Raw genomic sequence first — 94,558 nt, 5'->3', positions numbered from 1 at the left:
CATCAAGAACTACATCAAGGTCGTGGACAAGGCGCTCTCTGAGGTGACGAGCGCCGCCTCTGGCCTCGGTGCCGTCCAGAACCGGATCGAGATGCAGTCGGAGTTCGTCTCCAAGCTGATGGACACGGTCGACAAGGGTGTCGGTACGCTCGTCGATGCCGACATGACCGAAGAATCGACCCGTCTGAAGGCACTTCAGACCCAGCAGCAGCTTGGTGTTCAGGCGCTCTCGATCGCCAACAACTCCTCGCAGTCGCTGATGTCGCTCTTCCGTTAATCGGAACGGCTCTGACGCTATCCAGTCCGAAAAGGCCCGGCCCCGTGCCGGGCCTTTTCGCGTTCTGAAACGAGGTCCGGCTAGCGAGGCCGGACCGGGTGTCGCAGGCGCGCTCCTCGCGTACGCGCTCCCCGGAACACGAGGCGGCCCAATGCGTTATCCTCTCGAAGTTCATGTTTAACGACATCCGAGGAGACCCCCATGGTCGACAAGAACGAAATTAAAGGCGCAGCCAAGGAAGCCGGCGGCAAGATCAAGGAAGCGGTCGGCTCCGCGCTCGGCAATGAGAAGATGCAGGCCGAAGGCGAAGTGGATCAGGCCGAAGGCAAGACCCAGAAGAACTACGGCAAGGTCAAGGACGCCGTTAACGACCAAACCAGCCACTGAGCTTCAGGATAATTTGAAGTGAGAAAAAGCCGCCCTGCCTGGGCGGCTTTTTTTACATTTGGAACCATCTTTCGTCCTCAACGCCATCTCTTCCGGCTGTTTGCGGTCGTTTCCAATGAAGCTGCGAGCGGGTGCGCGACAGTCCGGACACCTGCCGGGACACTTGCGAAACGTTCTAAATCGCTTACCCTCAACGCACTTGAACGTTTGCGACCGCGCACCGCACATTCGAAGCGTTTACGAGGAGGGATCCTCGGTTTCTCGTTTGGCGGATTGAGCGCGGTCGGTTTCAATCAAAAAGGAGCGGCCGATGGTCTCTTTCACCCTTAACGGCGAACAGCGCCAGTTCGACGGCGATCCGGATACGCCTCTCCTTTGGGTCATTCGCGACGCTGAAAAGCTGACCGGAACCAAATATGGCTGCGGCATTGCCCAATGTGGCGCATGTACGGTGCATGTGGACGGCATGACGCGCCGCTCCTGCGTCACACCGATCTCCAGCCTCGACGGCTCGACGGTGACGACGATCGAAGGCATCGAAGGACCCGAGGCGAAGGCCGTTCAGGCGGCCTGGATCGAGATCGACGTGCCCCAATGCGGTTACTGCCAGTCCGGGCAGATCATGTCCGCCGTTTCGCTGCTACAGATGAACCCCAAGCCAAGCGACGAGGACATCGACGGCGCGATGGCGGGCAATATATGCCGCTGCGCCACCTACCAGCGCATCCGGCAGGCGATCCACAACGCCGCCGACTCGATGGAGGGCTAAAGACCATGGGCATTCACGACAGCAACAGCACGGGCGGTCTTCGCCCTACCCGCCGCGCATTCCTGACCGGTGCCGGTCTCGTCATCGGCATGACGCTCGTTCCGAAGGGCTTTGCGCAAGGCACGGACTATGCCGCCATCCAGGCGGGCGTCCAGAACGAGGCGACACGCGACTTCAACGCCTTCGTGCGCATCGGACCGGACTCGACGGTCACGGTTCTCTCCAAGCATATCGAATTCGGCCAGGGCCCCTATACCGGCCTTGCGACGCTGGTCGCCGAGGAACTCGACGCCGACTGGAGCCAGATGCGTGTCGAGGCCGCGCCGGCCAATGACGAGATCTACAAGAATCTCGCCTTCGGCCTTCAGGGCACAGGCGGCTCGACGGCCATCGCGAACTCCTACGAACAGATGCGCAAGGCCGGAGCGACCGCGAAGGCCATGCTGGTCGCGGCCGCTGCCGATGAATGGGGCGTTCCATCCGAGGAGATCGTCGTCTCCAAGGGCACGATCAGCCACAAGGCTTCGGGCAACAGCTCCGATTTCGGCTCGCTTGTCGACAAGGCCGCCGCAATGGAAGCGCCGTCGGATCCGACGCTGAAGAACCCGGACGACTTCGTCCTAATCGGCAAGGATCGTCACAAGGTCGACACGGTTTCGAAGACCAATGGCACCGCGATCTTTACCCTCGACATCGATTTCGACGACATGCTGATCGCGGTCGTCAAGCATCCCGATCACTTCGGCGCCAAGGTCAAGAGCTTCGACGATACGAAAGCCCTGAAGGTGGCTGGCGTCGTCGATGTGAAGCAGGTTCCCCAAGGCGTCGCGGTCTATGCGGATTCGACCTTCGCCGCCCTCAAGGGCCGCGCCGCGCTCGATGTCGAATGGGATCTTTCCGAGGCCGAAAGCCGCTCCAGCGAGGCGATCTTCGAGGACTATCTCGCCGAGATCGGCGGCAAGAACGAGATGGAAGCTGCCAATCAGGGCGATGTCGTGGCCAATCTCAACCAGGAAGGCCTCACCACGATCGAATCCACGATCCGCTTTCCGTTCCTGGCCCATGCGCCGATGGAACCCCTCGACGCGGTGCTGATCCGCCGCGAGGACGGTTCGATCGACTGCTATAACGGGGCGCAGTTTCCCGGTCAGGACAAGGCGGCGATTTCCGAGGTTTGCGAAGTCGACGCCGCGAATGTCCGGGTGAACACGCAGCTCGCCGGCGGATCCTTCGGGCGCCGGGCGCAGTTCGGCTCGCCCTACATGCGCGAGGCGGCGGCCGTCTTCAAAGCCTCAGGGATGGACCGTCCGGTCAAGCATGTCTGGACGAGAGAGGACGATATCCGCGGCGGGTTCTACCGGCCGATCTACGTCCACAAGCTGAAGGGCGCCGTCGACCGCGACGGCAATATCGTCGCCTGGGACCAGGCTATCGTCGGCCAGTCCATCATGAGCAAGGACGAGATCGACGAGACCAGCGTCGAGGGCGCGTCCGACAGCCCATACCAGATCCCGAACCGACGGGTGATGTCGGTCAACACGACCCTGCCGGTGCCAATCCTCTGGTGGCGGTCGGTGGGCCATACCCACACCGCCTTCGCGGTCGAGACCTTCCTCGACCAGCTTCTTCAGGAAGCCGGCAAGGACCCGGTGGAGGGGCGTCTTGCCCTTCTTCCTGAAGGCTCGCGCGAGCGCGGTGTCCTAACCCGGGTTGCGGAAATGGCCGGCTACAAGAATGGCTCGCCGCCGGAAGGCCGGGTCTGGGGCGTTGCCGTTCACAAGAGCTTTTCGACCTATGTCGCCGAAATCGCCGAGGTCTCGCTCGGCGAGGATGGCGGACCGAAGGTGCACAAGGTCTGGTGCGCGGTCGATTGCGGTGTCGCGGTCAATCCAAACATCATCAAGGCACAGATGGAGGGCGGTATCGGCTACGGGCTCGGCGCCATTCTCTACGACGAGATTACACTCGGAGACGGCGGCCGGATCGTCCAGTCGAACTTCAACGACTATCGCTCCCTGCGGATCTCCGAGATGCCGGAGGTCCAGGTCGCGGTCATCGAATCGAGCGAGGCGCCGACCGGGGTCGGGGAGCCGGGCACGCCGCCGATCGGTCCCGCCGTCGCCAATGCATGGCGGCGCCTGACCGGACAGGCGGTTCAGAGCCTTCCCATGGTACCATCGCGCGCAGCTGGCGCCTGAAGCCTCTATTTAAGAGAGACATGCGACAGGTCGGAGTCCGCATTCATCTCTAAGTCTTTGTTTTTACGCATGACGTGATCCGAAAGGTCCTGCAACCTTTCAAGCTTATGCTACAAGCCGACAAAGCCTTCGTCGGTCACGATAAACGTGGCCGGCGGTTCAATCGACTGACCTATTGTGACGCAAAGTGAGTGCCGCGCCTTGAAACTCGTCTTCCGCAACAGCCTCGCCGGCTTTGTCCTCTCCCTTGCCGCCGCTTCGCTTGCCCTCCCCTCCGCAGCGTCCGCGCAGGACCGCAATCCGGCGACCGGAGAGGCTTCCCAGCCGATTGCACTGGACGAACCGTCCGCTGGCCTGAAATCGGTCTCCGACTTCGATCAGATCTCGGACGAGCGGGAACGCTCGATCGCGATCTTCGAGGAAACCGGCAAGGTGCTGACCCATCCGCGCTGCGTGAACTGTCATCCGGCGGGAAACTCGCCGCTCCAGACAATGGCGATGACCCCGCACCAGCCGCCCGTGCAGCGCGGTGACGCGAATTTCGGCGTGCCCGGCATGATGTGCAACACGTGTCATGGACCCGAGAATGCCCTCGTCGTCGGGCAAAGCCCGGACATCAAGTCGATCCCGGGCAATCCGAACTGGCATCTGGCCCCGATCGAGATGGCCTGGGAGGGCAAGTCGCTCGCCGATATCTGCGTCCAGATCAAGGACCAGAACCGCAATGGCGGCCTCGACCTTGCAGCGCTCGTCGAGCACATGGCCGAAGACGATCTCGTCGGCTGGGGTTGGGAGCCGGGCGAAGGCCGCGAACCGGTGCCGGGCACGCAGCAGCAGTTCGGCGAGCTCTACAAAGCCTGGGCCGCGACCGGAGCCCATTGCCCGGAAAGCTGAGGTTCTCCCCGGTTGAGCCTATTGGTCAGAGCCGTGTCGTCCGTCTCCCGGGCGGACGATTACGGGCTCGTTCAGCGGCGCACGCGCTGAGCGAGCAAGACGGGGCGCAGTGCGGTCGTAGATAGGCTTGCCACCGGCATAGGTCGCGACGACCGCCCGTTCATCTCCAAGGGTCATGAGGGCGAAGAGTTCTTCTTCCAGTGTTTCGACACGCTCCATCCGCCGCGCAAGGGGCTCGGTGGAGCGACTGTCGAGAACTGTCAGATCGGCCTCATAGCCCGGCGCGATCCGACCGACCACCTCGCTGAGGCCCATGGCATCCGCATTGCCTGCGGTTGCCAACCGGAAGGCGTCGAAGGCCGGCAGCTTCTGGCCCTTCAGGGCAAGCACCTTATAGCCCTCGGCCATCGTGCGCAGCATGGAATAGCTCGTGCCGCCGCCGATATCGGTCGCAAGTCCGATGCGGATGCCCGCGCCCTTGACCGCCTCCCGGTCGAACAGACCTGACCCGAGGAAAAGGTTGGAGGTCGGACAAAAAATCGCCGACGCACCGCCTCCCGCGAGCGCCTGACGCTCTCGTTCGGTCAGATGGATGCAATGGCCGAACAGCGCGCGGCGGCGCACGAGGCCAAAGCGTTCGTAGACGGCGGTGTAATCCGCATCCTTCGGGAAGAGGCTCGCGACATAGGCGATCTCTTCGTGATTTTCCGACAGATGGGTCTGGATCGGCAGATCGGGAAACTCGGCGGCAAGCGCTCCGGCAGCCTCCAGCTGGGCCTCCGTCGAGGTTGGCGCGAAGCGGGGCGTGATGGCGACTTCCAGCCGGTTTGTCCCATGCCAGCGCGCAATGGCGGTTCTGGTGTCCTCATAGCCGCGCTCAGGCGTATCGAGCAGGGCCTCCGGCGCGCCGCGATCCATCATCACCTTGCCGGCGATCATGCGAAGACCGCGCCTGTCCGCCTCCCCCATGACAGCATCGAGGCTGACGGGATGGGACGTGCAGAACAGCGAAGCGCTCGTCGTGCCGTTCGCCGCCAGCGTATCGAGCAGCCAGCGCGCGGCATCGGAGGCAATGCGCGGGCTGGAATAACGCGCTTCTTCCGGAAATGTGTATTTCTGAAGCCATTCCATCAATTCCGCGCCGTAGGACGCGATCACCTGCGTCTGCGGCAGATGGAGATGCGGGTCGATGAAACCCGGCAGGATGAGATGGGGATGGTGGTTGATGACCGGAATGTCCGGTGAGAGGCTCTCGATGATCGGCTGGGCGTTGCCCACGCGCTCGATCTGCCCGTCGCGGATGAGAACCGCGCCATCGGAATGAAAAAGAATGGCCTCATCGCCGGTTTCGCTGGGATCGCCGGTAAAACTCAGGACACGGCCACGAAGGGCAATCGTCCGGCCGGGTGACGCGACAGGTTTCATCGTGCGGTGACCTCCGTCAGTGCTTGCTCTGTGGCAACGCGAGCGCCTGCATCCCCTTCAGGCTGATCGTGGCATTTCCTGACGCCAAGAGCGAGCGCGATGAAAGAGAAGAACGCGCCGATCCCGGGGATGGCCGAGACAGCATGCACCCAGCGCACCACGAACTGCAGCCATCGGAGACATAGGTCCAAATCGTGGGCTCCCCGAGCTCGGCTCGGCTGGCAGCAGCGCGTGAGGTAGCCCCCACGATATGGAGGTCGTCATCCTCGGAAACCGACCGGAGGATGAGGGACGATGGTTTAAGCCTATGAGGTCAGCCACACCGTTATGGGGCAGCCCTGCGAAATGACCCCGGCTCAAATGCCGGAGTCACGCTGGCTCGTGGTTCAAAGGCTTTAGACCGCCGGACAAACGAATTGACCCGTGGGGTCAATCCACGCCCGGCAAACGGCTCAAACGCCGCTCGGGCTGCCGACGGCCCATGAAACCGATGGTTTCAAAGGTCCGCCGGTATTAACTCTGAACGCCTTCCACGTACCAGTCCATCTTCAAAAGCTCGTCCTCGGTCATGGTCTCGCCTTCCGGTACGCGGATCTCGCCGGACTGGTCCTTGATCGGGCCGGTGAAGATCTCGTAATTGCCGGCCTTGGTCTCGTCATAGACCTTCTGGGCGGCCTTCTTCACTTCCTCGGGCATCTTGTCGTTGAACGGGGCCATGACGACCTCGCCCTCTTCCATGCCGAGCCACACATTGTGCGGCTTCCAGGTGCCGTCCATCACCTCCTGAACGCGCTTGGTGTAATAGGGGCACCATTCGTCGATGATCGCGGTCATATGGGCGTTTGGCGCGAAGCTCTCCATGTTCGACGCCTGGCCGAAGGCGATGGCACCGGCTTTTTCGGCGGCCTGCAGCGGGGCCGGCGAGTCCGTGTGCTGGGTGATGACGTCGACGCCCTGAGAGAGCAGTGCGTTGGCCGCGTCGGCTTCCTTCGCCGGGTCATACCAGGAGTTCACCCAGACGACCTGGGTCTTGAAATCCGGGTTCACCTTCTGGGCGGCGAGCTGGAAGGCGTTGATGCCCATCACGACTTCCGGAATCGGGAAGGAAGCGATGTAACCGGCCTTGCCGCTCTTGGACATTTCGCCGGCAATGGTGCCGAGAACCGCGCGTCCCTGATAGAACTTCGAGTTATAGAGCGCCATGTTCTCCGGTCCCGCCTGGAAGCCGGTTGCGTGCTCGAACTTCACGTCCGGAAACTGCTTGGCGACCTTGAGGGTCGGATTGCCGAATCCGAAAGAGGTCGTGAAGATGATGTCCGCACCGTCCTGGGCGAGCTGACGGATGACGCGCTCGGCGTCCGGGCCTTCGGCGACGTTTTCGACATAGGTCGTCTCGACCTTGTCGCCGAGGTTCTCGGCCATGCACTGGCGGCCCTGATCATGGGCGTAGGTCCAGCCGAAATCGCCGACAGGTCCGACATAGACGAAGCCGACCTTGGTTTTCTCTCCGTCCCCGGAATCCTGTGCGAACGCCACTGGCACGGCCAGCGAGGCTGCTGCGAAGGTGGCGGCCGCGAGAAGCCTGCGCTTGGTGATGCTGAACATTGAGGGAAACTCCTTTTGAACTGATTTCTCAGGCCGTGGCCCGGAAGGGTTTTCCGAGGCAGGCGGGCGCGTTCGCGCCGCCTTTCCTCGCGAACGAGATGACCGCGAGTACCGCAACCGTCGCGATATAGGGAAGCGCCGCGAGGAATTCGGGCGCGAACATGTTGAAGCCGGCGGCCTTGGCCTGCAGCTCCATGGTGATGACGAGGCCGAAGAGATAGGCCCCGAGCAGGACGCGCCCCGGCTTCCACGAAGCGAAGACGACGAGGGCGATGGCGATCCAGCCACGGCCCGCCGTCAGCCGCTCCGCCCACATGGGCGTGAGGACGAGGGAATAGTAGCAGCCCGCAAGTCCCGCCATCGCTCCGCCGAAGAGGATGGCGAGATAGCGGATCTTCAAGACAGGATAGCCGATGGCATGGGCCGCATCGTCGGATTCGCCCACCGCGCGCAGGATCAGGCCGCCGCGCGAATGCTTGAGGAACCACCAGACCGCGACGGTGAGCGCGATGGCGACATAGACGAGCGGCGAGTGGCCGAAGATCAGCCTCAGAACCGGATTGTCGAAGGTCAAAAGCGGCCCGAGCGTCGAGGTCGTGATGCCGACGAAGGGCGCGCCGATGAGCGCGGAGACGCCGGTGCCGAAGATCGTCAGCGCAAGCCCCGTCGCAACCTGATTGGCCATCAGCGAAAGCGTGAGAAAGGCAAAGATCAGCGAAACGAGCGCGCCGGCGAGAAGCGCGGCCATCGCGCCGAAGGTCGGCACGCCGGTTTGATAGGCGACGGCGAAGCCGGTGACGGCCCCGATCAGCATCATGCCCTCGACGCCGAGATTGAGGACGCCGGATTTTTCGACCACCAGCTCGCCGAGCGCGGCGATCAGGAGCGGGGTCGCGGCTCCCGCGATGGTCATGAGGATGGCGACGGTCAGATCGATGTTCATGCGTTTGCCGTCTCCGCGCTGGCCGGGGCCGGAGCCGAACGCGGTTCAGCCGCCGCCTTGGCCGGCGCCGACCGCTTCAGGCGATAGGAGGAAAGAATGTCGACGCCCAGCAGGAAGAACAGCATCAGCGCCTGGAAGACACCCGCCGCCGCATTCGGCAGGCCGATCGCCGTCTGGGCGTTTTCGCCGCCCACATAGGTGAGCGCCAGAACGAAGGCCGCGACCAGAATGCCGAGCGGGTTCAGCCGACCGAGAAAGGCGACGATAATCGCCGTATAGCCGTAGCCCGTCGGAAACTGCGGGACCATCTGGCCGAACGGGCCGGACGCTTCGAGTATGCCGGCAAGGCCCGCCAGCCCGCCACCGATGAGAAGCGAGAGCCAGACCGTGGAACTGGCCGAGAAGCCGGCAAAGCGGGCCGCCTTCGGGCTTGCCCCGACGCTTCGCACCTGAAAGCCGACAATGGTGCGGGTCATCACGCCCCAGGCTGTCAGCGCAATCGCGGCAGCGATCGGAACGCCGAGATGGATGAGCGTGCCGGATGCCACCATGGGCAGGGTCTGATCTGAGGTGAACATCGCCGTCTGCGGGAACCCGAACGCCATCGGGTCCTTCCACGGCGAGCGCATCAGATAGAACAGCAGCTGGATTGCCACATAGTTCAACATCAGGGAGGACAGGATCTCGTTGACGCCGAGCTTGGTCTTCAGGATCGCGGGCACCGCCGCATAGGCAGCGCCCCAGATCATCCCCATCAGGATCATGGCGGGCAGGATCCACGCGCCCGTCATGTCGAGGGTGTGAAGCGCCACCCATGTCCCGCCGAGACCGCCGAGAATGTATTGCCCCTCGGCTCCGATATTCCAGACATTGGCGCGAAAGCCGATGGCGAGCCCGGTCGCGATGATGGCGAGCGGCGCGGCCTTTACCAGAAGGTCCTGCCAGCGATAGGCATTGGTGAGCGGCGCGATGAAAATCTCGTAGACCGCCGAGACGCCGTTATGGCCGAGCAGCGTGAAAAGGATCGCGCCCGTGACGAGGGCACCGAGGACGGCGATCACTGGCGCTGCGAGATTGGCCGCGCGGCTCGCCTCGCGCCGAGGCTCAAGCTCCCAGCCCATCATGCGGCCTTCTCCCTGGCGAGCCCCGCGCCCCGGTCGGCATCGTCCTCGCCGTGGACCCCGCCCATCAGGAGGCCGATCTTCTCGATCGAAACCGTCTTCACATCCATCGCCTCCGACAGCGAGCCGCCGTTGATCACGGCAAGCCGGTCGCAAAGTTGCAGGAGTTCGTCGAGGTCCTGGCTGACCAGCAGGATCGCGGCGCCCCTGGCGACGAGATCGATCATCGCCTGTCGGATGAAGCCCGCCGCGCCCGCATCGACGCCCCAGGTCGGCTGGGAGACGATGAAGACCGCCGGATCGGTCATGATCTCGCGGCCGACCACGAATTTTTGCAGATTGCCACCCGAAAGACTGCCGGCCTTCGCCTTCGGCCCGGTCGCCTTGACGGAGAAGGCTTCGATCACGGCCTTGGCGTAGTCATTGATCCTGCCCGTTCGCAGAATGCCGCCTTCCGCAAGGGATTTCGGACCCCGCGCCGACAGAAGCGTGTTTTCCGCAAGGCTCATCGTACCGATCGCGGCATGGCCGTTGCGCTCCTCGGGCAGAGCCGCAAGCCCCTTCTTGCGCCGCGCGCCGACGCCGAGCCGCGAAAGCTCTTCGCCATCGAGCGTGATCGTGCCGGAAACACCGTCCGTCCGCTCGCCCGACAGCACCGAGAGAAGCTCGTTCTGGCCATTGCCGGCAACGCCCGCAATGCCGAGGATCTCCCCCGAGCGGATCGAGAAGGAGACATCCTTTAGGCTGACACCGAAGGGCGGTTCGCCGGGCGCAGAGAGCTTCGAGACCGCGAAACGCTCCTCGCCGAAGACGCAACCCTCCTTGGAGGAGAGATCCTTCAGGCTCCCGCCGATCATCATTTCGGCCATGGAGCGCGCGGTCTCCTCCGCCGGATCGCAGGTGCCGACAACCTTGCCCCCGCGCAGAACGGTCGCCGAATCGCACAGCGCCTTGATCTCGGACAGCTTGTGGGAGATGTAGAGGATCGAGCAGCCTTCGCTCTTCAGCTGGCGCAGGATATCGAACAGCCGGTCCACCTCCTGCGGCGTCAGCACCGAGGTCGGCTCGTCCATGATGAGCAGTTTCGGATTCTGGATGAGCGCCCGGACGATTTCGATGCGCTGACGCTCGCCGACCGACAGGGTGTGAACCTCACGGTGCGGATCGAGCGAGAGGCCGTAGGTCTTCAGCACCTGCCGAACCTTTTCCTCCAGCTCCCGGCTCGGCGGCGGATTGTCCATGCCGAGGGCGATATTCTCGAGAACGGTCATCGCCTCGAACAGCGAGAAGTGTTGGAACACCATCCCGATGCCGAGCGCCCGGGCCGCATGGGGCGATGCGATCTCCACACGGTCGCCATCGAAGGTGATCGTGCCCTCGTCGGCGCGCTGCACACCGTAGATGATCTTTACGAGGGTCGACTTTCCGGCCCCGTTCTCACCAAGAAGTGCGTGAATTTCACCCGGCGCGACGGCAAACGAGACATTCTCGTTGGCGGTCACTCCCGGAAAGCGCTTGGTAATGCCGTTCAGTTCAAGGCGCGCCGTCATGGATCGCGGGCTATCCCATTCAAATTCGTTCGCGACACTATGGCACTACGAAACCGCATCTGCCAAGCGAACGGGCACTGATTTCTGCTGACCGGAAAGAAGGCATCCACAGAGTTCAGCCGCCGTCATCGCAGCGATGACCTCCGGGCGCTTGTCGCGCAGCGCGGTGCCTCCCAAAGGCAGGGTGAGACGGTCGATATCGCCTTCGCGGCCGGCCTCCTTCAGATAGGTTCTGAACCGCGCGCGCTTCGTGGCCGAACCGATCATCCCGACATAACCCGCGTCATGCCGGCGAAGCGCCTCGGCGGCGATCAGGAAATCGAGGGCATGATCGTGGGTCATTACGACGAAACCGGTGCCAGACGGAGCCTCCGCGACCATGGACTCCGGCATGACGGCAACGACCTTACAGACCGGAACGGGCAGGTTTTCAAGCGTTTCGGCACGGGAATCCACGAGGGTGACGTTCAGCGGAAGGGGCGCGAGCGCCTGGGCAAGGGCGCGGCCCGTATGCCCGGCGCCGAAAAGAACGACTTGCGGCCGGTCTTTCGCCCGCTCAACCGCCGCCTCGCGGTTTCGCATCATGACCGCCTCATCGGCCCGCTCGAAGAGAAGATCCACACGCCCGCCGCAGCACTGGCCGATTTCGGGGCCGAGAGGCACGGATTGCTCCGTCCGTACCACGCCGGTTTCCAACATCTTCCGCGCGGTCGCTATGGCGTCAAATTCCAATCGCCCCCCGCCGATCGTGCCTTCCGCACGATCACCCGTCACCAGCATCGACGCACCCGCCTCCCGCGGGGTCGAGCCCAGGGCGCGCGTAATCGTGACGAGGATGGCGGGGATCAAGCGGTCGTCCCCTTAACCCCCTCGATCGCCTTCAGCACCCGCTCCGGCGTCGCCGGGGCATCGAGATCGGGGAAAGCCTTGCCGTTTCCTGCCGCGATCACCGCGTCGGTCAGGGCCGAGAACACTGAGATCGCCAGCATGAAGGGCGGCTCGCCAACGGCTTTCGACCGATAGATCGTGTCGGAGCGGTTCTCGCCCTTGTCCCAGATGGCAATGCGCAGATTATCCGGCCGGTCGTTGGCCGTCGGGATCTTGTAGGTGGAAGGCGCATGGGTCATCAGCCGACCCTTCTCGTTCCACCAGAGCTCTTCCGTGGTGAGCCAGCCCATGCCCTGAATGAAGCCGCCCTCGATCTGGCCCCGGTCGATCGCCGGGTTCAGGGACTTGCCGCAATCATGCAGGATGTCGGCGCGGGTCAGCCTGTATTCGCCGGTCAGGGTATCGACGACCACTTCAGAACAGGCCGCACCATAGGCAAAATAATAGAACGGCCGGCCGCTCGCGCTCTCGCGGTCGTAATGAATGTCGGGCGTCGCGTAGAAACCGGTGGAGGAGAGAGAAATCCGGGCGAGATAGGCTTCGCCCACGAGATCGGCGAAGCGCTTTTCCTCGTTGCCGATCAGCACGCGATTGGCCGCGAACACCACTTGTTCCTTCGGAACGTGATAGCGGGACGCGGCATAGTCGATCAGCCGGTTCTTGATCGTGCGCGCCGCTGCCTGGGCCGCCATGCCGTTGAGATCGGAACCCGAGGAGGCGGCCGTCGCCGAGGTATTCGGCACCTTGGCCGTCGTCGTCGCGGTGATCTTCACCTTCTCGATGTCGATCTGGAATTCCTCGGCCACCACCTGGGCGACCTTCACGAAGAGCCCCTGCCCCATCTCCGTGCCGCCATGGTTCAGGTGAACCGAACCGTCCTTGTAGACATGGACCAGCGCCCCGGCCTGATTGAGATGGCTCGTCGTGAAGGAGATGCCGAACTTCACCGGCGTCAGGGCGATGCCCTTTTTCAAGACCGGGCTTTTCGCGTTGAAGGCGCTGATCGCCTCGCGGCGCGCGCGGTAGTCGCAGGATGTCTCCAGTTCTTCGGTGATTTCGGCGATGACCGCGTCCGTCACCGGCATGTGATAGGGCGTCACGCCCGGCTCGGTGCCGGCATCGAAGGACGGGTAGAAATTCACCTTGCGCACGTCGAGCGGGTCCTTGCCCGTCTCGAATGCGATCCGGTCCATCACCCGCTCGATTCCCACCATGCCCTGCGGCCCGCCAAAGCCACGAAAGGCGGTGTTCGAGACGGTATTGGTCTTCAGACGGCGCGACAGGATGCGCGCTGCGGGAAGGCTGTAGGCATTGTCGGCGTGAAACATCGCCCGGTCGGCGATGGCGGCGGAGAGATCGCGGGAATAGCCACAGCGCACGAGCTGGGAAAAATCGCTCGCCGCGATGCGTCCGTTTTCTGAAAAGCCGACCGCGTAGTCGATCTCCACCTCGTGGCGCTTGCCGGTCATCTCCATGTCGTCATCTCGGTCCAGCCGGCATTTTACGGGCCGGCCGGTCTTGACCGCAGCAAGGGCCGTCACGGAGGCAAACAGCGCCGGCTGACTTTCCTTGCCGCCGAAGCCGCCGCCCATGCGCCGCACCTCGACGGTCACCGCATGATCCGGCACGCCAAGCATCTTTGCGACATTGTGCTGAACCTCGGACGGATGCTGGGTGGAGGAGCGCACCAGCACATCGCCGTCCTCCAGCGGGATCGATGTCGCGATCTGGCCTTCGAGATAGAAGTGGTCCTGTCCGCCCACAGCGACCCGGCCACTGACGCGTTTCGGGGCGGCTTCGAGCTCAGCATCCACGTCGCCGATGCGCATTTCGTGGGGATCGAGAAGATCGTGGCCTGTTTCCCGCGCCTGAAACAGCGCCGCCTCGATGGTAATCGCCGCCGGCAGGTCCTCGTATTCGAGGACCGCGCGCTTTGCCGCGCGCCGCGCAAGCGCGATCGTTTCGGCGGCGACCGCGAAGATCGGCTGGCCGACATACTGGACGATCGCCTCCGGTCCGCTCACCGGCGGGAAGATCGGATCGTCGCCGAAGACAGGGGAATAGTCGTTCTGGCCGGGGATATCGTCCGCCGTCAGCACACAGGCGATGCCGGGCGCTTCGCGAACCTTGGAGACATCGAGCGACAGGATACGCGCATGGGCCTTCTCGCTCATGGCGATATAGATCTGCAATGTGCCCGGCAGTTCCGGCTCGTCATCGATATAGCGCGCCGTGCCGAGGACATGCTTTTCGCCGCTGTCGTGGACGCGTTTGGTATGAACGCCGCCCCTGATGGCCATTTCGTGCGTCGGTGGCTGCTCGCCCAGCTCGGCGGAGGAAGGCTCGCCAGCGCCGGAGCGATCCTGAATGCGGGTCTCGTCCATCAAGCAGCTCCCCGTGCTTTGCCCGTCTCGAAGGCCGCAATCCGCAGAGGCTTGTCCGGGCCACGCTCCAGCCTGAAGCGCTCAAGCAAATTTTGCGCCGTCTTCAGCCGGTATTCGCTCGACGCGCGCATATCGCTCAGCGGCTGAAAATCCTCGGCAAGAGCGACTTGAGCATCGCGCACCGCATCAGCATCGAAGGGCCGGCCCAGAAGCGCCGCCTCCGCTTGCCCGGCCCGCTTCGGCACACCCGCCATACCGCCGAAAGCAAGGCGGGCCTCGCTCACGCTCTCCCCGTCGAAGGTCAGCCGGAAGGCGGCCATGACGGCGGAAATGTCGGAATCGAAGCGTTTGGAGATCTTGTGGGCGAAATAGAGCTGGTTCTCCTCCAGCCGCGGCACTTCCAGCGCGACCACGAATTCGCCCGGCGCGCGGTCCTGTTTGCCGTATTCGATGAAGAAGCGCTCCAGATCGATAACGCGCATGTCATCGCCCTTGCGCAGATAGACCCGGCCCCCGAGCGCGATCAGGCAGGGTGGAAGATCGCCGATGGGCGAGCCGTTGGCGATGTTGCCACCCACGGTGCCGGCATTGCGGATCTGTGAGCCGGCAAAGCGGCGCATCATCTCACCGAGATCGGGATGAAGATCGGCCAGCGTTGCGAACGCCTCGGCATGGGTGACGCCGGCCCCGAAATAAAGAACGTCGAGCCGCTCCTCGATCATCTGAAGGTCGCGGACCTTGGAGACATCGATCAGAACGGAAAGATCGCGGTGCTGCTTGGTGACCCAAAGCCCCACATCGGTCGCCCCCGCAACGAGGGTCGCATCGGGATGGGCGGCATAGGTGTCGGCAAGATCGTCGACGTTTTCGGGCGCGAACCAGAGCTGGTGCCCGCCCGGACCTTCCCCCTCGTAGCGGAAGTTCGCACCGTTCTGGATGTCGCCGAGGCGCTTGGCGAGCGCCAGATCCTCGCCCAGCGTATCGGGTTTGGGAAGCTTCGCCAGCGTCTCGCCGGCATCGATGATCGGGCCGTAGCCGGTGCAGCGGCAAAGATTGCCGGAAATCTGGTCCTTCACCGTCTGGCGATCGGTCAGCTTGCCGCTATCCCAAGCGGAAAAGAGCTGGACGACGAAGCCTGGCGTGCAGAAACCGCACTGGCTGGCATGACCCTCCACCATCGCCTCGCGCAGGGCCTTCGCCCCGTCCGCGCCGCGATGGAGCCCAAGCTTTTCCACGGTCTCGATCGCCCGGCCGTTCATGGCAGGCAGGAACTGGATGCAGGCATTCACCGGCCGGCGCTTCAGCCCGCCGTGTCCGTCGTTTTCCGAGATCAGCACCGTGCAGGCCCCGCAATCGCCCTCGGCGCAGCCTTCCTTGGTGCCGGTCAGGCGCTCGGTTTCGCGCAAATATCGCAACAGCGTCGTCGTTGCGGCGACGCCGGAGACAGAACGCTTCTCGCCATTGAGGAGGAAGCGGATCGGTTGGGCGGTATCGGATGTCATTCAGCTCCCCCGATATGTGGAGTAGCCGAAGGGCGAGATCAGCAGCGGCACATGGTAATGGGTATGTTCGCTCATCCCGAAGCGGATGACGACGTCGTCGAGGAATTTCGGATCGGGCAGATCGAGGTCGAGACCATCGAAATAGGCGCCCGCCGCGAAAACCAGTTCGTAAAGGCCGATCTGAAACCCATCAGAACCAAGAATCGGGCCGTCGCAACGCCCGTCGCTATTGGTCGTGACATCGGCGATCTTTTCGCGTGCCCCGCTGGAGCCCACCCGATAGAGCTTGATGGAAAGCCCCGCTGCCGGCCGGCCGGTCGCCGTATCCAGCACATGGGTCGTCAGTGTGCCGCCGTTTTCGCCCGCCATGATGCGCCTCGATTCGATGTCTTGGAGATCGATGATGCACCGCGAGGCGGCCAGCCTGCAAGGGCGCAGGAGACGACCCCGTCATCTGCCGTGAGACCCATGGAACGGCGCATCAAGCGAAAGGGGGGACAAACGAAAACGGGCGCCCAGAAGGACGCCCGTTCCACCGTATCGAATGAGATTACTGGCGGTTAGCGAAGGATGTAGACGATCTGACGGGTGTTTGGATCGACGAGAACTTCCTGACCGTTCACGTTGGCATATTCGTACTCATACTCAGGAACCGGGTTGAGCTGAACGTTCTCGGGGATGCCGGCACCGATGACCGTCTCGCCTTCGAGATAGACCGGATCGACCGGGTTGGAGCGGACATATTCGACCCGAGCGTCTGGCGGATTGATCGCCGCACCGGCCACGAGGCCGACACCGCCGCCGACGGCCGCACCGACCGGACCACCAACGAGCGCGCCGATCGTCGCGCCTGCCGCAGCACCCGCGACTTCGCCGGCACCGCCTTCGTCTTCATAGGTCACGGTCGGAACCGCTTCAGGTGAAGCCTGACGGCGCTCGACGACAACGACCTGCTGCCCCTCCACATCCGTGGTCAGATAATTGGCGAAGGCCCAGCCCTGGGTGCCGTTGACGGTGACGCGGCACCATTCCCCGCCTTCCGTACAACCATCGAGGGTCGCGGCGTCGCCGTTCGGAATGACACCAACGATCCCGTAGTTGGAGCCTGGTCCGGCGCGAACGTTGAGATCCGTCGTCGAGGATACTGCGGTCTGCGCCATCGACGGGGTCGCGGCGAAGGCCGCGATCGAAAGGGCACCGGCAGCAAGAGCGGTCGTGCGAAGAAGTTTCATGAGATATACTCCGAAATTGTTACCGCCACCATCATCTCGCGGCGGGTCGACAGGAAAAGAGCGAAGCATCGCGTTCGGTTCCCAAGTTTTTGATGAACAACGACTATTGGCTTTGTTCATCCTTCATTCATCTTCGCGAACCCCCTTCGCAGCAGGGGATTGGGTCGGTGAACGGGGGTCACCGACGTGTTCGCTTCAAGAATTCGCCATAATATTTCCTTGAGAAAGACCGTTTTGTTGATCGCCGAAACTGCATCCCATGCGATCTTGCCGGTCTTATCTTGCGCGCAGGCCCCTCGGTCCCTATCGCAACAGCGCCTTCGGCACCCTTGCGGTGCCCCACGGCCGTGGCAGGAGGTTCCGGAGTCGCGGCCGATGCCCTCCCCGCCGGCATCTCACGATTGATCTCCCTTGAGCCGCCGGCGTCCGGTCCGTATCCTCACTGCGATAACGCCGCGGCGCGACCTGCCTTGTCCGGCTCATTGGAAAGACGTTTTGATAAATCTGCGGACCACCCCACTCGACGCCGATGCCTTTCGCCCGTTCGGCGAGGTCATCGAGACGGACAACGCATCCGAAATCCGCCTCATCAACAAAGGGACTACGACGCGCTTCCATGATATCGCGCCGGTCGACGTCGCCGCCGGAGGCGGGCACCCGCTGATCTCGATCTTTCGCGGTAAACCCTTCGATTTTCCGGTGACGATCGAGATGATGGAGCGTCATCCCCTCGGCAGCCAGGCTTTCATGCCCCTGTCGGCGCGGCCCTATCTCGTCGTGGTCGCACCTGACGAGGGCGGAAAGCCGGGCGAGCCGGTGGTTTTCCTCGCCGCACCGGATCAGGGTGTCTCCTACCATCCGAACGTCTGGCACCATCCGCTGCTGTCGCTCGAGGACGTGTCCGATTTTCTGGTCGTCGATCGCGGCGGCGAGGGCCGAAATCTCGAAGAGGCCGATTACGAGACGCCCTTCGCTGTGACGGATTGAAACGTCATCCGGGCTCGTCAGCAGGGCTCGCTGCGCGAAGGCCGCGCGCCGCGGATTTTGTCCCTGAAATCCGTGAATTCGAAGCGATCGAACGCCTTTCGTGCAGCACCCGGCGCGTGAGCCTTCGACGCCTGGTTGCAGAAGCGGCGCCTAAGGCTCACGAGGGGAACGTCAAGGCTTTGACCTTCGCTGCGGAACCTTGTTAGATCACCCAAAATTGACGATTCGAACTTTGGGAGGAGTAGCGATTGTCGAGCGCCGATTACGCCATTGAGACGCGTAATTTGACCAAATCGTTCAAAGGCTTCACGGCGGTTAACGACGTTTCCCTGAAAGTCGGACAAGGCACGATCCACGCCTTGATCGGACCGAATGGCGCCGGCAAGTCGACGATGTTCAACCTCATCACGAAGTTTCTCGAGCCGACGACCGGCAAGATCTTCTTGAACGGCAAGGACATCACCTCGGAAAAACCAGCGCAGATCGCCCGGAAAGGTGCCGTGCGCTCCTTCCAGATCTCCTCGGTCTTCCCGCATCTGACGCTTCTGGAGAACATCCGCGTCGCCCTGCAGCGGCGGATGCGGAATTCTTATCATTTCTGGAAGTCCGAATCCCGCCTCGACGTCCTCAACGAGGATGCCCGAAAAATTCTCGCCCAGGTGGGCCTCGAAGATTCCCAGAATGTGCTCGCTGCCGAACTGCCCTATGGCCGCAAACGCCTGCTCGAACTTGCAACCACCTTGGCGCTCGAACCCAAGGTGATGCTGCTCGACGAGCCGATGGCCGGCATGGGGACGGGCGACGTCCAGCGCGTCGCCGATATCATCCGCCAGGTCGCCAAGGGACGAACGGTGCTGATGGTCGAGCACAATCTTCACGTCGTCGCCGATCTCTCAGACAAGATCACGGTGTTGCAGCTCGGCGCAGTACTCGCCGAAGGCAGCTATGACGAGGTGAGCCAGAACCGGGAGGTCCGTTCGGCCTATATGGGCGAATCCGATGACTGATACGATTCTTCAGACCAAGAACCTGCAGGCCTGGTATGGCGAGAGCCATATCCTGCACGGCATCGATTTTGCCGTGCCGAAGGGCCAGATCGTCACGCTCCTCGGCCGCAATGGTGCGGGCAAGACGACGACGCTCCGCTCCATCATGGGGCTGGTCAAGAACCGCACCGGCTCGGTGGTCCACGAGGGCACCGACATCATCAAGATGTCGCCCAACCAGATCGCGCGCAAGGGCATCGCCTATTGCCCGGAAGAGCGCGGCATCTTTTCCTCGCTCAACGTCAAGGAGAACCTGCAATTGCCGCCGGTGATCGCCGATGGCGGCATGAGCGAGGAGCGGGTCTACGAGCTGTTTCCGATCCTCAAGACGCGCGGCAACAGCCAGGGCACCAAGCTTTCGGGCGGCGAGCAGCAAATGCTCGCCATCGCCCGGATCCTGCGCACCGGTGCCCAGCTTCTTCTTCTCGACGAGCCGACGGAAGGCCTTGCCCCGGTGATCGTCAACCAGATCGGCGACATCATCAAGCGCCTGAAGGAGGAGGGCTTCACCATCCTCCTCGTCGAACAGAACTTCCGCTTTGCCGAACGCATGGGCGACATCCACTACGTCATCGAGCATGGCGAGGTCGTCGACCGGTTCGAGCGCGCGGAGATCGAAAGCAACAGGGAAAAGATCACGGGCTATCTCGGCGTCTGAGGCGCCGAATGCCGAACGGTCTGTGGGAGGACAAGCAAATGAGAGCGAATGAGCTGACGAGACCGGCGGACGGCCAGCGCGAATGTGACGAAACGAGCCGGTAAGACGCTCGAACCCCCGTGAAGCGCGGCCCTTTTGGCCAGCGCTTCATCCCTTCCTGACACGCAGCCTCACGGTCCGACCAACGCTCCTTTGTCGTGACCGACTGCATTTCGAGGATCTCTCAATCCATGGACTTTCTCGGAGTCCCCTTTCCGGTTTTCGCAGGCCAGCTCCTGATCGGGCTGATCAACGGCGCGTTCTATGCCGTTCTCAGCCTTGGCCTCGCGCTCATCTTCGGCCTGTTGAACATCGTCAACTTCGCCCATGGCGCGCTCTACATGGTGGGCGCGTTCGTCGCCTTCCTGCTGCTCGATATCCTCGGGATCGGTTACTGGCCGGCACTCATCCTCTCGCCGATCATCGTCGGTGCCTTCGGCATGGTGATCGAGCGCTTCCTTTTGCGGCCCATCGCCGACCTCGACCACCTCTATGGCCTCCTCCTCACCTTCGGCCTCGCTCTGCTCATTGAAGGCTTCTTCCGGCAGATGTACGGCGTTTCGGGCGAGACCTACGCCATTCCGAGCGCGCTCCAGGGCGGCTTCAATCTCGGCTTCATGTTCCTGCCCACCTATCGCGCCTGGGTGATCGTCGCCGCGGTCATCGTCTGCGGCGCGACCTGGTTCCTCATCGAGCAGACGCGGCTTGGGGCGACCATGCGCGCGGCGGTGGAAAATGCCGATCTCGTACGGGCCTTCGGCGTCAACGTGCCGCTCCTCGTCACCCTCACCTATGGTCTCGGCGTCGCGCTCGCGGCCTTTGCCGGCGTGCTTGCCGCGCCGATCTATTCGGTGAACCCGCTGATGGGCTCCAACATCATCATCGTCGTCTTCGCGATCGTCGTCATCGGCGGCCTCGGTTCGATCAAGGGCGCGATCATTTCCGGTTTCCTGCTCGGTGTCTTCGAAGGCCTGACGCGCGTCTATTATCCGGAAGCCTCCAACATCGTCATCTTCGTCGTCATGGCGGTCGTCCTCGTCGTCAGGCCCGCCGGACTGTTCGGGAAAACAGCATGACCGATACGAGCAAATCCGATTTGAAGACGACGAACGACACAAGAGGCGGCGGCGTATCATCCGCAGGCGGATCGTCGTCGATCCTCACCGATGTCCGGCTCTGGTCCGTCATCGGCCTCGTTTTCCTTCTGGTCATCCCGCATTTCGTCTATCCGGTCATGGTCGCGAAGATCTTGTGCTTCGCGCTCTTCGCCGCGGCCTTCAACCTGCTTCTCGGCTTTGCGGGACTGCTCTCTTTCGGCCATGCCGCGTTTTTCGGCATGTCGGCCTATGTCACCGGCTATTGCCTGCAAACGCTGGGATTTTCCGCCGGCCTCGGCATTCTCGCGGGCACGGCCGCGGGGGCGATCCTCGGGCTCCTGATGGGTCTTCTCGCGATCCGTCGTCAGGGCATTTATTTTGCGATGATCACCCTGGCGCTTGCCCAGATGGTCTATTTCGTCGCCCTCCAGGCCCCGTTCACGGGCGGTGAAGACGGCTTGCAGGGCGTGCCCCGGCGCGATCTCTTCGGCTTCATCGACATGTCGAGCAACATGAACGTCTACTATCTCGTTCTCGGCATCTTCTGCATCGGCCTTTTCATCATCTATCGTACAGTTCACTCGCCCTTCGGGCAGGTGCTGAAGTCGATCCGCGAGAATGAGCCGCGTGCGATCTCGCTCGGCTACGACGCCGACCGCTACAAGCTGGTGGCCTTCGTCATTTCCGCTGCGCTCTCCGGCCTCGCGGGCTCGACCAAAGTGATGATTTTCCAGCTCGCCTCGCTGACCGATGTTCAGTGGCAGATGAGCGGCGAGGTGGTGCTGATGGCGGTGCTCGGCGGCATCGGAACCATGCTCGGGCCCATCGTCGGGGCGACGATCATCATTTCGCTGCAGAACGAACTCGCCCAGATCGGATCAGTCTCGACCATCGTCCAAGGCGCGGTCTTCGTGTTCTGTGTGCTGGCCTTCAGGCGCGGCATCGTCGGCGAGATCTCTCACCGCTGGAAGATCTGGCGCGGTCGTTCGTGATACTCAGACAAAATCCGTTTGGTCGCTTCGCGATAACGGATCTTCAAACGTATCTTTGCCGCTTGGGCCTTTGAAAGCACCGCCTTCGAAGGCCTGAGTGCAGTCCAGGCTGTCATGTCAGGCGAGTGCTCTGGTCCTTGAGGAAGCGGCTGCGCTACATCCGGCTGATCCAGAAGGACTCTGCATGGAAAACTGCCGAGTGGCAGGACCGTCCTGCCACGCCGTGGTGGCGGCGCGAGCGAACAGGCTTCGCAAACAGCGGCGGAACGTCCAGAACGGCGAAAGTCCGCTCGACTGTTCAGCCGTGTGTTCGAGCCCCCAATCTCAGTGCGGCTCCAACGATCATTCTTTTCGACCCCAAAACACGAAAGGCCGCTCCCTTTCGGAAGCGGCCCCGTGATTTCAGGCCGGTCGGATCATCGGCAGGCGATGACGCCGGTCCGTAAATCCTCAGACGAAGCGGAAAGGCTGCTCCCCGCGCACCATCAGATTCAAAGACCCAACCGGCATCAGATAATCACTCGACATTGGATCACCTCCTTTCGCTTCGTTAAACACAAGGCAGAGTATGGGGCGGGCAATCGCGCTGCGCAAGCGCTAACGTCTGAGATGGTTGGTCTTTTTCGTCGCAGATTGCTCTTTTGTTCGGCAGAAGACGATCAGCGAACGGGATCGGAGCAGATCAAATCCGGGCGAGGTCGGCGATGATGTCGCGCACCTGAAGGCGCGCCGCATCCAGTCCCTTCGACGTATCGATCAGGAAATCGGCCCGTTTCCGCTTGTCCGCGTCGGGCATCTGCGCGGCGAGGATGCCCTCGAATTTCGCCTCGCTCATGCCCGCACGGGCCAGCACGCGGTTGCGCTGGACCTCGGCCGGAGCCGTAACCACGACGACCTTGTCGCAGCGCGTTTCGCCGCCGGTCTCAAAGAGAAGCGGAATATCGAGAACGGCGAGTGCCGCGCCCTTTTCGCGGGCACCATCCAGAAACTCCGTCTCTTCCTCACGCACCAGCGGATGGACGATCGCTTCCAGCCGCTTCATCGCGTCCGGCTTTCCGACGACCGCTTCTCCAAGCTTTTGCCGGTCGACCGATCCATCGACCACCGTTCCGGCAAAAGCCTCTTCGATCAGCGGCGCGGCACGGCCCGCGTAAAGCCGGTGGACCGCTGCGTCCGCCGAATAGACCGGCACGCCTTCGACCTCGAACATGTCGGCGGTCGTCGACTTGCCCATGCCGATCGAGCCGGTGAGACCGAGGACGATCATGGCGTGTCCAGCCTCATGGGTCAGCCTTCGATCCCGAGATCGCGCAACACCATCCTGCGCAGATCCTCCGTCACCTCCGGACGGGTGCCGAACCAGCGCTCGAAGCCCGGCACGGCCTGATGGAGCAGCATGCCGAGGCCGTCGCAATGCTTCAGCCCTTCCTTTTCGGCCGCACGGAGGATCGGCGTCATCAGCGGCGAATAGACGATGTCGGTCACCATTGCATCGCGCTTCATCATGGAGAGATCGGGGAGTTTCTCCGGAAACCATGCGGGGAGTTCCGGATCGCGTTCAGGCGTCGGCGCGGTGTTCACGACGAGATCAGCGATGGTCAGAAGCTCGTCCCGCTCATCTTCGCCATGGGCAGAGAGCTTGGGGCCGAAATCGCGCACGAGATTTTCGGCCCGCGAGACCGTGCGGTTGACGACGAAGATATGGGTCACGCCACGCTCGATCAGCGCATGGATCACCGCCCGGGCCGCGCCCCCTGCCCCGATGACGAGGGCATATTCGGCACTGTCCCAGCCTATGAGCCGCTCGTCCAGATTGGCCGCGAACCCGTAAGCATCGGTGTTGCCGCCGATCAGCCGGTCGCCCTCGAACCAGAGCGTGTTCACGGCCCCGATTGCCTCGGCTGCACCATCGCGCCCATCGACATGGCGAAAGGCGGCTTCCTTGTGCGGGATCGTGACATTGCCGCCGGCAAAGCCCTTTTCACGCAGGCTCTTCAGGAAAACCGAAAACTCTTCCGGCGGCACACCCTGCCGGCCGTAGGAGCCAGCGATACCAAGGGTCTTCAGCCAGTGGCCGTGGATCAGGGGCGAGCGCGAATGCCAGACCGGCCAGCCGGTGATGAAGGCGGACGGCCCGTCGATCTTCGGCTTGTTGAAGTCCGGGTCGAAGATCGAGTTCTCGCCTCTCGCCCGGCTCTCCCCGCTCACATAGGGCTTGGGCTCCCAGGCAGCGTCCCGCTCGGCGATCGTCTGCTGGCTTTGCTCAAGTTCAGCCGGCTGTTCGTCGGTCTTCTCAGCCATCGAGTTCTCCGCGCGCCCTCAACTCCTTCAAAAGCGGCAGGAGGGGCAGGCCGATGATGGTGAAGTAATCGCCCTCGATCGCCTCCATCAGCTGGATGCCCTCCTTCTCGATCTGATAGCCGCCGACGCTGGTGAGCGACTTTTGCCCGCACTGGGCGAGATAGCGACCGACGAAAGCCGGATCGAGCTCGCGCATGGTCAGGGCCGCGATGGAGGTGTGACGCCAGACGACCTCGCCGTTCTCGACCAGAACGACGGCGCTGTTGAGATGATGGGTCTTGCCGGACAGCGTCAGCAGCGCCCGGCGCGCCTCTTCCATATTGGCCGGTTTGTGGAACACCTGATCGCCGAGCGAAAGCGTCTGGTCCGCGCCGATGACGAGGCTCTTGGGGTGGCGCTCCGACACATCGACCGCTTTGGATTCGGCGAGAATCTGGGCGATCTCGTCTGGGGAAACGCCTGAGTCCTTCAGCGGGGCCTCGACGGCGCGCTCGTCGATCTCGGCCGATTCGGTGATGAAATCGACCCCGGCATTCTTCAGAAGCTCGCGGCGATGGACGCTCGACGATGCGAGCACGATGCCTTGCGACATGGGCGGTTTCCTCCAGGAAATCTCGAATGCCAGCGTTGATCCACGATGCGCCGGTCGTTTGTCTCGATTGCTTGTCGTGATTTTCGCTTTTTGGCGCAAGAGGGCTTCACCCGATCATGTCCATCTGGTCTCCTGCGCCATATCACCGTGGGTGAGACCGTCATCATGCGGTCGCCTTCAGGAACGGGTCAAGGATTGCCGGCAATGACGAGCGAAACGACAAGGGCGGGCGCCTATGATTTCTGGATCGACCGGGGTGGTACCTTCACCGATGTCATCGCGAAGGGGCCGGACGGCTCGCTCTCGCCCCTGAAGCTCCTTTCGGAAAATCCCGGCGTCTACGAGGATGCCGCGCTCGAAGGCATTCGGCGCACCCTCGGCATCGAAACCGGCGGGCCGATTCCTCCCGCGCGCATCGGCACGGTGCGCATGGGAACGACGGTTGCGACCAATGCGCTTCTGGAGAGAAAGGGCGACCGGACGCTGCTTCTCATCACGCGCGGCTTTCGCGACGCGCTGAAGATTGCCTATCAGGCGCGACCGGACATCTTTGCCAAACAGATCATCCTTCCCGAACAGCTTTACGAGCGGGTCGTCGAGATCCCCGAGCGCGTTCTCGCCGACGGCACGGTCGAGACCGAATTCGACGCGGCGGCGGCACGCGAGGCTCTCAAGGCGACAAAGGCGGACGGCATCGACGCCTGCGCCATCTGCTTCATGCATTCCTGGCGCTATCCCGATCACGAGAAGCAGGCCAAGGCCCTCGCGGAAGAGGCCGGCTTTTCTCAGGTCTCGACCGGCCACGAGGTCTCGCCGCTGGTAAAGCTCGTCGGGCGCGGAGATACGGCGGTGGTGGATGCCTATCTGACGCCGATCCTGAGGCGCTATGTGGACAAGGTCGCCTCTGCGCTCGGCGCCGAAACCGGCGAGGCGAAGGCCCCGTCCCTCCAGTTCATGATGTCCTCGGGCGGGCTGACGGCGGCCGAGATGTTCGACGGCAAGGATGCGATCCTGTCCGGCCCCGCAGGCGGCGTGGTCGGCATGGCGGAAACCGGCAAGGCGGCGGGTTTCGACAAGATCATCGGCTTCGACATGGGCGGTACCTCGACCGACGTCACCCATTATGCGGGTTCGTTCGAACGCGCGCTGGATTCCGAGGTCGCCGGCGTTCGCATCCGCGCGCCGATGATGCGCATCCATACGGTGGCGGCGGGCGGCGGCTCGATCCTCTCCATCGATCAGGGCCGGTTCCAGGTGGGGCCGGCCTCGGCCGGTGCCCATCCGGGCCCTGCGGCCTATGGCAAGGGCGGGCCGCTGACGGTGACGGATGCCAATGTCATGCTCGGCAAACTCCGCCCGTCTCTCTTTCCGGCGGTGTTCGGCGAGAATCAGGATCAGCCGCTTAACGCGGAAATCGTGCGCGAGAAGTTCGGGGCGCTGAAGGCGGAGCTCGGGGGCGATCGCTCGCTTGAGGCAATCGCCGAGGGCTTCCTCACCATCGCCGTCGAGAACATGGCGAACGCGGTGAAGAAGATTTCCGTCCAGCGCGGCTACGATGTCTCGACCTATCTTCTGAATTCCTTTGGCGGCGCGGGCGGCCAGCATGCCTGCCTCGTCGCCGATGCCCTCTCCATGGAGACGGTGCTGATCCATCCGATGTCGGGGCTTCTCTCCGCCTACGGGATCGGGCTGTCCTCCCTTTTTGCGAGCTGGTCCCAGGCGCTGGTGATCCCGCTCGACGAGAAAGCGGCTGGCGAGATCGACCCTCTCGAAAAACGCCTCACCGAAGAGGCGACCGGCGAACTGACAAGCCAGGGGCTCTCCGAGGATCGCATCGAAACCGAAACGATCCTGCAATTGCGCTACGATGGCACGGATACGACGCTTCCCGTCGCCTGGACCGGAGATCTCGGCGAGGCGCGGCGTGGGTTCGAGACCGCCCACAAGGCGCAGTTCGGCTTCATCTACGAAGGCCGGGCGATCACGGTGGAGACGGTCTCGCTGGAGGCGAGCGAGATCCGGGACGAAGACCTGGCGGAGACGACCGCTTCCGAGGCTGGAGCGGACGCCGAAGCCACGGAAACCGTTGAGATCTTCACGGATGGGGAGCATCGCTCCGCCAGTGTCTATCGCTCCGAGACCCTTTCAACGCAGGCCGCGCTGAACGGCCCGGCGCTGATCATCGAGCCGAACCAGACCATCGTCGTCGAACCGGGCTGGCGCGCGGAGAAGACCGCAGCCGGCAATATCCTGATGAAGCGCACCGAAAAGAAGCCGCGCCTTGCCGCGCTCGGCACGGGTCAGGCCGGCAAGGAGGGCGCCGATCCGGTGCTCCTCGAAGTCTTCAACAATCTCTTCATGTCGATCGCCGAGCAGATGGGCGTGACGCTGCAGAACACGTCCTCCTCGGTGAACATCAAGGAACGGCTCGACTTTTCCTGCGCGGTCTTCGACGAAAGCGGCGCACTGGTCGCCAACGCTCCCCACATGCCCGTCCATCTCGGCTCCATGGACCGCTCGGTGGAGGCGATCATCAAGGCGAACGAAGGACGGATCAAACCCGGCGACGTGTTCGCCCTCAACGCGCCCTATAACGGCGGCACCCATCTGCCGGACATCACGGTGGTGACGCCGGTTTTCTCCGATGCCGAGCATAGCGAGGCGGGTGAGGAGTCGCGGCGTATCCTCTTCTACGTCGCCTCACGCGGCCATCATGCCGATGTCGGCGGCATCGCGCCGGGTTCGATGACACCCCGCGCCACGAAGGTGGACGAGGAAGGTGTTCTGATCGACAATCTGAAACTCGTCGCGGAAGGCATTTTCCAAGAGGAGGAAACCCTCAATATCCTCACCGGACACACCTATCCGGCGCGCAATCCGGCCCAGAACGTCGCGGATCTGAAAGCCCAGATAGCCGCGAACGAAAAGGGCGTTACGGAACTGCGCCGCATGGTCGAAACCTTCGGCCTCGACACGGTCAAGGCCTATATGGGCCATGTGCAGGACAATGCCGCCGAAGCCGTGCGCGGCCTCATCGAGAAACTGTCCGATTGCGAATGCGAGTATCCGACCGATACCGGACAGACCATTCGTGTGAAGATCACGGTCGACAGGGCGAACAGGACGGCCAAGGTCGACTTTTCCGGCACGTCCGAGATGCGCGAGAACAATTTCAACGCGCCGGAGCCGGTAACCCGCGCAGCCGTGCTCTATGCCTTCCGGGTGATGGTCGAAAAGCCGATCCCGATGAATGCCGGCTGCCTTCGACCGGTCGAGATCGTCATCCCCGATGGCTCCATGCTGAAGCCCAGCTATCCGGCCGCCGTCGTCGCCGGCAATGTGGAAACGTCCCAGCACGTGACGAACGCACTTTTTCAGGCCTTCGGCGCGCTCGCCAATCATCAGGGCACGATGAACAATCTCACTTTCGGCAACGAGACCTACCAGTATTACGAGACCATCTGCTCGGGCTCGCCCGCCGGCAGGCTCAACGACGGCACTGCCTTTGCCGGGACGGACGGCGTTCACTGCCACATGACGAATTCGCGGCTGACCGACCCGGAAATTCTCGAAATGCGCTATCCGGTGGTGCTGGAGGACTTCCACATTCGCGAGGGCTCTGGCGGCGCCGGGGCGAAACGCGGCGGCGATGGCACCGAGCGCAGGATCCGTTTTCTGGAGCGCATGGACTGCTCCATCCTCTCCTCCCACCGGACGCGCCCGCCCGAGGGCATAGAAGGCGGGGAGCCGGGCGAAACAGGCGAAACCCTCGTCAGGCGGTCGAGCGGCGAAACGGAAGCATTGAACCCCTGCGACCAGACGGTTCTCGAAGCCGGCGAGGCGGTGATCGTCAGAACGCCGACATCCGGCGGCTTCGGCAGTGGGAGCCAAGGCAAGGGCTGATCAGGCGCCCGATGGCAGAAGCCGGGCGGCTGAGTGAAGCTTGCCCAAACAACGAATGGCCCCTGGAAAGCAGATCTTTCCAGGGGCCATTTGTATAAAATTCGTCTTTCAAAACGCCGGACTTATACCGCCGGACGAATGAATTGACCCGTTGGGTCAATCCACGCCCGGCAAACGGCTCAAACGCCGCTCGGGCTGCCGACGACCCATGAAACCGATGGTCTCAAAGGTCCGCCGGTCTCATACGAAATCCGTTTGATCGCTTCGCGGTAACGGATTTGACGACGCTCAGGCGCCGCGCGGGCTTCGATAGCGTCCCCGGCTTGATCAGCCGGATACGGACTTAACCGCCTGTCGGATAGTTCGGACTTTCGCGGGTGATCGTCACGTCGTGGGCATGGCTTTCGCGCAGACCCGCATTGGAAATGCGGACGAACTCGGCCTTGTTGCGGAACTCTTCGAGGTTCTTCGCGCCCACATAACCCATGGCAGCGCGAAGCCCGCCGGTGAGCTGGTGGAGGACACCGCCAACCGGCCCCTTATAGGCGACCTGGCCCTCGATCCCTTCCGGCACCAGCTTCAGCGTGTCGCGCACTTCCGCCTGGAAGTAGCGGTCGGCCGAGCCGCGCGCCATCGCGCCGACCGAGCCCATGCCGCGATAGGCTTTGAAGGAGCGGCCCTGATAGAGATAGACCTCGCCGGGGCTTTCGTCCGTGCCGGCAAGCAGCGAGCCGACCATGGCGCCGGCCGCGCCGGCCGCGAGCGCCTTGGCAAGATCGCCGGAGAACTTGATACCGCCATCGGCGATGACCGGAACGTTCTGCTTGGCCGCTTCTTCGGCAGCGCCCATGACGGCGGCAAGCTGTGGCATGCCGACGCCCGCGACCACACGGGTCGTGCAGATGGAACCGGGACCGATGCCGACCTTCACACCGTCCGCGCCCGCATCGATCAATGCCTTGGTGCCGGACGGCGTTGCGACATTGCCGGCGATGATCTGGACGCTGTTGGAGAGCGCCTTCACCCGCGAGACCATGTCGAGCACCCGCTGGGAATGGCCATGGGCGGTGTCGATGACGAGAAGATCGACGCCGGCATCGATCAGGCGTTCGGCCCGCTCGAAACCGTCTTCGCCGACACTGGTCGCGGCCGAGGCGAGGAGACGGCCCTGGGCATCCTTCGCCGCCATCGGGTGAAGCTGCGACTTTTCGATGTCCTTCACCGTGATGAGGCCGATGCAAAAGCCCTGGTCGTCCGTGACCAGCAGCTTCTCGATCCGGTGCTGATGGAGAAGACGCTTGGCTTCCTGCTGGGTGACGCTCTCGTCGACGGTGACGAGGCCCTCCTTGGTCATCAGCTCGTGGATCGGCTGATCGTCGTCGGAGGCAAAGCGCACGTCGCGGTTCGTCAGGATGCCGACGAGCTTGCCGCGCGCCGTGCCGCCATGATTGCCCTTGTCCACCACCGGAATGCCGGAGATGCGATGCTGCGCCATCAGGGCGCGGGCGTCGCCGAGCGTCGCCTTTGGGCCGATCGTCACGGGATTGACGACCATGCCGCTTTCGAACTTCTTGACCTGCCGCACCTGCTCGGCCTGTTCGACGGGCGTGAAATTCCTGTGGATGACGCCGATGCCGCCCGCCTGGGCCACCGCGATCGCGAGCCCGGACTCCGTCACCGTGTCCATTGCGGCGGAGAGGATCGGAATGTTCAGCGCAATTTCGCGGGTGATCTTGGTTGCGACATCGACCTGGCCGGGCATGACTTCGGAATGCCCGGGCTGCAGGAGAACGTCGTCGAAGGTGAGAGCGGTGGTGCCGGTAGCGGTCTCGATGATGCGGGCCATGCCAGTCCTTTCGAAGAGCCTTAAGGACGACACGCGGGGTCTACGCGCGTGCGGTGCAAAAGGATGGCGGCATCCGCTATCATGCCTCCTTGACATTGGGAAGACAAAGAACAGTGTCAGTTCGCTTAACAAGCGTGCAGAAAGACTGTCCCGCACCATCAGCTGGACCATTCCGAAGAGCGATTACGCCCCCTCGCCTAGCCAGAGCTTTTCTCTTTCGGTATCGAGATGGCAGAACCGGGCAATCGAGACGAGCGTGGCGCCAGTACCGACGGCGACGCGCATTCGCACACAACAAGGATCTTCATGGCCAATTCCGACCTCCTGTGCATCGGCAACGCGATCGTCGACGTCATTTCCCATTGCGACGAGGACTTTCTGACGACAGAGTCCATCCAGAAGGGCGGCATGACCCTGATCGACACAGGCCGTGCCGAGCAGCTTTACGGCGCGATGCCGCCGGGAATGGAGGCATCGGGCGGAAGCGCGGCGAACACGGCCGCCTGTTTCACGAGCCTCGACGGCAAGGGCGCGTATATCGGCAAGGTCGCGGACGATCAGCTCGGCTCGATCTTCACCCACGACATCCGCTCGATCGGTATCACCTTCGAGACCGCGCCCAATAGCGGCGACGGCGAGCCCACCGCGCGCTGCCTCATCCTCGTGACGCCCGATGGCGAGCGTTCGATGAACACCTTTCTCGGCGCCTGCACCGAACTCGGCCCCGAGGACATCGACGAGGAACTCGTGAAGGGCTCGAAGATCACCTATTTCGAGGGCTATCTCTGGGACCCGCCCCGCGCCAAGGAAGCGATCGTCAAAGCTGCGAAGATCGCCCACGAGGCCGGCAACCAGGTCGCCATGAGCCTGTCGGACTCCTTCTGCGTCGAGCGTTACCGCGCCGAATTCCTCGATCTTTTGCGCTCCGGCACGGTCGATATCGTCTTTGCCAACGAGGCCGAGGCCCTGTCGCTCTACGAGACCGACAATCTCGACGACGCTCTCGACGGCCTTGGCCGCGACGCGCCCAGGCTCGCCGTCGTCACGCGCAGCGAGAAGGGCTGCATCGTGGTCGAAGGTCAGACCCGCACGGTGGTGCCGGCGCGCAAGGTGGAGAAGGTCGTCGATGCGACGGGGGCGGGCGATGCCTTCGCCGGCGGTTTCCTCAAGGGTTACATCGACGGCATGCCGAGCGAGATCTGCGGCCGCCTCGGCGTCGAATGTGCCGCGCACATCATCGAGAAGATCGGCGCGCGTCCCGCAACCCCGCTGAAGGACCTGTCCGCGATCAGGACCATGCTCGTGGCCTGAACCTTCGCAAAGCAGACTGCAGATGGGGGCCCGGATTTCGATCCGGGCCGTCATCGTTTCGACGAACCTCTTCGCCATTCCCGTTCTCAAGTGCCGCGATACCGAGGGCTCCAAGCTCTTTCCGGTTAGCCGAATTTCGGCGCGGCGAGACGGATCGACGAGGCAAAGCATGGGCGTTTCAAGGAATATGTTGGCATGGCCCAAATCGGTCGTCCTTGGCTGCGCGTTGAGCCTCTCGCCCCTGACAGCCTCGGCGGAACCCGCCGCGAAGACACTCTTCGAAACCGCCCGGTCCCCGGCGCCGCTGCCCACTGAAAGCATCGGCTTTTATTCCAAGGGCTGCCTTGCGGGCGCCGCTCAGCTTCCGGCGGACGGTGAAGCATGGCAGGCCATGCGCCTATCGCGTGACCGGCGCTGGGGGCACCCGGTCCTCGTTTCCTTCCTGAAGGATTTCGCCACCAAGGCCAAGCGCCAGGGCATCTGGCCGGGCGTTCTCTTCGGCGACATGTCCATGGCGCGGGGCGGACCGATGCCCTTCGGCCATTCCTCCCACCAGGTCGGTCTCGATGCGGATGTCTGGCTGCGGCCGCTGCCCGGTGAGCGGTTGAGCCCAGACGCGCGGGAGGATTATCCGTTCCGCTCGGTTCTGAAGGACGGCAAGCTCACCGTCGACGACACCATCTGGGACGACAGCTATCGCGATCTCATCCATCTTGCGGCGAGCGATGAACGCGTCCAGCGCATTCTCGTCCATCCCGGCATCAAGAAGAAGCTTTGCGAGACGACGCGTGGCGACCGGCGCTGGCTGAACAAGATCCGTCCCTATTACGGGCATGACTCCCATTTTCACGTCCGTCTCTTCTGCCAGCCGGGCTCGCCCAATTGCGAACCACAGCGCTCGACAGGCAGCGGCGATGGCTGCGGCGATCTCGACTGGTGGTTCGACGTCGCCTTGCAGCCGCCCCCGCCGAACGCCAAACCCTACAAGCCGAAGCCGGACCTCACCATGGCGGATCTTCCCCGTGCCTGCCAGAGAGTCCTGACAGCCGGGCCCGGCGGCGCACCGGCGCTGGCTGCTTTGACGCCCGATCTCGGCGACATCCCGCTGCCGAAACCACGCCCCGACCGCTGACGGCGAACGGAAGGCCTTGACTGGCCGTTTTACGCGCTTTGCCTTTCGGCTCGGGCCGGCTAAATGCTCGTATGATCAAAATGGGAATATCGACATGGCATCGCGGCGCCAACCAGACACGTTCCTGAAGTTTCCGATCCTGATCGGGGATATCGGCGGCACCAATGCCCGCTTCGCCATCCTGAAGGACGCCTTCGCCGAACCGAAGTTCTTCGAGATCGCCGAAACCGAGAAGTTCGAGACGATCGACGCGGCGATCCAGGCGAATGTTCTGGACCGCACGTCCATTCAGCCCAAGAGCGCGGTCCTCGCCATTGCGGGGCCGATCGACGGCGACGAGATCGATCTCACCAACTGCCACTGGGTGATCCATCCGCGGCGCATGATCGCCGATCTGGGGCTCGAAGAGGTCGTCGTCATCAACGATTTCGAGGCGCAGGCTCTCGCGATTTCCTCGCTCGGCGAGGACGCACGCGAAGAGATCGGACACGGCATCCACCGGGAGGGCGCGAGCCGCGCCGTTCTCGGCCCTGGCACGGGCCTTGGCGTTGCCGGTCTCGTGCGCGCCCGCAATATGTGGATTCCCGTTGCCGGCGAAGGCGGTCATATCGATCTCGGTGCGCGCACCGAACGCGACCGGGCGATCTGGCCGCATATCAGGACGATCGAGGGGCGCGTTTCCGGCGAACAGATCCTGTGCGGGCGCGGCCTCGTGAATCTCTATCAGGCGATCTGCAAGGCCGACGATGTGGAGCCGGTCCATGCAAAGCCCGCCGACGTGACCCAGGCGGTGGAGGCTGGAAACGATCCTCAGGCCCGCGAGGCGGTGGACCTTTTCTCGATCTATCTCGGCCGGATGGCCGGAGACGTTGCCTTGATCTTCATCGCGCGCGGCGGCGTCTATATCGCGGGCGGTATCTTCAAACGCATCATGAAGCTGGTGGACCATGGCAAGATGCGGCAGGCCTTCGAGGACAAGGCGCCCCATTCGAAGCTGATGCGCGAGATTCCGCTCTACGTCATCACCGAGCCTCAGCCGGCCCTTGCCGGCCTTGCCGCCTTCGCCCGCTCACCCCGCTTCTTCGGGCTGGAGACGACCGGCCGCCATTGGGGCAACGGGAAGTAGCTTCATGCGAGATCCGTTCGATCGCTTCGCGGCGATGGATTTCGAAATTGCCCAAGTGCCGCGCGGGCTTCGCTTCGGAGCCCGAATGAATCAGCCGGACGTCGCATCAAAAGCCGCGCTCGATCACCGAGAGAATACGGAAACGCAGCTTGCCGGTCTGGCCCGGCAGCGAGATGACGAAGGGCGCGTTGCCGTGTTCGGAGGTCTTCGCAAAGCCTGCGAGCGTGCGAACGCCCGAAAACGTGCCCGTCTTGTAGCGGGAGCCCGCGCTCGTTGCGCGTAAGAGGTCCGCATGGGGCCGGAAGTCGTCGAGCAGGCGGGCAAGGCCTCGTGCGGTGAACCGGTTCTCGCGGCTGATCCCTGATCCTTCGACCAGCTCGATGTCATCGGCAAGACCATTTTCGGCGAGACGGTCTTTTGCGACTTCGAGCGATTTTTCGAGGCTGACGGGACCGCCCTTCTCATGGGCACCCATTTCCAGGAAGATCTGGTTCGCGATATAATTGTTGGAGCCGAGCAGCATCTGCGAGACGATCTCGGACAAAGACCGCGACTGCTCGTGCACATAGACCGGCTCAAGCCCCTCCGGCACGCTCCCGATTGTCAGCGTGCCCTCCACCGTTCCGCTAGCCCGTTCGATGAAGGCTTTCAGGAGTTCGCCCGCATAAAGGAGGCTCACCTCCGGGTCCTCCTGGGCAAGGCTGATGCGCCCTCGTCCCGCTGGACCCCGCGCAAGAAACTGTTCGATCGCGAGCGGCGTGATCGGCGTCTGCTCCTCGGCCGAAGAAACCGTATCCCCGCGCCGGACGGCGTTGATGGTGTTGAAGTTCACGGCGAAGGCCGAATTGCGCGCATCATAGGCCTCGTCGGTGTCCTCGATCCCCGGTATGCGGAGATCGTCCGGATAATAGCTCGCATCGAGCATCATGCCGGCCAGCGGCTCATCGCCGACAGCTTCGACGAGCTTCGGCGCAAGAAGGGCCAGCTCCTCCGAAACCAGAAACGGATCGCCGCCGCCGCGCACATAGAGCACCCGATCCTCGTCCAGATAAAAGCGCGTCTTGAAACGATAATCGCCGCCCAGCACCTCCATCGCGAGCCAGGCGGTGACGACCTTGGCGACGGAGGCCGGCACGAAGGGCTCTTGCGTGTTCTGGTCCACCAGATCCTTGCCGTCCTCGTCCAGCACGAGCACCAGTCCCGAAGGCGCCATGGAGGCGATCCTGCCTGCGGTATCGGCGGAGGCCGGCAGGGCGAGGCAAAGAAAAGCGCAGAGGAAGGCGGGCAGCTTGGACACGGATAGCGGTTCCCGATGGCTTCGAAGCGGTCGCGGCGGTCCTCGCCATACTACAGGCATAAGGATACCGGACCAAATTCGGCGGGTCGGGACCAATCTCGTGTCCTGACCGCATCAGCGGAAGCCACACCCCCTAGCCAGCGAGCGTCCTTGAACGGTCTTAAACGACTCTGCGATGACCACGTCGGCTTCGCCGCGCCGGGGTCCGGCAAAGTACGTCCATATCCAGAAGGGCCTCGGTCGGGACGCGCCACCACTCCGATGAACAGTGACAATCCCGCAAGTGAGGGCTTCCATGTCGAAGGATCGTGCAGTCAGCCGCTCCACATGAACCGCTTGCGGTGACAGTCCGAAGATGTGCTCCCGGCTCAAGCTTCGATGGACGAGTTTCTGAGTATAATCGCGCATCCGCCTGTCGATCTTGAGGGGCTTACCGAGCTTCATGAAGGATTGCTGCTCCACGGGCTGCGCCAGAGCCGCGTCCACACCGGAGAAAGACATCGGCGTGAGAAACGCGACACTGATCGCCAGGAAGGTCCGGGATGCTCGCCCCTCCAGAAACATTCGCAGCATCGTCCGTCTCTTGTTCGATCTCTGAGCAATTACAGCCACGCGTTTTCGAGGACAGGCCTTGCAAGTTCCATTATCGGCCACGGCCCGCACGCCTCGCTCGTTTGGAAGCGGCGATCAGGCGAGTGATGCGTTTCTCCTCCAGCTCGTCGAATTCGTCCTGGGCCTTCCCATGCAACTGATGCAGACGTCTGACAATTTTGGTCGCACTCGCCCCAAGTTCCTTGCAGTTGCGATGCGCAGGAAGGGCGAGAAGTGAACTCTCCATTTTTCGAGCGAACAACTCTGCAATCTTGACGTGGAAGTCCTCGTGGATGCGCGCATATTCCGCATGCCCGTCCCACCCCTGACGAAGGTCTTTGCTCTTGGCGAAGTTCCTCTCTCGCCAGAGAGGCAAGGTGATATCTGCCTTCACCCTCAAGCGTACGCGCTTGAAGCGACACATGCCGCCGCGAAGATCCGGCTCCAGAGCGACGGGAACAAATTGGATCGACACCATGGCAAACCATTTGCCGTTGTTGGGTGCCTTGCGGGCGATATCCCGAACCAACTGGTCCGATGTTTGACCGGAAACCTCGTAATAGCTGGTCGAGACCTGCGAACGAGGGGCGACGCAGGCCGTCATCGTAAGAATGGATAGGCACGCGAGCCCACGGAGAAAATGGCGGTGGCAGGACTGTCCGCCAGAGGCGCGAAACGTGGGGACAGATCGCCCTGCTGCGAGCCGAGCAGAATTCGCCAAGTGTCCCATTCGCCTACCCCTTTGCATGACGCCATCGCGATCCTGCACGTTAAACGGTAGGCTTATCAATCCAGTGGCGCGTTATTCCTGCAAGATGTTTAACGAGCGCGCGCCGTCCTCTCTTGTCGCGGCATGCCCCGCGAACATGGTCCGCAAGCCAGCCCATGATGGCCGGAACGTTTCGCCGCCTCTCGCCCTACTCCGCCGGCATGTCGCTGACCTCGGCCACCTTCGCATCGCCCATCCGGTTATAGGCATCGAGCGCGGCGATCTTGTAGGCTTCGGCGAGCGTTGGATAGTTGAACGTGTTCTCGACGAAGTAGTCCAGCGTGCCTTTGAGATTGAGCACGGCCTGTCCGATATGGATCAGCTCCGTCGCACCCTCGCCGACGATGTGGCAGCCGAGAAGCCGGCGCGTCTTGAGGGAGAACAGCATCTTCAGCATGCCTGAATCGATGCCCATGATGTGGCCGCGCGAGGTCTCGCGCAGGCGGGCAATGCCCACCTCGTAGGGGATGTGCCGCTCGTTGACTTCCTTTTCGGACATCCCGACCGTCGAGATCTCAGGCACCGAATAGATCCCGTATGGAAAGAAGACCGGCGGTTCCTGAGCCGGTGCCCCGAGTGCATGGCAGGCGGCGATCCGGCCCTGTTCCATGGAGGTGGAGGCAAGGCTCGGAAAACCGATCACATCGCCCGCGGCATAGATATGCGGCACGGATGTCTGGAGCGTCTTCGGATCGACCGACAGGCGACCGCGATGATCGGCGGATAGACCGGCCGCCTCGAGGCCGAGACGATCTGTGGAGCCCATGCGCCCGGCGGCAAAGAGCACCATCTGCGAGCGAACCTTGCGGCTGCCTTCGAGCGAAATCTCGCAGCCATCGCCCTCGCGCGTGACCGCCTCCACCTTCTGGCCGAACCGCATGGCCACGCCCCGATCCCTCAGATCGTAAGTGAAATCGTCGAGAATATCCTCGTCGATGAAGTCGAGCATGGTCTGGCGCGGCTCGACCAGTGTCACTTTCACATCCAGCGAATTGAAGATCGAGGCGTATTCGACGCCGATCACGCCGGCTCCGATGACGGCCATGGAGCGCGGCAGTTCGGGCAGCTCCAGAATTTCGTCGCTGTCGAAGATGCGCTCCCCATCGAAGGGGATGTAGTCCGGCCGGAAAGGCTGCGTTCCGACCGCGATCATGAAGCTGTCGGCGGAAAAGTGCTTGATGTCGCCGGTTTCCGATTCGACCTCCACCGTGTGCGGATCGACGAAGCGGGCTTCGCCGCGAAGCGTCGTGACCTTGTTGCGCGCGAACTGGTGTTCGAGCACCTCGACCTCATGGGTCAGGGTCTTGTGCAGCCGCTCGCGCAGATCGCCGGCGGTGATGTCCTTCTTGACCCGGTAGGAGCGACCATAAAAGCCCCGCTCGCGCCAACCGGAGAGATTGAGCGCCGTCTCGCGGATCGTCTTCGACGGGATCGTGCCGGTATGCACCGAAACGCCGCCGACGCGCCGGCCCCGCTCCACGACCAGAACGCTGCGATCAAGCTTGGCAGCCTGGATCGCCGCCCGGCGGCCGGACGGCCCGCTGCCGATCACCAGAAGATCGAAATGGTCCACGTGTTTCCCCTCAGGATCCTGCGCCAGTTCCTCCCGCGCGCGACCTTCCAATGCCGGGCACACAATTACAAGAGTGAGGGCGGCGCGCACGCCAAAGCCATTGCCACGGCGCGCGGACCACCTTACCTCGGCGATCGAACCAACAATGGCCGAAAGGGAACAGGACATGGGTCTCAAAGTCGCCGTCCAGATGGACCATGTGTCCTCCATTCATATCCGTGGCGACTCGACCTTCGCCATCGGCCTCGAAGCCCAGAAGCGCGGGCACGAGCTCTGGCACTACACGCCCGACCGGCTTTCCATGCGCGGCAGTGCCGTCACGGCGCGAGCCGAACGCATGGAGCTGCGCGAGGTCGAAGGGGACCACTTCACGCTCGGCGAGAGCGAGAAGATCGACCTTGCCGAGATGGACGTTGTCTTGTTGCGGCAGGACCCGCCCTTCGACATGAACTACATCACGTCGACCCATCTTCTGGAGCGGGTTCACCCGAAGACCCTCGTGGTCAACGATCCGGCCTCGGTCCGCAACGCGCCGGAAAAGATCTTCGTCACCGAATTCCCGGATCTCATGCCGGAGACCCTGATCACCAAGGATATCGAGGAGGTGAAAGCCTTCCGCGCCGAATTCGGCGAGATGATCATGAAGCCGCTCTACGGCAACGGAGGCGCTGGCGTCTTCCACATCACGAAAGAGGACAAGAACCTCTCCTCCTTCATGGAGATGTTCGGCATGCTCTACCGCGAGCCCTTCATCTGCCAACGCTACCTGCCGAACGTGCGAAAGGGCGACAAGCGCATCATCCTGATCGACGGCGAGATCGCCGGTGCCATCAACCGTGTGCCGGCCGAGACGGACACACGCTCCAACATGCATGTCGGCGGGCGGGCCGAGCCGACGGAGCTGACCGAGCGCGAACGCGAGATCTGTGCACGCATCGCCCCGGCCCTCAAGGAGCGCGGCCTGATCTTCGTCGGCATCGACGTGATCGGCGATGTGATGACCGAGATCAACGTCACCTCCCCCACTGGCATTCGCGAGGTGAAGCGCTTCGGCGGCGCCGATATCGCGGCCCTCTTATGGGATGCGATCGAAGCACGCCTCTAGACCCGGTCCCGGCTCCGGCGGAGCCACCGGCGTGAAACGGCAAGACAACGGACAAGACGAGGCAACTCGGCAAATCCAACCATCCGCTGGTTTGGCGCCGTCTTTGTTCTTGTTTTATTCCTTTGACTATGCTTACCTGACGTCGCATAGGCGCGACTTCTTGAATTCTGAGACGCGTCGCTTGGCTCAGGAGTTTCGTCATGGTCGCTCGCGTGAAGACCGTCGCATTCCAGGGAATCGAAGCCCGGCCGGTGGATGTCCAGGTCATGGTCGCGCCGGGCAAGATGGGCATCCAGATCGTCGGCCTGCCGGACAAGGCCGTCGCCGAAAGCCGCGAGCGCGTTCAGGCCGCAATCCATGCCTCTGGCCTCGCGATGCCGCCCAAGCGGGTCACAGTCAATCTGGCGCCGGCGGATCTGCCGAAGGAGGGCAGCCATTACGACCTCCCGATCGCGCTTGGCCTGATGGCCGCGCTCGGTGCGATCCCGGCCGATGCGATCGCCGATTTCATGGTTCTCGGTGAACTCTCCCTCGACGGCGCGATCACTTCGGTGACCGGCGTTCTACCGGCCGCCATGGGCGCCAACGGTCTCGGCCTCGGGCTTATCTGTCCCGCCGAATGCGGCCCCGAGGCAGCCTGGGCCGACCCGGATATGACGATCGTCGCGGCGCGAAGTCTCATTCAGATCGCGAACCATTTCCGGGGAACCCAGGTCATTTCCCGGCCGGAGCCTGCCGTGCGCGCCCTGCCCGCCAATCTCCCCGATCTGGCCGAGATCAAGGGCCAGATCGTCGCCAAGCGCGCGCTCGAGATCGCCGCCGCCGGTGGACATAATCTTTTGATGGTCGGGCCGCCTGGCTCGGGCAAGTCGATGCTCGCCCAGCGGCTTCCCTCGATTCTGCCTCCCCTCGGTGCGCGCGAACTCCTCGAATGTTCGATGATCGACTCGATTGCGGGCGAACTCTCAGGGGGCAAACTGTCCGACCGCCGCCCGTTCCGCGCGCCCCATCATTCGGCCTCCATGGCCGCGATGGTTGGCGGAGGCCTGCGCGCGAAACCCGGCGAGGTCTCGCTTGCCCATCGCGGCGTTCTGTTTCTCGACGAGTTTCCCGAGTTCAGCCCGGTCGTTCTGGACTCCCTGCGCCAGCCCCTCGAAGCGGGCGAGAGCGTCATCGCAAGGGCCAATCACCGGGTGACCTATCCGGCAAAGATGCAGCTCATCGCGGCGATGAACCCCTGCCGCTGCGGGATGGCAGGCGAACCCGGCCATACATGCGCGCGCGGCGCGAAATGCGCCTCGGATTATCAGGCCCGTATTTCGGGGCCGCTGCTCGACCGGATCGACCTGCGCGTCGATGTCCCGGCCGTCACGGCAAGCGATCTCATCCGGCCCCATGCCGCCGGAACGGCTGAGACATCTGAAACCGTGAAGGCGCGTGTCATTCAGGCGCGCAGCCTCCAGGCGGAGCGCTATGCAAGCCTTGGTCTTCCCACGGAGACGGTCAATGCCCATTGCTCCGCGTCCATGATCGAAACGATCGCCGAGCCCGATGCAGGTGGACGCCAGCTTCTCAATGATGCAGCCGAACAGATGAAATTCTCGGCTCGCGCCTATCACCGTATCCTGAAGGTGGCGCGGACGCTCGCCGATCTCGAAGGAAGCGAGAGGGTTCGCCGTGTTCATCTCGCCGAGGCGATCTCATACCGCGTGGCGGGCGAGCGGCTGCCGATCGCGGCATAGAACGCAATAATACCGCCGGACGAATGAATTGACCCGTTGGGTCAATCCACGCCCGGCAAACGGCTCAAACGCCGCTCGGGCTGCCGACGACCCATGAAACCGATGGTTTCAAAGGTCCGCCGGTATAATGCATAAACGGCGGCGATCGCATGGCGTTTCGGATCGCGTCTTGTTGTGGCACGCGGAAGACCTGAAGCAATCAGGCGAACCGGACGCCGCCTTCCGCGCAAAGCCATCACGTGGCCCGCCCGTTACCGGAGCGCGCCACGGATATTCCCTTCAATCAGGAGCGCAGCGTGCCGCCGGTCGCCTTTTCGACATTGGCGACGATCTTGTTCGACACCGCCTCAAGGTCTTCTTCGGTCAGCGTGCGCTCCACCGGCTGAAGCGCGACCTCGATCGCGACCGATTTCTTGCCCTCGCCGAGCGCGCCACCGGTGAAGATATCGAAGACCCGGACTTCGTTGATCAGCGTCTTGTCGGCCCCGCCTGCCGCCTTGACGATCGCTTCGGCCTCTACATCGTTCCCGACGACGAAGGCGAAATCCCGTCGCACCGGCTGCAGTGTCGAAATGTTGAGAATCGGCTTGGTACGGGTCGCCTTGCGCTTTTGCGCCGGAAGTGCGTCGAGAAACACCTCGAAGCCGCAATGGGGCCCGGCAGCGCCCAGCTTTTTCAAAACCTTCGGATGGAATTCGCCGAATTCCGCCAGAACCACCTTGGGACCGAGCTTCAACCGCCCGGACCGGCCGGGATGATACCATTCGCTGGTCTCGCGATCGATCATCAGCCGGTCGACGGGCGCACCCGCTGCCTCCAGAACGGCAAGGGCATCGGCCTTCGCGTCGTAGATCGAAACGGCATCGGCCGCGCCGTTCCAGTCCCGCCCGGGCCCTTCGAGACCGGCCGTTCCTCGGCGCAAACCGCCGGCGACCCGTTTCTGATCGCCGGGCGTATCGCCCCGATAGGTCCCGGCCACTTCGAAGATCGCCGTGTCGCCGTAGCCGCGCGCGGCATTGCGCGCGGCCGCCGAAATTAGGCCCGGCAGCAGGGAGGGCCGCATGTCGGACATATCCGCCGAGATCGGATTGGTCAGTCTCAGCGCGTTATGGCCGCCACCAAAGGCTTCGGCATGATCGCGCGGGATGAAGCTGTAATTGACAGCCTCCACCATGCCGCGCGCAGCAAGTGCCCTGCGTGCGGCCCGGTCGCGGGTCTGCGCCAGGGTGAGGATGCGGGTGTTGACGGACCCGGTGGCAGGCAGGGGCTGCGGCGCGATCTCGTCGACGCCCACGATCCGCATCACCTCTTCCACGAGATCGGCCTTGCCGTCGACATCCGGGCGCCATGTCGGCACGCTCACCAGGATCTGTCCGTCATCGTCGCCGGCCTCGACATCAAAGCCGAGGGCTTCGAGAATGGCGCGCTGGCGCTCGGGCTCGACTTCGAGCCCCGTCAGGCGGCGCACTTCGGTATAGGGGAAGGCGATCATCGGCATTGCGACCGGCGCGACGGCCTCGACGACACGTTCGGAGGCTTCGCCGCCGCAGATGTCGAGAACAAGCTTGGTCGCGAGATCAAGGCCCGTTTCCATCTCGGCCGGATCGACACCGCGCTCGAAGCGATAGCGCGCATCCGTGACGATGCCGAGGGAGCGGCCGGTGCGCGCCGTCGCAAGCGGGTCCCACAAGGCGGATTCGATCAGCACCTCGGTGGTCGTCTCGTCGCAGCCGGAGGCTTCGCCGCCCATGATGCCGGCAATCGACTCCACGCCGTTTTCGTCGGCGATAACGCAGACGGTCTCGTCAAGCTCATAGGTGCGCTCGTCGAGCGCCAGCAATTTCTCACTCGCCCGTGCCTGTCGAACGGTGAGATTGCCCTGCACCTTCTTAGCGTCGAACACATGCAGCGGCCGGGCGCGATCGAAGGTAACGTAATTCGTGATGTCGACGAGGGCGTTGATCGGGCGAAGGCCGATCGCCTTCAGCCGTTTCTGCATCCAGTCCGGCGAGGCGCCGTTCGCAACGCCCGAAACCTTACGAAGAGCAAAGCCGCGACAAACCTCGGTTTCCACGCTGACAGAGACGGGACAAGCGCCCGAACCTTCGATCCGCTCGATCGGCGGGGTTTTCACGGTGCCGAGACCGGAGGCGGCGAGATCGCGCGCGATCCCGGCGACACCCATCGCATCGGGATGGTTGGGCGTCAGATTGATCTCGATCACAGGGTCGGCGAGTTCGGCATAATCGGCATAGCGCGCGCCCACCGGCGCGTCCGCAGGCAGGTCGATGATGCCGTCATGCTCTTCGGAAAGCTCGAGCTCGCGCTCCGAACACATCATGCCGAAGCTTTCCACGCCGCGGATCTTGCCGACGCCGAGGGTCGTGTCGAGGCCCGGCACATAGTCGCCCGGCCGGCCAAGAACGCCGACCAGTCCTTCGCGTGCATTCGGCGCACCGCAGACCACCTGGAGCGGCTTGCCGTCGTTCACCTCGGGGCCCGCATCGACCATGAGGACGCGCAGCATGTCGGCATCGGGATGCGGCTCGGCGGAAACGACCCTTGCGATCCGGAATGCGTTGAACACCGCGCGATCGTCGACATGTTCGACCTCGAGACCGATCGCCGTCAGGCGCTCGCAGATCTCTTCCAGCGTTGCATCGGTCTGAAGATGATCCTTCAGCCAGGACAGGGTGAACTTCATCGGGTCTGATCCCACAGAATGAATTCGGCGCGCAGCTTTACCGCGCAGGACGTGTCGCGACGAGACGGGTCGATGGGTCAAGCGCCGCCGCTTTTGGAAGATCACCTGGTTCAGGACGATCGGGACGATGTCGGCGCCTGCCTCGAACCCTACGGCGTCGGCGACGCTTACGCACTAGAACAGGGGACTAAACAGAAGCAAGACGCCAGAGCGTTTCAGCCCGCCCTCTTCAATCCTTGGAGCGAGAGACATCGCCTGCCCCGGCATCCTTATCGTGTGCGCGCTTATCGTGTGCGCGATCGCGATGATGCAGCGAACCGCTATCGGCCGAGCCCGTCATATCGCTTGCCACCTGCCGGACCGCTGCATTGGCGTGAACGAAGCGATAAGTGAGAAGTGCGACCGCCGAAAACAGCAGCGTCATGAAGATGAGCACCAGGGTCGACTGGTTGTTCGCAAAGGCGAGGCCGAAAAACACCCATGTGATGATCGTTCCGGCAAGAATGCTCGCAAGCGCGGCCGGCGTCGTGGGAAGCTTGCGATAGATGAGCGAAAAGATGATCACCGTCGCAAGAGCCACGATCCAGCGGCCCGGCGACACGAAGAGATCGAAGAAGCTCTCGTCGAAGAAGAGCGCCGACACCGCATCGAAGACGAGTTTGCCGATGATCGTGCCCGACAGAACGGCAATGACTTCGAGGGCAAGCGAGCGCGGATTCATCAAGGGGCGGCCTTTTCTAGCTGACGGTCACAGAGGAATGACCCGCGAGGGTATCATGTTCCGAGCGGGCGAGCATCGGGCCGCACCCGACGCCGATTGATGCGGAATCGTCACGAGCGCGATTTTCCTCGACGAACGGTGCTTCGAGGTGCCCGTCGATTAACACAAGTTCCACGCAAGCTTGATAGGGATGCGGCCATGATCAAGCTGCCTCGCCTCGCCCTTATATCAACTCTCGCCCTTGTCCTTTCGACGCCTACGCATGCGGCGATCGACACGCTCGAGGCGCGACCGGAGATCGCCTTCCAGGCGGAGGCCGATCCCGGAACGATCATTGTCAAGACGTCGGAGCGCAAGCTCTATCTCGTCACGGCGCCCGGCAAAGCCATGGTCTACGAGATCGCGGTCGGCAAGCCGAGCGAACAGTGGTTCGGCAAGAGCTGGGTCTCGCGCAAGCGCCGCGCGCCCACCTGGATCCCGACGCCGTCCATGCGGGAAAGAAATCCGCGCCTTCCCCAGTCGATCGGACCGGGGCCGAGCAATCCGCTTGGCGAGCGCGCCATCAATCTCGGCTGGGGCGCCTATCGCATCCACGGAACGAACAAGCCGCGCTCCATCGGCAGCGCGGCCTCGGCGGGCTGCTTCCGCATGCGGAACGCCGATGTGAAGGATCTCTTCGAGCGCGTCCATGTGGGCGCCGAGGTGCGCGTCCTCCGCTGAGCGATGCGGCGCTCACCGGCGGTCTTTTTAGAGCAATTGCAGAAAATTTTACTTCTGCGGGTTGCAGCTCGCGGAAAGCCGGCTTATAGGCGCTCTCCCGGTCGTCGGATCGGGGGTGGGTGGCAACGGTTCGGGCCTCTTCATGGCCCGCCCGCGCGGGGGCGCTCTGCGCTTTTTTCGTGTACGGCCGACATCCCCGGAGGACCGGATTCGGAAATTGCCCGCCAGGTGAGTGCGCCGGACATGTGCCGGGACGCAAGCATCAGGGTCTCGTTTTTCCGAGCACTGGATAGCTCAGTGGGTAGAGTAACGAACCTTTAATTCGTCTGTCGCGGGTTCGACTCCCGCTCCAAAACGCTAACGTGAAACTCAGCACTGGCTTACGACGCCAGCCGCCTGCAACGCGGTCTTTCATCAAGGACCCGAAGGATGGTTTGCGAAAGGCAGGACGGAACGGGCTCAGCTCCAAGGGAGATGGGCCCCGCCCGAAATGCCGGACGCCATGGTCGCAGAGGCCGAACGCCGGCGATGGCCGGGCCGCGCATTGCGCCGCAAGGCAGTGTTTTCGAACGCTGCCAAGCCGCCTTTCGCGCCGCTCGCGTCCTCTCGCCGCCGGTTCCGCCGCGCGTCATGTCCATCCTTCGGTGTTCCGAACGATTTTCGCGAGCTTCGATGAAGACGCCCGCCCTCGCGACCTGCCGCGGGACGCAATTCGGTTCGCTGCGCGAGCCGATGAAACCGGCCCTTCGGGGCCAAACGAAAAAACGAAAGGAGGCCGCGTGACATAGGTTGCGACGGAAGGTGAGAGACATGTTGAAGACGCTATTTCAGCGGCTGATTGGCCGCAGGCGCGTGACGGTGATGGAGAACCAGCGCGCGCTCTACTTCGAGAACGGACAGCTCGAAGCGATCCTGACGCCCGGTCGGCACTTTGTGCTTTCTGCAAGCGATCGCGTCGAATTCGATTGGCATGACATCACGGCGCTCGACTTCAAGTCGCGCTACGAGAGCGTGCTCTTCGACCGCCTGCCGGACGAAGCTTCGCGTCATCTCACCGTCTTTCGGACCGATGCGCACGAGGTCGCCATCATCGAACGGGACGGCATGGTCGCGGGCGTGATGGGCCCCGATACGCGCCGGATCGTCTGGACCGCGGCAGGCCCGTGGACCGCGACGCCCATCGACGTCTCGCAGATGCCGGCCATCCAGCCGAAGCTGATGCGGCGGCTCGCCATGGCCGGACGGAGCGCCATCGCGTTCGTCACCATGGCGGATGTGCCGGAAGGCCATGCCGGCCTTCTGTTCGTCGATGGGGCGCTGGCGCACCGGCTTTCGCCCGGCGCCCATGCCTACTGGACGCCGGGCCGGCAGGTTCGCCTGAAGCTCGTCGATCTTCGGCTGATGCCGCTCGAAGTCTCGGGGCAGGAAATCCTGACGCGGGACAAGGTGTCGGTGCGGGTCAACATCGCCGCTCAATACCGGGTCACCGATCCGGTGCTCGCGGTGACGATGGTGCCGGATTTCGGACAGGCGCTCTACGGCGCGCTGCAGCAGGCGTTTCGGCGCATGCTCGGCGGCGAGACGCTGGACGCACTTCTCGAGCGCAAGAGCGCGCTCGACGAGGAGCTGACGGCCGAAGTTCGCACCGCCATGACTGCGATCGGTATCGAGGTGGCCGCTATTTCGCTGAAGGATGTGATCCTGCCCGGCGAAATGCGCGCGATCCTCAACCGTGTCGTCGCGGCGGAGAAGGAGGCGGAAGCCAACGTCATCCGCCGGCGTGAGGAAACGAACGCCACGCGCTCGCTGCTCAACACGGCCAAGGTCATGGCGGAAAACCCGGTCATGCTGAGGCTGAAGGAGCTTGAAGAGCTGGAGACGATCGCGGGCCGTGTGGAACGTCTGACGATCCACAACGGCGCGGAAGGCCTGATGAATGGTCTCGTCCACCTGCAGGACGCGTGACACATCCAACACGATAAACCCCGGCGGAGCGATCCGCCGGGGTTTATCGCGATTCCATCGGCCCAATTCGAATGTCGTCCCCCAAACTTCGGCCATTCTTTTCCGGCACAGCACGTCGGATGGGGATCATTTGCAGACGATCGGGGGATCGATGGGAGCACTTTCGCGACTGACGGCTCTAGCGGTTTCGGGCCTTGCCGCTTCGCTCGGTGCCGCGCCTGCGCTCGCCCATCCCCACGTCTTCGTCGAATCCAATGTCGAGATCGTCGGAAACGACGCGGGCCAATTCACCGCGCTCCGCAATGTCTGGCGCATGGACGAACTCTTCTCGTCCTCGGTCGTCTTCGATTTCGACGCCAATGCCAACGGCACGCTCGACCCGGAAGAACTCGATGCCGTGGGCGAGACGATCCGCCGCTCCATCGCCGAATGGGGCTATTACACCTTCGCCGAACTCGGCGACCGCGACGTGAAGTTCACCGAACCGGACAAGATCCACGCGCTGTTCGAGGACGGCCAGCTCATTCTCTTCTTCGAGATGCCGGTCGCCGAAACGATCGATCTGAGGACCCAGCCGATCAAGGTGTCCAATTTCGACGAAAGCTTCTTCGTCGCCTTCGACTTCAAGGATGTCGACGCCTTCAAGCTGATCGGCCTGCCGGACGGCTGCCGAAAGACCCTCAACGTGCCCGACGAAGACGCCGCCGCCCAGCAATGGATGGACAGCATTGCCAATCTCGCGCCGGACGAAGAAGTCGGCGAGGAGGGCAGCCAGTTCGCCGATGTCATGGCAACACGTCTCGAAGCCAGCTGCGGAGCCCAGAGTTGAGACCCAATCCATTTCTGCGCGTTCTCGGCGGCGGATGTCTCGCCGCGCTCGTCATCGTCGCCGATGCGTCTGCGAGATCCTCCCTCGGCATCGGCACGGCCGATACCACGGCGCCGGTCGGCGACGGCCTCTTTTCCGGCGTCTTCACCCAGATCGCCATCTGGCAGCGCGACTTCTTCTCCGCGCTTCGCCACGCGCTGGTCGGCCTGAAAAGCGAAGACGGCGCGCTCGTCTATCTCGTCGGCCTGTCGCTCGCCTATGGCGTCTTCCATGCGGCGGGGCCGGGCCACGGCAAGGCGGTCATTTCGGCCTATATGCTGGCGAGCCGGGCGCAGCTGAAGCGCGGCATCCTCCTGTCTTTCGTGTCCTCCACCGTTCAGGGCCTGACGGCGGTCATCGTCGTCGGCATCGGGTGGTATCTGCTTCGCGGCACCGACGTTTCGATGACGGATGCGACGAACAGCGCGGAGATCGCCTCCTATGTCCTTGTCCTGCTGGTCGGGCTCTATCTTCTCTTAAAGGCCGTCCGGAAGCTCGCCCGCGATCCGTTCGCCGCATCGCTTGCACGGCGCGGCTTTGCGCCGATCCAGCGCCTTGTGAAACGCGAGCCCGCACCCGGTCTTTCCCTCGCCTTTTCCAATGCAGGCACGGCCGATTGGCGCGAGCCGGATCGCCCAGCGTCGTCCGGTTCTTCAAGCTTTGCAGCGGCCGAAGGCTTCGACAGCGGCACGGTATGTGTGGAAAGCCCGGGAGACTGCGACTGCGGCCGCGCGCACATGCCTGCGCCCGATACGGTCTCACAGCCGCTGACCTTGCGGTCCGGCCTTGCCGCGGTCTTCGCGGTCGGGCTTCGGCCGTGCACGGGCGCGATCGTCGTTCTCACCTTCGCGCTGCTGAACGAGCTTTACGCCGGCGGAGTCCTCTCCGTCTTTGCCATGTCGATCGGCACGGCGACGACCGTTTCGGTGATCGCGACGGTGACGGTGCTCGGTCGCGGCGGGCTGGAACGGATCGGCCGGAAGACACGCTTTGCCGCAATCGTCGGGCGGAGCCTCGAAATCGCCGGCGCCCTTGCCCTGACGCTCGTCGGTATCGGCCTCCTCGGGGGAGCGCTCGCGGGTTAGAAGCGGCCGCTTTTAACCCCGAGCCTTCGAGCCCGAACGAGAACCATAGCGTTTCTCATACCGCCGGACGAATGAATTGACCCGTCGGGTCAATCCACGCCCGGCAAACGGCTCAAACGCCGCTCGGGCTGCCGACGACCCATGAAACCGATGGTTTCAAAGGTCCGCCGGTATCAGCCCCCGAAGGCTGCGAGTGCGGCATCAATGGCCATGGGCACGAGCACGAGGCCCATCGGCGCGAAACACAACAGCAGGACATTGAAGACGACGACCCCCAACACGGCCTTGTCGGAGCGCGAAAGCGACGGCCTTGGGGGCTGTCTGGCAGGTTCAGGTGGATGCCACTCGTTCTTTTCGTCCAGAAACATAGCGATCCGCTTTCTCTGAAGCACCTGACCCGAGATCGAAACCTTGAGTCTCTCGGCTCCTGTCTGATGATTTGGCATCGGACGGCCCGAAAATCGGCCTTCAACGTTTCGATCCGATACTGAGGGTCCCATAAAAACAGGGACTTGTCCTGACATCATATCGGCTGCGCAGCATTCTGTCATACGAAATTCGTTGGATCGCTTCGCGATAACGGATTTGCAAACGTGTCTGCGCCGCTTGGGGCTTCGATAGGGTTCTCGGCTTAACCAGCCGGACACGGCATTATACGAGATCCGTCCGGTCGTTGTTCCCGATCATAGATTTCAAAACCGCTCACTGCGCCGCTCGATATGCCGATGCTTTCTGTGAAAGGGCGCTTTCATGCGTCCGCCGGTATCAGTCAGCGCCGGGCGGTCTTGCGACTTCGACCGGGTCCACCTGCAGAATGCTCGACGAGGCATCGCGAACGCGAACGCGCGTGCCTTGCGGCAGGTCAGGTCCCTCGACCGTCCACCAGCTGTCGCCGATCTTGGCGCGGCCGCGCCCCGAGGTGATCGCCTCGGAGAGGATCGTCTCGCGCCCGATCAGACGCCGCGCCGGGTTCTCGGGCACATCGCCTCCCTTGCCCCGGCTCGATCGATACCAACGCCCGCCGAGATAGATCGCCGCCGCGCTGACCGTCGCGAACGCGATCAGCTGCTGACTGATCCCGAAAACGCTTTCGGGCAGAAGAAACGCATTGGTGCCGACGACGAGGGCCGCAAGGCCGAAGAACAGGAAGTAGACACCGGGGGAGGCGAGCTCCAGCGCCAGAAGCACGAAGCCCGCAATCCACCACCAATGTTCCGGCTCGAAGGATTCGAGCATCGGTTCAGCCTCCGTTGCCGTCCCAGTTCGAGCGGGTGGTGAATTCCGGCGGGCCGGCCTGTGGCCCGCTCGGACGGCTTGTCCGGTTAGGACGCGTTCTCGCCGGCTCGGGCGCCGAAGTCTGTGCCGCTGGAAGATCGCCGAAGCTTGCCCGCGCCAGTTCCGATATGCCGGCAATCGAGCCCATCAGCGACGAAGCCTCCAGCGGCATGAGGACGACCCGCTGGTTCGGCGCGGAGGCGATCTGCGCGAGCGCTTCGGTATACTTCTGCGCGACGAAATAGTTGATGGCCTGGACGTCCCCGGCTGCGATCGCCTCGGACACCATCCGGGTCGCCGCAGCTTCGGCCTCGGCCTGTCGCTCGCGCGCCTCGGCATCACGGAAAGCCGCATCGCGCTGGCCCTCGGCCTTCAGGATGGCCGACTGCTTGGCGCCCTCCGCCCTCAGGATCGCGGCGCTCTTTTCACCCTCCGCCTCGAGGATCTCGGCGCGCTTCTCGCGCTCTGCCATCATCTGGCGCGCCATGGCATCGACGAGGTTCTTCGGCGGATTGATGTCCTTGATCTCGATCCGCGTGATCTTGATGCCCCAGCTGTGAGAGGCATCGTCCACCACCCGCAATATGCGCTCGGAGATCGAGTCGCGGTTCGACAGGAGGTCGTCGAGATCCATCGAACCCATGACCGAGCGCAGATTCGTCATGACGAGATTGAGGATCGCATATTCGAGGCCGGACACCTCGTAGGCCGCGGCCCTTGCGTCGAGGATCTGATAGAAGGCGACCCCGTCGGCCGCAACGGATGCGTTGTCGCGTGTGATCACCTCCTGGGTGGGCACGTCGAGCACCTGTTCCATCATGTTCATCTTGTGCCCGACACGCTCGATGAAAGGGACGAGAAGGCTGAGGCCCGGCGTCAGCGTCCGCGTGTAACGGCCGAAATTCTCGATGGTCCAGTTATAGCCCTGAGGCACGATCTTGATCACCGACGACAGGACGAAGACCGCGATGATGACGAGGACGACGATCGCGATGAGGCCGGGAGATACGCCGAGAAGATCCATGTGATGTTTTCCGATGATGCGCGGCCCTTCTGGGCCGGCTTTCGCGGAGTATCGTTCGGACAGGACGGTGACGCAAGCAAGTGCGGTGACCCACCCCCCGGAGCACCTTGCCGATCAGTTGACGAAAACCGCGAAAGCGACGAGCGCGTTGGCGATCAAGAGGCAGGCCACCGCGAAGGAGCCGAGATCCTTGCCGTGTTTCGCTGTCGTGCTGAACTCCGGCGAGACGTGATCGAGAAGCTCTTCGAGGGCTGTGTTGAGCGCCTCCACCGCGAACAGCAGCAGTGCTGCAACGCCCTGAGCGAGAAACAGCCAGAGCGGCGATCCGAAGACGAGATGCCAGATCATGACTGCGGCGAAGGCGGCAAGTTCCTGCCTGAACGCTGCTTCGCGCGTGAGCCGCAAAAACCCGGCGAAGGAGTAGCGCGCCGAATGCAGGAGATGGCGAAGGCCCGTTTCCTTCGGCGGAACATCGCGATCGTCGGGCGCTTCGCTCAAAGGGCAGCCTCCTGGTCAGGGGTCGAAAACGGTCTTGCTGCGGCCATATCCTGGTTCCGCGCTGCATCTTTGGAACGGCGGTTCACGCGTTTCACCCGGCGCTTCGAAGGCACCGAATTGTCCGATGACATAAGGTGAAAGTCGCTCCGGAACGTTGCATGACGTCCCGGCTCGCATCATGCGCAAGAACAAAAATTGACAGTGAGATGTCGATCAGGGCCTGTCGCATCTCGCTCAAAACGGCGAGCCCGTTCATCATCGTGCCGACGGACTTCGAAAGCAGTGCTTTCAAGGGGTCCATCGGCATCAGGCTGTCGCAGAAAGGGTCAGAACCTTTAAGCGATTACTGGCTCAAGCCGCCGAACAGGGTCGGGACATCGAGCGGGCGGAAGCCGTAATGCTCGATCCAGCGCACGTCGGAATCGAAGAAGGCCCGCAGATCCGGCATGCCGTATTTCAGCATGGCGATGCGGTCGATACCCATGCCCCAGGCAAAGCCCTGATAGACGTCCGGATCGAGCCCGCCGGCGCGCAAGACGTTCGGATGGACCATGCCGCAGCCGAGGATCTCCATCCAGTCGTCGCCTTCGCCGAACCGCACCTCGCCGGGTTTGGAGCGGTCGCACTGGATGTCGACCTCCATGGACGGCTCGGTGAACGGGAAGAAGGACGGCCGGAAGCGCATCTTCAGGTCGTCCACCTCGAAGAAAGCCTTGCAGAACTCCCGCAGAACCCATTTCAGGTTCGCGATATTGGCCGACTTGTCGACGACAAGACCCTCCAGCTGATGGAACATCGGCGAATGGGTGGCATCGGAATCCTGCCGGTAGGTCTTGCCCGGAATGACGATTCGGATCGGCGGCTTCTGGTTCTCCATCGTCCGGATCTGCACCGGCGAGGTATGGGTGCGCAGCACCTTGCGTTCGCCATTTTCGTCCGGCTGGAGGAAGAAGGTGTCGTGCATCTCGCGCGCCGGGTGGCCTTCGGGGAAGTTCAGCGCCGTGAAGTTGTAGTAGTCGGTCTCGATGTCCGGCCCCTCGGCGATCGAGAAACCCATATCGGCGCAGATCGCCGTGATCTCGTCGATCACCTGGCTGATCGGATGGATGCGCCCGCGGGCAGCCGGAGAAGGGCGGACGGGGAGCGTCACATCGACCCGCTCGGAAGCGAGTCGGCGCGCGATCGCCACATCCGCAAGCGCCTCGCGCCGCGCGGTGATCGCGCCCTGCACCCGGTCGCGCAAACCGTTGAGGCGCGGGCCTTCGCTCTTTCGCTCCTCGGGGCTCATCTTCCCGAGACTCTTCATCATCTCGGAGATGCGACCCTTCTTGCCCAGCTCGGCAATCCGGATCGTCTCGAGGGCAGTTTCATCCTCCGCAGCCTCGATCGCTGCGATAAGATCGGTTTCGAGGGTGTCGCTCACGCGGCCAACTCCTGTGAGAATATGGTGCCGGATGGTCCCGGCCGGTCCTTGCGCCTCGTTAGCGCAAGGTGCCGCGGGATGGAAGCGGCAGGCGTGTGCGGTGGCATCATCGCCCGCGCAGCGCAGCCCCGTGGTCGAAGATCATCTGTCGGTGAGCCGTGACCAGAACAGCCACCCGATCAGGACCGAGATAGCAATCCAGATCAGAACGACCGTCACCAGCCCGCCTCGGCTCGTGGGTCTGTCCTTGCGACGAAGGGCTTTGTCCCGAAATTCGGCCAAAAGCGGTGCGGGGATGAGGCGAACCGCAAGCATGACCCCGAGCGGGACGATCAGGAGGTCATCGAGCAAGCCGAGAATGGGGACAAAATCAGGAACAAGATCGATGGGCGAGAAGGCATAGGCCGCGACGGCGCCCGCGACGAGCTTGGCAGCCAGGGGCGTTCGCGGATCGCGCGCGGCGATCCACAGTGCGAAGACGTCGCGTTTTATCGCTCCCGCCCATGTTCTCGCAGCCTGCAGCCATGTGTCCATTCCGGAGAGACTTGCGGCAAAACCCTTCGTGGGCAATGCCGATCATGCCTGAAGACATGGGGCTCGCGTCATCTGTTCCCCGGAAACGCAAGAGCACGCGAGGAGGCACATGACATGGATCGATTGACCGGCGGCTGCCTCTGCGGATCGGTTCGCTTCACGGCAGTGGGAGAGCCTTATCGCGTCGGTGTCTGCCACTGCATGGATTGCCGCAAGCATCACGGCGCCCTGTTCCATGCCTCCGCGATCTTCCCCGCGACGACCGTGACCATTGACGGCGAGCCGGCAAGCCATGAGGGGCGGTTCTTCTGCCCGCGTTGCGGCTCGTCCGTCTTCTCCCGGACAGGGGACGAGATCGAAATCAATCTCGGCTCACTCGATACACCAAACCAGCTCAAGCCGACCTACGAGCTCTGGACCGTGCGCCGCGAAAGCTGGCTTCCGGATTTTCCCGGAACGAGACGCTACGAACGGGACCGGGACGGGAGCGACCGGACCGGATAGAAGAGAGTCATCCGGCCAGACTAGTTTAGCCTTCGCGGCATATAAAAAGCCCGCAGCGTAAGCCACGGGCTTTTTGCAATTCAATTATTGAAGGCCGAGCTTCTTAAGCTGCGGCCTTCTCGCCGACGGCGCGCTCGTAGGCGTTCGGGAACTGGCCCTCGCCCTTGAGGTATTCGAGAGCCGCCTTCGACTGTTCGCAGAGCGCAGCAAATGCTTCCGGCTCGTGGATCGCGATGTCCGAGAGAACCTTGCGGTCGACCTCGATGCCGGCCTTGTTCAGGCCGTCGATGAAGCGGCCGTAGGTCAGGCCATGCTCGCGAACCGCAGCGTTGATGCGCTGGATCCAGAGTGCGCGGAAGTTCCGCTTCTTGGCGCGGCGGTCGCGCGTCGCATACTGCTTCGAGCGGTCGACAGCGGCCTTTGCGGCGCGGATCGTGTTCTTGCGGCGGCCGTAGAAGCCTTTTGCCTGCTTCAGAACTTTCTTGTGCTTGGCATGGGACGTGACGCCCCGTTTTACGCGTGCCATGATCTAATATCCTTCGAATTCGTTCGTGATGCCGAAAAGTCCGCGCTTAGCGGTCGTAGGGCATGTACAGCTTGACGATGCGCTCGTCGGGCTTCGAGAGAAGCTTGGAGCCGCGCGCATCGCGAATGAAGTCGTTGGAACGCTTGATCATGCCATGGCGCTTGCCGGCATGACCGGCCTTGACGCGGCCAGTCGCAGTCATCGAGAAACGCTTCTTTGCGCTCGATTTGGTCTTCATCTTGGGCATTTTGCTCTCCTTGGCTTAAGGTTCGCTTCGCGCCAAAGGAGACCGTCGGTCTGGTCTTCCAATGAAGGAAAACCGCCCGCGATCCCGTCAAAAGCGCCGCGAAAGCATCGAGAGCCGCCACGGCATGCCCTGCCGGACGGCTCGATCAACGCATGCCTGATAACGCCAGACATGGGTTATTGCAAGGGGATCGGCAGCCCTATTGCGACGGCGGAATGGAATCGTGTTCGACCGTGTCGCCCGGCTCCACGCCAAGGCGCCTGGCTGCGCCGCCATTGAGTTCCAGGACGTAGCGCACAGGCCCACCGGAGGGAATGACGTCCAGGGAAAGGGGTTTGGTGTTGCGCGCAATGGAGAGGATCGTGCCGTCTTCCTCGATGAACAACATGTCGAGGGGGATGAGCGTATTCTTCATCCACATCGAGACGTTCCGGGTGGTGTCGAACTCGAACAGCATTCCGGCGTCGTCGGCCATCTCCTCGCGAAACATCAGGCCGGTGCGCCGTTCCTCTTCGGTATCGGCGATTTCGGCGTCGATGACATGGGTCGCTTTATCCGTGACGAGCCGCACTTCGTCGGCCGTCGCGTGTCCGGAGCCGAGAAACACGGCGCCGGCGACAAGCACCGCTGCGACGGCGATGATCCGGGCTGGCATGCGCATGACGTCGGTCTTCCTTTCTCGGCACATAATACCGCCGGACAGGTGAATTGACCCATGGCCAATTCTCGTCCAGCGCACGGCTCAAGCGCCGCTCTGGCTGCCGCCGGACCTTAAAAGCGGTGCTTTCAAAGGTCCATCGGTATAACCGGCCAGCGCTCAGGGAGCAGAACCAGCCGGTGACAGAACAAAGGACATGACAGGCTCGACGAGCGACATCAAGATGGCACGCCCCCAAGGCGCAACCCGGCACTCACCTGGCACGGCGGCGCCCCAGCATTCTTCCAGGCCGAAAGACATGGAAACGCTGCGCTTTCAAATGTTCGCGATATCAGTGCGAAGCGGGGCTGGCGTCGACGGGATGAACTTCGGCCGCCATCTTGCCCTTGCGGCCGATGCCGTAGCGCACCCTCACCTCCTGCCCGAGGCGAAGCTCCATCATGCCAAAGCGCCGAAGCGTTTCCATGTGGATGAAAATATCCTCGTCGGTCTCGCCGGTCGTCAGGAAGCCGTAACCCTTGGTTCGGTTGAACCACTTCACGGTCGCCGTCACGAGATCGCTCGACGGGATAACCTGATTGTGGGTGCGGGCCGGCGGCATCTGGGAGGGATGGGCGCTGGTGGAGGTATCCATGGAGAGAATGCGGAAGGCGCTCAGACCACGTTCGCCCCGCTGCACCTCGCACACCACGCGGGCACCTTCGAGCGCCGTCGTGAACCCGTCTCGCCGAAGGCAGGTCACATGGATGAGGACATCCTCGCTCTCGTCGTCCGGAACGATGAAGCCAAAGCCCTTCGCGACGTCGAACCATTTGATGTGACCAGACACGACAGAGACGCCGACATTCGCCGTCGCCTCGATCTCCTCGTCGAAACTCTTCAGACCAATTGACGTCCGCTCCGTCATTCGGATGATCCGCCTCTACGCAACCGAATTGGTTCGAGTTTAGCATTAATTGGACGTAAAGGCGCAAGGGGGCGATGCCTGCCGAATGCAAAACGACCCCAAGTTTACGCAAGGTTCGATGCAGACCGTCGGCAAGGCGTGACCGGAGTGCCGCATGTTGCGAAGCTGGACGCGATCTTCGCGATCAATCGATCCTCGGACAAGCGCCATGAATGCTCCGCCCGCTTTACGGTCGAAGCGCTGTCGCGAAGTGTGTCCAGGCCGGAAAGACCGACGGGACTGGTTAGCCGCCTCCGGAAAATGACGCGGATTTGTTTTGCCGGCTTGGGGAACCGATCCCGACAAGTCCCGGTTGGTGAGGCGGGCACGACGAATTTCCCTTGGGAGGAAAATTGATGACACGTCTGCAAGTTCTTGCGTCCGCGATGGCACTGTCCGCTGCAACGCTTACCGCGAACGGTGCGATCGCCGCATGCTCGGACGAACTCGCGCAGTTGAAGGAGCAGGTCGGCTCGATGGCCAATACAGGCTCGGCCTCGATGAACACCGATATGAGCGGGTCCACTTCAGACTCAGGCAGCATGTCGTCGGGCTCGTCCGACATGTCGGCTTCGAGCTCCTCGTCGTCTACGCCGAACGATGCGAGCGGCTCGACCATGGAGGAAGAGGGATCCGGCACGACCTCTGCCGACGCAGCCCCCGCCGACACCGATCAGGAAGCTGTCTCGAACGACGATCCGACCTTCACGGCTGCGGGCGACGTTTCCGGCCAGAACAACAAGGACAATTCGACCGGCGCGCTTTCGGGCGTCGCACCGACGGCTGCTCTGACGGATGAGGCGACAGGTAACGACGACGCATCCCAGCAGGCCGCTGCCGAAGAGGCAACGCAGAAGGAAGAGGGTTCTTCGAGCAGCTCCGACATGGCGTCCTCGGACAACTCGTCCTCATCTTCGGACTCGTCGATGAGTTCCGGTTCCAGTTCCTCGGACACGGCTTCTTCGGATAGCTCCTCTTCCGACAGCGCCTCGACCATGAGTTCGGACTCCGGTTCGTCTTCGATGGAAGAAGGCTCCAGCATGGCCGGCGACCAGCAGATGGTGACCGCTCATCTCGCCGCTGCCCAGATGGCGCTCGACGAGGGCAATGAAGAAGCCTGCATGGCCGCCGTCGAACAGGCCCGCGAGTCGATGATGTAATTTTCTGAACCTGCCCCTCTGGGCAGGCAGGGTTTCATGACCAAGCTTAAGGGGTCCGAAAGGGCCCCTTTCGTTTTGGGTCTAAAGCCATCGGAGCGAAAAGCGGGAACCGGTTTTCGGAAAATCCGATGCAAAACCAGCATATCAGAGCATGCGATCCAGGTACGGAAACAAGTCGTACGCTCTCAACGAAATCCTAAAAACGGAGAATGCGTCATGCGTTATCTGCACACAATGGTCCGCGTCAGCGATCTCGATCAGTCGCTCGACTTTTACTGCAACAAGCTGGGGCTCGTCGAAACCAACCGGAAGGAAAGCGAAGAGGGCCGCTTTACGCTCGTTTTCCTCGCCGCGCCCGACGACCTGCCTCAGGCCAAGGAGACCAAGGCTCCGTTGATGGAGCTGACCTATAACTGGGATCCCGAAACCTATACGGGCGGGCGTAATTTCGGCCATCTCGCCTTCGTCGTCGACGATATTTACGACCTCTGCCAGAAGCTGATGGACTCAGGAATCACCATCAACAGGCCGCCGCGCGACGGGCATATGGCCTTCGTCAAATCGCCGGACGGCATCTCCTTCGAGCTTTTGCAGAAGGGCGACGCGCTGCAGCCCAAGGAGCCATGGGCCTCGATGCAGAACACCGGTTCCTGGTGATCCCTGCGATGGGGGATGAGGGCGAGTCCACAAACCCGCCTCATTCTCCAATCATGTAGATTTCGTAATCATCAGCGGACGCGGGGCCGAATTTTATACGGCTCCGTTTGACTCTTTGTCGGGACTCGCGTTCACTCCAAGCGGGTCCGGCACTGGATTTCGACCGACGATCCGCATTGCGGACTGTATTTGAGTGGATCAGCTTTGCCTCTCGGGAAGGTTGTTCCGAACGCGGCGGCAGGGGTGCCCCCGCGCAATCGGTCCGGACCGGTCATGGGGATGACCGGGCGGATACGAACATGGAAAGCGGCGTGGGAACGGGCTGCTTTGCTGGAGAGGGAATAGACCGAGTGACGACCGAAGACGCATGCCGTCCTCAATCCGCCCCTTTGCAAGGCGGTGATACGGGATCGGTCCCGCCGAGCCGCGCGAAGCAACGCCTCCTGAGGAAAACAGCGTTCCTCGGAACCGCTCTGGTCCTGTCTCCGCTTTTCGCGGGCTGCATGTCCGGTATCAGCGACGTCACCTCCTTCGGCCTGACCCCGCCAGCGAATGTCGCCGATAACAGCGCGCCGGTCGATGTGAACGACGCCCCCGAAGTGGACGTCTCGTCGCTCGAGGAAGACGCGCCCAAGCCTGAAATTTCCGAAGAAACGGCCCGCCAGGTCGCTGATGCGACACCGGCACGTACGGAGACACGAGGCGGCGCCCTCGTGCCGCTATCGACCGGCGGCGAGACAGTTGCAGCCTATGCCGGCGGCCGCGTGGGCGAAGGCGGTTCATCGGGCGGCGCGGCATCGGGCGGCGGTGGTTCGCTCTTCCAGTCGCTTTTCGCCCGCAAGCAAGCCCGCACGCCGGTTCCCAACGCCGAGCGCGGCAAGGGGCGCCGGGTCGTTCTCAACAGGGAGGGCGCGCCGACCGGAGCCGACGAATCGCTTCCGGGCGTCGATCGGAACTCGATCTTCGAGATCGGTCAGCGGGCATCCGCCGACGAAGACGCCATCGAGGATGCGGAATATCAGGTGGCCTCCCTTGGCAGCGGGTTTGCCCGGCTGAGCCCGAACGGTTTGCGTGTGCAGCGAGAGAGCGTGCGGACGGACTGCTTCCCGCGTCAGCTGGTCGGCATGATTCGCGCGATCGAACAGCGCTTCGGCCAGCGTGTCGTCGTGACCTCCGGCTATCGAAGCCCCGAGCACAATCGGCGGGTCCGAGGTGCCACGCGCTCGCAGCACATGGCCTGCAAGGCCGCCGACATCATCATTCCAAACACCAACAGCAAGGCTGTGGCTGCCTTCGTGAAGAGCCTTCCGGGGCGCGGCGGGGTGGGCACCTATTGCCACACCCAGGCGATCCACATCGATACCGGACCCAAGCGCGAGTGGAACTGGCGCTGCCGCCGTCGCGGCTGAAGAGCTCTCAATCCGTCGTGTGACCAGCCTGTCCACGCGCCGCAAAAAATCTTTTCGATTTTTCAAAATCAACGCTTGCAAGATCGGCTCACACCTCGTAGACACCACCGCGTTGCGCCCATCGTCTAGCGGTCTAGGACGCTGCCCTTTCACGGCGGAAACACGGGTTCGAGTCCCGTTGGGCGTACCAACATCCCACATCATTCGCGACATTCAATCATGCGCCTCTCGCGCAGGACGAATGTCGTGCGCGTGCCGCGCAGATGCGGGGATGACGGTTGTCAAAGGCGGTCGTATCGCCGGACGAATGACATCCATGTCGGCTAGAGCACCGGCGGCGCGGGGGCGCTGCCGAGATCAGTTATCGCTACGCCGTCATAGGGATTTGGTCTGATACCAGCGGACATTTGTAGCCATCGGTTTCATGGGACCTCTGGCAGCCCGAGCGGCGTTCGAGACATTCGTCGGACGGAGAATTGCCCCATGAGATCACTCCACGCCTGATCGACTGCTCAAAGGCCGCTTTGGCTTTGCAAGCGGCTGCCGGAATAATGTCCGCAGGCCCCATCGGCCGCCCCGCCCCGCCATGATCTTGCCTCGGCGAATCGCGGCTCCCGCCTGCCACCTCCCCTCCCCAGTCATCGTCTTCAGCGTCCTCGACATCCGTACGATCGCTCCACGAGAACGGCACCGAAGGCGCGGCGGCACTTCCCGAGCGTTGATGCGAGAGCCCGGCTGAAGACCGGCAGCATCCATCGGTCGGCACGCCCAAACGAAAAGGCCCCGGTCGGCATCTGCCGATCGGGGCCTCATCGAATGGATCGCCTTTTCGCGCGTTCTGCGCCGTATCACGCGAGTTCCGCTTGATCGCTTCACGATAACGGATTTGAAATCGCTTATGCGCCGCCGGGGGCTTCGATGCCGTCCCCGGCTCAAGCAGCCGGATACGGTATCAGTAGGGCGCGGCCATGTCGTAGACCTGCTGTCCCCAGCCCGGCTGCTGCACCTCGGTGATCCGCCCACGGCCGCCATAGGAGATGCGGGCTTCGGCGATCTTGTCGTAATCGATCGTGTTGTTCGGCAGGATATCGCGCGGGCGGATGATGCCGGCGATCGAGAGAACGCGCACCTCGAAGTTGACGCGCACTTCCTGCTGGCCGGAAATGAACAGATTGCCGTTCGGCAGTTCCTGCGTCACCACCGCCGCGACGGAGAGATCGATATCCTCGGAGCGCTTCACGCGGCCGCTGCCCTTGGCGTCAGACCCGCCGTCGAGGCCGAGCGTCGCGCCCACAGTCGGAAGGGTCCAGTTGCCGAAGCTGCCGGACACATCGGCACCGCCGGAAACCCCCGACTCGCGGTTGCGCTCGGACATATTGGCGAGCGAGGCCTTGTCGGCGATCTTGATCTTCACCGTCACGATGTCACCCATCGAGAGGGCACGGGGATCCTGATAGAAATCGGCGCGGGAATCGGTCCAGAGCGAATTCTTGGCACCCGTCACACCCTTTGGAAACGACGCTGGCGTGACGAGGTTCGGATACTGGTAGATGCCGGAGCCGACCGGCGAGAGCACCGGCTCACGAAAAGCGTCATCCTTGTTCGTCGAGCAACCGGCGAGAAGCGCGAGCGCGACAGGCGCGGCGTATTTGAAGGTCACGATGCGTTCTCCGCGACGGCCTGTTTATCGGTTTCGTCCGCGACATCGCTCGATGTCTTCTCGACGATCAGCCTGGCGATTTCGGCGGCCGTCTTAGGCTCCATCTCGGACAGGACATCGCTCGCGTGGCGGGGCTTGAGCCGCACGAGGATCATCGCGGCGTTTTCCTTGCCGAGCTTGGAAAGCTGAGGCGCCGCCATGTCCGGCGCCATCTTCGAATAGATATCGACGACGATGGTGGAGGCGTTCTCAAGGAAGGCTTTGCGCTCCTTGATCCACTCCTGATATTCCGCACGCCGGGTTTCAAGCTCGTCGATCTTGGCGGTGATCTCGCCCTCGATATCCTTCAGCTGCTTGGCCTGCAGCGCATGGCGCGCGTCCTGGGCCTTGTCGGCGATGTTGAGGCAGTAGCGTTCCACCTCCGACATGGGCTTTTCTTCTGCCGGGTGTTCCTCGCCATCAGATTCATCGATGATGCGCACCTTGTCGACCGGGTTGACCGGCGGCGCGATGCCGCCTCCCCCGCCGCCGGCCGCGAAGGCCGCCTGAACGGATGCCGTCATGCACAGAGCGAGAAGAAGCGAGGAGCACAGATTCGGTCGGGCTGTCATTGCACCACCAGTTCAGCTTGGAGAGCACCTGCGGTCTTGATGCCCTGCAGGATCGCGATGATCCCGGAGGGTTTCAGACCGATGCGATTGAGGCCGCGCACCACCGTTTCCAGATCGGTGCCGCCCACGAAGGCGAAGCTTCCGCCGGTCTGACCCGCATCGACGATCGTCTCGGAGGTCACGACGGTCTCGCCATCGGACAGCGGCGCGGGCTGGGAGACCGATGGAAGCTCGGACACCCGCACGGTGAGATTGCCGTGGGTCAGCGCGACCGTGGAAATCTGAACGTTCTGGCCGATGACGATCGTGCCGGTCCGCTCGTCGATCACGACCTTGGCGACCTGATCCGGATCGACGCGAAGATCGCCGATTTCCGCCAGGAAGCGCACCGCCGAAACATCGGCCGGACGCTCGAGATGCAGCGTGCGGAAGTCCTCTTCCCTTGCGACCGGACGGCCCCAGCGATTGCGCGCATAGGCGTTGATCAGGTCGACCGTGCGCACCATCGTCTTGAAGTCGGGATTGTTGAGCTCCATCGCGAGCTGGCCGTCGTCGTAGAACTGGCCCGGAACTTCGCGCTCGACAAAGGCCCCGTTCGGCACGCGGCCGGCCGTCGGCACGCCCTGCGTCACGGTCTCGCTCGCGCCCTCGGCCGTGAAGCCGGTCACTGCGACTGGGCCCTGAGCCACCGCGTAGATCTCGCCATCGGCGCCGTAGAGCGGCGTCATGACGAGGGTACCACCCATGAGCGAGGACGCATCGCCGAGCGAAGCGACGTTGACGTCGATGCGCGAGCCGGTGCCGATGAAGGCGGGAAGCTCGGCCGTCACCGTCACGGCGGCGACGTTCTTGCCGCCCGATTTGTCGGAGCGGATGTTGACGCCCATCCGGTCGAGCATGGATTGGAGCGACTGCTCGGTATAGGGCGAATTGCGCAAGGAATCGCCCGTTCCCGCAAGACCGATCACGAGACCGTAACCGACGAGCTGGTTGCCGCGAACGCCGCGCACATTGGTGATGTCCTTGATGCGCACGGTGCCGGCGGCCGAAGCGGGATCGCCGGTCACGTAGCCGGTCGCGGCCGGAATATAGCCGGTCGCTGCGTTGCCGGCGTAGTCGGCGGCCTGCGCAACCGGCGCGAACGCCATCGCGAGGCTCGCAAAGGCTGTCAGAACTGAGCGGACCACTGGCATCATCCTTCGACGGCGATCGTTCCGTTGGGCGCGATCCGGCCTGAAATGGTGATGCCGCTATCGCTGTTCCTGACGCGTATCGTCTGGCCTTTCTGACCGGATTCGAGCGCCATGCCGAGACCGGTGATGACAAGACCCGCCTCTTCGTAGACCAGCGTCACATTGGTGCCGGCCTTGATCGCATCCGGCGTGACCAGATCGGCCCGGCGGATCGCTTTGCCGGGCAGGAGCGTGCGACGGGCGACATAGCCGTGAAGATCCTCCGCGGAGGTCACGAACAGCCCCACCTTGTCGTCCTTGACGATGAAGGTGCGCGTCGAAATTCCGGAGGCGACGATATCCTCGCCCGCATAGACCACGGCACCGGGGACGGGCATTTCGAGCTCCGCGGCGATCGAAGCGGTCGCTGACGAAAGGCCGAGACCGAGAGCGAGCACGCTCTTCATGAGACGCCCGGCCATCTTAGCGAATACCCTTGGAGACGACACTCGCCATCTCGTCGGCGGCGCTGATGATCTTGGAATTCATCTCATAGGCGCGCTGAGCCGAGATCAGCTCGGAGATTTCCTTCACCGGATCGACGTTGGAATCTTCGAGATAGCCCTGATTCACGACACCAAAGCCGGGATCGCCGGGCACGCCGACGACCGGGGCACCGGAGGCGACCGTCTCGGAGAAGAGATTGCCGCCCTCTGCATGAAGGCCCGCATTGTTGGCGAAGGTCGCAAGCGTCAGCTGGCCGACATCCTGCAATTCGCCTTCGACCCGGGCATAGACCTGCCCCGCTTCGTTGACGACGATCTCGGAAGTGTTGTTCGGAACGGTCAGTTCCGGATCGACGAGATAACCGTCGAGCGTGACGATCTGGCCGTTGGCATTGGTGTTGAAGGCACCGTCGCGGGTATAGCGGATCGCACCGCCCGGCCCCTGGATCTGGAACCAGCCTTCGCCATTGAGCGCGAGGTCGAGCTTGTTGCCCGTCTCTTTCAGCGATCCCTGCAGATGGACGTTGCGGATTGCCGCAAGGCGGACACCGAGACCAAGCTGCGCTCCTTCGGGAACAACGCCCTCCGCACCGGCTGCCGCAACGCCCTTGGCGCGCTCGACCTGATAGAGGAGATCGGTGAACTCCGCCCGGGCCCGCTTGAAGCCTGTGGTGTTCACATTGGCGATGTTGTTGGCGATAACCTCGACATTGGTTTCCTGGGCATTCATGCCCGTGGCCGCGATCGCAAGTGCGCGCATGGCGATACTCCTTTTCCTGGGAACCGGACGCCCGGCGTCCTTCGTCGTGGCGGTGTCCGCTGTGGCTCTATCCTCTCAAACCGGAATAGAGCGGGACTGACCGTCCGGGGACCGAGGGCCCCTAGATCTGCATCCGGGTCAGTTCCATGTAAGCTGCGACTGCCTTGTCGCGAACGGCGACAGCGGTCTGAAGCGTGCGCTCGGCGCTCATCACGGCGTCGACGACGGCCTGGGTGGAGGCCTTGCCCTGAACGCCCTGAATGGAGGTCGCTTCCGCAGTCTTCACCGTATCGACCGCGTCGACCATGACGCGCGACAGGACTTCGGAAAACTCGTTGAACGTGGTCTGCTGGGACCCGGAGACCTTCGCCATGCCTTCGGAGGCGGACGGTGCCTTGGTCTGCGCAACGGACGGATCGAAGAAAGAGGATCCAATCGCTGGGATCATGATAATCAGCTCCTCAGGAGGTCTATGGTCATGTTGATGATTTCGCGCGCCTGCTTGATCACCTGGATATTGGCTTCGTAGGACCGGTTGGCCTCACGCATGTCCATCATCTCGGTGAGCATGTTGACGTTCGGGCGCTTCACGTAGCCGTCTTGATCGGCTGCCGGATTGCCGGGATCGTAGGTTGATTCGAACTCGGCCTTGTCCGTGCCGATATCCGAGACCTTGACCAGATTGGCGCCCGTTACCTGATCGAGCATCGATGCGAAGGTGACGGTCTTTCTGGCGTATGGATCTGCGCCGGGCGTCTTGCCCGTCGTCTCGGAGTTGGCGACGTTCTCGGAGACGACCCGCAGGCGCGTCGACTGGGCCTGCATGCCCGAGGCCGCGATCTTGAGCGAGGAAATGAGAGGATCGGCCATGAGGCTCAGCCCTTGATTGATGTCATGAACAGGCGATGGAAGCTTTTGACGATCGAGGTGTTCAGCGAATAGTCACGACTGACCTCGCCTGCCTTGAGCATCTCCTGCTCGATCGTGACCGAGTTTCCGGAATGCTTGACGCCCCAGGTCCTGGCTGTGGTCGCCTCGGCTTCGACGCCGCCGTCGCTGCCGCCCAAACCGGCAAGGTGCATTTGGTTCGAGGCTCTCTGGGTGAGCGCCGTGTTTTGAAGAACCTCTTCGAACGGCGTGATATCCTTGGCGGTGTAGCCAGGCGTATTCGCATTGGCGACGTTCTCGGCCACCAGCGCCTGCCGGTGTGCGAGCCAATCAGCCTGTTTCGACGTCAAGGATAAAAGATAGACCTGATCCAACACGGCCTCCCATTAACGGGATTTCAAGTTGTCTCGGGTTTAGGCCGAAGCGCTTGTCCGAACCTGATCGTGTGAATGAATTGTTAAGGGTTTTCGGAGGGTCAGCCGGGAATCGTCGTTTCGATCGACTTACGATCTTTAACATCCGAGACGAATTCATCGATCTTCGGCGTCGCCGGCACCCAGTCGGCACCGGGAAAACGCAGGGCCAGATAGCCCTGGGCGGTGACGACGCTGATCTCGGCAAGTCCAACCGTGCTCGTCGAAAGCTTTCCGGTCATGCCCTCCAGGCGTTTCAAGCCGTTGACCATCGAACGCCGGCGACGCAAACCCATCTCGGTGCCGTCGAAGGCCGGATCGCCAAATTCACCGGACACGATCTTGCGCCCGTTGAGCGTGTAGACGGCCGCGTCGAACACCCCGAAGGCAAGCCCGGTGATCTCGTAATCCCACGGCGTCATGGTTTTGAGATGCGATCCCTCCGGCGCGATGTCGGCGGCATAGCTCGCAATGATCAGCGCCTCGGTCAGGATCGTGCCATCGTCGAGCTCAAGCGTCGGAATTCGCTGGGCGGGATTGCGATCCACCAGCCGGGCCGGGCTTTCCCACTGGTTGACGAGATCGATCTCAACCTGGGCACCGGCCTCGATGAGCATCCCATGGGCGACACGTGCGAAGGGTGACGTGTTGTTCTTGAAGAGCTTCATGCCGTCCGTCCGTACCGTCCTTAGCGGAAGGGACAGATAGGGCTGCTTTCGCGAAGACAAAGCCAACGCCTGCTTCGGCGTTGCTCGACCCGAAGAAGGCGCAGGCTTCAAAGCCCGAAGCTGTCAGGGCGAAAGGCGGAAAATCGCGATCGGCACGGCCTCGAAGATCAGGCTTCCGCCCTCTTTTGCGAAAGCCGCGCATCGCTCAGGACCCGCTCGAACCGTTCCGTATCGGAGGCCTCGCCGCCCGAAGGCCCTGCAAGGTCGATATAGGTGATGTCGACCGCTGCGGTGGCCGCGCTGAGCTCCAGCCGGAAATGGGCGGTCACCCCGTCATGCTGGAATTCGAGGGCCAGCGCCACGATCGGCTTGGTGCCCCAGGAGATGTTCACATCGCCGGAATTGGCGAACCGCACGACGCCCGGTTTCAGGGTCAATTCGGCGCTGGAGGCGACGATATCTGCGATATTGGCGTATTTCTCGAAGCGGAGATACGCGACATAATCGGCGACGTCGACGAGCCGCAATTCGGCGACGAATTCGCGAATGGCATCGGCGAGCAGCTTCTCGCGGGTAAGGGAAGCGCGCTTCTTCACATCAAGCATTAAGGTGGCAATCTCCCTTGAAACGGGCGGCGCCATGCCCAACCGCTGGCTTTCGGTCCGCTCGTATCGGATCGGAGATGAATGCCGGCATCCGCGGTGCCTCTCTCAGGCATCCCGTCCGGCGCGTGGGAAGCGCCGGGCCGCTCTCAATCAAGCGACTGCGACGCCGACCTTCGCGCCCTCGCGGGTGTGAAGATAATAGATGATCTCTGCCACCGCCTTGAAGAATTCGGGGGGAATCATCTGATCGATGTGGACATGATCGTACATCGATCTTGCGAGGAGCTTGTCCTCGATGACGGGGATCTCTTTTTCTTCCGCGATCTCGCGGATTTTCAGGGCGACGAGATCGGTCCCCTTGGCGACCACCATCGGCGCGCCGCCTTCTTCGCGCTTGTAGCGCAGGGCAATCGCATAGTGGGTCGGGTTGGCGATCACGAGGGTCGCCCCCGGCACCGCCGCCATCATGCGCTTCCTGGAGCGCTCGCGGGCGATCTGTTTCTGCCGCTGCTTGACCATCGGGTCGCCTTCGGCCTGCTTGTTCTCGTCCTTGATATCCTGCTTCGACATCATGATGTCGCGCCGCCAGTGGATGCGCGTCATGGCAATGTCGGCGGCGACCAGCACGATGGTCGCGATCGAGACGCCGGACAGGAGCTTCATCGCAAGGTCGAGCACCAGTTCTGGAAGCTGGACCGGGTCGGCCAGCATCGTCTGGACCATCGTCTCCATGTTGGAAACGAGGAGGGTGCCGAGTACAGCGCCGATCATGAGAAACTTGAACACGGCCTTTGCGAACTCCGTCAGACCGCGCGGGCCAAACATGCGCTTGAAGCCGGCTCCAAGCGAAATATTGGACGCTTTTGGCGTGATCCGTTCGAAGTTGATTTGCGGCGGGTTCTGCAGGACGGATGCGAGAATTCCGCCGGCGCACAGAAAGAGCGCTGCCGGCACGAAAAAGATCGCAGCTTCGGTGCTGAGCACACTAAGAACATGCAGGGCGTCCCGGCTTGTCTCCAATTTCCACTGGAGAGGATTATCGAACGTCGTCTGCAGGGTGGTAAGAAGGCGATAGCCCGACTCACGCGCCTGCAGGGCGATGAACGCCGAAATCGCCAGAAAAGACGCCAGGACCGGAGCTTCGCGAGAGGTCGGAAGGTTTCCCTTCTCGATCGTGTCGCGAATTTTCTTCTCGGTCGGCTGTTCCGTCTTCTGGGAACGATCTTCGCTCTCCGCCACAGCCGATTAGCCCGTAGTTAGGTTTCGTTTCGGTGAAACAGCATGGTTAAGCAGCCGTTGCCGGCCGCTTTCGCCATACGTCACTCGGCCCCGTCCTCATCGCCTTCGCGCAGGATGATCGTGCCGCTGCCCGCCATTTCCAGCGCGCGGGACGCGATATCGCGGCGAGCCGATTCGATCGCCTCCTTGGTGACGTTCGCTGCCTGGCCGAGCTCTGCCTCCATCATGCGCCGGGCTCTCGCGCCCTGGGCAGAAAGCACCGCTTCCTTGAGCGCGTCCGGTGCCCCACGCAGCGCCATGATGACCGTATCGGCCTCGATGCTGTCGAACAGGGTGAGTCGGGATTTCGCCGGCATGCCCAGAATATCTTCGAAGGCAAAGAGCAGCTTGCGCAATTGGGTTGCGTCGTCCGGCTGATCGCTCTCGATGAACTCGATGAGTTCCGAGCTCTCTTCCTTTCCGAGAAGGTTCACGACATTGGCGAGCGCGAGGTGGCGGCCCTCGCCTCCCTGACCGTCGCCGGTGACAAGATAGGTCTCGCGCACATGGGTCTCGAAGAGCTCCTCGATCGGGCCGGCCAGCGGCTTGATCTGGAGCATGCGCTTCATGACATCGTTCTTGAGTACCGGTTCGAAAGCGCGCACGAGGAGCACGGCGGCATCGCTCGGCACCTTGGACAGGACAAGCGCGATAATGTGCGGGTGCTCGGCGGACAGCTTGCCTGCGAGCGTTGCCACGTCCATGTCGGCGACGGCGTCCCAGACATCCAGCGGCGGCGCGTTCGCGAACATTTCCTGGATCGAGAACGGCTCTTCCTTGGGAAACAGGGAATCGTACTGGCTTTCACCGAGCGCGTTGCGCAAGAGCTCGGACATCTGCTGGCCCGGACCCGGGAAGATCGGCCCGCTCTTGAACGTCGAGGCGAAGTCCTCGACCACCTCATTGATCTGTTCGGAGGAAACGTTCTCGAGCGAAGCAGCGGCCTCCTTGAGCGACATGATCTCGTCGGGAGCCATGTGCTTGAGAAGCCGTGAAGCGCCGCCCGGTCCCAATGCGAGGAGAAGGACGGCCGCCCGTGCCCCTCCCCGCAACGGAGCTGCGTTCAGCTCTTCTGAGTAACTCGCCAGACTGTTCATGACACAATCAGGCCGCCTTCGCCTTCTTCGCGCCCAGATTCGAGCCCGGGGTCGCGACCTCGGTCAGCGTGACACCAAATTGCTGATCTTCCTGATCGAGAACGACGATCTCGCCGCGCGCGACGATCCGGCCGTTGACGACCACATTGATCGGATCGCCCACCTTCGTATCGAGTTTGACGATCGATCCGCGGTTGAGCTTGAGAAGTTCGGCGACGCTCATCCGTGCCGTGCCCAGAACCACTTCCATGGTGACGGAGACGTCGAGAACGAGGTCGAGGTCCATCTTGTCGGCCCCCCGGAAATCGGGACCCATGCCGGCATCCTCCGGCGCGTCGTCGTCGCCATAGAGGTCAGCGTTGAATTCGAGGTCGCCGCCTTCGAAGTCGTTGGGATCGATCATGGAGTATCATTCTCCGTCTGGCATTTCGTCCATTGCCCCGGCTTACATTTCGGGGCGTGTTTTCCTGTTTAGCGGCTCGAACTTATCCGAAGCTGCCGCTTCCCATGCGAGCCTTAGTTCTTTCGGCTGAAGGGCGTTCGTGTCGCAGGCATGGCTGTGCCGCCCGTATGAAAATCGGCGCGTTCGACGAGATCGGCGAGCCGAGCGGCAGCATTTTCCGCAAGCACACGCTCGGCTTCGAGAGCCTTCAATGTCGAGATTCCCTCGTATTTGAGGGCGATGACAGCCTCAGCCGCCTTGTTCAGGGAGGCTTCCGACTGTTCAAGCGCGGCGGCAAGCCCGCGTTCGGATTCGCGGAGTGACTTCAGCTCGCGGTACATCCGCCCGCTTCGAAGCGCGGTCACGACCAGCGCGACCATCAGGAGAAGATCAATCAGATAGGATGTCATCGATGAATTCCTGTGTCGGATCGACCACTTCCTCGAACCGCGCCACATAAGCGCCCCGCGCGAAGCCGACCTGTGACTTGAAGATCGGCTTGCCCTGGCATTCGAGCGTGATCATCTCGCTCACCAGAACGTCGAGGGAGATCGTCTGACCGACGCGGAAATGGGCAACGTCCGAAAGGGGTATCTTCTTGCGCGCGAGCACGGCTTCCAGATGGAGGCCGGACTTTTCGAAATTACGGACCATCGCCTCGGACCAGGTCTCGTCCTGCGATGGCTGCGGCAGCGGAACCGGCTGGGACAGGATACGGCGGTGGGGCGTCAGATAGGGCAGCGGAAGGGCCAGCGTCAAAGTCGCAACCGGCTCAGCCTCGGTCTTCGATTCGGCCTTTTCGGCTGCGCGGAAGACATCGAAGCCGATGGTCAGGTAGCGGCCTGCGTCCTCGCCGCCGAGAAGCTCGTCGAGGTCCTCGCGCTTGACGAGCCCCTGCGCCGTGAAACCGGCCTCGTCGATGGGTGAGAAGCACGAGGCAAACGATTCGACGAGCGACTCGAACGTCATCCTGACGAGCGAGCGGTCGAGATCGGTCAGGGCCCGTTCGCCCGGCGTGCCGGCGGGCAAGGCGCCGAAGAAGGCGGAAATGCACACATCCGCAAGGGCATTCGGCGCAACGAGATAGGTCGGCCGGATGAAGCGCTTGGATTTGACCAGACCGAAGATGACGCCGTCTTCGTCACCGCCTGCGCTCTCTGCGCCTTTCCCGATGTCGAAATCGCGAAAGGTGACCGTGAGCTTGTCGACAGACAGTCCGTTGAGCGCAAGCGTCAGCTCTTCGGCGGTCTCCTCGACGATCGCGACCAGGCGGTAGAGCTTGGAGGTGTCGAGCTCGGCGGCCGACTTCAGCCGCTCGCCGATATTGGATGAACTCGTTGCGGTGCTTGTATCCGACATTATTCAGTTCCCTCGGCTTTGGGCCGGTGATCCTTCGAAACGGACGCTTCGATCACGCAGCCGCTCCGCCACCGATCGTCTCGGCTTCCACCTGGTCGATGGTCGGGCGGTCGTAGGCCGAGATCGTCTTGCGACCGTATTCGATCGCGATCTGGGGCATGGCGCCGTTCATGTAAGCGATCAGCGTCGACTTGATCACCACATAGGTCCGGCACTTCTTCTCCCGCACGGCTTTCACCTTGGATGCGATCGGTCCCATGACTCCATAGGAGGCAAAGACGCCCGCGAAGGTGCCGACGAGCGCCGCCGCGATCAGGCCGCCGAGAATTTCCGGAGACTGGTCGAGGGCGCCCATCGCCTTGATGACGCCGAGAACGGCGGCAACGATGCCAAGCGCCGGCAGACCGTCGGCAACGTCCTGAAGGGCGGCCTTCGGCTTCATCGCGTCGTGCGTGATCGTCTCGATCTCTTCTTCCATGAGCGCCTCGATCTCGTGGCTGCGCGCCGAACCGACGATGATGAGCCGGACATAGTCGCAGATGAAGGCGACCTTCTGCTTGTCCTTCAGGATCGTGGGATAGGCCTGGAAGATGGTCGATTCCTCGGGAGCATCAACATGGGCCTCGACCTCGGAACGGGACTTCGACCGCATCTCGCGCATCAGCGCATGCAGCAGGCCGAGGACTTCGAGATAATCCTTCTGCTTGGGAACGGCGTTCTTGAATGCCTCGCCGATCGCCTTTCCGCAGTCCTTGATGACCTTGGGAGGGTTGGCGACGAGGAAGGTGCCGAACGAGGATCCGCAGATGATCACGTATTCGAAGGGCTGGACGAGAACGTCCAGATGGCCACCCATCGCGACGAAGCCGCCCAGAAGGCAGCCCAGCACGACGACCATACCGATAATAATACCCATTGCACCCAAAATCCCAAGCGGTTGACAGGATCAAGCGGTACGGACAGCCGCTTGTGCGGAGCTTGAAGTGCGGAGCCTTGCCTGCCGATAGCTCGCATTTGAAGCGAAATCTCCCTCGGCCTGAAAGGCTGACACAAGGGTGTCCGGCGCATTGTCTGGGTGACGGCGACCCAGAGCCTGCCGCCTGACGGTCTCCGACAGACATCTGCGGTCCCGATAAGGTCCCGAACCATGACGCCAACCGAGAAGCCGCATGGCATTTCGGATAGCATCATGGGGAAAAACAAAGACTTAAAGCTGAATGTCGACTTCGACCTATCGCATTTCGCTCTCACGAACTCCGACACGAATGGCGACATGTTCATGACCCTTCGGCCACACCTCAATCCTCTTTCCTAGGAAGACGCATGGAAACCTCTCTTCCGGTCGCCCTGTCCGGCCAGATCGCGATGGAAAAGCGTCTCGAGACGCTGGCGAACAACATCGCCAATGCCCGCACCGTCGGCTTTCGCGCCGAAGAGGTCCGGTTCGAGGAGCTGCTGTCTCGCACAGGACCTGATCCCGTCGCCTTTGTGACCGAGGGCCAGACCTACCTGTCCAACAAGAGCGGCGCGCTCACCCAGACCGGCAATCCCCTGGATGTCGCCGTCAGGGGCGAGGCCTTCTTCGCCTATCAGGGCGATAACGGCATGGTCTACACCCGCGACGGCCGCATGCAGATCACGGCCGAAGGCATGGTGCAGACGGTGAACGGACGCCCGCTTCTCGATGTCGGCGGACAGCCGCTCCAGATCGATCCGGCAGGCGGGCCGCTCACCATCGGCGGCGATGGCATGATCCATCAGAACGGCGAGCAGGTGGCCGCGATCGGCCTCTTCCGCATACCCCAGGGCGCAAACACAACAAGGGCCGATACCTCGGGCGTCATCTCGGACGTACCCGGCGTGCCGGTCGTCGAATTTCTCTCAGACAGTGTCGTCCAGGGCTATGTCGAGGAGGCGAACGTCAATCCCGTGCAGGAAATGACCCGGCTGATCGCCATCCAGCGCGCCTTCGAGAGCGCGGCGAATGTCGTCCAGTCCAATGACAGGTCCCTCTCCACGGCGATCAAGGAACTCGGAACCGGCTGATGGAAAACCATAGTGAAGTCCTGAGGGCCCTCTCGGCGCCCCTGATCGACATTTCCGGCAAGGTCGTCGATGTCGCGCCCCAGTCGTTCCGGGTCGCGGGCCTGTCGCCTTTCGTCCGGCTCGGCGACTGCATCTCCTGTCCCGGCGAGGAGAGCGAGGAACTGGGCGAGGTGGTGCGCATCGACGCCGACAGCCTGACGGTCAAACCCTATACCAACCGCTTCAATCGCGGCGTCGGCGCAAGCGCCATGAAGATCGGTCCGTTCTCCATCACACCGGATGCGAGCTGGCGCGGCCGCGTGCTCGATGCGTTCTGCCGCCCGCAGGACGACAAGGGTCCGATCCTCCAGGGCGAGGAGAAGCGTCCGGTGGACGCGCAGCCGCTGTCCGCGCTGAAGCGCGCGCGGCTTTCGGAGCCCGTACCCACGGGCGTTTCCGTGGTCGATATCTTCACGCCGCTGGTCAAGGGCCAGCGTCTCGGCATCTTCGCAGGGTCCGGCGTCGGCAAGTCGACGCTGATGGGCATGCTCTCCCAGGCCAAGGGGTTCGACACGGTGGTGGTCGCACTCGTCGGCGAGCGCGGTCGCGAAGTTCGCGAATTCCTGGAAGAGGTGATGGAAGGCCAGCTGGACAAGGTGGTCACCGTCGTTGCGACCGGCGATGAAAGCCCGATGATGCGCCGTCTGGCGCCGCGCACGGCAACGGCCGTTGCGGAACATTTCCGCGATCAGGGCGATCATGTCCTTCTCATCGTCGACTCGGTGACGCGCTATGCCCATGCGGCCCGCGACGTCGCCCTTTCGGCCGGCGAGCCGCCGGTCTCGCGCGGCTATCCGCCGAGCGTCTTTTCCGAACTGCCGCTGCTTCTGGAGCGGGCCGGCACCGGCCTTGAAGGCTCCGGCACCATCACGGGCCTCTACGCCGTTCTGGTGGATGGCGACGACCATAACGATCCGGTCGCCGACGCCATTCGCGGCACACTGGACGGCCATATCGTGCTGGACCGCGAGATCGCCGAACAGGGCCGGTTCCCGGCGGTCGACTTCCTGAAATCGATTTCGCGCCTTGCCGACAAGGCCTGGCAGGGCAGCGAGCGCGAGCTTGTCACCCGCCTGCGCGCGATGACATCGCGCTTCGAGGACACGCGGGACCTGCGCCTTCTCGGCGGCTATCAGCGCGGCTCCGACCAGACGCTGGACCAAGCCGTCGATCTCGTACCGCATATCTACGATTTCCTCGCCCAGCGACCCGGCGAAGGCTCCCACGCCAAGCCGTTCGACGCCCTCAGCGCGGCGCTGAAACAGGCGATGACCGCCAAGATGGAAGCGGCTCCGAAGAAGAAGTAAGCCGGGCACCAAACCCCTGGCAGAGGCTTCAAGCCCACGACATGGAAAAGGGCCGAGGCATGTTTGCCCCGGCCCTTTTTCGGTGTGCCCGTCGCTCGCGATGGTCCCATGAAACCGTTGGTTTCAAAGGCCCGTCGGTCTTTTACCGCTGGACAATGAATTGATCCTTCGGTCAATTCTCGTCCAGCGAAGGGCTCAGACGCCGCTCGGGCTCCCGACGGCCTTATGAAACCGGTGGTTTCAAAGGCCCGTCGGTCTTACTCGGCGGCCTGCGGACGGTCGCCGGCATTGTCGCCGGAGGTCTGCTGCGGCGTATCGTCGGTCACCGGGTGCGAGTTCGCCATGTACTCGTCCGCCGCATTGGCCTCGTTCCAGGCAGCGCGGACGCCGGCCTCGTAGTCCGGATGAACCTCCTTGAGGTGACCGAACCAACGCTCGGCGATCTCGCTCGGGATACCCGCCATGGCACCGCCCATGTTCTTGTAGAGGCGCTGACGCTGGGCGTCGTCCATCACCTTCATGACGAGCGCACGAACCTGGCTGTAGTCGTCATAGCCGACGCGGTGGTCATAGCGCGCCGCATCGCCCGAAATCCTCAGCGGCGGTTCCTGCGCGCTGCGATCCTCGACCGCCGCGCCCTGATCCGCATAGGAATTCGGCTCGTAATAGGCGTTTTCGTTGCCCGTGCGTACACCGCCAAAGACGTTCATCGTGCCGTCCTTGTGGTAGTTGTGCACCTCCATGCGCGGCCGGTTCACCGGGATCGTCTCGTAATGGGTGCCGAGGCGATAGCGATGGGCGTCCGCATAGGAGAAGACGCGGGCCTGCAACATCTTGTCGGGCGAGAAGGAGATGCCCGGAACGATGTTCGACGGCGAGAAGGCCGCGTTCTCGATCTCGGCGAAATAGTTGTCGGCGTTCCGGTTCAGTTCGAAATAGCCCACATCGATCATCGGGAACTGGTCGTGCGGCCAGACCTTGGTCAGGTCGAACGGGTTGAAATCGCATGTCTCGGCGTCGAGTTCCGGCATGATCTGGATCTGGAATTTCCAGCGCGGATACTTGCCCTCCTCGATCGTGTTGAACAGGCGCTCCTGATAGCCCTCACGGGTCTTGCCGATGACCTTCTCGGCTTCCTCATTGGTGAAGAAGTCGTGGCCCTGCTGGCTCTTGAAGTGGAACTTCACCCAATAGCGCTCGCCGGCGTCGTTCCACAGGGAGAAGGTGTGCGAACCATAGCCGTTCATGTGCATGGGGGACTGCGGCAGGCCGCGATCCGACATCAGGACCGTCACCTGATGAAGCGCTTCCGGGGAGAGCGACCAGAAGTCGAACATCGCCGTCGGCGAACGCATATTGGTCTTGGGATGACGCTTCTGGGTGTGGATGAAGTCCGGGAATTTGTACGGGTCGCGGACGAAGAACACCGGCGTGTTGTTGCCGACGAGGTCCCAGTTGCCTTCCTCGGTGTAGAACTTCAGCGAGAAGCCGCGCACGTCGCGCTCGTGGTCGGCCGCGCCGGCCTCGCCGGCAACGGTGGAAAAGCGCGCCAGCATCGGCGTCTCGACACCCTTCTGCAGGCACTGGGCCTTGGTGTATTTCGAGATATCCTCGGTGATCACCAGCTTGCCATGGGCGCCCCAGCCCTTGGCGTGGACGGTACGCTCGGGGATGCGCTCGCGGTTCTGGTGGGCGAGCTTCTCGATCAGCTGGTAGTCCTGCAGGAGAAGCGGCCCCCGTTCGCCGGCCGACAGCGAATCCTGGTTGTTCGGCCACGGCGCGCCGGCCGAGGTTCTCAAGGTGTTGCGATCAGCCATTCTGGCCTCCCTCTTTGTCGCCGGTCGCGGGCCTTGCTGCCCGCCGGCTGAAATTGTTCGAATTCCAGTATGGCTGGCGCTACCGATAAGGGCTAATCGTATTTTATAGCCTCCACTATAGGATTATCTTATCGGCATGCTGACCCTTCGCCAGATCCGCTACTTCGAGACCCTCGCCAACACGCTGCATTTCGGCCGCGCTGCGAAGACCCTTCACATCAGTCAGCCGGCCCTGTCGGCGCAGATCGCGCAAATGGAGGCCTTCTTCGGAATGACGCTGTTCCTGCGCATGTCGAGCGGCCTCGTGCTGACGGCCGATGGCGAACTCGTGAGCGCTCGCGTCAAGCGCATTCTCTCAGAGGTCCACGATCTCGAAGGCATTGCGGCACGCGGCAAGGCAACCCTGTCGGGAAGGTTGCGGGTGGGAATGATCGCCACCGTCGCGCCCTATCTCCTGCCGCACCTTCTTGCGCATCTTGCCGAGCACTATCCCGACCTCGATTGCGAGGTGCGCGAGAGCATGACCAGCCGACTGCTCACCGACCTCAATCGCGGCGAGATCGATTGCGCGATCGTCGCCCTGCCGCTGGAGGAACCCGGGCTCGACACGCTTGCGCTCTTCGACGATCCCTTTCTGCTTGCAGCCCCCGCCGCCATCGCCGACCGCCTTCCGGACCCGTTTCCGCCAGCCCTTCTCGGCAAGGAACGGATTATTCTTCTCGAAGAAGGCCACTGCCTCCGCTCCCACGCGCTCGATGTGTGCCGGCTCGCCGGCGACCACGAACTTGCAGCCCTTGGCGCAACGAGCCTTGCGACGATCCTGCGCATGGTGGCAGGCGGGCTCGGCGCGACCCTCATCCCCCGGCTCGCCGTGAGCGACGAGACGCGCGGCGGCGGCATCGCGATCCTGCCGTTTCAGGACCCCGCCCCCTTCCGCCGCGTGGTGCTCGCCTTCCGGCCGACGACGGCGCTGCTTCCCGATCTGAAGGCCTTTGCCGAAGCGATCATCGAAGCCCGGCGCGGCGGCTTGGCTGCCTGACCGACCCATGATCGAGAATTTTGTCCGGCGGGACTTTCACCTGAACGAAAGCGATGGCAAAACACGCCGGATGGGAGAAAATCAACCATGGCGGGAATCATCGTCGTATACGCTGATAGCAGACGCCATCATTCACGCCGCGCTCCCGATCACATCGCGAAGACGAGCGGCCTGCTTTGCGGGATCGGGACCATCCCGCGCCTCTCAGGTCGCATCGTTCCAGACTACGGAGTAATCTCTTAAATGCAGGATCGGATCGTCATCGTCGGCGCCGGACAGGCCGCCGTCCAGCTCGCCGGAAGCCTGCGTCAGGAAGGGCATCAGGGATCGATCACGATGATCGGGGATGAGCCGGGCCTTCCCTATCAACGCCCACCGCTCTCCAAGGCCTATATGAAGGATGGCGACCCGGACCGGCTGATTCTCAAGCCGGAAAGCTTCTTTCAGAAGAACGCGATCGACCGGCGCGAAAGCACGCGTGTTGCTTCCATCGACAGGAATGTACGATCAATCGATCTCGAGAGTGGCGAGCAGCTCGGCTACGATCATCTGGTACTCGCGACCGGCGCTCGAAACGTTCGCCCGCCAATCGAGGGCGCCGATCATGCCAGCGTCGTCGAATTGCGCAGTCTTGCCCATGCGATGGATATTCGTGGACGGCTTGAAAAGGCGAAACGCGCCATCGTCGTCGGCGGGGGCTTCATCGGGCTGGAATTTGCCGCGATGGCCGAGGCTGCGGGCGTTTCGACGACGGTGATCGAGGCCGGATCGCGGCTGATGGCCCGCGCGGTCTCCCCAACGATTTCAAAACGGTTTCTCGACCATCACCGGGCCTGCGGAACGACGGTTCTCCTCGACGCACCGGCCGCGAAGATCCTCGCGCCAAAAGATCGCGCGGCCGACACCGTGATCCTAGCCGATGGCTCAGAGATCGTCGGCGATCTGGTTCTGGTCGCAACGGGCGTGCGGCCGAATGTGGAGCTTGCGGCCGAGAGTGGACTTGCCGTCGCGAATGGCATCCTCGTCGACGAAGGGCTTGGCACCGAGGACCCCGCCATTTCGGCGATCGGCGATTGCGCGGCGGTTCCGGGACCGTCGGGCGTTCATCAGCGGCTGGAATCGGTTCAGGCCGCAACGGATCAGGCCCGCCATCTCGCCAAACGGCTGACCGGCAAGGCGGATGGCGGATACTGGGCCGTTCCGTGGTTCTGGAGCGATCAGGGCTCCCTCAAGCTGCAAATCGCCGGCCTGACCGCACAGGCCGACAGCTGGCACGTGATCGGCGAGGCGGAGACCGTCCTCGGATTTTACGAGGGCCGGCTCGTGTCGGTGGAAACCGTCAACCAGCCCGGCCCGCACATGGCGGCCCGCAAACTTCTCGCCCTTGAGAAAAGCCCCTCCCGAGCGGATATCGAGGCCGCCGATTTCGATCTGCGCGCCCTCGCGAAGGGCGGGATCAGGACTCAGGCGCCGGCCGGCTAGGTCGACGCCCGTGGGTCTGTCGGCCAACCCAAACCGGTCGGTCGCGCCTTCCAGCATCACGTCGCGCTGTTCGAAGCGTGAACGGGACTGCGTCAATGTGAATGGGCGAACGGGGTCCATTGAAGGGCCGCAGACACTACCTCGAAGTAACAAGCCAATGATTGTCTTATCGAGGTTCACATCATGAAACGAATCGACAGGATCGGCCTTTCGACGGCCGCCGCCCTTCTCGCCAGCACCGCGCTCGCGGCCTCCCCTGCCCTCGCGCAGGACACGCTGAGCATCGAGGGGAGCAACGGTACGGCGCTCACCGGCCAGCCGCTGACCGATTTCGACGAACCCTGGGCGATGACCTTCCTGCCTGACGGGTCCATGCTTGTCACCGAACGCGGCGGAACGCTGCAGCATGTCTCGCCGGACGGCGAAAAGACCGAAGTCGAAGGCATGTTCGAGGTCGCCTATGGCGGACAGGGTGGGCTCGGCGACGTGGTGACCGCGCCCGACTTCGAGCAGTCGAACGAAATCTACATCTCTTATGCCGAGAGCCTCGACGACGGCCAGACCTTCGGCGCCGCCCTCGTGCGCGCCGAACTCGACCGCTCGGGCGGTACACCGCGCCTCGCGAACATCACGAAGATCTGGGAACAGGAGCCGCATGTTCCCGGTCAGGGGCATTATTCCCACCGGATCGCCTTCGGGCCGGAGGGCTCGGATCAGGAAGGCACCATGTTCGTCACCTCTGGCGACCGCCAGAAGCAGACCCCCGCCCAGGACATGGACAAGAATCTCGGCAAGATCGTCCGGCTCAATCTCGATGGGTCGGTGCCTGACGACAATCCCTTCGCGGATGAAGGCGGCATCGCCGCACAGTTCTGGACCGTCGGCAACCGCAACATGCTCGGGATCGCCTTCGACGGCGAGAACCGGCTTTGGGCCCACGAGATGGGCCCGCGCGGTGGTGACGAGCTGAACCTGATCGTTCCCGGCGACAATTACGGCTGGCCGGAAGCTTCGAACGGCATCAATTATTCGGGGGTTCCGATCCCCGACCACGATCCGGCCAGTGATGGCTTCAATCCACCGGAAGCGTCCTGGACTCCGGTCATTTCGCCTGCCGGCCTCGTGATCTATGACGGCGAAACCTTTCCCGACTGGCAGGGCGACGCGCTGATCGGCGGCCTGTCGTCCAAGGCGCTCATCCATGTCGACATCGAGGGCGATTCGGCGAGCGAAGCCGAGCGCTTCTCTTGGGGATATCGCGTGCGCGAAGTCGAAGAGGGGCCGGACGGCGCGGTCTGGGTGCTGGAGGACGGCGCGGGCGGTCGCCTGATCAAGCTGACGCCCGGCGAAGAAGCGAGCTGACCGTTTCTGAGATCTGTCAATGAAGGTCAGGTCGTCCGCACCGGTCTTTCAAAATTCGTGCGGTCGGCCTCACAGGCCGGCCGCGCATGGCATCCGGGCATGTGATCGTTGACGAAGCCCATGGACTGCATGAACGCATAACAGGTCGTCGGGCCGACGAAGCGAAAGCCCCGCTTGCGCAATTCTTTGGAAAGCCGCGTTGAGGCTGGCGTCACGGGGTTTTCGCGGATCCAGTCGATTGTGACGGTCTCCGGCCGCTCATTCGCAGAAGGCTCGAAGGACCAGAGGAACGCGGCGAGCGAACCCTCCCCGTCGATCAGTGCCCGTGCCGCACGAGCATTGGAAATCGCCGCTGAAATCTTGCCGCGATGGCGGATGATCCGGGCATCGCCCAGAAGCCGTTCGATATCCGCTTCTCCCATCACTGCCACGCGGTCGATCTCGAAACCGTGGAAGACCTCGCGAAACGCCTCGCGCTTCTTCAGAATTGTGAGCCAGGACAGCCCCGCCTGAAAGCCTTCAAGGCAGAGTTTTTCGAAAAGCTGCCGATCGTCCGACACCGGCCGGCCCCACTCTTCGTCATGATAGGCCTGATAGAGCGCATCGTGGCCCGCCCACGAGCAGCGGCACAGGCCGTCGAGCCCCTCGGTCAGCCCGGCTGTTTCGCTGTCATCCATGACGAAGCCTCCAAATCATCGCATAACGGTCCATTACCGGTTCCGCGAGGGCCGCAAAAGGCAGCATTCTCCTATCCTCCGAAATCGGTTTCTTCGCCCTGCGCCCCGTGAAGTCATATCGAGATCGATTTTTTCGCCTCTACAGGGTTTCCATCCCGCTCCTGAGACGATATATCGACCGTCACACGCCGCAGGACGGCCTGTTGGGGAATAGGTTAACGGTAGACCAGCGGACTCTGACTCCGTTAGTCCTGGTTCGAATCCAGGTTCCCCAGCCATTGATTTCACTACACTTTTTCTCTTTCCTCTGATGACCCAGCCGCCCGGTTGGGAAGCCGGTTGGATTTTTTCGTTCTCGTTTCGAGCTTTTCTATCGCGCTTTGAGCCAGTGCCGACGAGCGCGAAAAATAGTTCGCATCGAGGATCGAACGGACTTCCGAAAGCGAATGGCCGGTAATCGTCGCTACCTCTGCATCGGTGCATTGCGCTTCGAAAAGCCGCGTCACCGCCGTTCCGCGAAGATCGTGGAACGTCAGCCCTTCTATCGCGGCCCGCTGGCAGGCCTTGCGCCAAGACGACCTAAAGCCGTCCGCAGTCCACGGCACGCCGCCGCGCGCCGTCAAAATGATCGGCGAAATCCTCTTGGCGGCGTCGAGGGCGCTTCTCAGCGTCGAATGAACAGGGACCGCCACGCGAACGCCGGTTTTGCCCTGCCGCAATCGTATCGTCCGGCCGTCATAGGCGTTCCAAGGGAGCCGCAGGAGATCGCCCTGCCGTTGTCCGGTATAGACCGCGAGGAGGAAGGCCAGCTTGAGCCCATCGCCAGCCACGGCGAGGAACGCCGCCTCGTCGGCATCCGTCCAAACACGATCCTTGCGACTGCCACCGTCATACAGCCGCCCGCCGCCTTTGCAGGGGTTGGTATCGACCAGACCGCGATTGAATGACCAAGACAGGACACGAGCGAGGACAGACCAAGCGAGATCGGCTTGACGAGGCGAAGCCTTCGCCAGCTTGTCGCGCCACGACATGAACATGCCGCGCGTCCTGCGATCGTTGAGCGCTTCGAGCGGGAAGCTCCCAAATTCCTTTTCAATGAGGAGTATCTTGCCCAGGTAATCCTTGCGAGTGCGATCGGCGAGCTTGGCCCATTCGGCGCTATCCTGATACGCGGCAAGGATGCGCGCCACCGTTCCGGCCGCTGGCTGGACTTTCTGGCGAATTGCCCGGTCATAGCTCGCGATGAATTCCGGCGAACCCGGCTCTCCTTCGAGGCGAGGTCCGCCCTTCCAAGCGTAGTAATAGGCGCGCTTGGTCCCGTCGGCGAGCGTCTTCGTGATATGGTTGATACCCTTAAGCCGGACCCGCATCACGACCCGCCTGCCAGCGATCGAAGGCATTTGTGGGCTCCGCAGTCGAGCCCGTCATCACTTCAATCGAACCGTCTTCGTGATATCGAACGCCGCGAATTTCGCAGCCAGCGGCAATGAGAGGCTGAACAAGCGCCTTCACAACCGACTGCCGAGGAGCGGGACGTTTCTCAGGCATCGACCTTCATCCGCTCTTCGACGACCGCAGCGTCGGCGTCTGCATAAAGCTCGTCCACACGACGCACGACCGCGCCGACGTGCACGATCGAAAGAACCGGGAGGCAACCCGGCTCAGCGAGCATTTCCGTGAGTTTCTCGGCATCCAGCTCGCTGGTCGCGATGCCCTTTCCGGCACCGTTCATACTCACGACGTATTCACGCAATCCGCCCGTGCTGAGGATCTGGCGCCGTACAGCGTCAGCTTTTGCGACCGCCCAACGAGGCTCAACACCGGCGCGCACGAATGCAGAGATCAGCGCCAGTTCGCGTGCGTTCTCGACGGTATACTGCCGAGCGACCCCTTGAGTGACCGGGGCAAACTCCGTTCGGAATTCCAGGCGCCCGAGCCAGTTTTCGATATCGCGACGATTCAATCCGCAATGTTCACAAATTTCGCTGATTCGCTTAGTTTTCACGTCAACCTCCGTCGTTGAGTAATGCTCTATCAAGATCGCCATCTTCCGTCAATGAATGATGTTTATTTTGCAAATGACCCGACCCGGCGAATTGCAATCGAGGGCATCCTAAAGAGACACCCTCGAATTCGCCGGCGGACTTCCGATTAATGCAATGCGCCACCGATCTCAGGAGCGGTCATATCGCTTCGCCATGATGAAGAGTGCTGCCGATTACACCGAAAGCGTGGAACCAAATCCCGCCAAATTGCTCGGCAACTCCATCGCTGTCAGCGACACCATCCTCAGCCGGGTCGTGCTCTGGCTGATCGCCGTGATCGATTTCGAAATCGACATCATCCTCGCGATCGTCGCGCGCCGCTTCGGCCTGTGCCTGGGTAAAACCGCATCCGTGGTTTTCGGCCCATCCTAGCGATGGCTCGCCTTCACCATCGCCATAGCCGCCCCCCTCGATTGTCCGGGCGAGCTCTTGGTCGAATTCCTCGGTCCAACCGAGAGCCGGTTCACCTCTCTCCTCGAGAAGCATTCCTTCAACGTCGCCGTAGCCAGACTCTTGCTCCTCGTCGTCCTCCTCGTCGCTGCCGACGAGTTCGAGATAGCCGAGCACTTCGTTTGGCACCGTCACCGTTAACCGAGATCCCTTTAAGCCGTAGTCATTCAAGATGACGGGCTCGACATCGGCATTATTCAACAGAAGGAGGAGGAGCTTGTGCTCAAAGGCTGCATTGTGCAGCTGCTTATCGTGTTTCATGGTTCTGCTCTGTGACTCGAACCGGCTTCTCACGGCCGGGAAGACGAGGCGAATAGCGTCGTCTTCTCGCCAGCGGTCGGCACTGGCACCGGGAGTGTGAGAACCGTCACAGAGAACGGCCCAATCGCTTTTACCCTCGCGGGCTATTGCATGGCGATCGGACTCCCGGCATAAAAGTGCCGTTCGCGCGCCGATAACAAATCGACCGCGTTCGTTTCGCAGGCTGTATCTTTGGCGAGATCAGTTCTGCGCTCTGTGACTGACACGCAAAGCCTTGGCGGGCTCCGTGTCGGGAGGTCTCACGCTCCGCAGAGCACCCTACGCGATCCTTAACAATTTTCAAGCGCAGCCTCACCCAAGGCTAAGCGCTTAACGCGCGCTAATATTGCAGGCTTTTGAAATAGAAGCCGGGTTACGTGAAGCCGCCCAGCCGCGGAGGCCGGGCTAAGTCAAGAAGTTTTTGTTCGGAAGCCGACACCAAGCATTTTAATTTACTTCGCAATAAGCGACACCTTTCCGCTCCATTTTCCAAATGCAGAGTTTGTTTGTGCTGTCTGCGGCTCCGTTCGACAGACGGCGCAACTCAGAATATGGTTCGACCATGCCTGGTCGGTATCAAATTGGCCTCCCAAGGAATCTCATTCGAAGCGGATCACGATGACTTCTGAAGTATGCATAATGAACCGGTTTGCTGCAGTCCTTGCTGCAGATAGCGCTACCACCGTAACTCAATGGAAGGGCGGAAAACGAGAGGAGCGCTATTTCAAGGGTGCAAACAAGATATTTCAATTTTCCGACCATCATCCAGTTGGTTTGATGATATTCGACGGCGCTGAAGTTATGGGCGTGCCGTGGGAAATCGTAATAAAGGAGTTTCGCAAAGAACTAGGCGAAAAAAGCTTCAATCATCTAACTGATTATGCCGAAGAATTTCTTCGATATCTTTCAGAGAACGGTCATTTATTTCCTGACTCAAAGCAACGTGCTTATCTTATTGGAGCTTCTACGCGCGCTGCATTAGACTGCTTGCCCGAACTACCGAATAACAAGCTCGAAGCCGAAGAAGCGCGATTGCTGATTGATGAGGGCATACAAGATCATTTGAAGGACCTCGAAAATAACGATCTTCCATATTTTGTTCCAAGTGAGATCGAGGAAGATGCACTTAGTGGTATGGTCGAAAATGTCGCTTCAGAGCTCGAAAGCTGGCTAGAACGACTTCCATTTCAAGTTGATTGTAACGCGCTCGCGAAAATAGGTATTAAGGTAGCGCTCCGAAATCCAGAACGATACATGGGAAAAACTGGCTTAGTTTTTTCAGGTTTCGGAGACTTAGAGATTTTTCCAACAATGGCAGAATATCATGCCTACGCTGTTGTTGGCGGCCATCTCTTGAGCACGGCCAAGCAGCCTGCAACTATCAGCCATGACGTACAGTCTCACATTGAAGGCTTTGCTCAGTATTCTATGACGGATACCTTTATATCGGGGCTTGGTTTCGAAGTTTACTATCGTCTAGCGACGGCATTAGAAGATGAACACAAAAAACTTGCCGATACTCTTTGCGATAACTTCGGCTTGTCAGCCGATCGTCAGGGCATTGAGCAGGCGCTTAAGGAGACGAGAGAAGGTATCGACCATCGACTCTTCGAGGTCGCACGCACTAACCATGCGCTGCCTCTTCGCAACGTACTCAGCGTTTTGCCCATCGACGAAATGACCGAATTGGCTGAAACGCTGGTTCAACTGGAATCCCTCAAGGAGAAAGTGACCAAACCATCAGAAAGCGTGGGTGGTCCGATTGATGTCGCAGTGATAACGAAGAGCGAGGGATTAGTGTGGATAAAGCGCAAGCACTTCTTTCAGAGCGATTTGAACCCTAGATTCATGCTTAGAAAGAGCGCGCTTTATAAATAGGGAGATGCCGATGAACCAGGTGGCAAAACATCATACGCACGATGCGACAGATGCATCTTCGAACTCAAATCGTGATTCAAAAGACCGGCTCACCGCGCCAAAACCGGCACGGGAGTCATTCAGAGACGAGAACCTCGCTCGGTACAAGAAGTTCGTTGACAACATCAACCGATCGAAAGAGAGCGAGGTCGAGCACGCTCTTGCGGCATCCCTTTAGGGAGGCACGGACGGAGGGTTCAGGCGAAGGAGAAGCAGCGGCAGATCTCCGCTGCTGAAGCGACAAACTCAGGCCTCTAAACACGTCAACTGCCCGCCCACAGCTAAGAAGGCGCCGAGAATCGTTTTTGGTGGCCAACCAACTCGCATGAGTTGGAGAGCCAAATCCATTGCAACTTCCTCGCAGGTGCCGCGATCGGTTGCGATACTGCAACGGGCGCGTTCCGCCGCGTCGATTGGAAACGGCACCTCGAGCTCACCCTTAAAGAGGAACCAACTTCGTCCCGTTAGGAGATGATCGGCCTTATCGCGCATGAAGATTGCAGCCGCTTCCTTCTCGCAGGGCAGCGATGTCATTTCGAGATCGTGAGCGCCCCGGACAAACGAGCGGGCAAGTTCGTGCCTGGACAGGCCGTTCTCGATCATCTTATCGCGGATCACGGCGTGAACCAGTTCATCCGCTGATTTGGGTGTTTTCCTACGCCTCACCATGCCTCACCTGTTCATATGCCGGCTCGTCAGACCGAGCCGGCCATTTCGCGGAATGGCTATTAAGCGTTAGGCCACGTTGCCGAAGTCGCCATAGGTGAGCGCAGTCGGCTGTTTGACCGCAAGTGCAATGCGCTCCTCTGCGAGAATGGCAACCATATTGCGGGTGAAGAAATCCGCATGCTCGGTCGAGACTTCGACGCGCGGCTGCCAGCGATCGTAGATCGTAGCCGCCGTCTGGAAATCGCCGACGAGGAACTTGTCGATCGCCATCGCCTGCGTTGCCACGACAGGAAGGCCGAAGAGGACCGGCGGGACGTTCGCGCCAGGCGCACCGAGGATGTAATTGCCGTCCCCATCCTTGATGAGGCGGATACGCATCCAGTCGGACGGATGCAGGACGATGCCGGTCGCGGGAAACTCGGCAAGCGCGCTCTGCAGAACGGCGAGGCCGATCGTGTCGATCATCGTCGCCGCTGCGATATCCGGAATCGGAGCCGCATAAGCCGTCGCCTGCGTTACCATACCGAGAAGGTTTTGGCCGACGCCGCTTCCGTTGAGAAGCTGTTGCTCTTCCTTCAACTCGAGGCCGTGACGAAGTTCGGTATCGATGATGCCGGCGAGCTGGGGTGCGTCCTCGAGGATCTGGCGCGAAGCCGGCACCCAATGCGCGATGGTCTTCGCCGTTGCCGTCTGCATCTCGAACGCATATCCGCTCTCAGGCTTCAGATTGCCTTCAGCGACGACATCCGCGTTGTTCGTCCGCTCCGTCTGTTTCGGATATTCCGCCGAACCGGTGACAATCTCGATTACCCGCAAGAGATTGCGAACCGTGAGCCGCCGTTTCGGCATCATAACCACGTCATCGCGGAACGGCGCCGGCTGCAGCGAGCCAGAGCTATCCGTTGCAGTCGTGAGAGTCGATTTCACGTCGATGCGTACGCGGCCGGGACGGCTTGTTTCGGTCGCAAATGACTTGACTGCATCCGATTCCGCGAACTGTTCACCCCAGGATTGATCACGAGCGGGCTCTCCCGATCCTCGGCGAGCGAGACGCTGGCCCATATCGAGAAGCTCGGCTTCGACATTGCCGATCTTCTGACCCATCGTCGCCATCTCGGCGAGAAGCTTCTCGTCCCGCTGCTCGAAAGCCTTGACGAGATTGTCGACGCTTGCCGGTTCGGCACTATCGACGGATTTACGCTGCAGAATCTGGTTCATGATCACTCCTTAGCGCTGCGCGCTCTTCTGGACGGCCGCGAGGAGGGCCGAAATGTCGGGTTGAGGGGGTTGCTTCGTAAGAGCTGGATAACCGCCATAGGCGACCCGTTTTGCCGCTTCCTTCGATAGTCCGGAGTTCACCAAGAGGCTTTCGAGATCGCCTTTGCTTCCAAGGCGGATTCGGGCCTTCGGATTCATCGGAACGGTGACGATGCTGACTTCAAAGAGATTGACGCGGCTGATCAGCTTGCCGCGCCCGCTGCGAGCATCGATCGCGCCGCCATCGGGGATCTGATAGCCAATGGAAAGACCGGTCACGTCGCCCTTTTTGACGTGGGCATGCGCTCGTCGCCCTGCCTCTGTATCGAGGTTGAGCTCACCGCTGCAGAAAAGACCGACCCCGTCTTCCGTGAGCTTCACCCAACGCCCGATAGGCTCTTCAGGACGATGAGCCCACAGCATCGCGGGTGCCGTTCCAGATGCTTTGTGTTCTGAGAGGGACGAGGAAAACGCGCCAGGCTGGATGATATCGCCGCCGTAATCCACGTTGCCGAAGATGGCGCCATAGCCTTGGAAGACGCCGCTATCGTCGTCGACGGACGCGAATTTGAGCCGGAGAAAGCCGGTTTCCCGAGAATGTGCAAGATAGTTCATAAGCCACCAAGGAACGACAGAAGACAGCCCATCAAAGGGGCCGTTGAACTTCGCGTCCCGGCATCGCCGCCGGTGGCATGAAGGTTGCCGTCTAATACGCCCAGGCATGGCGCCTGTGACGATCGAGATCGGTCTCATTCATGTACCAGCAGAAACGACGGAAAGCAATCGTCAATGCGCGCGCGCGTGTGGATCAAGCCGGCGCAAAGCCCCTGCCTCGATGTTGTCCGCAAGTCTCCGAAAGGCGTTTGCGGCCTCTTCGGAACCCGAATGCCGAACGATATGCGCGGCCGAAGCGGTCAACAGCCTGTCGAACATCACCTCGAAAGTAACGCCCTGCTCTTCCATCATCTTCAAGGCGCGCCAAACTACCGCGTCGGCGTATTCCTTCATGTCTAATGCCGGCTTGTTGTTGCTGCTCATCTTCCTGCTTCCCTCGCTGTGAAATTTAATGCTTCGTTTTCGGCCGCCAGAAATCGCAATGCCCTGTATTGCAGGGCTTTCAACCTTCTAGATACATGCCACTAGGCCCGAAAATCTCAGTCGTGAGAAAAAAACCCGCGACTGAGAGGGGTGCCGGTTCAGGGGGTTGAAGGGTCTCAGACTTTCGACACCCCCCCGGCCATATCTTTCAGCGCGTTGGCAGACTTCGCCCGAACGTCTGCCACCGAATTTGACCTGCATAATCAGCGCCTTGGCAGACCTTCCATACCTTCCATACCTACAAGTGAGGTCCGTGTGCGCCCGCATGCGCGCACGAGATATGCCGAAACAGGTCTGACACGTCTGACAGGTCTGCCTACCCATTGAATTTGTTGACAAATCCGCAGCCATACGTTGCTCTTGAGCCATCAGAAGGTCTGACACGTCAGCCACCATGATCGTCAGAGCCCCACTCGATCGGTTGCTGCAGGGTCTCCTCGAAGGCTGAGCGAGCCTCATGGAGCGCAGGAAGGTCGTACCCCGTCGCTCTGGTTACGGATGTCCCGCCGCCATCGGCAGGCACCAAGCGCCGGCATGGACGGGCAGCGGGCATCAGCTTCTTCAGCTTTATTCCGAACTGGCTTTCCGTGGAGCGCCTGCTTATGCCGACCCTTTCAGCCGTGGCGATGTAATCGTCGACCAGATCAGAGGTTTTCACGAACTCAGGCCACAGTTCGTGCTTGCGCGTCGGTGTACCGGCTTGCAGTCGCTCGAATAGCCACGCTTCGATTGGGTCGAGCGAATGCACTTTCTGCTCAAAGAGCGCTTCCGTCTTCGGAATGTCTCGCAGATTCACGGCCGACAAATCTACCTGGAGCAACTCATACAGTAGCCGCTCGCGGCCGCCGTTCTCGATCTCGTCCAGCAACTCGCCGAAGTATTCGTGCCGTTGCGCGCAGTGCGGGGCCACCTCGAAGATCGCAAACCGTCGCTCGTCTTTGCCAGCTGGAACCACCCAATCGGAATTGGAGGTCATGAGTAGGCGAAGATGATTGTCGAGCTTGACCGGATCGACGCCCTTCGCCTCGATCATCTGTGAGGTTGAGGTCACGAGACCTTTCAACCGTCCCTCGGCATGCTTGTCGCCCGCCCATACAGCTTCGTCAGCCTGCAGAAAGAGGCAGGTTGCCATGTGTATGTTGAAGTTTCCGACGAGATAGCGGGGATCGTCGGCATAGACGTAGTGACGGCCGAGGAGGGAACCGACCACCTGCCCGACGATCGTCTTGCCGACCCCCATGCCACCACGAAGCACAACGGCCGTCCCTGGCTTGTTGCGCGGTTCCTGCATGATCTGCGCCATCCAAGCGAAGAGCCATCGATAACGGGCTTCATCGCCGTTGCAGACGTTGACGAAGAGGTGATCCTTGAAGATCGCGCACGACCCCTCTTGCGAGGGCTGTACGGCATAGCCTCGCCAGAGATTGTAAAACCCCGCGCGTCCGCCACGCCCGTCGACGCTCGGGACAAATTCCAAGCCGGCATAGATCCGGCGTTCTGGATCTGCGAGCCAGCGTTCAGCATATGTCGCCGGCTTCGCCTTCCCATTACCCTGTTTTACGGTAGTCCAGGCATGGGCGCTGAGAGCCTTGAAGGCACCGACAGTTATCAGCCTTACCGGTTCGTCGGCGCCGCCATCCGAGCGCTCCCAGATGATCATCACGTCTTTGCCTATGACGGCGAGCGCATATTCCTCGTTGATCCGACCGGCATCATAGGCGCCCTCAAAAGCGCCGCCGCTGGCCTCAGGGCTAGAGAAGACAGGGACAAAATTCACGCTGCCCTCCGTTTCGTGGCGGGCGCGACGAACCGCGACGGATCGAAAAGCCCGCGCACCAGTTCCGCGATCTCGCGGCTATGATCGGCGTCTTCGCCGCTGATCTTTCCCGGCGCATCTAGGAGGATGCGAGCCGCGTTGAGCGGGTCGAGAATGACGACACCACCGCAGCCAGCGCCCCACCACGTCAGCGGCGTCCGATAGCAGACGAGCGGTTGGTCGAAGGCGTAAGTCGATGCCGAAAAGACATTGCCAGCGCCCAAGAAAGGCGATCGACCGAGGAGGGTCAAAGCCCGGCAAGGCTGCTCAAGTGGCCATGCGACAAGATCGTTGACCGTTTCGCCGTCTAAGCCATAGGCTTCGACGATTGCCGCGACCGTCTTCGCATCCGGCGAGAATTCGAAGCGGTCCCCCATCGGCTGGATGCGCATGACAGTGAAGCAACCGGCAACCTCAGCAAGGCGGATGGTATTGAGGCCGTGTTCGCGGACGTATTTGATCGATGCGCCAGTCGGATAGGACCGATACAACCGCGCGCGAGCTCGAAACAATTCGATGGGATGGCTCATACCGACGCCTCCCGATAGGCGAAGGCACCGACTGCGTAGAGCCGACCTTTGTAGGCTACGACGGTGGCAAGTCGTCCGCTTTTCTCGGTTGACGGAATGCTTGCGAGCCAAGGCATTTCCGGGCTATTAATGTTGCCAGAGATGGCGCGACATGCAGTCTCGAATTCGCCGCCGGCAAGGGCCTCGACCCCCTTGCCGGCGGTTTCGTTTTGAGGCCCTGTTTGACCATCCTCAGCGGTTGGAAAACCGTCTGTAAGTGTTTGATTTCGCAAGGTCGTTTTTCTCCGCGTTTGGAGAAAAAGCGCAATGTTTTCAATGTGAAGCGGAGGACTCTGACTCCGTTAGTCCTGGTTCGAATCCAGGTTCCCCAGCCACTTCATTTCAGCAACTAAATCAACGCTTTATGTGCTTCTGACAGAGTCCGATTTGCCGGTTTCATGTCGCATCCATGTTGCAGCGACTTCCCTTGATTTGCAGGGGTTTCCCGGTAGTGTCGGCTATTCCACGCGACATGGGATGCGACATAGAGGGGGCGGCGGCATGAGATTCGAGGGTTTCAGTGTTCGGAATTATCGGAACATTATCGACTCGGGCTGGATCGACGCCAACAAAGTAACGGCGTTTGTCGGTCAGAATGAAGCCGGTAAGAGCAACCTTTTTGAAGCGCTCTATTGCCTAAACCCCATCATTCCCGGCGCTCTTTATAGGGCCGACGAGGACTGGCCGGTCGATGATTGGGAGAACCGAAACAACGCGAAAGGCTCAATGGTCTGTAAAGCCCAATTCGCGTTGGAGTCAGCCGAGGAGATTGAAAGCCTCTACGCGAGCGCAGCGGCGGCAAATGATGGCGAAGAAAACCACCAGGAAATCGCCTTGCCGGAGAGCGCGACGATTGTTCTGTACAGGAGCTACGGACACCAGACTGGCTTCAAAGTCCACGATTTTCCCGCCGGTGCTCTCGACGAGGAAAAAGCGACTGAATGGGCAAAGGCGAACGTCCCCAAATTCGTTTATATTCATGACTACGAGATGTCTGGAGCTCAGGTCGAACTAGACGAGCTTCAACAAAGGCTGCGGAAGGCGGGGAACCGCCATGACCTAAGCAATGAGGACCAGACCATCCTCATCATCCTTGATCTCGCAAACATTGATCTCGACGATTTTCTTCAAAAGGGGCAGAGCAGTGAGGGAAGAACAAATCGTTCGTATGACAAACGATCAGCCTCGCGATATCTAACCAAGCAGTTCGGCGATCTATGGCAACAAAAGGACGTTAGTTTCGAGATCGAGATTGATGGCCCGACCTTGAATATATTTGCAGAAGATTCAGCGATCGGAATGCCCGTTCGCCTGCATCGTCGATCGACTGGGTTCCGATGGTATGTCTCCTTCGCATGGAAGTTTACCCATGCCACGAAGGGCGAGTACGCAAACTGCGTATTACTGCTTGAAGAGCCGGGAATCCACTTGCACTTTTCGGGTCAGCGCGACCTTCTAAAGGTTTTCGAACGTCTCTCTGAAAACAACACGATCATGTACACTACGCACCTCGCGTCTATGGTCGATCTTGCAAACCCCGAACGGGTGAGAATCGTCGAGAGCCGCGACCATCACCTCGCGATAACGAAGGGCGTCGTCAGCGCACAACGCGGCCCGATGGCGGTGATAGAGCAGAGTCTTGGTATTACCGGGGATCAGAGCGGACTTCTGAGCAACCGACAGGTTCTGATCGTAGAAGGAGGCGATGACGCCGTCGTTCTACACAAGCTTTCCGGCCTGCTCAAATCGGACGGAAAGGAAGGCTTGTCGGAAGGAATATACCTTTGGCCGGCGCACGGCGCGGCGAAAACACCTATGTATGCAGGTTTCGCGATCGGACAAGGATGGGATGCCGGAGTTCTTCTCGATACGGATGATGCGGGTAATGCGGCTAAGAAGAAGATCGATGAACTGTATCTGTCGAAGCTTGCGGAAACTACCGAAAATCGGTTTAGAACATTGCTTTTAGGGAAATCTACAGGGAGCAAGAAAGTAGATTACGCCATCGAAGACCTTTTTGGTGATGACTTTTATCGAGAATGTGTGAACGCTACCTTCGGGGTTGCAATTAAGGCCGAAGATCTCCCGCAGGATGGATCGTCCATGATCACTAAGCGGGTTGAGGCTGTCCTCGTGGAACGCCACGGACACAGGGAACTCGATAAGCGTAGGGTAATGGGAGAAATGCTGCGCCGGTTCGATACATGGAAAAAGTCGTCTGATTTGCCGAAGGGGACAGCCGTAGCTGCGACCAAACTGTTCAATGCGGTCAATTCCGCATTCTCGCCATCAGGCAAAACGGACATTCCTGCCGAACGTGTTGAGACGAAGCCTCGATCAACAGCCTAGCGGGTGCGGCAGCTTACGAAATGTGACGAAGTTCAACCGCTCACATCACGAGCGCGGTATGCTTCAAGATCAGCCGGCTTCACCGGCTCCCACGATCTTCGTATCTGCCGAATCTTCCAATGCTTCGTAGAGCATCTCGCGAATGTGACTTTTGATCTCCGCCGTCTCTGTCATCATCGCCACCACAGGGGCCGCGATCGCTTCCGTGTTTTTTGATAAATAACATCAGCACCATGGATTGCCGCTGTTCGGCCAAGGCTGGGCAAGGCCCTCGTCTATGAGGGTCTGGCCCGCATCCCTGCCATTGGATAGCTGGATAGATACGAGAGCACGGCCATAGCGGGCTTCTCCGCTCTGCGACATGGAATAGCCACCAGTCGTCATCTGGCGTAGCCGATCGCGAGCGGCATTTGCGCTGGTTCGGCATTACATTAGGCCACGTGGACAAAGGTTGACGTATTTCCGTTTGGTTGATTCAAGGCTGCCATTTGGAGGCAGTTTTGGGCGAACGCATTGGGATATCCGACGACAACTGGGCGATCATCGAGCCCCTCCTGCCTGCGGAGCGCGGGCGTGGATGCAGGCCCTCGCATGACAACCGCCGTTTCTTCGAAGGCATGATGTGGATCGCTCGAACCGGGTCGCAATGGCGGC

Annotated in this window: 91 protein-coding genes and 3 tRNA genes; 35 read left to right on the top strand and 59 right to left on the bottom strand. The window is 61.9% G+C overall.

Features of this window, described 5'->3' with window-relative positions; translation table 11 throughout:
- From ABDX79_RS15145 to ABDX79_RS15125, 5 genes are all read left to right on the top strand, one after another.
- A partial coding sequence (locus tag ABDX79_RS15145) for a flagellin (protein WP_346221141.1) occupies positions 1-277 on the top strand: 277 nt, incomplete at its 5' end.
- 201 nt (positions 278-478) lie between these two features.
- The gene (locus tag ABDX79_RS15140) at positions 479-664 is read left to right on the top strand and encodes a CsbD family protein (RefSeq protein WP_346221140.1); all 186 of its coding nucleotides are present in this window, start codon (positions 479-481) and stop codon (positions 662-664) included.
- Between the two features lie 310 nt (positions 665-974).
- The gene (locus ABDX79_RS15135; RefSeq protein ID WP_346221139.1) at positions 975-1,433 is read left to right on the top strand and encodes a (2Fe-2S)-binding protein; all 459 of its coding nucleotides are present in this window, start codon (positions 975-977) and stop codon (positions 1,431-1,433) included.
- Positions 1,434-1,438: 5 nt separating this feature from the next.
- Complete coding sequence (locus ABDX79_RS15130; protein WP_346221138.1) at positions 1,439-3,631, top strand: xanthine dehydrogenase family protein molybdopterin-binding subunit; 2,193 nt, start codon at positions 1,439-1,441, stop codon at positions 3,629-3,631.
- Between the two features lie 201 nt (positions 3,632-3,832).
- Entirely contained in the window at positions 3,833-4,525 is a 693-nt protein-coding gene (locus ABDX79_RS15125; protein WP_346221137.1) for an Isoquinoline 1-oxidoreductase subunit, read from the top strand.
- A gap of 18 nt (positions 4,526-4,543) precedes the next feature.
- On the opposite strand, the gene guaD is transcribed toward ABDX79_RS15125, so the two are convergent.
- The 11 genes from guaD to ABDX79_RS15070 all read right to left on the bottom strand — a co-directional run bounded on the left by guaD (position 4,544) and on the right by ABDX79_RS15070 (position 17,175).
- The gene (gene guaD, locus ABDX79_RS15120; protein WP_346221136.1) at positions 4,544-5,950 is read right to left on the bottom strand and encodes a guanine deaminase; all 1,407 of its coding nucleotides are present in this window, start codon (positions 5,948-5,950) and stop codon (positions 4,544-4,546) included.
- Positions 5,947-6,141, bottom strand: coding sequence for a urate hydroxylase PuuD (locus tag ABDX79_RS15115; protein WP_463671182.1), 195 nt, complete (start codon positions 6,139-6,141; stop codon positions 5,947-5,949). Before ABDX79_RS15115 ends, guaD begins: the two co-directional genes overlap by 4 nt.
- 322 nt (positions 6,142-6,463) lie before the next feature.
- Positions 6,464-7,555 carry a BMP family ABC transporter substrate-binding protein gene (locus ABDX79_RS15110; RefSeq protein ID WP_346221135.1) on the bottom strand — a complete coding sequence of 364 codons (1,092 nt, stop codon included), beginning with the start codon at positions 7,553-7,555 and terminating at the stop codon, positions 6,464-6,466.
- A 28-nt stretch (positions 7,556-7,583) separates the two neighbouring features.
- Positions 7,584-8,492, bottom strand: coding sequence for an ABC transporter permease (locus ABDX79_RS15105; RefSeq protein ID WP_346221185.1), 909 nt, complete (start codon positions 8,490-8,492; stop codon positions 7,584-7,586).
- Between the two features lie 2 nt (positions 8,493-8,494).
- The gene (locus tag ABDX79_RS15100; protein ID WP_346221134.1) at positions 8,495-9,622 is read right to left on the bottom strand and encodes an ABC transporter permease; all 1,128 of its coding nucleotides are present in this window, start codon (positions 9,620-9,622) and stop codon (positions 8,495-8,497) included.
- Complete coding sequence (locus ABDX79_RS15095) at positions 9,619-11,169, bottom strand: ABC transporter ATP-binding protein (RefSeq protein ID WP_346221133.1); 1,551 nt, start codon at positions 11,167-11,169, stop codon at positions 9,619-9,621. Before ABDX79_RS15095 ends, ABDX79_RS15100 begins: the two co-directional genes overlap by 4 nt.
- A gap of 45 nt (positions 11,170-11,214) precedes the next feature.
- Entirely contained in the window at positions 11,215-12,018 is an 804-nt protein-coding gene (gene xdhC / locus ABDX79_RS15090) for a xanthine dehydrogenase accessory protein XdhC (RefSeq protein WP_346221132.1), read from the bottom strand.
- Positions 12,015-14,441, bottom strand: a complete 2,427-nt coding sequence (gene xdhB, locus ABDX79_RS15085) for a xanthine dehydrogenase molybdopterin binding subunit (protein WP_346221131.1) — start codon at positions 14,439-14,441, stop codon at positions 12,015-12,017. Before xdhB ends, xdhC begins: the two co-directional genes overlap by 4 nt.
- On the bottom strand, positions 14,441-15,943 hold the full coding sequence (xdhA, locus tag ABDX79_RS15080) for a xanthine dehydrogenase small subunit (RefSeq protein WP_346221130.1): 1,503 nt from the start codon (positions 15,941-15,943) through the stop codon (positions 14,441-14,443). The genes xdhB and xdhA overlap by 1 nt, the downstream gene beginning before the upstream one ends.
- Positions 15,944-16,312: a hydroxyisourate hydrolase gene (uraH, locus tag ABDX79_RS15075; RefSeq protein WP_346221129.1), complete on the bottom strand. Its 369-nt coding sequence runs from the start codon at positions 16,310-16,312 to the stop codon at positions 15,944-15,946.
- A gap of 191 nt (positions 16,313-16,503) precedes the next feature.
- Positions 16,504-17,175, bottom strand: a complete 672-nt coding sequence (locus tag ABDX79_RS15070) for a DUF1236 domain-containing protein (RefSeq protein WP_346221128.1) — start codon at positions 17,173-17,175, stop codon at positions 16,504-16,506.
- A gap of 495 nt (positions 17,176-17,670) precedes the next feature.
- Here ABDX79_RS15070 and ABDX79_RS15065 point away from each other — a divergent pair, with 495 nt between their 5' ends.
- The 5 genes from ABDX79_RS15065 (at position 17,671) to ABDX79_RS15045 (ending at position 21,994) form a co-directional block, all read left to right on the top strand.
- Positions 17,671-18,162 carry an ureidoglycolate lyase gene (locus ABDX79_RS15065; protein WP_346221127.1) on the top strand — a complete coding sequence of 164 codons (492 nt, stop codon included), beginning with the start codon at positions 17,671-17,673 and terminating at the stop codon, positions 18,160-18,162.
- Between the two features lie 248 nt (positions 18,163-18,410).
- Positions 18,411-19,169: an ABC transporter ATP-binding protein gene (locus tag ABDX79_RS15060; RefSeq protein ID WP_346221126.1), complete on the top strand. Its 759-nt coding sequence runs from the start codon at positions 18,411-18,413 to the stop codon at positions 19,167-19,169.
- Positions 19,162-19,866, top strand: a complete 705-nt coding sequence (locus ABDX79_RS15055; RefSeq protein WP_346221125.1) for an ABC transporter ATP-binding protein — start codon at positions 19,162-19,164, stop codon at positions 19,864-19,866. The genes ABDX79_RS15060 and ABDX79_RS15055 overlap by 8 nt, the downstream gene beginning before the upstream one ends.
- Positions 19,867-20,096: 230 nt before the next feature.
- Complete coding sequence (locus ABDX79_RS15050; RefSeq protein ID WP_346221124.1) at positions 20,097-20,981, top strand: branched-chain amino acid ABC transporter permease; 885 nt, start codon at positions 20,097-20,099, stop codon at positions 20,979-20,981.
- On the top strand, positions 20,978-21,994 hold the full coding sequence (locus ABDX79_RS15045; RefSeq protein ID WP_346221123.1) for a branched-chain amino acid ABC transporter permease: 1,017 nt from the start codon (positions 20,978-20,980) through the stop codon (positions 21,992-21,994). The genes ABDX79_RS15050 and ABDX79_RS15045 overlap by 4 nt, the downstream gene beginning before the upstream one ends.
- A 682-nt stretch (positions 21,995-22,676) precedes the next feature.
- On the opposite strand, the gene coaE is transcribed toward ABDX79_RS15045, so the two are convergent.
- The 3 genes from coaE to ABDX79_RS15030 are packed head-to-tail and all read right to left on the bottom strand — an operon-like array spanning position 22,677 to position 24,887.
- A complete protein-coding gene (coaE, locus tag ABDX79_RS15040) occupies positions 22,677-23,261 on the bottom strand; it encodes a dephospho-CoA kinase (protein WP_346221122.1) in 585 nt (194 codons plus the stop codon).
- 20 nt (positions 23,262-23,281) lie between these two features.
- Positions 23,282-24,295, bottom strand: coding sequence for a shikimate dehydrogenase (locus ABDX79_RS15035; RefSeq protein WP_346221121.1), 1,014 nt, complete (start codon positions 24,293-24,295; stop codon positions 23,282-23,284).
- The gene (locus ABDX79_RS15030; protein WP_346221120.1) at positions 24,288-24,887 is read right to left on the bottom strand and encodes a Maf-like protein; all 600 of its coding nucleotides are present in this window, start codon (positions 24,885-24,887) and stop codon (positions 24,288-24,290) included. The genes ABDX79_RS15035 and ABDX79_RS15030 overlap by 8 nt, the downstream gene beginning before the upstream one ends.
- A 204-nt stretch (positions 24,888-25,091) precedes the next feature.
- On the opposite strand from ABDX79_RS15030, the gene ABDX79_RS15025 reads away from it, so the two are divergent.
- The gene (locus ABDX79_RS15025; RefSeq protein WP_346221119.1) at positions 25,092-28,790 is read left to right on the top strand and encodes a hydantoinase B/oxoprolinase family protein; all 3,699 of its coding nucleotides are present in this window, start codon (positions 25,092-25,094) and stop codon (positions 28,788-28,790) included.
- A 343-nt stretch (positions 28,791-29,133) separates the two neighbouring features.
- Here the strand turns inward: ABDX79_RS15025 and guaB are convergent, their stop codons facing one another.
- Positions 29,134-30,636 (bottom strand): IMP dehydrogenase, encoded by a 1,503-nt coding sequence (gene guaB, locus ABDX79_RS15020; protein ID WP_346221118.1) that lies wholly within the window; start codon positions 30,634-30,636, stop codon positions 29,134-29,136.
- A gap of 306 nt (positions 30,637-30,942) precedes the next feature.
- Between guaB and ABDX79_RS15015 the strand changes: the two genes are divergently transcribed.
- The 3 genes from ABDX79_RS15015 (at position 30,943) to ABDX79_RS15005 (ending at position 34,205) form a co-directional block, all read left to right on the top strand.
- Entirely contained in the window at positions 30,943-31,947 is a 1,005-nt protein-coding gene (locus tag ABDX79_RS15015) for an adenosine kinase (RefSeq protein ID WP_346221117.1), read from the top strand.
- 187 nt (positions 31,948-32,134) lie between these two features.
- Positions 32,135-33,079 carry a penicillin-insensitive murein endopeptidase gene (gene mepA, locus ABDX79_RS15010; RefSeq protein WP_346221116.1) on the top strand — a complete coding sequence of 315 codons (945 nt, stop codon included), beginning with the start codon at positions 32,135-32,137 and terminating at the stop codon, positions 33,077-33,079.
- Between the two features lie 94 nt (positions 33,080-33,173).
- Positions 33,174-34,205 carry a glucokinase gene (locus ABDX79_RS15005; RefSeq protein ID WP_346221115.1) on the top strand — a complete coding sequence of 344 codons (1,032 nt, stop codon included), beginning with the start codon at positions 33,174-33,176 and terminating at the stop codon, positions 34,203-34,205.
- Positions 34,206-34,311: 106 nt separating this feature from the next.
- Here ABDX79_RS15005 and ABDX79_RS15000 read toward each other — a convergent pair whose 3' ends face one another.
- From ABDX79_RS15000 to sthA, 4 genes are all read right to left on the bottom strand, one after another.
- Positions 34,312-35,502 (bottom strand): D-alanyl-D-alanine carboxypeptidase/D-alanyl-D-alanine-endopeptidase, encoded by a 1,191-nt coding sequence (locus tag ABDX79_RS15000; protein WP_346221114.1) that lies wholly within the window; start codon positions 35,500-35,502, stop codon positions 34,312-34,314.
- 114 nt (positions 35,503-35,616) lie between these two features.
- Positions 35,617-36,075, bottom strand: coding sequence for a hypothetical protein (locus ABDX79_RS14995; protein ID WP_346221113.1), 459 nt, complete (start codon positions 36,073-36,075; stop codon positions 35,617-35,619).
- Between the two features lie 70 nt (positions 36,076-36,145).
- Complete coding sequence (locus ABDX79_RS14990) at positions 36,146-36,697, bottom strand: DUF922 domain-containing protein (RefSeq protein WP_346221112.1); 552 nt, start codon at positions 36,695-36,697, stop codon at positions 36,146-36,148.
- A gap of 313 nt (positions 36,698-37,010) precedes the next feature.
- Positions 37,011-38,435 (bottom strand): Si-specific NAD(P)(+) transhydrogenase, encoded by a 1,425-nt coding sequence (gene sthA / locus ABDX79_RS14985; RefSeq protein WP_346221111.1) that lies wholly within the window; start codon positions 38,433-38,435, stop codon positions 37,011-37,013.
- 166 nt (positions 38,436-38,601) lie between these two features.
- Between sthA and gshB the strand changes: the two genes are divergently transcribed.
- Together gshB and ABDX79_RS14975 are read left to right on the top strand one after the other, a co-directional pair.
- Positions 38,602-39,540, top strand: a complete 939-nt coding sequence (gene gshB / locus ABDX79_RS14980) for a glutathione synthase (protein WP_346221110.1) — start codon at positions 38,602-38,604, stop codon at positions 39,538-39,540.
- A gap of 200 nt (positions 39,541-39,740) precedes the next feature.
- Positions 39,741-41,282 carry a YifB family Mg chelatase-like AAA ATPase gene (locus ABDX79_RS14975; RefSeq protein WP_346221109.1) on the top strand — a complete coding sequence of 514 codons (1,542 nt, stop codon included), beginning with the start codon at positions 39,741-39,743 and terminating at the stop codon, positions 41,280-41,282.
- A 283-nt stretch (positions 41,283-41,565) separates the two neighbouring features.
- Here the strand turns inward: ABDX79_RS14975 and pheT are convergent, their stop codons facing one another.
- Both pheT and ABDX79_RS14965 read right to left on the bottom strand, forming a co-directional pair.
- Entirely contained in the window at positions 41,566-43,986 is a 2,421-nt protein-coding gene (pheT, locus tag ABDX79_RS14970) for a phenylalanine--tRNA ligase subunit beta (protein ID WP_346221108.1), read from the bottom strand.
- A gap of 229 nt (positions 43,987-44,215) precedes the next feature.
- Positions 44,216-44,710 (bottom strand): hypothetical protein, encoded by a 495-nt coding sequence (locus ABDX79_RS14965; RefSeq protein WP_346221107.1) that lies wholly within the window; start codon positions 44,708-44,710, stop codon positions 44,216-44,218.
- Positions 44,711-44,905: 195 nt separating this feature from the next.
- On the opposite strand from ABDX79_RS14965, the gene ABDX79_RS14960 reads away from it, so the two are divergent.
- The 5 genes from ABDX79_RS14960 (at position 44,906) to ABDX79_RS14940 (ending at position 49,345) form a co-directional block, all read left to right on the top strand.
- Positions 44,906-45,427, top strand: a complete 522-nt coding sequence (locus ABDX79_RS14960) for a L,D-transpeptidase (RefSeq protein ID WP_346221106.1) — start codon at positions 44,906-44,908, stop codon at positions 45,425-45,427.
- A 287-nt stretch (positions 45,428-45,714) separates the two neighbouring features.
- Positions 45,715-45,779: transfer RNA gene (locus ABDX79_RS14955), tRNA-Lys, on the top strand.
- Between the two features lie 458 nt (positions 45,780-46,237).
- Positions 46,238-47,392, top strand: coding sequence for a slipin family protein (locus ABDX79_RS14950; RefSeq protein WP_346221105.1), 1,155 nt, complete (start codon positions 46,238-46,240; stop codon positions 47,390-47,392).
- A gap of 130 nt (positions 47,393-47,522) precedes the next feature.
- Positions 47,523-48,221 (top strand): DUF1007 family protein, encoded by a 699-nt coding sequence (locus ABDX79_RS14945; RefSeq protein WP_346221104.1) that lies wholly within the window; start codon positions 47,523-47,525, stop codon positions 48,219-48,221.
- The gene (locus ABDX79_RS14940; protein ID WP_346221103.1) at positions 48,218-49,345 is read left to right on the top strand and encodes a nickel/cobalt transporter; all 1,128 of its coding nucleotides are present in this window, start codon (positions 48,218-48,220) and stop codon (positions 49,343-49,345) included. The genes ABDX79_RS14945 and ABDX79_RS14940 overlap by 4 nt, the downstream gene beginning before the upstream one ends.
- A gap of 173 nt (positions 49,346-49,518) precedes the next feature.
- On the opposite strand, the gene ABDX79_RS14935 is transcribed toward ABDX79_RS14940, so the two are convergent.
- The 6 genes from ABDX79_RS14935 to ABDX79_RS14910 all read right to left on the bottom strand — a co-directional run bounded on the left by ABDX79_RS14935 (position 49,519) and on the right by ABDX79_RS14910 (position 54,099).
- A complete protein-coding gene (locus ABDX79_RS14935; RefSeq protein ID WP_346221102.1) occupies positions 49,519-49,713 on the bottom strand; it encodes a hypothetical protein in 195 nt (64 codons plus the stop codon).
- A gap of 397 nt (positions 49,714-50,110) precedes the next feature.
- Positions 50,111-50,581, bottom strand: coding sequence for an NfeD family protein (locus ABDX79_RS14930; RefSeq protein ID WP_346221101.1), 471 nt, complete (start codon positions 50,579-50,581; stop codon positions 50,111-50,113).
- A gap of 4 nt (positions 50,582-50,585) precedes the next feature.
- Positions 50,586-51,644 carry an SPFH domain-containing protein gene (locus ABDX79_RS14925; protein WP_346221100.1) on the bottom strand — a complete coding sequence of 353 codons (1,059 nt, stop codon included), beginning with the start codon at positions 51,642-51,644 and terminating at the stop codon, positions 50,586-50,588.
- Positions 51,645-51,758: 114 nt separating this feature from the next.
- A complete protein-coding gene (locus ABDX79_RS14920) occupies positions 51,759-52,142 on the bottom strand; it encodes a diacylglycerol kinase (protein ID WP_346221099.1) in 384 nt (127 codons plus the stop codon).
- A 343-nt stretch (positions 52,143-52,485) separates the two neighbouring features.
- Positions 52,486-53,565, bottom strand: coding sequence for a phenylalanine--tRNA ligase subunit alpha (gene pheS, locus ABDX79_RS14915; protein WP_346221098.1), 1,080 nt, complete (start codon positions 53,563-53,565; stop codon positions 52,486-52,488).
- 141 nt (positions 53,566-53,706) lie between these two features.
- Positions 53,707-54,099, bottom strand: a complete 393-nt coding sequence (locus ABDX79_RS14910; RefSeq protein ID WP_346221097.1) for a YkvA family protein — start codon at positions 54,097-54,099, stop codon at positions 53,707-53,709.
- 114 nt (positions 54,100-54,213) lie between these two features.
- On the opposite strand from ABDX79_RS14910, the gene ABDX79_RS14905 reads away from it, so the two are divergent.
- The gene (locus tag ABDX79_RS14905) at positions 54,214-54,603 is read left to right on the top strand and encodes a GFA family protein (RefSeq protein WP_346221096.1); all 390 of its coding nucleotides are present in this window, start codon (positions 54,214-54,216) and stop codon (positions 54,601-54,603) included.
- A gap of 103 nt (positions 54,604-54,706) precedes the next feature.
- On the opposite strand, the gene rplT is transcribed toward ABDX79_RS14905, so the two are convergent.
- The 4 genes from rplT to ABDX79_RS14885 form a co-directional block, all read right to left on the bottom strand.
- On the bottom strand, positions 54,707-55,129 hold the full coding sequence (gene rplT / locus ABDX79_RS14900) for a 50S ribosomal protein L20 (protein WP_346221095.1): 423 nt from the start codon (positions 55,127-55,129) through the stop codon (positions 54,707-54,709).
- 46 nt (positions 55,130-55,175) lie between these two features.
- Positions 55,176-55,376, bottom strand: a complete 201-nt coding sequence (rpmI, locus tag ABDX79_RS14895) for a 50S ribosomal protein L35 (RefSeq protein WP_007068519.1) — start codon at positions 55,374-55,376, stop codon at positions 55,176-55,178.
- 199 nt (positions 55,377-55,575) lie between these two features.
- A complete protein-coding gene (locus tag ABDX79_RS14890) occupies positions 55,576-56,037 on the bottom strand; it encodes a DUF192 domain-containing protein (protein ID WP_346221094.1) in 462 nt (153 codons plus the stop codon).
- 328 nt (positions 56,038-56,365) lie between these two features.
- A complete protein-coding gene (locus ABDX79_RS14885) occupies positions 56,366-56,941 on the bottom strand; it encodes a cold-shock protein (protein WP_346221093.1) in 576 nt (191 codons plus the stop codon).
- 395 nt (positions 56,942-57,336) lie between these two features.
- On the opposite strand from ABDX79_RS14885, the gene ABDX79_RS14880 reads away from it, so the two are divergent.
- The 4 genes from ABDX79_RS14880 (at position 57,337) to ABDX79_RS14865 (ending at position 60,396) form a co-directional block, all read left to right on the top strand.
- A complete protein-coding gene (locus ABDX79_RS14880) occupies positions 57,337-58,140 on the top strand; it encodes a hypothetical protein (RefSeq protein WP_346221092.1) in 804 nt (267 codons plus the stop codon).
- Between the two features lie 216 nt (positions 58,141-58,356).
- Entirely contained in the window at positions 58,357-58,797 is a 441-nt protein-coding gene (locus ABDX79_RS14875; RefSeq protein ID WP_346221091.1) for a VOC family protein, read from the top strand.
- Between the two features lie 503 nt (positions 58,798-59,300).
- Positions 59,301-60,206, top strand: coding sequence for a YcbK family protein (locus ABDX79_RS14870; RefSeq protein WP_346221090.1), 906 nt, complete (start codon positions 59,301-59,303; stop codon positions 60,204-60,206).
- 114 nt (positions 60,207-60,320) lie between these two features.
- Positions 60,321-60,396: transfer RNA gene (locus ABDX79_RS14865), tRNA-Glu, on the top strand.
- 762 nt (positions 60,397-61,158) lie between these two features.
- Here ABDX79_RS14865 and flgH read toward each other — a convergent pair.
- The 16 genes from flgH to motA all read right to left on the bottom strand — a co-directional run bounded on the left by flgH (position 61,159) and on the right by motA (position 72,581).
- Complete coding sequence (gene flgH, locus ABDX79_RS14860; protein ID WP_346221089.1) at positions 61,159-61,866, bottom strand: flagellar basal body L-ring protein FlgH; 708 nt, start codon at positions 61,864-61,866, stop codon at positions 61,159-61,161.
- On the bottom strand, positions 61,863-62,477 hold the full coding sequence (locus ABDX79_RS14855) for a MotE family protein (RefSeq protein ID WP_346221088.1): 615 nt from the start codon (positions 62,475-62,477) through the stop codon (positions 61,863-61,865). The genes flgH and ABDX79_RS14855 overlap by 4 nt, the downstream gene beginning before the upstream one ends.
- Positions 62,474-63,673, bottom strand: a complete 1,200-nt coding sequence (gene flgI, locus ABDX79_RS14850) for a flagellar basal body P-ring protein FlgI (RefSeq protein ID WP_346221087.1) — start codon at positions 63,671-63,673, stop codon at positions 62,474-62,476. The genes ABDX79_RS14855 and flgI overlap by 4 nt, the downstream gene beginning before the upstream one ends.
- Positions 63,670-64,116 carry a flagellar basal body P-ring formation chaperone FlgA gene (gene flgA / locus ABDX79_RS14845; protein ID WP_346221086.1) on the bottom strand — a complete coding sequence of 149 codons (447 nt, stop codon included), beginning with the start codon at positions 64,114-64,116 and terminating at the stop codon, positions 63,670-63,672. The genes flgI and flgA overlap by 4 nt, the downstream gene beginning before the upstream one ends.
- A gap of 16 nt (positions 64,117-64,132) precedes the next feature.
- Entirely contained in the window at positions 64,133-64,915 is a 783-nt protein-coding gene (gene flgG / locus ABDX79_RS14840; RefSeq protein WP_346221085.1) for a flagellar basal-body rod protein FlgG, read from the bottom strand.
- 121 nt (positions 64,916-65,036) lie between these two features.
- Complete coding sequence (locus tag ABDX79_RS14835; RefSeq protein ID WP_346221084.1) at positions 65,037-65,363, bottom strand: flagellar hook-basal body complex protein FliE; 327 nt, start codon at positions 65,361-65,363, stop codon at positions 65,037-65,039.
- 5 nt (positions 65,364-65,368) lie between these two features.
- Positions 65,369-65,785 (bottom strand): flagellar basal body rod protein FlgC, encoded by a 417-nt coding sequence (gene flgC, locus ABDX79_RS14830; RefSeq protein WP_346221083.1) that lies wholly within the window; start codon positions 65,783-65,785, stop codon positions 65,369-65,371.
- A 5-nt stretch (positions 65,786-65,790) separates the two neighbouring features.
- A complete protein-coding gene (gene flgB / locus ABDX79_RS14825; protein ID WP_463671181.1) occupies positions 65,791-66,177 on the bottom strand; it encodes a flagellar basal body rod protein FlgB in 387 nt (128 codons plus the stop codon).
- Positions 66,178-66,278: 101 nt separating this feature from the next.
- Positions 66,279-66,884: a glutathione S-transferase N-terminal domain-containing protein gene (locus tag ABDX79_RS14820; RefSeq protein WP_346221081.1), complete on the bottom strand. Its 606-nt coding sequence runs from the start codon at positions 66,882-66,884 to the stop codon at positions 66,279-66,281.
- A 167-nt stretch (positions 66,885-67,051) separates the two neighbouring features.
- Positions 67,052-67,489: a hypothetical protein gene (locus ABDX79_RS14815; RefSeq protein ID WP_346221080.1), complete on the bottom strand. Its 438-nt coding sequence runs from the start codon at positions 67,487-67,489 to the stop codon at positions 67,052-67,054.
- A gap of 150 nt (positions 67,490-67,639) precedes the next feature.
- Entirely contained in the window at positions 67,640-68,728 is a 1,089-nt protein-coding gene (flhB, locus tag ABDX79_RS14810) for a flagellar biosynthesis protein FlhB (RefSeq protein WP_346221079.1), read from the bottom strand.
- Positions 68,729-68,808: 80 nt separating this feature from the next.
- Positions 68,809-69,864, bottom strand: a complete 1,056-nt coding sequence (locus tag ABDX79_RS14805) for a FliG C-terminal domain-containing protein (protein WP_346221078.1) — start codon at positions 69,862-69,864, stop codon at positions 68,809-68,811.
- Positions 69,865-69,871: 7 nt separating this feature from the next.
- The gene (gene fliN / locus ABDX79_RS14800) at positions 69,872-70,267 is read right to left on the bottom strand and encodes a flagellar motor switch protein FliN (RefSeq protein ID WP_346221077.1); all 396 of its coding nucleotides are present in this window, start codon (positions 70,265-70,267) and stop codon (positions 69,872-69,874) included.
- 113 nt (positions 70,268-70,380) lie between these two features.
- Entirely contained in the window at positions 70,381-70,716 is a 336-nt protein-coding gene (locus ABDX79_RS14795) for a hypothetical protein (protein WP_346221076.1), read from the bottom strand.
- Positions 70,697-71,665, bottom strand: a complete 969-nt coding sequence (locus ABDX79_RS14790; protein ID WP_346221075.1) for a FliM/FliN family flagellar motor switch protein — start codon at positions 71,663-71,665, stop codon at positions 70,697-70,699. Before ABDX79_RS14790 ends, ABDX79_RS14795 begins: the two co-directional genes overlap by 20 nt.
- A gap of 52 nt (positions 71,666-71,717) precedes the next feature.
- Positions 71,718-72,581 carry a flagellar motor stator protein MotA gene (gene motA / locus ABDX79_RS14785; protein ID WP_346221074.1) on the bottom strand — a complete coding sequence of 288 codons (864 nt, stop codon included), beginning with the start codon at positions 72,579-72,581 and terminating at the stop codon, positions 71,718-71,720.
- Between the two features lie 407 nt (positions 72,582-72,988).
- Here motA and flgF point away from each other — a divergent pair, with 407 nt between their 5' ends.
- Entirely contained in the window at positions 72,989-73,711 is a 723-nt protein-coding gene (gene flgF / locus ABDX79_RS14780; RefSeq protein WP_346221073.1) for a flagellar basal-body rod protein FlgF, read from the top strand.
- A complete protein-coding gene (fliI, locus tag ABDX79_RS14775; RefSeq protein ID WP_346221072.1) occupies positions 73,711-75,057 on the top strand; it encodes a flagellar protein export ATPase FliI in 1,347 nt (448 codons plus the stop codon). Before flgF ends, fliI begins: the two co-directional genes overlap by 1 nt.
- A 257-nt stretch (positions 75,058-75,314) precedes the next feature.
- On the opposite strand, the gene ABDX79_RS14770 is transcribed toward fliI, so the two are convergent.
- Positions 75,315-76,874 (bottom strand): catalase, encoded by a 1,560-nt coding sequence (locus ABDX79_RS14770; protein ID WP_346221071.1) that lies wholly within the window; start codon positions 76,872-76,874, stop codon positions 75,315-75,317.
- Positions 76,875-77,010: 136 nt separating this feature from the next.
- On the opposite strand from ABDX79_RS14770, the gene ABDX79_RS14765 reads away from it, so the two are divergent.
- The 3 genes from ABDX79_RS14765 to ABDX79_RS14755 all read left to right on the top strand — a co-directional run bounded on the left by ABDX79_RS14765 (position 77,011) and on the right by ABDX79_RS14755 (position 80,757).
- The gene (locus ABDX79_RS14765) at positions 77,011-77,913 is read left to right on the top strand and encodes a hydrogen peroxide-inducible genes activator (RefSeq protein ID WP_346221070.1); all 903 of its coding nucleotides are present in this window, start codon (positions 77,011-77,013) and stop codon (positions 77,911-77,913) included.
- A 243-nt stretch (positions 77,914-78,156) separates the two neighbouring features.
- On the top strand, positions 78,157-79,395 hold the full coding sequence (locus ABDX79_RS14760; protein WP_346221069.1) for an NAD(P)/FAD-dependent oxidoreductase: 1,239 nt from the start codon (positions 78,157-78,159) through the stop codon (positions 79,393-79,395).
- A gap of 183 nt (positions 79,396-79,578) precedes the next feature.
- Entirely contained in the window at positions 79,579-80,757 is a 1,179-nt protein-coding gene (locus ABDX79_RS14755; RefSeq protein WP_346221068.1) for a PQQ-dependent sugar dehydrogenase, read from the top strand.
- 26 nt (positions 80,758-80,783) lie between these two features.
- Here the strand turns inward: ABDX79_RS14755 and ABDX79_RS14750 are convergent, their stop codons facing one another.
- Complete coding sequence (locus ABDX79_RS14750; protein ID WP_346221067.1) at positions 80,784-81,434, bottom strand: DNA-3-methyladenine glycosylase I; 651 nt, start codon at positions 81,432-81,434, stop codon at positions 80,784-80,786.
- A gap of 204 nt (positions 81,435-81,638) precedes the next feature.
- Here ABDX79_RS14750 and ABDX79_RS14745 point away from each other — a divergent pair.
- Positions 81,639-81,712 (top strand) — tRNA-Gln (locus ABDX79_RS14745).
- Positions 81,713-81,721: 9 nt separating this feature from the next.
- On the opposite strand, the gene ABDX79_RS14740 is transcribed toward ABDX79_RS14745, so the two are convergent.
- From ABDX79_RS14740 to ABDX79_RS14730, 3 genes are all read right to left on the bottom strand, one after another.
- Positions 81,722-82,834 (bottom strand): tyrosine-type recombinase/integrase, encoded by a 1,113-nt coding sequence (locus ABDX79_RS14740; RefSeq protein ID WP_346221066.1) that lies wholly within the window; start codon positions 82,832-82,834, stop codon positions 81,722-81,724.
- Between the two features lie 140 nt (positions 82,835-82,974).
- Positions 82,975-83,439, bottom strand: coding sequence for a hypothetical protein (locus tag ABDX79_RS14735; protein ID WP_346221065.1), 465 nt, complete (start codon positions 83,437-83,439; stop codon positions 82,975-82,977).
- A gap of 178 nt (positions 83,440-83,617) precedes the next feature.
- On the bottom strand, positions 83,618-84,190 hold the full coding sequence (locus tag ABDX79_RS14730) for a hypothetical protein (RefSeq protein ID WP_346221064.1): 573 nt from the start codon (positions 84,188-84,190) through the stop codon (positions 83,618-83,620).
- Between the two features lie 678 nt (positions 84,191-84,868).
- Here ABDX79_RS14730 and ABDX79_RS14725 point away from each other — a divergent pair.
- Positions 84,869-86,107 (top strand): hypothetical protein, encoded by a 1,239-nt coding sequence (locus tag ABDX79_RS14725; protein ID WP_346221063.1) that lies wholly within the window; start codon positions 84,869-84,871, stop codon positions 86,105-86,107.
- 285 nt (positions 86,108-86,392) lie between these two features.
- Here the strand turns inward: ABDX79_RS14725 and ABDX79_RS14720 are convergent, their stop codons facing one another.
- The 6 genes from ABDX79_RS14720 to ABDX79_RS14695 form a co-directional block, all read right to left on the bottom strand.
- Positions 86,393-86,764 (bottom strand): hypothetical protein, encoded by a 372-nt coding sequence (locus tag ABDX79_RS14720; RefSeq protein ID WP_346221062.1) that lies wholly within the window; start codon positions 86,762-86,764, stop codon positions 86,393-86,395.
- 117 nt (positions 86,765-86,881) lie between these two features.
- Entirely contained in the window at positions 86,882-88,033 is a 1,152-nt protein-coding gene (locus ABDX79_RS14715; RefSeq protein WP_346221061.1) for a phage major capsid protein, read from the bottom strand.
- A gap of 9 nt (positions 88,034-88,042) precedes the next feature.
- The gene (locus tag ABDX79_RS14710) at positions 88,043-88,687 is read right to left on the bottom strand and encodes an HK97 family phage prohead protease (RefSeq protein ID WP_346221060.1); all 645 of its coding nucleotides are present in this window, start codon (positions 88,685-88,687) and stop codon (positions 88,043-88,045) included.
- 171 nt (positions 88,688-88,858) lie between these two features.
- Positions 88,859-89,110 (bottom strand): hypothetical protein, encoded by a 252-nt coding sequence (locus ABDX79_RS14705; protein ID WP_346221059.1) that lies wholly within the window; start codon positions 89,108-89,110, stop codon positions 88,859-88,861.
- Positions 89,111-89,555: 445 nt separating this feature from the next.
- The gene (locus ABDX79_RS14700; protein WP_346221058.1) at positions 89,556-90,473 is read right to left on the bottom strand and encodes a primase-helicase family protein; all 918 of its coding nucleotides are present in this window, start codon (positions 90,471-90,473) and stop codon (positions 89,556-89,558) included.
- A 470-nt stretch (positions 90,474-90,943) separates the two neighbouring features.
- Positions 90,944-91,516 (bottom strand): hypothetical protein, encoded by a 573-nt coding sequence (locus tag ABDX79_RS14695; RefSeq protein WP_346221057.1) that lies wholly within the window; start codon positions 91,514-91,516, stop codon positions 90,944-90,946.
- A 540-nt stretch (positions 91,517-92,056) separates the two neighbouring features.
- Here ABDX79_RS14695 and ABDX79_RS14690 point away from each other — a divergent pair.
- Entirely contained in the window at positions 92,057-93,904 is a 1,848-nt protein-coding gene (locus ABDX79_RS14690) for an ATP-dependent nuclease (RefSeq protein WP_346221056.1), read from the top strand.
- A gap of 225 nt (positions 93,905-94,129) precedes the next feature.
- On the opposite strand, the gene ABDX79_RS14685 is transcribed toward ABDX79_RS14690, so the two are convergent.
- A complete protein-coding gene (locus ABDX79_RS14685; protein WP_346221055.1) occupies positions 94,130-94,267 on the bottom strand; it encodes a hypothetical protein in 138 nt (45 codons plus the stop codon).
- A gap of 107 nt (positions 94,268-94,374) precedes the next feature.
- Between ABDX79_RS14685 and ABDX79_RS14680 the strand changes: the two genes are divergently transcribed.
- The coding region (locus tag ABDX79_RS14680; RefSeq protein WP_346221054.1) for a transposase at positions 94,375-94,558 on the top strand (184 nt) is incomplete at its 3' end.

This window comes from Fulvimarina fulva, assembly GCF_039652615.1.
Classification (GTDB): domain Bacteria; phylum Pseudomonadota; class Alphaproteobacteria; order Rhizobiales; family Rhizobiaceae; genus Fulvimarina.
Note: the sequence above shows the minus strand (reverse complement) of the source record. Positions and strands in the feature narration are given on the sequence as shown.

Coding starts and splice junctions, on each gene's coding strand:
- ABDX79_RS15025 (WP_346221119.1), top strand. CDS start 25,092: ATGACGAGCGAAACGACAAGGGCGGGCGCCTATGATTTCTGGATCGAC.
- ABDX79_RS15005 (WP_346221115.1), top strand. CDS start 33,174: ATGGCATCGCGGCGCCAACCAGACACGTTCCTGAAGTTTCCGATCCTG.
- flgA (WP_346221086.1), bottom strand. CDS start 64,116: ATGAAGAGCGTGCTCGCTCTCGGTCTCGGCCTTTCGTCAGCGACCGCT.
- flgF (WP_346221073.1), top strand. CDS start 72,989: ATGGAAACCTCTCTTCCGGTCGCCCTGTCCGGCCAGATCGCGATGGAA.
- ABDX79_RS14880 (WP_346221092.1), top strand. CDS start 57,337: ATGACACGTCTGCAAGTTCTTGCGTCCGCGATGGCACTGTCCGCTGCA.
- ABDX79_RS15110 (WP_346221135.1), bottom strand. CDS start 7,555: ATGTTCAGCATCACCAAGCGCAGGCTTCTCGCGGCCGCCACCTTCGCA.
- ABDX79_RS15015 (WP_346221117.1), top strand. CDS start 30,943: ATGGCCAATTCCGACCTCCTGTGCATCGGCAACGCGATCGTCGACGTC.
- ABDX79_RS14730 (WP_346221064.1), bottom strand. CDS start 84,190: ATGAAACACGATAAGCAGCTGCACAATGCAGCCTTTGAGCACAAGCTC.
- ABDX79_RS15070 (WP_346221128.1), bottom strand. CDS start 17,175: ATGAAACTTCTTCGCACGACCGCTCTTGCTGCCGGTGCCCTTTCGATC.
- ABDX79_RS15055 (WP_346221125.1), top strand. CDS start 19,162: ATGACTGATACGATTCTTCAGACCAAGAACCTGCAGGCCTGGTATGGC.
- flgC (WP_346221083.1), bottom strand. CDS start 65,785: ATGGCCGATCCTCTCATTTCCTCGCTCAAGATCGCGGCCTCGGGCATG.
- ABDX79_RS15095 (WP_346221133.1), bottom strand. CDS start 11,169: ATGACGGCGCGCCTTGAACTGAACGGCATTACCAAGCGCTTTCCGGGA.
- ABDX79_RS15035 (WP_346221121.1), bottom strand. CDS start 24,295: ATGGCTGAGAAGACCGACGAACAGCCGGCTGAACTTGAGCAAAGCCAG.
- ABDX79_RS14740 (WP_346221066.1), bottom strand. CDS start 82,834: ATGCCTTCGATCGCTGGCAGGCGGGTCGTGATGCGGGTCCGGCTTAAG.
- ABDX79_RS15130 (WP_346221138.1), top strand. CDS start 1,439: ATGGGCATTCACGACAGCAACAGCACGGGCGGTCTTCGCCCTACCCGC.
- ABDX79_RS14765 (WP_346221070.1), top strand. CDS start 77,011: ATGCTGACCCTTCGCCAGATCCGCTACTTCGAGACCCTCGCCAACACG.
- ABDX79_RS14835 (WP_346221084.1), bottom strand. CDS start 65,363: ATGATCCCAGCGATTGGATCCTCTTTCTTCGATCCGTCCGTTGCGCAG.
- ABDX79_RS14705 (WP_346221059.1), bottom strand. CDS start 89,110: ATGAGCAGCAACAACAAGCCGGCATTAGACATGAAGGAATACGCCGAC.
- ABDX79_RS14995 (WP_346221113.1), bottom strand. CDS start 36,075: ATGCTGCGAATGTTTCTGGAGGGGCGAGCATCCCGGACCTTCCTGGCG.
- uraH (WP_346221129.1), bottom strand. CDS start 16,312: ATGGCGGGCGAAAACGGCGGCACACTGACGACCCATGTGCTGGATACG.
- ABDX79_RS14695 (WP_346221057.1), bottom strand. CDS start 91,516: ATGAGCCATCCCATCGAATTGTTTCGAGCTCGCGCGCGGTTGTATCGG.
- gshB (WP_346221110.1), top strand. CDS start 38,602: ATGGGTCTCAAAGTCGCCGTCCAGATGGACCATGTGTCCTCCATTCAT.
- ABDX79_RS15100 (WP_346221134.1), bottom strand. CDS start 9,622: ATGATGGGCTGGGAGCTTGAGCCTCGGCGCGAGGCGAGCCGCGCGGCC.
- ABDX79_RS14930 (WP_346221101.1), bottom strand. CDS start 50,581: ATGCTCGAATCCTTCGAGCCGGAACATTGGTGGTGGATTGCGGGCTTC.
- ABDX79_RS14890 (WP_346221094.1), bottom strand. CDS start 56,037: ATGCGCATGCCAGCCCGGATCATCGCCGTCGCAGCGGTGCTTGTCGCC.
- flgI (WP_346221087.1), bottom strand. CDS start 63,673: ATGATGCCAGTGGTCCGCTCAGTTCTGACAGCCTTTGCGAGCCTCGCG.
- guaB (WP_346221118.1), bottom strand. CDS start 30,636: ATGGCCCGCATCATCGAGACCGCTACCGGCACCACCGCTCTCACCTTC.
- ABDX79_RS14875 (WP_346221091.1), top strand. CDS start 58,357: ATGCGTTATCTGCACACAATGGTCCGCGTCAGCGATCTCGATCAGTCG.
- ABDX79_RS14815 (WP_346221080.1), bottom strand. CDS start 67,489: ATGCTTGATGTGAAGAAGCGCGCTTCCCTTACCCGCGAGAAGCTGCTC.
- ABDX79_RS15030 (WP_346221120.1), bottom strand. CDS start 24,887: ATGTCGCAAGGCATCGTGCTCGCATCGTCGAGCGTCCATCGCCGCGAG.
- ABDX79_RS14795 (WP_346221076.1), bottom strand. CDS start 70,716: ATGACATCCTATCTGATTGATCTTCTCCTGATGGTCGCGCTGGTCGTG.
- ABDX79_RS14885 (WP_346221093.1), bottom strand. CDS start 56,941: ATGACGGAGCGGACGTCAATTGGTCTGAAGAGTTTCGACGAGGAGATC.
- rplT (WP_346221095.1), bottom strand. CDS start 55,129: ATGGCACGCGTAAAACGGGGCGTCACGTCCCATGCCAAGCACAAGAAA.
- ABDX79_RS14805 (WP_346221078.1), bottom strand. CDS start 69,864: ATGAACAGTCTGGCGAGTTACTCAGAAGAGCTGAACGCAGCTCCGTTG.
- ABDX79_RS14690 (WP_346221056.1), top strand. CDS start 92,057: ATGAGATTCGAGGGTTTCAGTGTTCGGAATTATCGGAACATTATCGAC.
- ABDX79_RS14750 (WP_346221067.1), bottom strand. CDS start 81,434: ATGGATGACAGCGAAACAGCCGGGCTGACCGAGGGGCTCGACGGCCTG.
- ABDX79_RS14700 (WP_346221058.1), bottom strand. CDS start 90,473: ATGGCGCAGATCATGCAGGAACCGCGCAACAAGCCAGGGACGGCCGTT.
- ABDX79_RS14760 (WP_346221069.1), top strand. CDS start 78,157: ATGCAGGATCGGATCGTCATCGTCGGCGCCGGACAGGCCGCCGTCCAG.
- ABDX79_RS14855 (WP_346221088.1), bottom strand. CDS start 62,477: ATGACAGCCCGACCGAATCTGTGCTCCTCGCTTCTTCTCGCTCTGTGC.
- pheT (WP_346221108.1), bottom strand. CDS start 43,986: ATGAAGTTCACCCTGTCCTGGCTGAAGGATCATCTTCAGACCGATGCA.
- flgG (WP_346221085.1), bottom strand. CDS start 64,915: ATGCGCGCACTTGCGATCGCGGCCACGGGCATGAATGCCCAGGAAACC.
- ABDX79_RS15140 (WP_346221140.1), top strand. CDS start 479: ATGGTCGACAAGAACGAAATTAAAGGCGCAGCCAAGGAAGCCGGCGGC.
- ABDX79_RS15135 (WP_346221139.1), top strand. CDS start 975: ATGGTCTCTTTCACCCTTAACGGCGAACAGCGCCAGTTCGACGGCGAT.
- ABDX79_RS14925 (WP_346221100.1), bottom strand. CDS start 51,644: ATGGATCTTCTCGGCGTATCTCCCGGCCTCATCGCGATCGTCGTCCTC.
- ABDX79_RS14935 (WP_346221102.1), bottom strand. CDS start 49,713: ATGTTTCTGGACGAAAAGAACGAGTGGCATCCACCTGAACCTGCCAGA.
- ABDX79_RS14725 (WP_346221063.1), top strand. CDS start 84,869: ATGAACCGGTTTGCTGCAGTCCTTGCTGCAGATAGCGCTACCACCGTA.
- ABDX79_RS14710 (WP_346221060.1), bottom strand. CDS start 88,687: ATGAACTATCTTGCACATTCTCGGGAAACCGGCTTTCTCCGGCTCAAA.
- fliN (WP_346221077.1), bottom strand. CDS start 70,267: ATGATCGATCCCAACGACTTCGAAGGCGGCGACCTCGAATTCAACGCT.
- mepA (WP_346221116.1), top strand. CDS start 32,135: ATGTTGGCATGGCCCAAATCGGTCGTCCTTGGCTGCGCGTTGAGCCTC.
- ABDX79_RS14950 (WP_346221105.1), top strand. CDS start 46,238: ATGTTGAAGACGCTATTTCAGCGGCTGATTGGCCGCAGGCGCGTGACG.
- ABDX79_RS15050 (WP_346221124.1), top strand. CDS start 20,097: ATGGACTTTCTCGGAGTCCCCTTTCCGGTTTTCGCAGGCCAGCTCCTG.
- ABDX79_RS14975 (WP_346221109.1), top strand. CDS start 39,741: ATGGTCGCTCGCGTGAAGACCGTCGCATTCCAGGGAATCGAAGCCCGG.
- ABDX79_RS14790 (WP_346221075.1), bottom strand. CDS start 71,665: ATGTCGGATACAAGCACCGCAACGAGTTCATCCAATATCGGCGAGCGG.
- ABDX79_RS14870 (WP_346221090.1), top strand. CDS start 59,301: ATGTCCGGTATCAGCGACGTCACCTCCTTCGGCCTGACCCCGCCAGCG.
- guaD (WP_346221136.1), bottom strand. CDS start 5,950: ATGAAACCTGTCGCGTCACCCGGCCGGACGATTGCCCTTCGTGGCCGT.
- ABDX79_RS14910 (WP_346221097.1), bottom strand. CDS start 54,099: ATGGACACATGGCTGCAGGCTGCGAGAACATGGGCGGGAGCGATAAAA.
- ABDX79_RS14770 (WP_346221071.1), bottom strand. CDS start 76,874: ATGGCTGATCGCAACACCTTGAGAACCTCGGCCGGCGCGCCGTGGCCG.
- xdhA (WP_346221130.1), bottom strand. CDS start 15,943: ATGACATCCGATACCGCCCAACCGATCCGCTTCCTCCTCAATGGCGAG.
- ABDX79_RS14960 (WP_346221106.1), top strand. CDS start 44,906: ATGATCAAGCTGCCTCGCCTCGCCCTTATATCAACTCTCGCCCTTGTC.
- ABDX79_RS14715 (WP_346221061.1), bottom strand. CDS start 88,033: ATGAACCAGATTCTGCAGCGTAAATCCGTCGATAGTGCCGAACCGGCA.
- ABDX79_RS14755 (WP_346221068.1), top strand. CDS start 79,579: ATGAAACGAATCGACAGGATCGGCCTTTCGACGGCCGCCGCCCTTCTC.
- ABDX79_RS14990 (WP_346221112.1), bottom strand. CDS start 36,697: ATGACGGCCTGCGTCGCCCCTCGTTCGCAGGTCTCGACCAGCTATTAC.
- xdhB (WP_346221131.1), bottom strand. CDS start 14,441: ATGGACGAGACCCGCATTCAGGATCGCTCCGGCGCTGGCGAGCCTTCC.
- ABDX79_RS14820 (WP_346221081.1), bottom strand. CDS start 66,884: ATGAAGCTCTTCAAGAACAACACGTCACCCTTCGCACGTGTCGCCCAT.
- ABDX79_RS14685 (WP_346221055.1), bottom strand. CDS start 94,267: ATGTCGCAGAGCGGAGAAGCCCGCTATGGCCGTGCTCTCGTATCTATC.
- rpmI (WP_007068519.1), bottom strand. CDS start 55,376: ATGCCCAAGATGAAGACCAAATCGAGCGCAAAGAAGCGTTTCTCGATG.
- fliI (WP_346221072.1), top strand. CDS start 73,711: ATGGAAAACCATAGTGAAGTCCTGAGGGCCCTCTCGGCGCCCCTGATC.
- motA (WP_346221074.1), bottom strand. CDS start 72,581: ATGGGTATTATTATCGGTATGGTCGTCGTGCTGGGCTGCCTTCTGGGC.
- ABDX79_RS15045 (WP_346221123.1), top strand. CDS start 20,978: ATGACCGATACGAGCAAATCCGATTTGAAGACGACGAACGACACAAGA.
- coaE (WP_346221122.1), bottom strand. CDS start 23,261: ATGATCGTCCTCGGTCTCACCGGCTCGATCGGCATGGGCAAGTCGACG.
- ABDX79_RS14905 (WP_346221096.1), top strand. CDS start 54,214: ATGGATCGATTGACCGGCGGCTGCCTCTGCGGATCGGTTCGCTTCACG.